We start from the raw sequence: 113,148 nt of genomic DNA, 5'->3' as shown, positions 1-113,148 counted from the left end.
GCGATCCAGGCGGTGAAGTCCTTCATCAGTTGATCTCCTGACCTCGAGAATGGTGACGGTTCACTCACGGTACAGAAGCGACAGCGATCGGTCGGCGTCCAACAGCGCCTCGCGGTCGAACGTCGATGTGGACGCGAGAAGCTCATCCGCGCCGGTGCGGGCGAACAGGGAGTCGAGCTGCTCCCGCACCTCGTCCGCCGTTCCGTGGATCGACGACTCGATCGACGCGTCGATCTGCTCACGCATCCGCTGTGTCCACGGCCGATCGCGCAGGACCGAGACCGATTCGAGCGCCGGAAACTCGCCCGTCCGGCCCGACGACGCCAGCGCCCACGCCTCCGGCAGCAGGAGTTCGCGCGCCGCATCGGTGCTGTCCGCGATCATCACTTCGAGCGAGATCACCACGTAGGGCTCTCGGTTCCCCGGTGAGGGTACGAATTCGTCGCGGTAGCGATCGAGCTCTTGAATCCTGCCCTCGGTAGCGCCCAGTATCGGTCCGCCTACCACTACGGGCAGTCCGGCGCGCGCGGCGAAGTCGAGCCCCCGCCGGGTGGCGAGCACGAACATCGGGGGTGCCGCCTCCACCCGGGGTCGTGCGGTGACCGGCGCCGCCCCCTCCAGATACCGCCGCAGCTCGTCGAGGTCGTCCGCGAACGTATCGGGTGCAGTGCGGTCGCGGCGCAGAGCGTCACGGACAGGTCTGGTGAATCCCAGTGACCGCCCCACTCCCAGATCGATCCGCCGCGGGTACAGGGCTTCGAGCATCAGGAATTGTTCCGCCACCACGAGCGGCTGATGATTGGGCAGCATCACGCCACCCGATCCCAGCCGAATGCGGTCGGTGCGGGCTCCGATTGCGGCGAGGAGTACCGGCGGGGACCCACTCGCGATCCCCGGGACCCCGTGATGCTCCGCCACCCAGAACCGGTGGAATCCGAGCTGCTCGGCGTGGACCGCCCTGTCGATCGTCCCCGTCAGCGCAGCGGCATCGGGCACGCCGGCACGCGTGCGGGATCGGTCCAGGATCGACAGCTTCACCCTCGACGCAACCGTCGCTCCGACCCAACTATTTCCCGTAGCTACACCGCGGACACTTGCGAAGACCGGCTGTCGCGCATGTTTCGGGACGTGAGGACGCCGACGAGCAGCACGACTCCCGCAGCCGCGATGAACCAGCCGGTGCGGTGCAGTCCGTCGTCACCGATGATGTGTCCGGCGGTGGCCTGGAGCACCACGGCCGACAGATTCGCACCGATGTATTGGACGGTGCGGTACATCCCGATCGCCGTGCCCACCTCTTCGACCGACGTCACCGAGCTGATCAGATTCTGGTTGCCGATGTTGTTGAAGCCATTCGGTATTCCGAGTACGGCGGCGACGAGCAGCAGCACCACGATCGGTGCGGTACTTCTCTCGACCGAGGCGAGGAGCAGGCCACCCACTAGCAGCGCACAGGTGCCGACGGCGAGTGTCCGCCGGGCGCCGTGCCGCCGGTAGATTCTCGACGCGAGCATCGTCGAGCCGATGCCGACCACTGCGACGGGCAGCATTGTCAGGCCCGCCTCGGTGGCACTCATGCCGCGTGAATATTGCAGCCACTGTGGCACTCCGAAGAACACACAGTAGAACGCTGTATAGGTCAGCAGAGTGCGCGCAAGGGTCGCGCCGAGTGCGCGGTTACGGGTGAGCGCCCGGACGTCGATGAACGGTTCCGTCGCCCGCCTTTCCCACTGGACGAATGCGGCGAGCGCGAGCGCCCACACCGGCAGCAGCCACCAGAGCGGTTCCGACGTCGACGACAGCAGGAACAGCATCGTCGAAGACACCAGTACCAGGAACAACAGCACCCCGGCGAGGTCGAGTGAGTGCAGCAACTGCCGGTGACCGACCGACGAACCGCCGACGAATCCGACGTCGGCGAACCGCACAACGGCCAGGGCACTGAAGGCGATGATCGGGAGATTGATCCACATGATCGCCTGCCACCCGAAGGCCCCGACGAGCAGACCACCCAGCGTCGGTCCCAGGGCGACGACCGCCTGACTACAGATGGCGAGTGTCGTGATCGCGGTACGCGGCTGCGCGTTGTACTTCTCCGCGTAACCCCGGATCATCGTCATGGCATTGGGATACTGTGTAGCAGTTCCAATTCCGACCAGGATTCGTGAGAAGATCAGCCAGCCGACCGACGGCGCCAGCAACCCCGCGATCGACCCCAACGCCACCAGCGCCAGACCGCCCAGATACACCCGCCGAGCGCCGAGCAGCGAACCGAGCTTGCCCGCCATCGGGGCAGTCACAGCGGTCGCGATGTAGAGGGCGGAGATCACCCAGGCAATTCCGGATGAGGGGCCGAACTGTGCGGCGATACCGACGATCGCGATGGCGATCATCGACGAGTTCAGGGGCTGAAGAATACTGCCGGTTGCGACCGAACCGCTGACCCGGAACGGTACCCGGCGGGCGTCCTGTGTCGGAGTGGTGTCGGTGACCGTCACGGAGTCATCAGTGACTCCTCACGCGAACCCGACCCGGCAGAGTCGGCAAGACGCCCCCGATCCGGAACGTCGGCAAGACGCCTCAACAAGCGGCCGGCGATGAAGAGTAAGTCACGTTCGGCGTCCGTGCAGGTGTCAGCCAACGCCGCCGACAACCATTCACTGCGTTGTGCCCGGTCGGCGGCCAGCATCCGATGCCCGGACTCGGTGATGGCGATGAGACTGGCGCGCGCGTCCTGCGGGTCCACCGTCCGCGAAACCATGCCCGAATCTTCGAGCATGGTGACCGTGCGGGCGATGGACTGGGGCGTCACCTGCTCGAGGTGGGCGAGCGCCTTGGCGCTCATCGGTCCTTCTCGATCGAGGTGGGCGAGCGCCTGGAGTTGCGTGGGCGTAAGCAGGTGGCCTGCCCTTTTGGTGCGGATGCGCCTCGTGAACAGCACTATGTCTTCGCGGAGCTGATCTACTCGCTCGTCCATTGCGGCCTCCCTGTCTTCGTTGCCATTAGCCAGTCTAGCTGTCTAATGAACTCCCAACCAGGTGAGCTTTGTCTCGATCAATCGAAGCGATATGGGACAGTTAGACAGCAAACCTGGATAATTCAGGCCGTTACCGGCATGCGCCCGGTCCACCGCTTCAAGGCCACTCGCCACCCGTCGGACGCACTGTCGCCCGCCCACGCGATGTACCCGTCGGGCCGCACGAGCAACGCGGGTCCGTCGCCGAGCCGGGTCACGGCGTGAACCCCGGAAGGCACAGCCACGTCCCGCTCGGTTATCAGGACGAAACCGCCGGAGCGCAGTACCTCGTGCAACCTGCCGGCGACAGTCGGAATGTCCTCGGCCCGCCTGCCCACCAGTACGCTGTCGCCGGTTCGGTGCCCGTACCGGATCCCGATACCCGAAAACGTCTTGGCGACAGCACCACCGGTCGGCGGAAATCGCAGAAGAGTCGCGACCACCACGTTCCGGAGCTTCCGCAGCACCCACGGCCGTAGCGTCATCATTCGCATCGTGGTGCCGCTGGTCCGGAGAACCATCCTTCCTACCGGATGCCGTTCGGCGTGGTAGGTGTCGAGCACGGAGTCGTCCGCCCCGCCGAGCACCGCCGCGAGCTTCCATCCGAGGTTGGCGGCGTCCTGGATGCCGGTGTTCATCCCCTGCCCACCGGCAGGCGAGTGCACGTGCGCGGCGTCGCCGGCAAGGAACACCCGCCCCGTCCGGTACTGCGGGACCTGCCGTTCGTCGCCGTGGAACCGTGACTGCCATCGCACCGCGCCGAGGCCGTAGTCCGTACCCATGGCGCTCTCGATGACGTCGCGCAATTCGGCCCGTTCCACCGGAGCACTGTCGTCTACCTGATGCCGCCGGTTCCAGGCGATCACGCGGAAGAGGTTGTCGCCGTATGGTGCGAGGAAGGCGAATCCGTCGCGCACCGCGTTGACGGTCACGATGCTGTCGGGCGGATTCCGGAGTTCGACGTCGGCGAGCATGATCGAACGGAGCACCGCTTTTCCGGGAAACGACTGACCGATCATCTGGCGCACCGCACTGTGTGCGCCGTCGGCCCCCACCGCGTACGCCGCGCGAAACGCGTGTTCCTCTCCCGACGTGTCCCGCCCGCGCACTGTGACACCGTCGCCGTCCTGCTGCACCCCGGTCACGGTGATGCCGCGGATGATCTCGGCGCCCTGTTCACGAGCGTGCCGCTCGAGGAGGGAATCGACATTTCGCTGCGGGGTGATCAGCACGAACGGGAATCGTGACGAAAGGCCGGCGAGATTCAATTCCGCACCTCGCCACAGCTTCAACCCCGGAGACGGCGCGCCCGAGGCGACCAGCTCATCGGCGAGTCCACGTGCGTCCAGCAACTCCAGGGTGCGGGCATGAACACCGAACGCCCGACTGAGCGGTGAGGGTGCGTCCCGCTTGTCCAGAACGATGACCGATCTACCTGCGGCAGCCAATTCCCCGGCAAGCATGCAGCCGGTGGGTCCTGCGCCGATCACCACGACGTCGGTGTTTTTCATGACGGTCCTCCGATCAAGGCTCCGAGTCAACGCCTGTTGACTTCTACGGTAGGCGCCTTCGATCGCCAAGTCAACAACTGTTGACTACACTTGCGGAATGCCCGAACGACGTACCCGCTCCGCTGTCGCCACCCGCGCCGCGATCCTCGATGCCGCCCGCGCCCGGTTCGGCGCCGAAGGCTACGACCGCACGACGATGCGGGCTGTCGCATCGGATGTCGGCGTCGATCCCGCCCTCGTGATTCGCTATTTCACCAACAAGGAATCGCTGTTCGCGGAGGCGGCCGAGTTCGAACTCCACCTTCCCGACCTCCACGACGTTCCGGTCGACTCGCTCGCCACCGTGCTGATGCCGCGATTCTTCGCCGTGTGGGAGAACGACGGCGCCTTTCTCCCACTGCTACGGGCGGCGTCCACCAGCGCTCGGGCCGCCGAGGCGATGCTCCAAGTGTTCGCCCGGCAGGTGGCCCCGGCACTTGCGGCGGTCGCGGTGGATCGGGCGGCGGAACGCGCGGCCCTGGTGGGATCGCAGATCCTCGGACTTGCGTTCGCGCGCTACATTCTTCGCGTACCGCCGCTGGCCGAGATGACGCACGAGCAGTTGGCGCGGTGGGTCGGGCCAGTCCTCGAGCACTACTTGACCGCCCCGCATCTGCGAGACTGAGGACGAATGAGGGTCCCGCGGACGCAGCGACAGGCGGGCAACGCAACCGACGAGGAGGCGCTCGTGAGGTCACCGTCCGCGGAATGTGTCCAGCAGCTGAAAGCGATTGTGCCCGATCGGGTACATCTCCCGGATTCGACCTCCTACCGAAATGCGCTCGGAAAAGTCTTCTTTCCCGACGCCGCGAGACGGCATCCAGCCTGTGTGGTGCAGCCGGTTTCCGCTGCGGAGGTCGCGACGGTCATGGCCATCGCGCACCGAACGGGTGGTGCGATCACCGTGCGGGGCGGCGGCCTCAGTTCCAACTGCGTTGCAGACGGTGCCGTCATGCTCGACCTCTCCGCACACCTTCATACCGCCCGCCTCGAGGGTGATCGCGTCGTGGTCGCGGGCGGCGCCACCATGGGAACGATGCTGGACGCCCTCGCGCCCGCCCACCGCGTGGTGCCGGTCGGCATCGTCCGGCACGCCGGCTTCGGGCTCGCCACTCGTGGTGGCTTCGGCTACCTCACCCGCAGCTTGGGCCTGACGCTCGATCATCTCGTCGAGGTCGAACTCGTCCTCCCCTCCGGTGAGATTCTTCACCTGTCCGAGGCCAGTACCGGCGACGAGGCCGATCTGTGGTGGGCGGTGCGAGGATGTGCGCCCTGCTTCGGCGTCGTCACCTCAGCGGTGTTGCGCACCCACCGGGCGGGCCCGGTATGGGTCGACCGGATGATGCTCGGACTCGACGCCCTCGCCAAGTACTTCCGTGTGGCACCGGAGCTTCCGCGCGACACGACGATGGGCGCCGTCCTCGGTTACAGCGACGAATCACCCGACGAGCCGGTCTTGTTCGTCTACACCGCCTGCGCGAGCCGGGACGAGACCACCATCGCCCGCGCCCGCACCTCGGCGTCCGGCGTGGCCGCGGCGTCGAAGAACGTGCTCTACCGCTCGGAGATGTCCGGTCGATACCTCGACGGTTTACCCGAGTTCACCCCGCCCGGTCGCAGCGGACGAGACCCCGAACCGATCCGTCTGCCGGTACCGGGCGAGCCGCGCGGATCCTTCTTCGGCAAAGCGGTTTTCACCGGTCCGACCCTCGATTCCGACATCGCCGAGGCGCTGGCCGCTCAGATCCGCGGTGCTCCGACCCGTCAGTGCCGAATCGACTTCCAACACAGCGGCGGTGCCCTCGCCGACGTGGACGACACCGACACCGCGTTCTGGGGCCGCACCGGTGAATGGAACGTCCCCCTCAACGCGGTCTGGTCCGACCCGTACGACGGCGCCGCCTGCCTGGCGTGGGCGGGCGGTGCACTCGACGCCCTCGCACCGCACACGATCGGCGTCTACAGCGTGGAAGTGCGGCCGGGTTTCCCCGAGACCGGCGTCGAGATCAGCGCGGCCTACGGAGGCAACCTCCGGCGGCTCCGGACGTTGCGACAAACCCACGACCCGCGTGGAGTGCTGGCGCACTATCCGCTCTGAGCTTTGAAACTGCTGCGAGGCTCTGGAAGTGCTACGAGCGGGTGCACCTGCCGGATGCATCAACCGCAGTCATCGACGGCGGCCATCCCGCGGCACAGGATTGACAGACGGACTCGGCATCAGCCGCCCTATTCCCGATCCCTGGCGTCGGTGAGCGCACGGGTGATGCTCAGGGCGGTGGTATGCACAGCGGGACCGACGCGCCGGATATCGACCTTGCCGATCCATCCGGACGCGGAAACGGCGGCCACCGGCGGTCCGTCGTCAATGCGGATGATGCTCGCGACACAGGCCACGCCCGGTGCCGACTCCTCGTGCTCGTAGGCGATGCCGCTCGAGGCTATGCGGCGCAACTGCCGCACAAGCGGGCCGGGCGCGGTGATGGTGCGTGGACCCACCCGGACCAGACCGGCCGCGAGCACCTCGGCGAGCACCTGCGGCGGTGATCCCGAAAGCAGCGCCTTGCCCACCCCCGTGGCGTGCGCGGGTAGACGGCTACCCACGCCGGACGGCAGCCACGGTGCGTCCCGTCCCGGCAGTATCTCGACGTAGACCACCTCGGTGCCGTCGAGGATCGCCAGATGCACGGTCTGCCGCGTCGCCTCCCGCAGATCGGCGAGGAACGGGAGCGCCACCTCGCGGACCGACCGGCGACGTGAGGCCCGTTCGCCCAGCTCGAACAGCCGCAGACCGAGCCCCACCTTGGCACCCCGACGTTCGAGAAACCCGACGCCCTCCATCTCCTTCACCAGCCGCGACACCGTCGCCTTCGGTATCCCGGTCCGCCGGGTCAGTTCGTTCACACCCAGCGCGGTGTCAGTGGGGCCGAATGCGGCGAACAGATCCGACATCCGCCGGACCACCGACGTCGGCTCGCCACCGGGCGACGAAGTGTTCCGTTCTTCGGGACTCATTCGTTGAGTATCACCATCCGGCCCGGCACAGTACAAGCCACACGCGCCGTCCGAATCCCACGAGCGAAAGCAATCGGAGGACACTGATGTCAGCTATCACGCCCACCACTCAACGAAGTTCGTCGATCCTGGACGCGGCCGCCCGCCTTGCGGGCGCAACCGCCCGCCCGTGCGCACCCGTGCGGGACCTACTCGGAGTCACCGATATCGACGCCGCCTACGCGGTCCAGCAGCGGCTGACCGACGACCGGGTAGCCGCCGGCGGCACCATCACCGGCCGGAAGATCGGCCTCACCTCCCCCGCTGTGCAACAACAACTAGGTGTGAATCAACCCGATTTCGGTGTGCTGTTCGCCGACATGGACGTCACCGGCCTACCCGAGGTACCGAGTAGCCGGTTGCTGCAACCGAAAGCCGAGGCCGAGATCGCGTTCGAACTCGGCGCCGACCTCGTCGACGGCGACCTCGACATCACCCAGGTCCGGGCCGCCGTTGCCCGCGCCGCAGCAGCGTTGGAGATCGTCGACTCCCGCATCGCCGACTGGGACATCACCATCACCGACACCGTCGCCGACAACGGCTCCTCCGGACTCTACGTCCTCGGCGAGAAATGGCTCACACTGGACGAATTCGAGCCCCGCGAGGTATCCATGCGCCTGTTCTCCGGAGAGGAATTGGTGTCCGAGGGCACCGGCGCCGCCTGCCTCGGTGACCCCCTCGAAGCCCTCGCCTGGCTCGCCCGCACGGCCCGCGACTACGGCCAGCCCCTGCGCGCCGGACAGGTCATCCTCTCCGGGGCCCTCGGCCCCATGGTCCCCACCCCGCCGGGTACCACCATCCGCGCCGAACTGACCAGCCTCGGCACCGTGACCGCCACATTCTCGAAGGACCACTCATGACTGACACCCCCAAAATCAAGGTCGCGATCATCGGATCCGGCAATATCGGCACCGACCTGATGATCAAGGTGATCCGCAACTCCGACACCCTCGAAATGGGCGCCATGGTCGGCATCGACCCGGCTTCCGACGGACTCGCCCGCGCCGCCCGACTGAAGGTGCCCACCACCGCCGACGGCGTCGACGGCCTGATCGCCCTCGACAACTTCGCCGACATCGCCATCGTTTTCGACGCCACCTCTGCCAAGGCCCATCAGGCCAACGCCGCCGCCCTCGCCCCTTACGGGAAGAAGCTCGTCGACCTCACCCCCGCCGCGATCGGCCCGTTCGTCGTTCCCCCGGTCAACCTGGAAGAGCACCTCGACTCCGGCGTCGACAACGTCAACATGGTCACCTGCGGCGGACAGGCCACCATCCCGATGGTCGCCGCCATCTCCGCGGTCACCCGCGTCGCCTACGCCGAGATCGTCGCGTCAATCGCCTCCAAATCCGCCGGCCCCGGCACCCGCGCGAACATCGACGAATTCACCGAAACCACCTCCCACGCCATCGAACAGGTCGGCGGTGCCGCCCGCGGCAAGGCCGTGATAATCCTCAACCCCGCCGAACCGCCCCTGCTGATGCGCGACACCGTCTTCGCCCTGATCGGCGATGCCGATCACGATGCGATACGCGCGTCTGTCGCGGAGATGGCCGCCCGGGTCGCCGAGTACGTCCCCGGCTACCGGCTCAAGCAGGACGTCCAGTTCACCCCGATCCCCGAGGGCGAACCCGTGCATACCCTGCTGCGCGAAGGCGGCGGTCCGGTCACCACCAAGGTGTCGATCTTCCTCGAGGTCGAGGGCGCCGCCCACTACCTGCCCGCCTACGCCGGCAACCTCGACATCATGACCTCCGCGGCCCTGCGCACCGCCGAGTCCATCGCCCGACGCATTCAGAACACCATCCCCGCGGAGGCCCACTCGTGACCACCCCCCAGCTCTACATCCAGGACGTCACACTCCGCGACGGCATGCACGCCGTCCGGCACCGCATCACCCCCGACGACGTCGGCCGCATCGTCGCCGCCCTCGACGCCGCCGGTGTCGACGCGATCGAGGTAGCCCACGGCGACGGTCTCGCCGGTGGCTCCCTCAACTACGGGCCCGGCTCGAACACCGACTGGGAATGGATCGAGGCCGCCGCCGACAACCTGACCCACGCCACCCTGACCACGCTGCTGCTACCCGGCATCGGCACCATCGCCGAACTCGAACACGCCTACCAGCTCGGGGTGCGCTCCATCCGCATCGCCACGCACTGCACCGAGGCAGATGTGTCCGCCCAGCACATCGCCAAAGCCCGCGAGCTCGGCATGGACGTCTCCGGATTCTTGATGATGAGTCACATGAGCTCCGCCGACGACCTCGCCAAACAGGCGAAGCTGATGGAATCGTATGGGGCGCAGTGCGTCTACGTCACCGACTCCGGAGGTCGGCTCACCATGGACGGTGTCCGTGAACGGGTCCGCGCCTACCGGAACATCCTCGACCCCGGCACCCAGATCGGTATCCACGCCCACGAGAACCTCTCGCTGTCCGTGGCCAACAGCGTCGTCGCCGTCGAAGAAGGTGTCACCCGCGTCGACGCATCCCTCGCCGGGCACGGCGCGGGCGCCGGCAACTGCCCACTCGAGGCATTCATCGCCGTCGCCAACCTCCAGAGGTGGAGTCACAACTGCGACCTGTTCGCCCTCCAAGACGCCGCCGACGACCTGGTTCGCCCCCTCCAGGACCGGCCCGTGCGCGTGGACCGAGAAACCCTCACCCTGGGCTACGCCGGCGTCTACTCCAGCTTCCTCCGCCACGCCGAAACCGCCGCGAAGCAATACGGCGTCGACGTGCGCACCATCCTCCTCGAAGTCGGCAAACGCGGACTCGTCGGCGGACAGGAAGACATGATCACCGACATCGCCCTCGATATGACGCCCCTATAGGGCGGGTTCGTCACTCCGAGGTCCGGCGTCGAGCCAGCCCAGGCTTTAGTCGCCGATCCGCGCCCCCGTTTCCGGGTGGAAGAGATGCACCGCTCCGTCGCGTTTGCGCAGGGACACCGTGTCGGCGAGCCGCGCGGGGGTGCGGGTCAGTGACCGCGCGGTCAGTTGCGTGCCGTCGCCGGCGATGTGGGTGTGGACGTAGGATTCACTCCCCAGTTCCTCGACCAGGTCCACGATCACCTCGATGCCGCCGTCTCCGGTCGAGAGTTCCAACTGCTCGGGACGGACACCGACCGTGACGGTGTCCAGCCCGGCGGAGTGCAGCGCCGAGAGCTGGTCGCGTTCGAGAGCGAGCGTCGAATTTCCCAGGCGCACTCCGTCGCTGACGATGGGCATGGTCATGAGGTTCATGGCCGGTGACCCGATGAAGCCGGCGACGAAGGCGTTGTTCGGCCGGTCGTAGAGCTCGGTCGGCGCCGAGAACTGCTGCAGCTTACCGTTCTTCAGGACTGCAACCCGGTCACCCATCGTCATGGCCTCGACCTGGTCGTGGGTGACATAGACGGTGGTGGTGCCGAGCCTGCGCTGCAATGCCGCGATCTGGGTACGCGTCTGGACGCGCAGTTTGGCGTCGAGGTTGGACAGTGGTTCGTCCATGCAGAACACCTGTGGTTCACGTACGATCGCGCGTCCCATCGCGACGCGCTGCCGCTGGCCGCCGGACAGCTTGCCCGGTTTACGATCGAGGTATTCGGTGAGATCGAGAACCTTGGCCGCCTCGGCCACCTTCCGCTTGCGTTCCTCGAGTCCGATCCCGCGCATCTTCAGCGCGAATCCCATGTTCTCGCCCACCGTCTTGTTCGGGTAGAGGGCGTAGTTCTGGAATACCATCGCGATGTCGCGGTCCTTCGACGGCACACCCACCATGTCCTTGCCGTTGATGGTGATGGTGCCCTCGTCGATGTCCTCGAGGCCGGCGAGCATGCGTAGTGCCGTGCTCTTGCCGGAACCGGACGGTCCGACGAGGACGATGAACTCGCCGTCTTCGATCTCGAGGTCGAGCGAATCGACCGCCAGCGTGTCAGCGTTCTCGTAGATGCAGGATGCGCCCTTGTACGCGATGTCAGCCATGATTGCTCCTCTTGTGAGTACCGAAGTCGGGGGAAGTGATTGTCGGGGTGATCATTTGATGGCACCGAAGGACAGGCCGCGCACCAGCTTGTTCTGCGCCACCCAGCCGGCCAGGATGACCGGGAGCGCCGCCAGCGTCGCCGCTGCAGACAGCCGGGCCCAGTACAGTCCCTCACCGGTGATGAATCCGACGAGGAACACCGGAATGGTCTGCGCCTGAACGGCGGTGAGGTTGACCGCGAAGAAGAACTCATTCCACGAGAAGATCACACAGATCAACGCGGTGGCCGCAATGCCGGGAGACACGAGCGGAAGAATTACCTCACGCACCGACGTCCACAGGCTCGCACCGTCCATACTCGCCGCCTCGAGCAGTTCGCCCGGGACCTCGAGGAAGAACGAGCGCATCATCCACACCGCGATGGGCAGGTTCATCGCCGTGTACAGGATGACCAGCGCCCAGATGTTGTCGAGCAGACCGATGTCGTTGACGATCACATACAGCGGGATGATCGCGGCCACGATCGGCAACATTTTCGTGCTGATGAAGAAGAACAGGGCGTCCTTCGTCTTACGTACCGGCCGCAGCGACAGCGCGAACGCCGCCGGCACACCGAGCACCAGCACGAGGATCGTCGACATGGCGGTCGCGAACGCCGAATTGAGCAGTGCGATACCGATTCCGCTCTCGAGCACTGCCGTGAACTGGTCCAGGGTAGGCGTAAAGAACAGCTTCGGCGGTGTCGTGTAGGCGTCACCCTCCTGCTTGAACGCGGTGAGCACCATCCAGGCCACCGGGAAGAAGAAGCCGAGGGCCACGACCCACGCCACCACGCTCCACGGGCTGAACTTGCGGTGCTTACGCGCCCGCTTCGTCTCCGGGACGGCGGGAGTCGATTCCACCGGCGCCGCCGCAGTGTCGGTACTCATTACGCTGCCTCCTCGTTACCGGTAAAGCTCTTGAAGATCAGGCGCAACGCCAGAGTCGCGACGACGATGGTCGCGATCACGACGATGACGCCCATCGCGGCGGCCTGCCCGATGTCGAATCCGAGGAACGCGCGCTGATAGATGTAGAAGGGGAGGTTGGCACTGGCCGTGCCGGGCCCGCCCTGGGTCATCATGTAGATGGCGTCGAACGTGTTGATCAGGTAGATCGCACCCAGCACCGCACCCAGTTCGATGAACCGGCGCAGATGCGGCAGGGTCAGTTCGCGGAACATCGCGAACGGCTTGGCGCCGTCCACCCGCGCCGCCTCCAGAATGTCGCGCGGCATGGACTGCAGACCGGCCAGGATCAGCAGCATCATGAAGGGCGTCCACTGCCAGATCAGGTTCACCATGACCGCGGGGAGCGGGAACCTGCTGACCCAGTCGACCTGTCCCACCCCGAACGGGGAGAGGACGAAGTTGACGATGCCGAACACGGGGTCGAACATCGTGGTTTTCCACAGCAGCGCACCGGCAACAGGCGTCACCAGGAACGGGGTGATCAGGAGGGTACGCACGATGCCCCGGCCGAGGAAGGCGCGGTCGAGTAGCAGCGCGAGCAGCAGTCCGAGCACCACCGAGATCAGCACGGTTCCGACGATCAGGATGACGGTGTTGACCGCAACTTCACGGAACTGGCTGTCCTTGAACACGTCCACGTAATTCTGCAGTCCGACGAAGGCCTGGGACCCCGGACGCACGAGGTTCCAGGACTGCGTCGAGTAGTACAGCGTGAACAGGAACGGAATCTGGGTCACCACGATCATGAAGATCAGGGCGGGCAGCAACGGTCCTCGGCGACGCCATCCCTCGGCGCGGGAGACGCTGTTGTCCTTGGCCTCCCGCAGTTCTCGCACCCGGTCAGCGGTGGTATCCGCGGCCGGCTTCTCCGCGATGGTGGTCACTGTTCCTCCCGATATGTCGCGCCGACGACCTCGGCGTACTGCTGTGCCTGGGCGAGCGCCTCGGGCACGGTCTGCTGGCCCGCGATGGCCGCGCTGATCTGCTGGCTGACGCGGGTTCCGAGATCCTGAAACTCCGGGATCGCCAGGAACTGCACCCCGGTGTAGGGAACCGGTTGCACAGTGGGCGCCTCCGGTGTCGCGTTCTCGATCGCCTCGAGCGTCAGCGAACCGTAGGCCGCCGAGGCCTCCTTGTACTCGGGAATCTCATAGGTCGACAGCCGGCTGCCCGGGGGCACCCGCTCCCAGCCCAGATCCTCACCGACCGTACGTATGTATTCTTTGTCGGTCATCCACGAGATGAATTTCCACGCCGCATCGGGATTGTCGCTGCTCTCGGGTATTCCGAGTGACCAGCTGTACAGCCAGCCGGAGTTGTCCTTCACCTCGATCGGCGCGGGTGCGTACCCGATCTTGCCGACGACGGCGCTCGACGACGGATCCTCCAGGGTGGACACGGCGGACGTCGAGTCGTACCACATCGCCACCTGCCCCTGAGCCAGCTGTGTGGCGCACTCACCGAAACCGCTCGTCGCGGCACCTGGCTCGCCGTACTCGCGCACCAGGTCGACGTAGAACTGCACAGCGCGTTCCACCTCCGGACTGGTGAGCTGCGCATTCCAGTCCTCGTCGAACCAGCGGCCACCGAACGTGTTGATGACGGTATCGAGCGGTGCGAGCAATTCACCCCAGCCCGGCTTGCCACGGAGGCAGATGCCGGCCATGTCCTCGGAGTCGAGTTGCTGGGCGGCTGCGGCGACCTCGGTCCACGTCGGCTTCTCCGACAGGGTGATCCCGGCCTGCTCGAACAGGTCCTTGCGGTACATCAGGAACGAGGACTCGCCGTAGAACGGCACCGAGTACATGTTCCCCTCGTAGGACAGCGACTCGCGCAGGGTGGGGATGAAGTCGGCCTCGTCGTACCCCTCGGTCGCCTGGGCGTACTCCGACAGATTCTTCAACCAGCCGTACTTGGCCCATTGCGGAGTCTCGTAATTGCTGATCATCACGACGTCGAACTCGCCGCCACCGGTTGCGGTGGATGCGGTGATCTTTGCGCGCGCCTGATTCTCCGACAGCGTGACGAACTTCAGGTCGATGTCGGGGTTCTCTTCCTCGAACTGCGACGCGAGCTTCTGGGCATCTTGCATTTGCGAATTGGAGACCATCGCAATGGTGATGGTCTGTTCCGACGCGCCCAGCGATCCGGCGCCCGCGCAACCACTGAGCGTGAGGCAGAGCGCTCCCGCGCCCGCCACTAGCATCGTGGCCGGTTTCCTGTGTTTCTTCACCGATCTTCACCTCTCTTGCGTGGTGCTACTGATCGAGCAGCCAACGCGCGCATTCGATGTCGCAGACCAGCATCTTGGCCAGTCCGCCGTTGAGGGCACCCAGTGCCGCATGGTGTTTCGCGGCCCCACCCGTGACGAGGATCGATCCCTCGCACGCCCGGATGTCGTCGAGTGGAACAGACATGGCCCGCTCGTTCAGCGGCCCATCCACGTCGGTGCCGTCGAGCCGGAAGAAACGGCCACCCACCTCGCCGACCGCGCCGAGGTCGGTAAGCACGGAGAGCATGTCGGTGTCGAGGAAGCTTCCCTCGAACAACGTCGTCGACGTGGAGACCGCGCCGGTGCCGAACATCATCATCTGAGCTGTGCGACCGACCTCGAGCGCCTTGGAGATCACCGAGTCTCCCCGCATGGATACCACCGTGGACGCATCCGCGTACAGCGGGACGGGAAGCCGAATGGTGTTCGCCTGCAATTGTTCCGCACACCTACCGAGGACGTACTCGGTGCCGGTCTGGTAGTTGATGGCACTCACCGAGCCGTCGAGCTGCACAACGGTGGCGCACACCGCCGCACCGGAGGGCAGACCCTGCGCCACGGCCACCGTTTCCGGGCCCCAGGTGAAACCGAGCGTGTCGGTGTCGCGGATCCGCCGTACGAGCAACGACGCAGCAGCGCGTCCCACCCCGGCGAAGCTGCCGTGTTGGTCGATCGGGCCGGCGGCGTCCACCGAGTCGGCGACCACCACCGCTTCGACCAGGTTGAACCGTTCTTCGAGAGCGCGTTCCTCGTCGGAGCGCAGTGCGTCACTGAGATGCGCCGGAACCTGCACCTCGATGCGGACCAAGCCCTGCGCCTTGGCGCGGGCAACCAAGCGGCCCGCGGTCGGCCGGGAGACGCCGAGCCGTGTCGCGACCTCGGCCTGTGTCAGCCCGTCGAGGTAGTAGAGCGTTGCCGCTCGTAACGCGAGTCGCAGATCTTCCGTGGTTGACGGTGACGGGACTGCGGTGAGAGACGGCGTCGGTGCCGTCGCGTCGGGGGATGTCACTGGTTCTCCTCGCCATGATCTCGGGGCCGCGGAGCGGTACTTCGGATGCCCGAGAAGCCGTGAGCAAATGATCACTATGCGTTCTTCTGCTCAGTACGTTAGCATCGAGGTGTGACCCACACAACACTTCCCTCGAGTATCCCCAGCACGATGCGTGCCAGCGTGCTCGTCGAACCCGGTCGCATCGAGATCAGGGAGCGCGCGGTACCCACCCCCGGTCCCGGCGACGTGCTGGTGCAGGTCTCCTCGGTCGGCGTCTGCGGATCCGATGCGCACTACTACCGCGAGGGACGCATCGGGGAATTCGTCGTCGAGCAGCCCATCGTTCTCGGCCACGAGGCTGCGGGCACCATCGTCGGTGTCGGCGAGGGCGTCGCGACAGACCGGATCGGGCAGCGGGTGTCGATCGAACCCCAGCGCCCCGATCCCGGTAGCGACGAGACCCGGCGTGGCCTCTACAACCTCTGCCCGCACATGCAGTTCTATGCGACCCCGCCGATCGACGGGGCGCTGGCCGAGTACGTGACGATCGGTGCCGCCTTTGCGCACGCCGTCCCCGACGAGATGTCCGATGACGCGGCAGCACTGTGCGAGCCGCTGTCGGTGGCCATCGCCACGGCGCGGAAAGCCGGGCTGACCGCGGGGTCGCGGGTGCTCATCGCGGGCGCCGGGCCGATCGGAATCGCCACGGCGCAAACGGCACGGGCCTTCGGCGCCACGGAGGTGATCGTCTCGGATCTCGACGCGCAAAGGCGGGCCGTGGCCGCCAAATTCGGTGCCACCACCGTGCTCGACCCGCGCGAGCAGGACGTGTCGGCCCTCCGAGTGGATGCCTTCGTCGACGCGTCCGGAGCGCCGAGCGCCGTGCTGGCCGGAATCGGCGCGGTCCGGCCGGCGGGCACCGTCGTCCTGGTGGGCATGGGTTCGAGCGAGATGACACTTCCGGTGCAGACGATTCAGAACCGGGAACTGGTACTCACCGGCGTCTTCCGGTACGCGAACACCTGGCCCGCCGCGATCGCACTCGCCCGGTCCGGCCGGGTCGATCTCGATTCGATGGTCACCGGAAAGTACCCGTTGGCCGAGGCCGAACAAGCGTTGAATGCAGACCGGATGCCGGGCAGCCTCAAGGCCGTCGTACGCGTCCAGGAATGAGGAGAGAGCGATGCAACTGAACACGCAGACGCTGGATCGGCTCAGCGATGCAGTCGAAGTACCCACCTACGACCGAAGCGACATCTCCGTCGGGATAGTGCATTTCGGGGTCGGCGGCTTTCACCGTGCACACCAGGCGATGTACGTCGACAAGCTGCTACGCATCGGGCAGGCCCGCGAGTGGGGCATCTGCGGAGTCGGTGTTCTGCCCGGCGATCGGCGCATGAAGGACGTCCTCGAGGCACAGGACGGGCTCTATACCCTGGCCCTGAAACATGCCGACGGGACCTGGGACGTGAGCGTCATCGGCTCCATCGTCGACTACCTCTTCGCGCCGGACGACCCGGAAGCGGTGATCGAAAAGATCGCCGCCGAATCCACCCGGATCGTCTCGCTCACGATCACGGAGGGCGGCTACAACTTCACCCACGACACCGGCGAGTTCGACCGCGAGAACCCCGACATCGTCCACGATCTCCGCGACGGTGCCGCGCCGACAAGCACATTCGGGCTCATCGTGGAAGCACTGGCCCGTCGACGGGCCCGCGGACTGGCGTCGCCGACCATCATGTCGTGCGACAACATCGAGGGAAACGGCACCGTGGCGCGCAAGATGTTCCTCGCCTACGCCGAGATGAAAGCTCCGGAACTCGCGGCGTGGATGCGCACCGAGACCTCCTTCCCCAACTCCATGGTCGACCGGATCACCCCGGTGACCACCGCGGAAGTAACGCAGGCACTCTCGACTCGATTCGGCGTCGACGACCAGTGGCCCGTCGCCGCCGAACCGTTCACCTCCTGGGTTCTCGAAGACGCGTTCGTTCTGGGCCGGCCGCCGTTCGAGCAGGTCGGCGTGCAGTTGGTGGACGATGTGGCACCCTACGAACTGATGAAACTCCGCCTGCTCAATGCGAGTCATCAGGCCCTCTGCTATTTCGGGTACCTCTCCGGGTATCGCCTCGTGCACGAGGTCGCGCAGGATCCGCTGTTCGCCGAATATCTGTTGTCCTACATGGACGACGAGGCCACGCCTACCCTGGCGCCGGTTCCCGGGGTCGACCTCGACGAGTACAAGCGCACGCTCATCGAGCGCTTCTCGAACCCGGAGATCCGCGACACCGTCGCCCGCCTGTGCGCCGAGTCCTCGGACCGCATCCCGAAGTGGCTGCTGCCGGTGATCCGCGAGAATTTGATAGCCGACCGGCACATTCGACTGTCTGCCGCGGTCGTCGCGAGTTGGGCCCGGTACGCCGAGGGAGTGGACGAGGACGGCGAATCCATCGACGTCGTCGATCAGTTGAAGGACTCCCTCGTGCCGATCGCACGCAGCCAGCACGAGAACCCCACGGCCTTCATCGAGAACCAATCGGTCTTCGGCGATCTGGCCGACTATCCACGGTTCGTCACCGCCTATCTGTGGGCACTCGATTCGCTACACCGGGTCGGCGCGCGCAAAACACTCGAATCCCTGCTCGAGAAGGTGCAGTCATGAGCCTGGTCGTCGGCGAAGCCCTCATCGACATCGTCACCGCTGCCGACGGCACCACCACCGAGTACGCCGGGGGCAGCCCCCTCAACGTGGCGGTCGGACTCGCCCGTCTCGGCAGACCGGTGGAATTCGTCACCCGCATCGGGGAGGACGCACGGGGAGGAATGATCCTCGACCACCTCGCGGCGTCGGGCGTCCGCGTGGCGTCGGGAAGCATGTCCGCAGAGTCCACGGCCACCGCCCGGGCGACACTCGACCCGACAGGTGCGGCCACCTACGAGTTCGACCTCGAATGGGCGCTGCCCGCTCCCGCCTGGGCCTCGACCCCGGAGCTGGTTCACTCCGGGTCCATTGCCGCCGTGATGGAACCCGGATGTGCCGTGGTGGCCGATATCCTCTACCGCCTCCGCTCCGCGGCGACCATCAGTTTCGACCCGAACGTCCGGACCGCATTGATTACCGACGAGGTACGGGCCCGGGAACGAATCGAGCACCTCGTGTCGATGTCCGACATCGTCAAGGCCAGCGACGAGGACCTCGCCTGGTTCGACCCGACCAGGGACCCCGTCGACATCGCCCGCGACTGGCTGGCGCTCGGACCCGCAGTGGTCGCCGTGACGAAAGGCTCCGAGGGTGCTTTCGCGGTGTGCGCGGCGGGTGTCGTCGAGATGGCCGCGCGCGAGGTCCAGGTGATCGACACCGTCGGCGCCGGTGACGCCTTCATGGCCGGACTGCTCGACGGAGTCTGGTCCCAGGGCTTGCTCGGCGCGAAACACCGCGGCGCCCTGCGCGCACTCGATCCTGCACGGCTGCGCACCGTACTGGCTAACGCCGTTCTCATGTCCGCCCTCACCGTCGCCAAGGCCGGCGCGGACCTTCCCGACCGCGAGACGCTCGACCGAGAGGCCGGGATTCTGCAATGACACTCGTCGCAGGAATCGACTCGTCGACCCAGTCGTGCAAAGTGATCGTCTGCGACGCCGACACCGGAGAACTCGTCCGCAAGGGCACAGCGCCACATCCCGACGGGACCGAGGTGCACCCGCAGGAATGGGCGCGGGCCCTGGACACCGCGATCACCGCGGCCGGTGGACTCGACGACGTCGCGGCGGTGTCGGTGGGAGCCCAGCAACACGGCATGGTGTGCCTCGACGACAGCGGGTCGGTGGTTCGCCCGGCGCTGCTGTGGAACGACACCCGGTCGGCGGGGGCTGCCGCACAGTTGGTGGAGGACCTCGGCGGTCCCGACGCCTGGGCGGACGCCGTGGGTGTCGTCCCGCTCGCGGCCATCACCGTCAGCAAGCTGCGATGGCTCGCGGATTCCGAACCGGCACAGGCTGACCGGACGGCCGCGGTGTGCCTGCCGCACGACTGGATCGGCTGGCAGCTCACCGGTGCCCGCGATCTCGATGCCCTGGCCACCGACCGCGGTGACGCGAGCGGCACCGGATACTTCTCGGCCGCAGCCAACGCGTATCGACCCGACCTGTTGTCGCTGGCCCTCCGTGGCCGCTCCGTGCAGGTGCCCCGAGTGGCAGCGCCATCCGAGCGGATCGGCGAGACGCAGTCGGGCGCGGTACTCGGCCCCGGAACAGGTGACAATGCCGCTGCCGCACTCGCTCTGGACGCACAGGAGGGTGACGTCATCGTCTCGGTGGGCACATCGGGGGTGGTGTCCGCGGTGTCGGACATACCGGCCAACGACCCCGGCGGTTTCGTCGCAGGGTTCGCCGACGCGACCGGACGCCATCTGCCGCTCGTCTGCACACTCAACGCGGCGCGGGTACTCGACGCCACCGCAGCACTACTCGGCGTCGATCACGAAGAGCTGTCGCGGCTTGCGCTGTCGGCACCGTCCGGCAGCGGCGGCCTGGTGATGGTGCCGTACTTCGAAGGCGAACGCACACCGAACCGACCGGACGCCACCGGGTCGATAGAGGGCCTGCGGCTCAACAATTCGACGCCCGCCCACCTCGCGCGGGCGGCCGTCGAAGGGTTGCTGTGCGGGTTGGCCGACGGAATCGACCACCTGGTCGCGCAGGGTGTCGCCGTGCGCCGGATCCTGCTCGTCGGTGGCGGCGCACGCTCGCGGGCACTCCGTGAGATCGCCCCGGCCATCTTCGGTGCGCCCGTCCTGGTGCCACAACCCGGCGAGTACGTCGCCGTCGGCGCGTGCCGTCAGGCTGCGTGGACACTCGCCGGCACCACGCAACCACCCAAGTGGAATCAGACCGCCACCCAGCGTTACGAGGCCGACCCTGCCCCCGCCGTCCGCGAACGCTATAGGCGCTCCGCGCCTGTGCGCCTTTCTGGTTGTCCCAGCTACCAAAAAGGCGCACGGGCGGCGGAGCCGCCTACACCTTGACCAGCATCTTCCCGACGTTTCCACCACGCATGAGCTGGAGGAATGCGTCCACCGAATTCTCGATGCCCTCGACCACCGTCTCGTCGTGCACCACGTCACCGGACGCGAGCCACGGTCCCATCTTGGCGGCGAACTCGGGGAACACGTGGGTGTAGTTGCCCAGCGTGAATCCCTGCAACGTGAGACCGCGGCTGATGATGTTCATCATGTTGTCCGGTCCCGGCACGCGCTCGGTGGCGTTGTAGCCGGCGATCGCGCCGCACAGCGCGGCTCGTCCCCCGTTGCGCATGGCGGCGAGTGCCGCCTCGAGGTGATCGCCGCCGACGTTGTCGAAGTAGACGTCGATTCCGTCACCCGCGACTTCGAGTAGCTGCTTGCGGATGGGCGCGGCCTTGTAGTCGAGCGCGATGTCGTAGCCGTAGCGGTCGGTGAGTAGCGCGACCTTCTCGGCGGAGCCCGCGGATCCGAGGACCCGGGAGGCGCCTTCGAGGCGGGCGATCTGCCCGGCGGCAGTTCCGACGGCACCGGCGGCACCGGAAATGAACACGGAGTCACCGGGTTTCAGGTGCGCGATGTGCAGGAGGCCCACATAGGCGGTGAGGCCCGTCAACCCCAGAATGCCGAGGTATGCGGACACCGGAACCCCCGGAATCTCCTCCACCACACGGAATGCGGAGGCATCGCCCTGCGCCACGTCGCGCCATCCCAGGTCGTGCACCACGACGGAGCCGGCGGGGTGGCTGTCGGCGGTCGACTCGACGACGCGCCCGACTGCGCCACCGGTCATGGTCTCCCCCAGCACGAACGGCGGGATGTAGGACTTGACGTCGTTCATGCGGCCGCGCATATATGGGTCGACGGAGGTGAACTCGTTGACCACACGAACCTGATCACCGGCGAGGTCGGGCAACTCCACGGTGACAGTCCGGAAGTCGTCCTGGGTGGGCCAGCCCGCCGGCCGGTTGATCAGTTGAATCTGCGTGCTCGATACCACGAGTAGTTCCTTTCAGTGCTTTGACGAAAGATGTCTAGAGCGCCAGTCCGAGCGCGAGGAGAAGGACCGCGAGCAACGGAAGCGTGCCCTGGGTGAGAGCGGCGCGCGCCTTGTCCGGTGAAGAAATCAGCAGGACAGCGGCGGCGAGGACCATCGATCCGGCACCTGCGAAGACGAGGGCAGCACCCACCGCAGTCGCGTCGACAGCGACCGCAACGATGCCGACCGCGGTCACGATGGCGAGGAAGAGATTGTAGAAGCCCTGGTTGAAGGCCAGCTCCTTGGTGGCGGCGGCCTCGTCGGCGGTGGTGCCGAAGGTCGCGCGGGTACGCGGCGCGGTCCACAGCACCGACTCGAGCACGAAGATGTACACGTGTAATGCACTGGCGAGAGCGGCGAGAACCAGACCGGCGGTAACCATGCAAGCTCCTCCTGATTGTGAACTGACCATTTCAATATATACTGAAATGAGCGTTTCACAATAGTGAGTGAGGATCGTCATGCCACGGACACAGGACTTCGACACCGCCGAGGTGATCGGCCTCGCACGTGACGTGTTCTGGGACAAGGGTTATGAAGCCACATCGGTGCCCGACCTCGAACGCGCCACCGGACTCAACCGCTCGAGCCTGTACAACGCCTTCAGCAGCAAGCGGGGCCTGTTCGACGCCGCCGTGCAGGACTACCTCGACCGTGTCGTCCGCCCCCGTCTGAAAATCCTCACCGCTGAGCCCGCCCGGCCCGACGCGGGCGTGCGCTACTACCGCGCTCTCGCCGAGACCTTGGCCACGCTCCCCGAGGACTGCCCGGGTCGTGGGTGTCTGCTCCTCAACAGCGCTGCCGGGTTCGCCGCCCACGACGAGACTCAGCGGATGGTCGTGGATGCCTACCGCAGCGAACTGTCCGCAGCGCTGACCCACGCGCTGCGTGCCCTCGATCCGAACGCGCCTGCCGCCGTCGTCGAGCACCGCACGCGGCTGCTGACGTCGTTGTCGGTCAGTGCGTTCCTGCTCTCGCGCATCAACCGGGACGAGGCGATCGCCGTGGCGCACACGGCGATCGAACAGCTCGAGGAGTGGCGCGGGACTGCCTGACCGCGCCGCCCGTCAGTCGGCCAGAGCCGGCGCCGCGTGCTTGCCGCGCTCGGGAGGAGCGCCGTCTCCGGACGCCCGCTCGGCGGCCGCCATCTCGATTGCGGTGGCGTGGTCGACGGCGTGGGGGGCGATACCCAGGTTGTCCAGGGTGTCCCAGAGGCCGGCCATCGCCGCCTTCGGGTCGAGGTAGTACTCGGATTCGCGCACACGCCAGAAGGTCCAGCCGCACCGCTTGAGTTCCTGCTCGCGTTCGAGGTCGGCGATGCGCTGTGCCGGCGTGGTGGAGAAGGCGTCCGCATCACATTCGACGGCCAGCCTCATCGTCCCGCCGGTCACCACGAGGTCGATGCGCCGATTGTTCACCTCGACTTGAGGATTGACGTGATAGCCGCGCTCGGCGATGTCGTGGAACACTCGCTGCTCGAGGAGGTTGTCGAACGGTGGCGTCCGGACGTCTCGGCTCACCCCTCGGGGCATCGGCTCGGCCGGCGCCGGCGACGTCGACATGACGTAGCTCAGCAGGGAGTTACGGAGGTCGGCCCGCTTCAGTTCGTCGACGGTCACCGAGTGGAACAGCCACAACTGGTCCTGCGCCCGCGACGCCGCGACGTTGAATCGACGCTTGTACTGATTGGCCGTCAGCGGCACGAAGTGCTGCTCCGGCGTCACCACCATGGACAGGAATACGACGCTGCGTTCATCGCCCTGGAAGTCGGGCGGTGTTCCCACCCGCAGTCGCCGTTGCTCCCACTGCTCGATTCCGATGCGCCGCACCAATTCGCCGCGGATCGCGTCGACCTGCGACTGTCCTTGCAATACCACGATTCCGAACGTCTTTCCGTCGTACCGGGGATCGACGAGGCATTCGATGAGCTGATCGACGAGCGCCTTCGCCTCGACGTGGTTGGCGAGCGTGGCATCCTTCCCGGACACCGTGGCATCGGGAACATAGGTGTGCCGCAGCGGCGGTAGCCGGTCTGCACCGAACTGCCGCACCGGCACCAGCGGCAACTCACCGTAGAACTGGGTACTCGACCAGTTGATGATTTCGGGCATCGACCGGAAATGCTCGCGCAGCCTGACCACCTGGCCGAAACTGGTACGCAGGATGGAGAACAGGCTCGACCGGGGTGTCAGCGTCGCTTGCACGTATTCCGGGAGATCCGGAAGGTAGGCGTCCAATCTGGTGAAGACGTCGTCGAGCGTCCCGTTGGTGGGGATATCGGCGGGCGCGCACTGCTTGTCGTCGCCTACCACGATCACCCGCGGTGCCAGCCACAGCAGGAAGAGGTTGGTGATGTCGGCCTGACTCGCTTCGTCGACGATGACGACGTCGAAGCTGCCCGGGACCGGCGGTATGGACGCGAGGACCTGCTGCAGCGGCATCACCCAGGCGGGCACGGCTCCCTGCGCCTCTCCCATCGCGGATCTGGCTGCACTGCGGTACTTTTCGGCATACTTTCCGCCTCCGGCACCGATGTTGGAGATGTGTTCGCGGTACGTTTGCAGCGCCCGGACCTGATCGGCGGTGAGATTCTCGAGGCAGTCCCGCCACGCGGCGGCGGCCGCCAGCCGAGCGGTCAGATGTGCCAGATCGGCGTCGAGGCCGTTCAGTTCGGCTTCGAGTTCCTGCTCGCGCCCGGCGCGGTGCTGTTCGGTGACCCACTGACGCGCACGACGCCACGCCCAGGCCTCCGACAGCTGCCAGCTCATCTCGTCCCATTCGGGAAGCGTCGCTGTCCGGCGCACCAGCTCGTAGAAAGCCGGGGCCACGGGGGCGAGGCGGTCGGACAACTCGTCGAAAAGCAACTGATCGTGCTGCTCGGCGCGCGCCCTGGCGTATTCTGCGAGGGCAGCGGACAGTGCCGCGTTGTCGGCGCGGTCGAGTGCGGAAACCAGAGCGGTGCCCTCGGGGGAGGGACCCGCGTCGATCTCGTCCGACACCGCCGAGACGATGGCGTCGAGTTCTGCACGCGCACTGTCGACGTCGGTACGGGTGGTGATGGCCTCGGCCGCACCGGCGACCGCGGTGGCGTCGCGAAGTGTGCGCATGCGGGGGGCAGTGGGCGACAGCGCGAACAGCTCACGGGCAAGCGCATCCCGCGCCACGAGCAAGGCACGCACACGCGCGATCCTGCCAACCATCAGGTTGAGGCTGTCGACCTGAACGGCGCGGGAACCGTTCATCTCCACCGGAATGCCGAGATCGCCCAACAGTGTCGCCGCGGTCTGGGCGGCGTCGTGCGCGCGTAGGTGTTCCGTCACGAGCCGGACGGCAGCGGCCGTGGTGGCGGGTAGTCCGTCGACGGTCGCTTCGATGCCGAGCTCCTCGACGGCCTTCTGCTCGTCGCTGCGCCGAAAGCGTGACTTCCATTCCACGGCACCGGATTCCATGGCGACAGCCAGCGCCCCGACCGCGTGGAGTGCAGGCCTGCTCATGACGGAACACTGGACGTCGTGCGCGCCGATGTAGCGGTCGGCGGCGGCGGCCGCTTCCACGATGGCAGGCAGCGCATCCAATCGGCCCCACAAATGCGTGGCCCGACCAGCGAGAACTGTGTCGGCCAGTTCGTGGAATCTGCCGTCGAGTTCGAGGACGTCGTGCGCCCGGGCCTGCAGTTCCTTGCAGTGCCGGCGGACCGTGTGCGCAGTATCGGTGTCGACACCGCCGAGGACGTCCAGTAGATGCGCCGACTGCGGGGTGTCGATGGGAACGGTGGTCGACGCCCGTGCACAGAGCCGTTCGAGTTCTGCGCGGTTGGGCAGAAGTGCGTCGAGTGGCGGCAGACTTTGCCGCGAGCGCAGGGCACGTTCCGGTGTTGCCGTCACACACAGTGCGCGCAAGGTGTCGAGCTCGGCGCCCGTCAGCGGCGGTTCCTCGCTCAGCAGGGGTCCGGGGAGCCATTGGAAGTCGGCCTGAAGTGCCATGACCTTGCGGACGATCGTGGCGGCCGTACCTTCGTAACCCTCGGCCACGGGATCGTGGAGGTACGTCTCGGACTCGCGCAATGCCGTCACGCGGTCGAGTACGACCGCACGTTTCTGCATTGCCTCCGCCCGCTGGGCCCGCAGATCGGCGATCCGCTTGCCCTCACTGTCCGGGTTGAACGACGACTTCCGCTCGGCGATCGTCGCGACACTGCGGTTGAGCTCGTCGGATCCACCGCGCGAGAGGTCGGTGATCGAGACGCACAGTTCCTGCATCTCGGGCGGCAGCTTGTCGCGGAGCACACGCAGAGCCTGAGCCTTCTCGCTGGTGACCAGCACCCGCTGTCCCCGGGCGAGGAGGGCCGAGACAAGATTCGCGATGGTGTGGGTTTTTCCGGTCCCGGGCGGCCCCTCGACCACTACCCCACTGTCTCCACCGAGGCGCTCGATGATCTGCGACTGCTCGGCGTTGGCGGGGAGGGGGAACAGAGGGTCGTCGGCGAGCGTGGCGGGCGCGGCAGCACCCGTGCGCTGCAGCCACGTCACTCGGTCCGCCGGCTCGATCGCGTCGACCAGCTGGGCAAGCCCCAGCGGGACCGTGGCACCGTCGCGTTCGAGATGGGCGATCATCTTCTCGTAGTACTCGACGAGCGCGAATGCGCTGCGCTTACGGAGCACCAGCGCGGGTGCGGGGGCGAGGGTGGCCGTCCCCGTCTCGTCCGGGGGCTCGACAGCGTCACGGACATCGATAGCGGTGGTGACCGTCAGCGGCGCCCACTCCCGGAGGAACTGCCCGATCTCGGGGCTGAGCGGGGAGGTCGCGCCCTCCTGTAACTGCTGTTGCAGTCGCATCGATTGCGAGCTGTCGTAGAGGCCGAGCCCGGTCAGCAGCTGGGAATCTTCGAGCCGAGGCGCTGTGCTCGGCGTCAACCGCACGAGGAGATCACCTGTCCGAACGTCGCGGGAAATCCCCGCGGGCTGCGTGACGAGATGGGTGCGGATACCGGCATCCGGACCCACACCGGGAACGGTGAGCAGACCGGAGGCGAGGACAAGTTCGATCGACTCGGGCCGGGCATTGAGCTCCTGCAGCATCGACTGCAATGACTGGTACAGCTCGGCGTGCGGGCGCTGTTCGCGATCCGTCGCCGCCCAGGCCTTCCACCGCGGCAGGTACGCGTCGAAGGCTTGCCGGACCTCGTACGCCCGGCGGACGTCGTATTCCTCGTCGGAGTCTTCCGCGTAGGCGTCCGATGCATTCAAGGTCAGTTGTGGCCGCGAGCTGTCGGATCGGGCAGCCGCATCCACCCAGCCGTGCAGAACGGGCGGCAGTGCCGGTGGATCCTCCACGGCAGCGACGGGCACTCGGAGGACGATGTCAGCCTGCGCTGCATCTGCCGAGGGTCGGAGCACCCTGCCTTCGCGGTACAGCCATTCCACCTGTTCGTGCTGGTCGACACGCAGTACAGGCTTGGTGCGAGCCCTGACGATTTCGCGCAGGAACTGCAGCAGCCGCTGGACGCGGCCTGCAAGCTCGGCGTCGGTTTCGGGACTCGACAATGTAAACCTCTGAGAGTTCTCGGTGATGGTCGGCGCTGGCCCCCGCCCTGCACACTATCGGGTCGATAGGGAGGAGATCGACGCGTAGTCCCCGTTCGGAGGCAGGAAGAGCGCCCGGCAGTTGCGCAGGTCACAGGGACTGGACGGTCGCCTGGCACCACCGCGCATCGATGCCCGTCCCCGCCACACTCCATTCGGACCATTCGGTCTCTAGTATCTGTCCATGGCCGATTCGCGCATCACCAAAGCCGGTGCCGTGCTGGCCGCCGCCGCTCTCCTGGCCTCCGGAACCAGTGCCGTCGGGGCTGCCGACCCCGCGCCGGGGTCGCGGGTCACGGCGTCTTCCGAGGGATTCGCCCTCGACGGTCAACCCTGGTGGCCGACGGGTTTCAACGCCTATCAGTTGGCCACCAACTGGTCGGTGAACTGGGGTTGTGGGGCCATGGTCGATCTCGGGTCCTACTTCTCGTCACTTCCGGCGCACTCGCTGACCCGGTTCAACCTCTTCCAGGCACTGGCGATCAACCGGTTCACCGGGCAGCTCGACTTCGGACCGATCGACGCCGTCTTCGCTGCCGCCGAGGCACACGACCAGATGGTGATTCCCGTCCTCGCACCGCAGGACGGCGCGTGTGAAGACGACGTGTTCAAAGGCCGGCAGTGGTATGTCGACGGGTGGCAGACCATGACACCGGGGGCTCCCCGCACGTTGATGAGCTTCCAAGACTGGATGCACACCGCCGTCGACCGGTACAAGGACTCGTCCTCACTCGCCGCCTGGGAATTGGTGGGCGAACCGGAGACGAGCACATGCACGGACGCGGCCTGTTCGTGGTGGACTCGGTCGTGTGGCCCAGACGCCGCACAGGTATTGCGGGACTTCTTCGACGACGCCGGCGCCGAGCTCCGCGCGCGCGACCCGCGGACCCTGATCACGGGCGGATTCACCGGCGGCGGGCAATGCGGCACCCAAGGCGATGAATACCAGTTCGTCGGGGCGTCGCCGTATGTCGACGTCGTCCAGTATCACGACTACGGCGCCGACGCCGTCCCGCTGCCGGGCGATCAGTGGAACGGTCTGGGTCGACGACTCGAACAGGCGGAGGCGCTGGGGAAGCCGCTCCTCATGGGCGAGATCGGCGAACTCGCCGGCTCGTGCGGTGACCTCGGCGACCGTGCCGCACACATCACCACGAAACTTACCGGCCAACGCGATGCGGGCGCAGCCGGGGCACTGCTCTGGGCGTTCGTCCCCGATCCGAGGCCCACCGAGTGCACTTACGACGTGGGGCCCGACGACCCGCTGTGGGATGTGGTCGAGCAGTTCGGGTCCCTCGGCACGGGTACCGCCCCGGGCGCCTACTGAGAATTCAGGACACGAGCACGCGCACCGTCTCCGCTACGCACGCCGGCTTGTCGGATCCTTTGATCTCGATGGTGTTCTTCACGACCACCTGGGCACCCTTGGCCGTGCGTTCGCAGGAGACGATTTCGCCGCCGGCGCGGATCGACGCCCCCACCCGGACCGGTTCCGGGAAGCGAACCTTGTTGAGCCCGTAGTTGATCACCATCTTCACGCCGTCGACACGCATGATTTCTGCGCCGAGCTTCGGCAGCAGTGAGAGCGTGAGATAGCCGTGCGCGATCGCCGCGCCGAACGGGCCGTCCGCGGCACGCTCCGGGTCGACGTGGATCCACTGGTGATCTTCGGTGGCGTCGGCGAAAAGGTTCACGCGGTCCTGCGTGACCTCCAGCCATTCGCTGAAGCCGAGGGACTCCCCTACGGCAGCTTCGACCTCGTCGATTCCGTTGAACACGCGCATGTCGGTACTTCTCCTCGTCGGTTCACAGTTCAGAGTGGTTGTGGTTCAGCGTCCGCCGCGGCGGAGCGTGACTCGGTAGGTGTAGTGCTCGGGTAGGAAGTAGCTGACCGCGAGTTCGACGATCCGGCCTTCGGCGTCGGTGTACAGGCGGTCTACTCGCAACATCGGGTGCTCGACGTCGCAGCCCAGCTCCCGGGCAACGAACTCGGTGGCCGGCGCCACGGTGATCGACTGCGCTGCCTCGACGATGGGACTTCGCAGGTGCGGTTCCAGCAACCCGATGATCGTGTACGCGCTGACGGCGCCCTCGGCCATCTCGGGGGCATCGACGACGAGCCGTGCGATCTCGTCGGGAAGGTAGACGGTGGTCAGCACGAAGGGTGTGTCGTCGTGACGTCGCCGGAACACGACCGTGTGGACGAGGTCGGTATCGAGCCGGAGCCTGCTCGCCGCCTCGATGTCGACCCGGCGGCGCAGCGGCGAGACCACCTCCATGGTGGTGTCCGTGGACAGATTCATCAGGTCTTCGATGGATCCGAGCTGACGCAGGTAGCGGCCATCGGACTCGGCCGCGAAGGTGCCACGCCCGGGCACCCGGTAGACAATGCCCTCGGCCACCAGATCCTGGAACGCCCGCCGGACCGTTTGACGACTCACCCCGTGTTGCTCCGCGAGCTCGAATTCGGTGGGAAGTTTCACGCCGTCGCGGTATTTGCCCGCAGCAATGTGCTCGCGCAGCTGTCTGGACACCAGCTGGTACGCCGGCTCGCTCTCTCGTTCCCTACCGTTCATCGCGCACCGATCCTACGTGCAGGTTGTGGGACTACAGACCGCCTCGGGCCACGAGTTGCGAGACGATGACGTTGCGCTGAATCTCATTGGTGCCCTCGCCGACGATCATCAGAGGTGCATCCCGGAAGTACCGCTCGACGTCGTACTCGGTGGAGTAGCCGTACCCACCGTGAATACGGACCGCCGACAGCGCGATTTCCATCGCCACCTCCGACGCGTACAGCTTCGCCATACCCGCCTCCATGTCGCACCGCTCGCCGCTGTCGTACTGCTCGGCCGCATGCCAGGTCAGCTGCCGCGCCGCCGTCAACTTGGTCGCCATGTCGGCCAGATAGTTGCCGATCGACTGGTGCTTCCAGATCGGCTGGCCGAAGCTCTCCCGCTGCTGGGCGTAGGCGAGGGAATCCTCGAGCGCCGCCGTCGCCACTCCCAGCGCCCGGCAGGCCACCTGGATGCGACCGGTCTCGAGACCCTTCATCATCTGCCCGAACCCCTTGCCCGGGGTGCCGCCGAGGATCGCCGTGGCCGGGATGCGATAACCGTCGAACGACAGCTCACACGTCTCGACCCCCTTGTAGCCCAGCTTCGGCAGATCCCGCGACACCGTAAGTCCCGGACCGTGCTCGACCAACACGATCGAAATACCCCGGTGCTTCGGATTCGCACTCGGATCGGTCTTGCACAGCAAAGCGATCAATCCCGAGCGGCGGGCGTTGGAAATCCACGTCTTCGAACCGCTGATCACCAGATCGTCGCCGTCGGTCTTGGCATTGGTAGACATGGCCTGCAGATCCGATCCCCCACCGGGCTCGGTCAACGCCATCGTGGCCCGGATCTCACCCGTCGCCAGCTTCGGCAGATACTGCTGCTTCTGCTCCTCGGTGCCGTACAACGACAGCAACTTCGCGACGACGGTATGCCCACCCATCGCCCCGGCCAGGCTCATCCACCCGCGGGCCAACTCCTGCGTCACCTGCGCATAACACGGCATCGACACCGGCGATCCGCCGTACTCCTCCGGCACCGCCAACCCGTAGATCCCGATCTGCTTCATCTGCTCGATCCACTTCTCGGGGTACTCGTTGGCGTGCTCCACCTCCTGCACCGTCGGCTTGACGTCGCGGTCGATGAAAGCGCGCACCGTCTCGACCAGGTACGTCTCTTCCTCGTTCAGCTTGCCCATGAACCCTCACCTCGCGCTCGACATTTGTACGGCCATAGTTGCGCTTTGTTCGTCGCAAGTCAAGAATCCGTCTTGACATAGCCGGTTAGGCCCTGCCAGCATCGTGTGCGGTCCTGAAGTTCTGGCCGTACATATCGGCCGTGCCCGGCTATCTCGAAACCCGGCAATCCCGAAACGAGGAATGAAGCATCGTGCAGAACCTCACCCGCAGGCGCGCCGTCCTGGTGGCCCCCGGATCCGACGAACGCAAAGCACTGAAGGCTTTGAAGTCGAACGCCGACGAGGTGGTCCTCGATCTCGAGGACGCCGTCGCACCGGCGAAGAAGGCTGCGGCCCGCGATCTCGTCTCTCGCCTCGTGCGCGAATCGGACGGCTCCCGTGCAGTCTCCGTCCGCATCAACGCGCTCACCACACCGTGGGCAGCGGACGACCTCGCCGCATGTGCCGAGCTCGGCCCCTCGTTGGCGAGCATCGTCGTTCCCAAGACCGAGACACACAAGGATCTGCAGGACGCCGCGGACGCCGTCGGGACCGTCCGACTCCAGGCGCTGGTGGAAACACCGCGCGGGGTACAGAACATCGATGCGATCTCACGGGCCGATCACCTCGATGCGGTCATCATCGGCTACGCCGATCTGGGTGCCGCACTGGGACGTTCCCGCGGAGCCCTCCCCGAGCACTGGCTCGCCATTCAGGAGGCGGTCCTCGTCGCCGCTCGCGCCGCAGGTATCCAGGCGATCGACGGCCCCTTCCTCGGTATCGCCGACGACGACGCATTCCGTCACTCGGCGTCGTGGACGAGCGCCCTCGGATTCGACGGCAAGTGGGTGATCCACCCGAACCAGATCTCCTCTGCCGCCGCGGCGTTCACTCCCTCGAACGCCGACGTCGACAATGCGCGACGAGTGATCGACGCACTCGCCGACGCGGAGGCGGCCGGGAACGGCGCCGCGCAACTCGACGGTCAGATGCTCGACGAGGCCGTCGCAGTTGCGGCACGACGGGTTCTCGCACAGGTGGGTGGACAATGACGATCACGCAGACGTACGTCGGTGGACCGTATTTCGACGAACTCGAGATCGGTCAGGTTTTCGATTCGGCTCCTGCCGTCACTCTGACCAGCGGCCTCTCGGCCACCCACCAGGCGATCCTCGGCGACCGGATGCGGCTGCCACTCGATACTCACCTGTCGCGGGCGGTCACCGGAGCGTCCGAGGGGGTGGCCAACCCGGGACTCGTGTGTGACCTTGCGATCGGACAGTCGACGGTGGCCACCCATCACGTGAAGGCCAACCTCTTCTACCGCGGCTTGCGGTTCCACCACTTCCCGCACCTCGGTGACACCCTCCATACCCGCACGGAAGTAGTGGGATTGCGCGAGAACTCCGCGAAACCCGGGCGGAAGCCCACGGGCCTCGCCGCCCTTCGGATGACGTCGACCGATCAGGACGGCCGGACGGTCCTCGACTTCTACCGCTGCGCGATGCTTCCCCTCTCCGAAAGCCCCGATGAGAATCGCGTCCGGAAGGCGGACGACCTTTCGGTCGTCGGACCGCAATCGGAGCAGCCCTTCAACGCACCGGAGGGATGGGATCTCGGCGTGTACCGCGAGAAGGTGCCCGGCGAACATTTCACTCCCGCCCTCGCCGGTGCGGTGTTCCGCAGCAGCGGTGATGTGGTGTCCAGCGCACCAGAACTCGCACGCCTGACTCTCAACATCGCGGCCACCCACCACGACGAGCGCGTCGGCGCCGACGGCCGGCTCGTCTACGGCGGCCACACGATCGGGATCGCCCTCGGGCAGGCCACGCGCGCGCTGCCCAACCTCGTCACGGTCCTGGGCTGGAAATCCTGCGACCACACCGGTCCCGTCCACGAGGGCGACACCCTCACCAGCGAACTCGAGGTCGAGAGCGCCGAGGCGTTGCCCGGCGGTGGCGGCGTAGTGCATCTGCGTTCACTCGTGTTCGCGCACAACGTCGCAGCCTCCGACGTTCCCGTTCTGGACTGGCGCTTCACCGCCCTCATGGCCTGATCTCCACCATCAAGGAGCTTCTCTCGTGACTGCCCACACTCCCCTTGCCGGACTTCGGATCGTCGAGGTCTCCAGCTTCATCGCGTCCCCCCTGTGCGGGCTGACGTTGTCTCAGCTGGGGGCCGAGGTGATCCGGGTCGACCCCGTCGGCGGCTCAGCCTGCTACAAGCGCTGGCCGGTCACGAGTGACGGCGAGAGCATCTACTGGACCGGTCTCAACCGCGGTAAGCGGTCCGTGGCCGTCGACATGCGCAGCCCCGAGGGGCAGGAACTGGTGCAGCAACTGGTCACGGCCCCCGGCGCGGGTGGCGGAATCCTCGTCACCAACGCCGGTGGCCGTGACTGGCTCGCCCACGACGCGCTCAGCGCCCTGCGCTCCGACGTCATCACCCTCGAAGTTCTCGGTGGCACCGACGGTTCCCCCGCCGTCGACTACACCGTCAATGCGGGACTCGGTTTCCCGTCCATCACCGGTCCCACCGATCATGCCGGTGTCGTCAACCACGTCCTGCCCGCGTGGGACGTGGTGTGTGGGCTGTACGCCGCGCTGGCCGTTGCCGCCGCCGTCCGGCACCGCGACGCCACCGGTGAGGGCACCCACATCCGCCTGCCGCTCGAGGACGTCGCGCTCGCCACCGCAGGCACGCTCGGCTACCTCACCGAAGTCCAGATCAACGGCACCGGCAGGCCGGCGACCGGAAACTCCGTCTACGGCACCTACGGAACGGATTTCACCACCAGCGACGGCGAACGGTTCATGATCGTCGCCCTCACCCCACGTCACTTCCGTGACCTTGTCGCCGTCACCGGAACCACGGCCGCGGTGGAGGCACTCGCCACCGCACTCGACGTGGACTTCGCACGCGAAACCGATCGCTTCACCCACCGCGACGTCCTCACAGCCCTGTTCGCCCGCTGGTTCCGCGAACACACCGCAACCGAAGTGGCCGAGGCACTCTCGAAGACGTCCGTGCTCGCCGAGCGCTACCGTACCTTCGAGGAAGTGGTGAAGTCCGGGGAACTCGAGAAGAACCCGATGTTCACTCCCCTCGATCAGCCGCGCATCGGCACCTACCTCGCCTCCGGGCATCCCGCGTCGTTCGACGGCCACCACGCCACCGTCGCACCGGCATCCGCGGTGGGAGAAGACACCGCACAGGTCCTGAGGGACTGGCTCGGCACGCCGGAATCCGACATCGCCGCGCTGCACGAACGCGGAGTCGTCGCCGGCTGAGCGGAAGAACTACTGCGCCTCCACCAACTCCCAGCCGGTGCTGAGATCACGCACGAGGTCGGGGATACGCCGGACGATGCGTTGGGTGTCGACGAAGTCCCGGAACGGCATCGCGAGAATCGCGTGCATCTCTCCGGGACGTGTCTCCACCAGCCGCTGGTAGGACGGAGCGATGTCGCTGACGATGTACTCCCAGCGTGGTTTTCGGTCGGCCCAGTTGAAGCCGGGCAGGGGTGCCCGCAGTCGCAGTTGCCGTCCGTCGATGTACCCGGTCACCGACAGCGGTGCCGCCTTTCCCGGCGACCTCGAACCGGGGACCGACGGTTGGGCGGCCACCGTGGTGGCGTAGGTCAGCGCCCTTCCCACTCCGTCGCGGGCCGCGGAGGTGGTGTCCCACTGGTCGGCGATGATCTGGTTCTGCTCGCGCGACGCCATCCGGAACAAGGCATCGGAGTATCCGGACTTCGTGCCCGAGAAGACACCTTCCCACGCGATCCTGGCGTTGTCGTCGAGCAAGCGTGCCGCCGCGAATTCCTCGACTGCTGCGCGTCCACCGTTCAGGTACGCCTCGTGCATCGGCACCATGTCGAAGTAGATGTGCTTCTGCATCATCAGCAGTCGCTTCTGATACCAGTCGACGTCCTCGGCAGTGATCGACGGCCCGATGGTTGCCAATGTCCTCACATCGGACGGTAGCAACGACAGCGCCTCGGCGGGCAAACCGCGGATCGACGATGCGACTGAGTTACCGAGGGCGTGGATGGCATCGACGTCGAGCACGGTCCTGCCCATGTCGAGGTCCCAGAAACCGGCGGCGAAAGAACCGCCGGCCATGCCCGCCATGCCCGACCAGTAGAGTTCGGCGCGCTCGCGTTGATAGCGGCCGTAGTTCTCGTAGACGCGATCGACGACGGTCGCATTGGCGATCAGTCCGGCATTCGGATCCCACGTCGCCAGATCGATGCCGGACGCTTCCGCTCCTCGGGCCAGCCAGTACTGGTGCAGCAGTGCCGAATACCGCACCGGGGCAATACCGTCGGACCTGGCCGAGGACAGTGCGGTGCCGAGGGCGGCCGGGTCGGTGGGCAGTCGTGGGTCGAGACCGCCGATCGCCTCTGCGTCGGCGTTGGACGGCACGAGATCGATCAGACCGTCGTATCCAGCGGCGTGCGCGACGCCCTGGCCCGGGACCGCCAGGGCTGCCACCCCGAGAAGTGCAGTGAGCAAGGCGCGAATCGCTGGTCTCCGACGCGAAGGCCGGTGGTCGGGCAGGCGCATAGAGATATCGAACAACATATATGTGATGCGGCGCGGTCGAATGGCGGAACTGTCCCGCTTCGATCAGTCGGTCAGGCGGCCCAGCACGGACGAGAGGATCGTGTGCGCGTCGGCGATGACCGCCTCGATGGGCTGAGGTTTCTCCGACAACACCCACTGCTGCGCGATCATCAGGACGGCACCGACGAGCCCGGTGGCGAGGGTGTGCAGATGGGGATCCGGCGCCCGATCGATCGCCGGATTGATGACGAAGAGAACGGCGTCGACGAACTCGAGGGTGACCCGGCGATAGGCGCGGTCCACTTCCGGCCCGACACCCAGAACCTCCTGGAACGCGATCCGCGAAATTCGGGGATCCTCGGCGACGGACTCGAAGAATGCGGTGAGGGCGCCTCGCACTCGGGTGTCGAGGTCGGCGGGGTCACGGCCGGCCCCGGCGAGCACATCCTCCCGCAACCGATCGGTCACCGTGCCATATGCCGCGAGCAACAGCGCCTCGCTGTCGGTGAAGGATTCGTAGAAGTAGCGCTTGGTGAGCCCGGCGACCGCGCAGATCTTCCCGACCGTCGCCGAGCGGTATCCGGTAGTGCCGAACACCTCGACCGCAGCGTCGATCAAGCGCAGTCGGCGCTCTTCCTGGCGTTGCTGGGGTCCCGCACCGCGGTAGGTGCGACCGGGTTCCTCGAGCCTGGGCGAACTCACGACCCAATATTGACACTGACCGGTTCCAGATACAAACTGACACCAAACGGTGCCAGATAACTACGCCAGGAGATCACCATGCCCACGCTCAGGAACAAGGTCGCGCTCATCACGGGCGCCGCGCGGGGCATCGGGGCAGACACCGCCCGTGCGCTCGCCGCGAAGGGCACCAAGCTCGTCTTGATCGACCTGGATGCTGCGCCCCTGCAGGCTCTGGTCACCGAACTCGGCGACGACGTTGCCCTCGCCGCCGTCGCCGACGTGTGTGACCTGCCCGCGATGCAGAGAGCCGTCGACGCCGGGGTCGCGAAGTTCGGTGGCATCGACCTGGTGCTCGCGAACGCCGGAATCGCCAGCTACGGCTCGGTGTCGCAGGTAGACCCGGCCACCTTCAAGCGCGTTCTCGACATCAACATTCTCGGCGCCTTCCACACGGTCCGGGCCGCGCTCCCGTCCGTCATCGAACGCAAGGGCTACATACTCGTCGTCTCCTCGCTCGCCGCATTCACCGCCGCACCCGGCCTCGCCGCGTACTGCGCCAGCAAGGCCGGGGTCGAGCATTTCGCCAGCGCCCTCCACCTCGAGCTCGCTCACCTCGGTGTCGCGGTCGGATCGGCGCACATGTCGTGGATCGACACGCCACTCGTGCAGGACGCGAAGGCGGATCTGTCGGCTTTCAATCAGCTCCTCGCCGTTCTGCCCGGCCCCCTCGGGAAGACGACGTCGGTGCAGGCGTGCGTCGACGCCTTCGTTCATGCCCTGTCTCGCCGCAAGCGCCGCGTGTACGTACCCCGCTGGGTCGGGCCGGTGGGCTGGTTCAAAGCGGTGGTCACCTCCAGGATCGGCGATCGCGCGGTCCTGCCCCACATCCCGCGGATTCTTCCGTTGATGGACGAAGAGGTGGCCGCACTCGGCCGGTCCACCTCCGCGCGCAACGTTGCGCTCGACGACGTGGCGGTCGACCCGTCATGACTTCCACCGACACCGCCGCCGGCCTATCCGACACCGAGCGCGCAGTCGAGCATCTCGATGTGATCGTGATCGGCGCCGGCCTCTCCGGGATCGGTGCCGCGTACCACCTGCAGGACAAGTTCCCTCGCCGCACGTACGCGATCCTCGAGGGCCGCGACGCGATCGGTGGCACCTGGGACCTGTTCCGGTACCCCGGAATCCGTTCCGACTCCGACATGTACACCCTCGGCTACCGGTTCCGGCCCTGGGAGAACGACAAGTCCATCGCCGACGGCTCCTCCATCCTCGAGTACGTGCGCACAACGGCCGCCGAGGCCGGCATCGATCGTCACATCCGGTTCGGACATCGGGTTGTCCGGGCCGAATGGTCGAGCGCATCTTCGATGTGGACGGTCGAGGCCGAACGCACCGACTCCGGCGAGAAGATGACGCTGACAGCGGATTTCCTCTTCTCCTGCAGCGGCTACTACCGGTACGACGAGGGCTACACCCCGGATTTCCCGGGGCTGGAACGATTCGACGGCCAGGTAGTGCATCCCCAGCAGTGGCCCGACGATCTCGACTACGCCGGCAAGCGTGTCGTCGTCATCGGTAGCGGCGCGACCGCGGTGACTCTCGCGCCGTCGATGGCGGCCGAGGCCGAGCACGTCACCATGCTGCAGCGCTCGCCCACGTACATCCTCTCCATGCCGGCCGAGGATGCGCTGGCCAACCGCTTCCGCAAGCACCTTCCCGCGCGCGTCGCCTACGCCCTGACACGGCTGAAGAACGCGTCGGTCGCGGTCGCGATCTACCAACTGTGCCAGCGTTATCCGGAGTTCATGAAGGGCCGCATCCGGCAACTGCAGACGAAGTGGCTTCCTCACGGTTACGACATCGACACCCACTTCACGCCGCGATACAACCCATGGGATCAACGTTTATGCCTCGTCCCTAACGGAGACCTGTTCCGCGCCATCCGTCACGGTCAGGTGTCGATCGTCACCGATCACATCGACAGCTTCACGACGAACGGCATCGCCCTGAAGTCGGGCGAGGAACTGAAGGCCGACATCGTGGTGACCGCCACAGGGTTGAATCTGCTTGCCTTCGGCGGAATGACACTCGCCGTCGACGGCCGCGACGTCGATCTCGCGGACACGATGGCCTACAAGGGCATGATGCTCAGCGGCGTACCCAACTTCGCGTTCGTCATCGGGTACACCAACGCATCATGGACCCTGAAGGCCGACCTCGTGTGCGAGTACGTGTGCCGTCTCCTCGAGCACATGGACGAGAAGGGGTACACGAACTGCGTGCCCGAACGTGACGCATCGGTCGACGAAGAACCATTCCTCGACTTCGCTGCGGGGTACGTACTCCGCTCGGTGGAGTCGTTCCCGAAGCAGGGCTCGAAGGCCCCGTGGCGGCTGCGCATGAACTACTTCCGCGACCTCGTCACCTTTCGCCACGGCAAGATCGTCGACGACGCGATGACCTTCCGGGGATCACGACCGCCCCGTTCGCTCACGACAGGACACTGACGCAGGAGCAGTTAGGGGGCGGGAAGGATGTCCGCCGGTAGCGTCCATTCGGGTGGGATGGCCGTGGCCAGCTGACTGACGACGGGATTGTCGGTGGTGTCGAGACGCTCGATCAGCTCGCGCACCGACACCTGGTCCGGCGCAGGCGTCCGCTCGGGACCGAACGCGCCCTCGACGTCCGATGTGTGCTGCTCCTTGCTCCCATAGGTGTTGGCGGCCACCGAGAAGTCGGGACCGAACGAGGCCGATGCGACGATGTCCGGTCCGTAGTCGGACCAGCCCCATTTGGTGCCGACGACGGAGGGAAGCGTGCTCGTTCCCCAGTCCTGGGTCGTTCCGTCCGCCGCGACGGGGGCGGCGGTGGCCATCCAGCCGAGAATGGGACTCGACGGGTCGGTGGCCTTCTTCGCCTCCAGGAAGGTGACGGTGTCGGCCGTGCTGGTGCTCGAGTTGCCCCAGAAGGCGGCGCCTCGCGTTGCAGTGAGACCGTACTCGCTGGCAACGGCGTCGATGGAGTGCGGATATTTGGCGTACGCCTGGGAGGCGGCGCCGTCGTCGCTGTCCCGAATCATGCGCTGACCGAGCTCACGGTCCTCGGCAGAACCGTCTCCGTGCCGGAGCATGTAGTCGGCCACATACAGTTTGACGGTCGACAGGCCGGGTCGGGCCTCCGCGGAGTTGGCGGTACCCACCCGCGTTCCGCTGGGTGAGTGCGCGAAGGACAACGAGGTACGGTCGGGGACGGTGTCGAACCCATCCGGTGAGGGAGCGGCGTTCACCGAACCGGCTTGGGCGGCCACTCCACCGCCGAGGAGGAATGCCACGGCTGCACAACGCGCGCAGAGCTTCTTCGCGCCTGCGGGGGTGAAATGGGGAAGATTCATAGTTGCGGGTACCCGCAGTGGGGACGGTGACACATCCCGACCAGCGCGAGCAGTGCCCGCCGCGAACAACTTGACGTGCTTCTGAGTGTGATAGCTACCGTGGACTGAACGTGTCAGGTCACCGGCCGGATCCTGGTTTGGCGAGTAGACGATGCGCTGCCGCCTTGACCGCGTCCGGGGTCACCGTGTTCACCGCCGCCATCGCCTTGGACATGATCGACCCGGCCACTACTTTGCGCTCACCCTTCATCATGGCCTCGTAGCCCTGCTTGGCAACGTCGGCGGGATCATCCTTGGGACCTTGACCGAGCTTGGTGTCGTCGAGCTCGGCGCGGCTGAAGAAGTGGGTGTCCGTGGGCCCGGGCATCAGCGACGTGACGGTGACCGGGCTGTCTTTCAGTTCCCCTTGAAGCCCTTCCGCGAACGACTGCACAAACGACTTGGAAGCGTTGTAGACGGCTTGATACGGACCGGGCATCGTGGAGGCCACGGACGAGGTGATCAATATCCGCCCCGCCCCACGGGAGACCATGTCGTCGAGCACGAGTTTGGTCAGGTGCACGGTCGACCTCACATTGAGATCGATGATCGCGAACGTGTCGGCGAGGTCGGTGTCGACGAACGCACCGCCGTGTCCCACACCGGCATTGAGCGCAGCGGCAGCGAGCGGGCGGCCGTCTGTGGTGATCGCCTCCCACACAGACGCCACACCCTGTTCGGTGCGCAGATCGGTGCGCACGGGAATCACACCGGAACCCGTCGACCTCAGTTCGGCGACGGCGGAGTCCAGGGCGTCGGAGTCCGCCACGACGACGAGGTCGTAACCGTCCTTGATAAACAATCTGGTCAGTTCGAGCCCGATCCCCCGCGACGCTCCGGTGACGAGAGCCAGTGGGCGTGCCATGGTCATAGTTCTCACCCCTCACTGGGAGAAACAGTCGGCGATCACGGTGCCGATTACCCGGGTGCCGGCATCTCACACCGGCATATTTCCTCACACCGGCAGATCAGGGGTGCAGTCGGAGTTGTGCGGGGAACACAGGTCACCGACGATGGAACAAGACTCATCTGACGCAGGTTTCCGCACACCTCACCGAGGAGAAGGCACCATGGTCGATTCCGGACGAGCACTCGACACCGTTCGCAGCGCATTCGTGGGCCCGTTCCGCATTGCCGCGTCCGTCCGCCATGCACGGGTGTTCCACCCCAAGGGGCTGGTTATCGGCGGCACAGTCGAGTTCAACTCGTCGTGGTGGCCGGGGCGTACCCGCATCTCGTTGCCGGTGACCGCGCGGATGTCCGGTGGAATCGGTACTCCGTCCATGATCCCCGACGTGCTGGGTCTCGCTCTGCGGATCGATCTGGACGAGGGCCCCACGCCGTGGGATCTACTGTTGGCGAGCTCGGGCACCTCGTCGCTGACCCGCATGCTGCCGCTTCCTGCCACGGGATGGAACACCGCCCGATACAGCAGTCTCATGCCGCTCTCCTCGACGGGCGGACCGCCCACCTGGGTGGTGGCCGAACCGGTCGGTGAGCACCCACCGACGACGTCTATCAACGCACTCGCCGATGCTCTCGCGATCGCGCCGCTCGTGTTCTCCTTACAGCTGGCTACTTTCACCAATTCACCGACGCCGTCAGGACGTGTCGTACTGAGCGACGTGCGTGACCTCGCGGATGACGAACAGCCGTCTTTCGATCCGGTAGTGAACTGCCCACCCTCGATCGCGCTGCGGCCCGAGTGGCTTGCCGCAGCGCGGATCGGGGCATATCGGGGCAGTCGCCGAGGTCGGGGCGCTACCGACGAATAGCGGTCACGGTTTGTCCGGGTCGAGCGCTTCCTTGACCTTGCCGACGAGACCCTTTTCCGTGCCCAGTGCGCTCGAGGCCGGTTCACCCAGGCTCCCGTCGTATGTCGCATAGAGCTTCGGATCCGGAGCGGGCGCACCGCCCTTGCCGCCCAGCGGCTGCGGGTCCGCGAGGAACCGATTCTCGTGAACTCCGTCGGGTGCCGGACCCGACGCCCATCGCCCCTGATCGGACATCGTGCCATCGGACAAGTGCCACAACGTTTCTGCGTGCTCGCTGCATTCTTCGTCGAACAACGCGTTCGGTGCGATACTGCCCTCGAGTCCGTCCGCCTTCAACTCCTCGATGGCCGACAACCACATGTTCTGATGGTAGGTATCCCGGGCAAGGTTGAACTTCAACATGTTCTTCACGCCCGGATCGTCGGTCATGTTGTACAACCGGGCCGTCTGCAGGCGTCCTTGCGCCTCTGCGGTGACGTTGGCGTAGAAGTCCGCGAGCAGGTTGCCGCTCGCGACGATGTACCGGCCGTTCCACGGCACCCCATTGCTGTCGGCCAGAACCGCGCCGCCCCCGGAGATGATCGCCTGCTGGGGGTCCATCCCGCCGAGGACCGCCGCCACGACGGGATCCGCTCCCGCCGCCTTGGACGATTCAGTGGCCGGTGCGCCCTCGAGCAGTCTCGCGACCATCGTGGCGATCATTTCGACGTGACCGATCTCCTCAGTCGCGATATCCATGATCAGATCCTTGTACTTGCCGGGCATTCGACAGTTCCAGCCCTGCATCAAATACTGCATGGTGACGGTCATTTCACCGTAGGCACCACCGAGAAGCTCCTGCAGTTTACGGGCATACACCGGGTCCGGCTTCTCCGGAGCGACGTCGAACTGCAGATAGTCGGTATGACGAAACATATGGCAACTCCCGATCGTCGATGTGTTTGCCTTCGCCGCATACCTCGGTTCACCATTTCCAAACCGGGCGGACTGATAAATTGCGGAACTTTCGGAGCGCTCTTCGCCCACGGTCAGGGACGTGGGTTCGTTCGGGTCCAACGCTGTCTTTCGTTCCGTGTTGCCGCGGTACACCGTCTGCACGCGGCGACGCCGAGCTCACCGGTTTCTGCCAGCCACAGCGCTTCACTCCATGGCACATGCGGGAAACGGGCGAGACGGGCGCGCGACAGTTGCACACCGCACAGGGTCTGGTTGGCGCCGGGCGTCCACGCATGTGTGTCGCCACTCGGGTAGCGGATGCCGTCGTCGTCGGTCCATCGACTCGACGCGGCCACCGCAGGTTCCGTACGTCTGGCCATTTCTCTCGCGTTCCCCGACGTCTGCGGGCGAAAACAGGAGGAGGAAGCGGGAGCAGGTTTGTGTTCCCGGCGTGGGGGTAGGCGTTCGGCACACTGCCGAACACTCGAAAAGGAGAACAACGATGCCCCGGTCACTTGCCGACCAGAGTGAAGCCGAACTCGGTGGTCCCCACAGCGTCCTGACCCTCCAACGACGAGACCATCAGGAACTCGATGTGCTGCTCCAGCGCATCGACAAGTGCGGTGGCAGCCGTCGTCAGGACGAGCTGACGTCTTTGTGCCGTCTCGTCTTTCCGCACGCGTTCGCGGAGGAAGCCGTGTTGTGGCCGCTGGTGCGCCGCACAATTCCGGACGGTGAGGAGCTGACCCTGCAGATCGAGCAGGAGCATCAGGAGATCAACGAGTTGTTCACCAAGCTCGAGACCTTGGACCCGGACACTCCGGAACATCAGCAACTGTTCACCGAAATCACCGCACTCCTTCATCAGGACGTGCGGGATGAGGAGGACGTACTCCTGCCGAAGCTCCAGGAGGCACTCGACCCTAGGGCGCTGCGCCGGGCCGGATGGATGTGGCAGGTGATTCGCTACACCGCTCCCACGCGGCCGCACCCGACGGTCGCCCGACGCTTGCCCGGAAATGCTCTCGCCGCTCTGCCTCTCACCGGGCTCGATCGTTCACGGGATCGTCTGGATCACGTGTCCCGCCGGGCACCGTCCCCGCTGGCAGCGGGGTGTCGTCGAACGAGCCATGCGCTCGCGACGGTCGCCGGTGCCATCGAGCACCTGCCGCCGTTGCGTAGCGGCGAAGATCCCTCCACCCGCACCTGACCCTGGTTTGCCACCGGTCACCCTGTTTGCAACCGATTACACGGGGTAGGCGTTCGACATGAGTACAAGCGACGATGCACTTCCGCTGCCCGACTACGACCAACTCACGCTGGGGTCGATAGAACACCGGATTCGTTCCCTCGACCTCGACCAGGTGAAACAGATTCTCGAGCACGAACGGTCCACCGCCCACCGACCGCGAGCCGTCGAAATTCTGACCGCTCGCATCAGTCAGTTGGAATCGGGGGCCGAGCCCTCCGGCGGTGACCCGACCAACGCGCCGCCGGTTGCCGGGGCGGCAGGCGGTTCTCCCGTGGATCCGTCCCACTCACCGTCCGACAACACTCCGCTGCGCCACGGTGTCGCGGAACAGACCCCCGCGCGCGGAAAGCCCTGAAGCGCACCATATCCTGACACCGCCGCCGCCCCGGGTGCGCACAACACCCGGGGCGACGGTCCATTGTGGCATCCCGTCAATCTCGCGGTGGCGGCGTCACTTCCACTCCGCCGGAGTCGTGTTCGGGCCCGGCGGCAGGGTTGTCGGCGGGTACGCGGCTACGGAACGCCGCCGCCTCGCTTCGTTTGCCGGCGTCGGTGCCCTTCTCCCCGCGGTACGGTCCTGGCTTCGGACGCGGCTTCCCGCCCGGGAATGCCAACCGCAGGATCGTCCGGTGCACCATTCCCCACTGCTGCATCAACGGTCCCGAGTTGTACGGCAATTGGTACCGTTCGCAGATGTCCTTCACCTTCGGTGCCACCTCGGAATAGCGGGTGCTCGGCATATCCGGGTAGAGGTGGTGTTCGACCTGATACCCGAGGTTGCCGCTGATGATGTGGAACAGCGGGCTGCCGTCGATGTTGGCGGCGCCCACCAGTTGACGCACATACCAGCCGCCCCGGCTTTCGTCCTCCACATCCTTCTCACTGAAGGTGTACGTCTGATCCGGGAAATGACCGCAGAAAATGATTCCGTGCGCCCACACGTTACGGATGATGTTGGCGGTGAAGTCGGCCAGCGCGGTGGCGAGAAACGTCCGCTCCATCCCGGGCAACATGCGGTCGAATACGTCCGCGACCGACGACCACCGGCCGCGAGCCCGCTTGCCGCGCAGCAGTCGGCCCGCTTTCGACGTTGCCGGCTGACCGAGTCGCCCGCGGGCGGCGAGTTGTGCGAGCCCGAAGGCGCCTGCGCTGATCAAGGGCCAGCCGACATAGTCCTTCACGACCTGGGCGCGAGCCTTTCCGCCGATCCCTTTGAGGTCCTGCCACACGTCCTTCAACGGCTTCTCACCGGAGCGGACCGCCTCGAGGTCCATGTCGTGGAGCGCGACACCCCACTCGAAGAACGCCATCAGCACGACGTTGTAAAAGGGCTGGGCGAGATAGACGGGGTGCCACCGCTGGTTCGGGTCGATCCGCATGATCTCGTATCCGAGGTCTTTGTCCTTCCCCCGGATATTGGTGTACGTGTGGTGAATGTAGTTGTGCGAATGCTTCCACGCCTTCGCGGTCGACGCCGTGTCCCAGTCCCACGTGGACGAATGGATGTAGGGGTCGTTCATCCAGTCCCACTGGCCGTGCATCACGTTGTGGCCGATTTCCATGTTCTCGAGGATCTTCGCCATCCCCAGACAGGCGGTTCCGGCCAGCCAGGCAGGTTTGCTGACCGAACCGAGCAACAGAACGCGACCGGCGACCGCCAGCTGACGTTGCGCGGCGATGACGGACTTGATGTATCTGCGGTCGCGTTCACCGAGATCGCCGTAGATCTCGTCGTGGATGGCGTCGAACTCGCGTCCGAGCGCCTCGATGGTGTCGTCACTCAGATGTGCGAGCGGGCTCTCGATGTCGATACTCACCAGCAGGTCCTTCCCCTATTTCACAGCTCGATTTCGATGTCACCTTCTGCGGTGTGAACGCAGGTGCGGACCGCCTGTCCGACGGCGTCGTCGACGACGTCCCCGGTTCGCAGGTCACGGAGCCTGCCCGATTTCAGTGTCCCGACGCACGTGTGACAGATCCCGATGCGGCATCCGAACGGGAGCGTCAAGCCGGCGTTCTCCCCGGCAACGAGGATCGGTGTACCCCCGTCGACCTCGGTTTTCACGTCGCTGTCCGAGAAGTGGACTTCACCTCCCTCACCGCCGGCGTCATCGCCACCGATCACGGGCTGAAAGCGTTCCATGTGCAGGCGCTGCGGATCGCCGTGGTCGTTCCAATGCTCCACCAGCTGATCGAGCATCTCGCCCGGACCGGACGCGAACACCTCGCGTTCACGCCAGTCGGGACAGAGTTCGGCGAGCGCGTCCGGTGTCAGCCGGCCGTCCTTGCCGGTGAGGCGGAGCACCAGCCGGAACCCGTCGTGGCGGCGGTCGAGATCGCGGAGCGTCGAATCGAACATGACCTGCTCCTCGCTGCGGGCCGAGTGCGCGACGACCACGTCGTCGACCGCATTCTTGTGGTCGAGGCTGCGGAGCATGCTGATGATCGGTGTAATACCGCTGCCGGCGCTGATGAACAGGCACTTGTCGGGCAAGGGGTCCGGAAGGGTAAAAGTGCCTTCCACCTCACCGAGACGCACGATGTCTCCGGGGCGGATGTCGCGGACGAGATACGGCGACACCGTGCCGCTTTCCACCAGCTTCGGCGTGACGCTGATCAGCCCGTCATCCGGGTCGGGGTCCGAGGTCAGCGAGTAGGCGCGCCAGTAGTAGACCCCATCGAGGACGACGCCGAGGCGCACATACTGGCCGGCCTCGTGCCCGAACCACTCGTATTGGGGACGGATCACGACGGTGGCGGAGTCGGCGCTGGCAGGCTCGACCCGCTCCACCCGCCCCCGCAATTCACGGGTGGTCCACAGCGGATTGATGAGCTCCAGATAGTCGTCCGGGCGGAGAGGGCTGAACAGGTGCCGCACCGCGCGCAGCATGAATCTGCGCACTACGGGAACTTTGGGACGAGCACCGCGTTCCGCCATGACGACCACCGTAACTATTCGGCACTGCTCGGGTCAGCGTTCCGGGCGCGATCGGGTGAGAAAATCCGTCGGCGCGAATACTCCTGATGTGATTAACGCTGTTGTTCTTCGGGTACCGCGTCGGGTTCGGCAGTGTTCCCATCGCTCTCGCGAAGTGCTCGTCCCTGCTCGATGTACTTCTGGTACTTCTCGGCATTCTTGTCGGACACGCGGGTGTCGCGCGGCGGAAGCTGCAGTTCGTCTTCCGCCGGCAGTCCGGCCTGCAGTTCCCGGCCTCGCTCGAGTTCGGAATCGAGCTCGGCTCCGAACAGCAACGCCAAGTTGGTGATCCACAACCACAGCAGAAACACGATGACCCCGGCGAGAGAACCGTACGTTTTGTTGTAACTGCCGAAATTCGAGACGTAGAGACCGAAGAGGACCGACGCCACGATCCACGTCACGATCGCAAGAAATGCGCCCGCACTGATCCAGCGGAATTTCGGCTGCTTCACGTTGGGTGTCACGTAGTACAGGATCGCGACTGCGACGACGACCACTCCCAGCACAAACGGCCACCGGGCAATGTTCCACACGGTCAGGGCAGTGTCGCCGAATCCGATGGCGTCACCGACTGAACGGGCAACCGGCCCACTCAGCGCCAGCATAACGGCCGCCACCGCCACGAGCAGGAGTCCGATCAGAGTGACCAACAGCATCAACGGTCGCAACTTCCACACCGGACGCCCTTCGTCGACCTCGTACATGCGGTTCATGGCGCGGCCGAACGCGCCGATGTAACCCGACGCCGACCATACGGCGCCGAGGAGACCGAAGATCAATGCCACACCGGCAGTGGGTGTTTGGACGAGCTGGGCGATCGGGTCCCGCAGGGTGTCCACGGCGGAGGAGGGTCCGAGGTCGTCGACGATCTGCAACACCGAATCTGTGGTGCGCTGTCCCTGTCCGAAAACGCCGAGAAGCGACACCAGCGCGAGCAGGGCAGGGAACAGCGACAGGACGGCGTAGTACGTCAACGCGGCCGCAAGATCGGTGCATTGATCGCGACCGAACTCGTGCGCTGTCTTCCGCAGAACGTACCCCCACGACGGTTTCGTCAGATCCGCGGGCGAGTCCGGTTTGCGGGGATCGTCGGGATCAGGTTCGGCTTGCTTTTCATCGACCATCGTCTTCTCCTACCCGGGAATCCCCTCCCGGAAACGGCGGCGGAACTGGGTTTCGCGGCTACGGCCGCGCCTCGTGCCTGGGTTGCCCATGCGTTCGACGGGATTCCTTCATTTCGGACTCGAACACGTGCCGACGGCCGCCGCACAGCTGGCCGCGCACGGTGGCCTCACAGTCCCGGAAGGTAGACCAGTAGTGGTCGTCGAAGTCTTCGACGATCTGGAACGTCCATCGCCCGTGCAGGACGTTGCGGCCCACCAGCTCCTTTTCCACCTGCTCGGCGATGTCGTCACGACCTGCCTCACGCAGCTTCTGGACCGCCTCGTCCAGCATCAGGTCGGCATGACCGATCAGCTGATGGAAGTCGTACAAACGTCCGCGGGCACGTTCCACCGTCTCGAGGGCCTCGGACAATTTGCCGGCCGCGGCGACCTCTTCGTCCGTCGCCTGCTCTGGCCTCGCATGGTCGGGGGGATTCGGGGTCTGCTGGTCTGTCATGGAGTGCGTGTACCCGATCCGCCAGGCTCGTACCACCGACAGGGCGTGAATCGGCCCTTTCCGGCTGTTTCCGCCCGCAGGAACCGGGTAACGCGGAACAGACGAAGGGAGGATCCGTGCACTACATCGACAAAGCGAGAGAGCAGCTGGTCGACCTGGTCGGCAAGGTGGTCGACTCCACCGCCGGCAGCGGGAACAGTCAGACGTTGACGATCAGCAGGTCCCGCTCGGAAGTCGAACAGTTCTGGCGTGACCCCGGGAGATTGTCCGATGTGCTCGGCGATGTGGCCGAGGTTCGGTCGACCGAACCCAATAACTACGAGTGGACGCTGAATCCCGGCGCCGACGAGCCCACGAAGTGGAATACCACGCTGGTGGAAGACGACGGCAGGCTGCGGTTCGTCGGCGAGACGGGTGAGGACTCCACTGCCCAGGACTCCACCGACGATCCACCAGAGGTCGAGCTCACGTTTCGCGACGCACCGCACGATCTCGGTACAGAGGTGACGATCCGGGCGAAGACGCCGGTGCCCGACATTCTCACCGGCGCAGCGACATTCAAGGTTCTTTACCGAGCCCGCGCGCTCTTGCAGACCGGCGAACTGCCCACTCTCATGCATAACCCGAGCGCGCGTCAGGCCGCTCGTTGAACGAGGAGAACCCATGCGTGCACTGTGCTGGAACGGCGTCAACGATCTGAAAGTCGAGACCGTCGACGACCCCGAACTCGTCAATCCACACGACGTCATCGTGCAGGTACGGCTGACCACGACCTGCGGTTCCGACCTTCATTTCATCGACGGATACCTGCCGGGTATGCGGGAAGGTGACGTGTTCGGTCACGAGTTCATGGGCGAAGTGGTGGACGTGGGCCGCGAAGTGACCGACACCAGGGTGGGCGACCGCGTGGTCGTTCCGTCGTTCATCGGATGCAACTCGTGCTGGTACTGCGAGCACGACTTGTATTCGGTCTGCGACACGACGAATCCGAATGCCGAACTGCAGCAAGCGGTCTTCGGCTATCCCACGGGCGGCATTTACGGGTACACCCACCCGTTCGGCGGATATCAGGGCTCTCACGCCCAGTACATCCGCGTGCCGTTCGGCGACGTCAACTGTTTCACCATCCCCGACGGCATCACCGACGAGCAAGCCCTGTTCCTCTCCGACGCCGTCCCCACCGGCCTCATGGGCGCGGATTTCTGCGACATCTCGCCCGGCGACACGATCGCGGTGTGGGGCAGCGGGGGCGTCGGACTGATGGCCGCACACACTGCCCGTCTCCTCGGCGCGGAACGGGTCATCGTCATCGATCGTTATCCTGAGCGACTTGCGTTGGCACGTCGGGAGTTCGGTGCGGAAACCATCGACTACACGTCCGTCGACAGCGTGCAGGAGTCGCTACGCGAAACCACCGGCGGGCGGGGCCCGGACGCGTGCATCGACGCTGTCGGCATGGAAGGGCACGGCACCGGACTGCAGCAACTTTACGACCGCGCCAAACAACTGTTGAGGCTCGAATCCGACCGGTCCACCCCGTTGCGCGAAGCGATCCTCGCCTGCCGTAAGGGCGGGATCGTGTCTGTCCTCGGCATCTACGGACTGACGGACAAGTTCCCGATGGGTGTGGTGACCAACAAGAGTCTGACGATCCGGACGGCGCAGCAACACGGTCAGCGGTACATGCCGCGGATGTTCGACTACGTCCAGCAGGGCGACCTCGATCCCTCATATCTGATCACCCACGACATGTCCCTAGAGGAGGCAGTGCGCGGATACCAGGTGTTCAAGAGCAAGCAGGAAGGGTGTGTTCGGGCCGTTTTCCGGCCGTGACAGCCAATGTTTCGGTGACTACTCGATCGGGCACGCAACAACTATGAGTATCGAAGATGGTCCTGGTGACACCCTCAACCCAGCCGAAAGCCTCGACCCCGACGACGTGCGGAACAACGACGGCGACGACGTCGTGGACCCGCCGGAGCACTGGAGCGAGGCCGACAAGTTCGGCATGACACCGCGCGAAGAGCGTGAAGGCGAGACTCTCGACGAGAAATTGTCCGAGGAAGAGCCCGACGTCGAGGTCGAGGTTCCGCCGGACATTCCCGTGGCCGCCGCACCGGACGACTCCCTGACCGAGGAGGACGTCGACCGAGTCCTCGACGACGACGTCGAGATTTCGGGCGAGGGCAGAAAGTCCGCGGAGGTCGTCGACGGCGTGATCGTCGAAGATTCACGGGTCGACAAAGGTCAGGTCGACGGCACTCCCGAGGACGGCGACTCGCTCTTTCCGATCGTGGATTGACAACGCACTCGGCACAGCGAACAAGGGGAAAGTGGATGAACGTGGCACAGGCGCCGGAGCGCGAACGGAGTTCGACCACAAGCGAGCGCTCACTGAACGGCTACGCGGCGACGATGGCCGCATACACCTTCGTCGTCGCCGTGGTCACGGTGCTCGGCGCTCTCACCAACCGGCAACTCCCGCGTGCCATGACCGTGCGAGAACTCGTCATCACCGCGTTTGCGGCGCACAAACTTTCCCGCACGGTGACCAAGGACGCCGTCACGACGCCGCTCCGCGCACCGTTCACCCAGCACGCCGGGGATGGGGGGCCCGGCGAGGTGATGGAGAAGCCGCAGGCCTCCGACGGTGTCAAGCACAGCATCGGCGAACTGCTGACCTGCCCGTTCTGCTTCGATGTCTGGGTGATCACCGGTTTCACCATCGGGCACGTCTTCGCCCCCCGGGCGACACGCATGGTGGCCGATGCGATGGCGGCTCTGGCCGGCGCGGACTTCCTGCAACTCGCGTACGCCACCGCCCAACAGGTGGCGGAAGGCTAGTTCGCGGCGCGGCCGGCGGACTCGGCCGTGAAGTTGTCGACGATGTCCGACGCGATTTCCCGCAGTTTCACGTTGCGGTGCTGCGAATACGTGACCAACTTGTCGAACGCCGTGTCCGCGTCGCACTGGAACGCCGCCATCGTCAGCCCTACCGCTTGACTCAGTGTGGTGCGAGTGTCCAGTGCGGTGCGCAGCTGATCGGTCTCGCGTTCACCGTCCGCGATGAGAGTCTCCCGGAACCACGACAATTCCAGGTGGACCCGGATTCGCGCCACCAGTTCGGCGGGTTGAAAGGGTTTGACGATGTAGTCGTCGGCGCCCTGACTCAAACCGTCGACTGCCGACTCGGTGCCCGCACGAGCAGTGAGGAGAACGACAGGGAGCCGCGCCGTCGACTCGTCCGCACGGAGTTCCTTCAAGAAGGTGATTCCGTCGCGTCCGGGCATCATCACATCGCTGAGAACCAGATGCGGTCGCCGATCCGCCAGGCGACGCCAAGCGGTATCCGCGTCCGGCACGGCGTCGACGTCCCAGCCTTGCCCCTCGAGCAGTCGGGCCAGGTAGGCCCGGAGATCGCTGTGGTCTTCGAGCAGCAGAATGCGGTACCGCGGCGCATCGTCGTCCGCTGCCGCAGGCACCGGGGAGGGCGAGACCGGCTCCCGCTGCAGTATCTCGCTGAGGTACGCAGTGGCGTCCACTCGTGCCGGGTTGGTGGAAACAGTCGCCTCTGCCCGCGCCGCGACGCGTGGCACACGGACCGTGAAGGTGCTTCCCCGTCCCGGCGTGCTGTCGAGGGCGACGGATCCGCCGAGCGCCTCGACGAGGTCCGCGACGAGGGAGAGTCCGATGCCCACACCGCCGCCGCTGTTGGGCGCTGCCCCCTCGACCCGATGGAACCGCTCGAACACCCGGTCCTGCTCGTCGGCCGGAATTCCGACGCCGGTATCGGCCACGCGCAAGAACAGATGGTGGTTTTCCTGCCGAAGTGACACGTCGACAGAGCCGCCGTCGGTGTTGTACTTGAGGGCGTTCGACACCAGGTTGAGGACGACCTTCACCCACATTTCCTGGTCGACGTCGACCAGTCCCACACCTTCGTCGATGTCGGTTCGGAGGAGAAGCCCCGCGTCCTCGGCTGCGGAGGCGAACATGCTCACACAGTCGGCGGTCAACCTGCCGATGTCGGTCGGTTCCGGTTTCTGCTCGAGTGTGCCGCCGGCGGCGGTGGAGATGTCCAGCAAGCCGTCGACAAGTCGCTGAAGCCGCTGCGCCGCCCGATAGGCGACGGCGATCGCATCGCGCCGTTCTTCGATCGACACCACACCGTTCTCTTCGCCCAATGTTTGCAGCGGCCCGAGGAGCAGCGTCAGCGGTGTGCGGAACTCGTGGCTGATGTTCTGGAAGAATCGCGTCTTCGCGGTGTCGAGTTCAGCGAGGGCTGCGGCGCGGTCTCGTTCGAACTCGAAGGCCAGAGCGTCCGACGTCAACGTCGACACTTTCGCGGCCACCAATTCGAAGAAGCTGCGATAGGCGTCGTCGAATGCGCGGCACGCGCTGATGCCGAGAAGCAACAGCCCCACCGGCTCGGAGTCGCCCGTCACCACCAGCGGATACACCCGCGCGTCGGCCGGGTGAATGCCCTCGCCCGCAGCGATGCGCAGCGGTGCGAGCTCCGTGCCCCGGTCCGTTCCCACGGCACCGACCAGGACTAGATCGTGCGACTCCCCATTTCCTGCTGCTCCAGCGATGTCCTCCCGCAGATACATCACTGCCACCGGCACATCGTCGCTGCTGTCGGCCAGTACCTCCATAACCGCCTGGCACGAATCCGCGATCGGGTCGTCTCCCTCGGCGGTCGAGACCATACCCAGCCGACGGAGCGTCTCCAATCGGCGTTCTCCGAGCACACGCGTAGTCACATCCGTCGTCGCGACGAAGACACCCGCCACGTTCCCGCCTTCGTCGTGCACCGGGCTGTAGGAGAACGTCCAATACGTCTCCTCCAGGTAACCGTGACGTCGCAGGAACAACTGCTGGTTCTCCATGTACGTCGCTTCACCGCCCGCGAGTGCCTGCTCGGCGAGCGGTCCCAACTCGTCCCACACCTCCGCCCAGCACTGCGCACCCGGCTCGCCGACCGCGGCCGGATACTTCTCACCCAGTACCGGCGTGTAGGCGTCGTTGAAGATCTGCACCAGGTCGGGGCCCCACCACAGCAGCATCGGCACGGCCGACGGCAATACCGTGCGCACCGCAGCCCTCAGCTCGACAGACCAGGCCTCGACCGGTCCCAGCGACGTGGCTGCCCAGTTGTGGCGGCGAAGCCGTTCCCGCGTTTCACCGGGCCCTGCGAACAACCGTTCCGCAGACCAGGAAGCTTCACCCGAGGCAGTCACAATCCATGGACCTTTCGTCCACCGCCGGTTTCCCGGACCCATCCATTCCGTCCCAGAATCATGGCCCAGGTTCGACCCATCCCGCCACGCAGGTGGTCGCTACGGATTAACGGGAACGTGCTATCTGGGTGATTGCGGTGATCAGCGGCGGGTCGGGGCGCACCCCGTCACCGGTTGTCGATCACCATCATCAATGCCGTCGCACGAGCCCGATTCTCGATTGCGTCGACAGCGAAACCCAGGTGCCGGGACAGCTTGGTCAGCCGGTGCGCAACGCTGCTGTGGTGTAGGTGCATGCTCTCCGCCGCGGCGCGCAGCGTTCCCGACCGTAGATACACCCGCAGTGTCGCCAGCAACTCCGACCCCTGTTCGGAGTCGCGCAGTTCGGCAGCGCGAACAAGATCGGGAATCGCGGCGTGTGCGAGGCTCTGCCCCGCCACCAGTAGGTTGAGGGCGCCGAGGTCGTCCGCGTTTCCGATCGGTTCGGGTTCCGAGGCCTGACTACGGGCGAATTTCGCTGTACCGACGAGTGCGTTCGCGTCCGACGCCGGGGCCGCCAGTGAGAGACCCACCTGCACGGATCGGGAACGGGCCAGGTCGGCGAATCCCGTTGTCGGCACGAACGACTCCGCAACCAGCATCAGCGAGTCGCCGTCCACCTCGATCTCGGTGGAGCGGCCGGGTGCGAGCTCACCGGGCAGCGGTAGGCGCGCGCCCCCACCGGCCGTGTACACGAGCACACGGACGGGAGTCGACGGTTCGATCCGCAGCGCGGCGCACGAGGTGAGCACCGCTAGCTCGTCCATCGGAAAGAGAAGATTGCGTGTGTGCTCGGCGTCGGTGAGCACACGGCGCGGTTGCAGGATGATCGCCGCGGTCAGAGCCATCCGGTCGACGAGCATGTCGTCGAGCGGCAGACTCGCACCCGACCTCTCTATCCAGACAGACCCGACCACCACATCGTCGACCACGACGTCCTTCGATGCACTGGGCGCCAGCCGGGGCTGCGGAGACCACCGCCCGCGAGGATCACAGCGGCGCGGCTCGGAACTGCCGGACCACCCCGAGATGTCGATGCCGACGACGCAATCGGCCAGCGCGGCACTCGCCCGGAGCATCGAGGCGGTGTCCGCGCCGTGGCGGACCAGCGCGTCGAAATAGTCGATCACTCGTACCAGGCCCGCCGAGTCCGCATCGAGCTCGGCGAGCCGGTACATCAGTCCCTGCATCCAGCAACGCTACGAGGCTGGTGACACCACACGCAAGCGTCTCCGCAGCGCGTCGAGCGCCTCCGACATCGCGCGTTTGCTTACCTCCGCCGTCGCCAGCAACCCGGACCCGTGGAAGGTGCCGGGGAACGAATGAAGCTCCACGCTGATACCGGCGCGGAGCAGGCCGAGGGCGTAGTCGATCCCCTCGTCACGCAGCGGGTCCAATTCCATGGTGCAGAGATAGGTCGGGGGCAAGCCACGAAGATCGGTTGCGCGGGCCGGTGCCGCGTAGATCGACACATCCGGATCTTCCGGTCCGGCGTAGGACGCCCCGAGGTAGTACTGCCACGACAGGATCGCATTGGGGCGGTGCCACAACGGAGTGTCGACGAACGTCGTCATCGAGGCGGTGGTCAGCCGGTCGTCGAGCTCGGGAATGTCGAGGAGTTGGAATGCGACCGGGACGACGCCCTCGTCGCGCGCCCTCAGGACGGTTCCGGCGGCGAGCCCACCACCCGCGCTCTGACCACCGACCGCGATGCGGGAGGGATCGATTCCCCAGTCGTCCGCGTGGGCGTGGAGGTGAGTCAAGGCCGCGTAGCAGTCGTCGAGCGGACCCGGAAAAGGCGTTTCCGGAGCTAACCGGTATTCGACGCTTGCGACGGCGCACCCGAGTTCCCGCACCACCTCGACGCAGAAGGGGTCGCTGGAGGCCGCCGTGCCGATCGCGAACCCGCCCCCGTGGATCCACAGAAGAACCGGCAGCGGTCCCTCCGCGTTCTCCGGCGTGAAGAACCGGACACCGACGTCCGGGTCGTCGCCGAGACCTGGCACCGACAACTCCTGAACACGGACTCCGTCGAACGACAGATCAGCCAACAGGGAGCCGACCAGAGAGTCGAAGGTTGCCCGTGCTGAGGGCAGGTCGGAGAAATCGAGATTCGGGAGCATGGTGACCGCGGCCGCGAGTTCGGGGTCGAGCGTGGGAAATGATGTCATGCACCCAGCATGAGTCCGAATGTGGCGCAGGTCACCCAACAGCTGGAGGAAGTTGGCGAGGGAACGCCCGACGGGTGTCGGACGCCCCGGAACCCCGACCGACCTACCCGGCGATCTCGGCGTGCATCTCCCACACGATGACCTCGGCACCGGTTTCGGTAGTCAGTTGCTGACCTCCGCCGCCGCTGACCCGAACGGCGTCGCCCTCGCCGAGCACCCCGACGCCCTCCATCGATGCTTCACCGCGCGCCACGAACACGTGGAGGAACGGCGCGTCGGGCAGGGCGATCGGCGCCTGACCGGGTTGCATGCGCGCAACGTGCATTGCGGCGTACTTGTTCTTGATCCGAATCGCCGAGTGGTCGGCGTACGCGGGCATGCCCGACGCGACCGGCACCAGTCCCCCGGCCAGCAATTCGTGGTCGATCTCGAGTTGTTCGTAACCGGGCGTGATACCGGCTTCGTCGGGAACGACCCACATCTGGATGAAGTGCACCGGGTCACTGTGCTGGTCGGCATGGGCACCGGTGACACCGTCCAGACGCCAGGAGTCGTTCTTCTCGGAGTGCAAGATGCCGGTACCCGCGCTCATCCGCTGAGCCAGGCCCGGGTAGATGACCCCGGAATGCCCCATCGAATCCTGATGTACCAGCGAGCCCTGCAGCACCCAGGTGACGATTTCCATGTCCTGGTGTGGGTGGGTGTCGAAGCCCATCCCGGGAACGACGATGTCGTCGTTGTTGACCATCAGCACCCCGTGGTGGGTATTGGCGGGGTCGTAGTGGCGGCTGAACGAGAAGGAATGCTTGGAATCGAGCCAGCCGGCATGGGTCTTGAAGCGGTCGTCGGCCCGGCGGACATCCAATGGGGGACGAGTTACGGCAGTGGTCATGATCGGAGCACCTTTCGAGATGTCGGAGTGGTGGTTGTGGCGCTCTCGATCAGAGAACGTGTGACCCGTACATTTCCCCGAGCGGGTCGGCGATGAGTTCGAGGCGGGCACCGTCGGGGTCGCGGAAGTACAGCGAGACCTCGCTGTGCTCGATCAGCTCGACTCCGGCGTCGGTCAGCTTGCGGCGCAGGTGTTCCCACCGTTCGGGTTCGACGCTGATCGCGACATGATGCAGGCCGCCGAGAACCTCCTGATAGGGGCCGATGTCGAGTCCGGGGAAGTCGAAGAACGCCAGCAGGTTGCCGTTTCCGATGTCGAAGAAGAAGTGCGACGACCCGGGGTAGTCCCGATTCTCGATCAGCTCGGTGAGCGGAAACTCCAGCACATCCTGATAGAACCGCACCGTGCGCTCGACGTCCCCGCTGATCAACGCGGTGTGATGGAGACCGCGGGCCGACGACGCGGGCCGCGACGATGCCGGCTTCAGGTGCTCGGCACGGATTCGGTCGCGCTGCGCCGCGAACCCCTCGGAGCTCTTCTGCTCGGGTGTGGTGTTCATAGCCGTGTTTCCTTTCGCGAGGTGGCGACGAGGACGCCGGTCAGCTTTCGGCCGAGGGGGTGATTGCGTCTTCAACTACTTTGAGAATACCTCAAGTAGTTGCGCTGTCAACTACTCGGGGTATTGTTGATATGTGAAGACAACTCGGTGGCTCAGCGCGCAGGAACAACAGACGTGGCGTGCCTATCTCGACGCCACTCGCCTGCTCCTGCAAGCGCTCGATCGGCAACTCACCCGTGATGCGGGCATCTCGTTCACAGATTTCGAACTGCTCGTCGTCCTCTCGGAAGCCCCCGAGCGGCGACTGCGGATGAGCGAACTGGCAGAGGCCGTCACCACGACTCGCAGCGGGGTGACGCGGGCAATCAGCAGGCTCGTCGACGCCGGCTGGGTACGCCGCGTGGAGTGCAAGCACGACAAACGCGGAATGATGGCGGAGTTGACGGATGCCGGCGCCGACAAGCTCGCCGCCGCAAGCCCCGGACACGTGGCCGAGGTTCGCCGGAACATGTTCGACCTGCTCAGCCCGCGGGACGTCGCGATCCTCGGCCACGACTACAGCGAGATGCGCACCCACATGCTCGAGAACACCTGAACGGCAGATTCCATCCACCCGAACTCCCGAATTCCCACCCACCCGCAGTGTCACCGAGCAAGAAGGACGATCAATGACGCACTCCGACAACACCTCTCCCGCACTCGACACCACGGTTACGCACGTGCCCGATCGGCACCGCTACGAGCTCGGCGTCTCGGGACAACGGGTGGGGTTCACCGCATACCGCGACCAGGACGGTCGCCGCATCTTCTTCCATACAGAAATCGACGACGCATTCTCCGGCCACGGCCTCAGCTCCATCCTGGTCCGCCATGCACTCGACGATGTGCGCCGCTCGGGATTGCGTATCGTCGCGGTCTGCCCATTGGTGGCCGCCTATCTGAAGAAGCACGACGACTTCGAGGACATCACCGACCCGGTGACGTCCGAAATCCTCGCGTTCATTCGCTCGTCGACCCGGTAGTTTTACGTTTTAGTTGACATCGCAACGACATCCCCCTATTGTTGTAGTTGCAAGTTCAACTACTTCAGATTTTTCACCGCCCCGGTAGACCACTCTCGAGGAGTTCACCATGACCACCGCCATCACCACGCTGCCCGGCCTCACCGCAGGAACCTGGGCCATCGACCCCGTCCACTCCACCGTCGGCTTCTCCGTTCGCCACCTGATGGTCAGCAAGGTCCGCGGCACGTTCAACGACTTCACCGGCGCCATCACCGTCGCCGAGGACGGCACCGCCTCCGTCACCGCCGAGATCCAGGTTGCCTCGATCGACACCAAGAACGCCGACCGCGACGCCCACATCAAGTCGGCCGACTTCTTCGACGCAGAGCAGTTCCCCACCGCCACCTTCACCTCCACCGGCATCCGCACCAAGGGCGACGACTACGTGGTCGACGGCAACTTCACCCTCCGCGGCGTCACCCGCCCCGTCGAGCTCGCGCTCGAATTCAACGGCGTCAACCCCGGCATGGGCAACGGCCCGGTCGCCGGCTTCGAAGCCACCACCGTCCTCAACCGCAAAGACTTCGGCATCAGCATCGACATGCCCCTCGAAGGCGGCGGAGCCGTCGTCGGCGACAAGATCACCATCAGCCTCGAGATCGAAGCCGGCCTCCAGGCCTGACACCACCCGTCTCGCTCATAGCGGGAGCGCGCTGAATGTCGCAGTAGCCCAGTGTTTCTAGGCTGCTGCGACATTCGTGCGTCGAGCTGAAGAGGCGGGAACCCGGAACGCCGGTTCCCCGAATCGTCAGGTCGGCGGATAGAGGACCCGAACCGACCGCGGAAGCGGCTGTACCGCAATACCGCAACGTGTCGCCGCCGCCACGAAAGAGTCCGGCCGGGGGTCCACGGGCCAGGGCGCTTTCCGGGCACCCGCAGAGCAACGTCCTCCCTCACACCGCCCACCGCTGCACATCCGCGCGAGCCGCCGCCAGCACCGGGTCGACCCGGCCACCCTCGGTCAACCAATCCACCGCGGTCTTACCACCGAACGCGTCCTGTGGTGCCCGCAGCCATAGCGCACATGTCCACGGGTCCGCCCCAGCACGCAGAGCACGCCACACCTGCACTGGCGCCGGGTCGACAGTGCCGCTGCTGGTGAACTGCCACACCGGGTACACCCATTGGCCCTCCTCTAGTTGGCAGGCGATCACCGCCCCGGTCGCGACCTTCTTGCTCACCGCCTGACGACTGACACTCCACCACCGAGTCAGGCCGGCGGTATCGTAGAACGGGCCCAAGACCTGGTCATAGACATGGTGAATAGGGAGCGCAGCCGACATCGCATCTGCGATCGCCTGCACATCCGCGAACACATCAGTAGACACCCCAGCCGCAGCGGCCGCAGCGAACGTACGGTGCACCCGCTGCGACAGCTCCTCCATCAGCCGCTTCTCCTGCTCCACCAGCGACGTCACCGCCCACCCTCCCGTCAACCTTGTCAACCACGCTGGTTCCCCAAGGGTTCAACCACGTCAACCAAAAGAGTCGATGGCAGCGATGAGTTGGTCGGTGAAGCTGCCACCACCGTGGCCGGCATCGTCGACGACGACGAGTCGACTGCTCTTCCAGAGGCGAGAGAGCTCCCACGCCGTGTCCAGCGGACCGGATACGTCGTGTCGGCCGTGGACGAGTACCGCGGGGATGCCCGTCAACCGGTCCATTCCCTCGCGTAGCTGGTTGTCTGCGAGGAAATGATCTCGACCCCAGTAGTGAGTGACCAAGCGTGCGAACACCATACGGAACGCAGGGTCGTGGTATCGGGGGTTCGGTGTCCACCCCGGTGCCAGGGAAACGTGGGTGTCCTCCCACTCGCACCACCGCAGTGCGGCGTTCTCACGAACGGCTGGGTCGGGATGAGCGAGCAGGCGTGCGTATGCGGCAGCAAGGTTGCCCCCGCGTTTGCCGTCCGGCACAGGTTCGACGAACCGTTCCCACTCGCGCGGGAACACCCTTCGCATGTCGCGGGTGATCCACTCGACCTCTTCGCGGGTGCCCGTGGTGATTGCACCCAACGCCATGCCGATCACACGATCGGGATGACGCTGCGCGTAGGCCAACGCGAGCGTGACGCCCCACGAGGCACCCGACACGACCCATCTGTCGATTCGGAGGTATTCCCGCAGTCGTTCGATGTCTTCGATCAGGTGCGCCGTCGTGTTCGTCGAGAGGTCGACGCCCGGATCATCCGCCAGTGGCCGGCTACGGCCGCATCCCCGTTGGTCGAACAGCACCGCCCGAAACGCATTGTGGTCGAAGAACCGGCGTATTCCGAGTGTGCAACCAGAGCCGGGGCCGCCGTGCAGATAGACCACCGGAGTTCCCGCAGGATTACCGACCGTCTCCCAATACAGGACCTGACCGTCGGAGACCTCCAGGAACCCGGAGTCGTAGGGTTCGACAGCTGGATACAGCGCAACCATGGATTCCGAAAATACGCGCTTCCCGAATGGGCCGGGCGTTCATTGCCGCGGGCAGTTCGATCGCTCATTCGGCGGCAGGTGGTACCTGATCCGGATCGTAGTCATCGATTCCAGCGGCAATCCTTTCTTGCTCGGTGCGGTGCTCCAGATAGTCATCATTGAGGCGGTCTGGGGACTTGCCGTGTTCACGTCGATCCCGTGGAGCTTGCTCGGTGGGATCGATCACGTCGTCGAGGTTGGGTTCGTCGGGTCGATCTGTCACAGTTCCTCCTCACATTCTTCCGTGCCATTCGCGTACCCCCGCCCGCGCTGTGAAACGACCGACCGAACTCGCTCGGCTCCGCGGGAGGGATTAGATACGGAACAGTGCCAGCCACGCCGTTCGTCAAGATGAAGCGGTCGTCGATCGGCGACGCGGGCGGCGGAGGCGAAGCCTGCTGTAGGCGACGACTGCGAGGACGACACCGATGAGCACCAGCATGCCGATGCTGAACAGCCACCACGACGGATTGTGTTGCCAGAGCGGGTCGTCCTCCGTGCCAGGGGAGTTCGTGCGCAGATCCGCCGTCGAGGCGGCGGCGGCGAAGCCCCAGCGGGACGGGAACAGCCACGACAACTGGTCGAGCACGGCGCGGCCGGTGATGGTGATCATGCCGCCGCACATCACCAGCTGCACCATGATCGCGATGACGAGCATGGGCATCACCTGCTCGTTCGAGCGCGCCACCGACGACAACGCCATACCGAGCACCACGCAGGCGCAGGTAGTGACGGCGATGTCCACGATCAGTTCGAGGGCGCCCGAGGGGATGACCGTCCCCGAACCGGGCAGCCCTTTGCCGACGAACACCACCGTCACCATCACCACCGACTGCACGACCCCCGCGGCGCAGAACACCACGATCTTCGCCGTCAGGTATGCGGATGGGAGCAGTCCGGCGGCGCGTTCGCGGTGGTAGATCAAGCGCTCACCGACGAGGTCGCGGATGGTCAGCGAGCAACCCATGAAAGTCGCGCCGAGAATCAGAACGACCAGGATTTGGTTCAACTCGCTCGACTCGGGTGGCGCCGGACCGAATCCGGTGTCGCCGGGCACGAGCACGGACAACCCGCCGAGGACGAAAGGCAGGAAGGACAGGAAGATCAGGTATCCCCTGTCGGCGCGAATCAGCCGAATCTGCCTTCGCGACACGGTGCTCCACTGCCTCCACCTCGAGGTGTGCGCGGGGCTCCCCAACGGTCCGGGCGGCGGCGGTGGACCCACGTCGACCGAGGTGCGGCGGGCGCGGTACTCGGCGAACACCTTGTCGGGCTCGGCCGCGACCCGGGCGAAGACATCGGCCCAGTCGGAGCTGCCCAGCATCGACCCGACCTCGTCCGGCGGACCCACGTAGGCGGTCTTCCCGCCCGGTGCGAGGAGGAGAACCTGATCGCACATCTCGAGGTACGAGAGCGAATGCGTGACGATGACGACGACGCGGCCCGAGTCGGCGAGGCGGCGCAACGTGCCCATGATCTGCCGGTCCAGCGCCGGGTCGAGGCCCGAGGTCGGTTCGTCGAGGATGAGGAGGGACGGCCCGGTGAGCAACTCCAGCGCCACAGATGCGCGTTTACGTTGACCGCCCGACAGGCGATCGACCCGCGTGTCCGCGTGCTCGGTGAGTTGCAGCTCGGCCAGAACCGACGCGATCACGTCCTCGCGGTCCGCCCGCGTCGTGTCCGGTGGCAGCCGCAGCTCGGCGGCGTAACCCAGCGCCTGCCGAATCGTCAATTGCCGGTGCACGACGTCGTCCTGCGGGACCAACCCGATGCGGGACCGCAGGACTTGATAGTTGGCGTGGACGCTTCGGCCCTCGAAGTCGACCACACCTTCGGTCGGGGTCAGTGAGCCGGAGAGAATGGTGGCCATCGTGGTCTTGCCCGCACCCGACGGGCCGATCACCGCGGTGAGCGTGCCCCTCCCTGCAATGAGATCCACTTCTTCGAGCAGTCGACGCCCGCCCTCGATGGTGAGTCCCACGCCGTGCACGTGCAGTCCGCTCACGGCCGGTGCCGTCGTTCGCCGCGGAACGAGCCGATCGCCCTCCACGCTGAAATCGGTGTTGCCGATCGTGACGACATCGCCGTCGTTCAGCCGGGCGCGGGTTACCCGGGCACCGCCGACGAACGTTCCGTTGACGCTCCCGAGGTCCTCGATCTCCAGTCCGGATTTCCGGGTATGGAGGACAGCGTGCCTACGTGAGGCGAGTACGTCGCGGACGACCAGGTCACTGTCCGGCGCTCGACCCACCGTGACGGATCCGGCGGGTACCAATTGATCCTGAGGACGGGTCGGGACCGCGTCGTCACGCGGGGCCCCGACTTCGACCGTCGACTCGTTCCATCGCGGGCCGACCGCCTGCTGCGTCGCCTCCGGATCCTCGACGAAGATGCGCACCACGGGTCCGTCGGACGCATTGCCGAGGCGGACGGTGACGGGATCGGAGACGCGGAGCCTATCCCTGCGCTTACCGTCGACGAAGAACCCGTTCTTGCTGCCCGCGTCGACGAGTTGCCAGCCGTCGTCCCAGCTCAGGCGCGCATGCTCCCGCGACACCGCCGGATCGATCACCGTAACTTCCATCTGTGGGTCACGGCCGATGCGAACGGTTTTCCCCGCGTCGTAGCTCACGCGGGCGTGCTCGGTCTCGACCACCACCCGCGGGCTCCCGGTGTCCGCCGCGTCGTCCATAGCCAAGGCCTCCGTCAGCGTCGTCCGGCGTCCGGATGTCGACTCGTCCATCGTCTCACGCAGCCGCGGTCGCTCGCGGACGAAGCGATCACCAGAACCGGCCGGTCCGGCCGTTCAGATCCGCGTGATTGTCGCCAGCCACGCCGGTGCGCCGTCGTCGTCGTGGAATCTAGTCAGTATCCGGTCCGGCTCGATGGTGTCGATATTCCATCCGGTCCCGGAGTCGAAGGCCGCTCTCAGCTCGTCGCGACTGACGGGGTGCGGGCCGGTTTCCGGACCATCATCGCTGAAGCACAACACATACAGTGTTCCCTGATGCTCGGTCACCGACGCCAGACTCGCCACGTATCCGCGCCGCTCGTCGTCGTCGAAGGTGTGAAACAGTCCGCAGTCGAGCACCGTCTCGAACATGCGCCCCACACGTTCCAGCTCGAACGCGTCCGCCACAGCGAAGTCGACCGCGAGTCCGCGATCGTCGGCTTTTTCTCGGGCGAGCACCAGGGCCGTCTCGGCCACGTCCACCCCCAGAACCGACAACCCGAGCGATGCGAGGTGCAGTGCGTTCTCGCCGCTCCCACAGCCCACATCGAGCACCGCTCCGGTGAATCCGCCAATGGATGCGAGGCGCACTATTGCCGGCTGCGCCCGGCCGATATCCCACGGCGCAGGGCCGTCGTGGTACGACGCATCCCAGGGCATCCCCGTCAGCCGTTCGTGGCTGGTGGGGCGGCGGTCTATGAAGGGATTTCCGTCACCTGTCATTGTTCTACTTCTCACCTCGTCAGCTGCGGTCGGCGCGCCTGTCGTCGAACGTGACCTGGATGTCTTCGTGGGCGACGGCACGTTGCGCCTGCGCCTGGTCGCTGAAGGTGCGCTTGTCCCCTTCGATGAGATCGACCTTGTCGGTGAACGGCGCGAGCAGGGCGCGCGGATGCAGATTGTCCACCCTCACCACATTGATCTCGACGCACAGCACGACCGTGACCCCGGCGAGGAACAGAAACGCCAACAGTCCCAGAACGATGGCGAATACACCGTTCGTGACCGAGGCGGTGCGTACCACGCTGCTGACATAGAAGGCACCGAACGTTTGCAGCATCTGCCACAGCACGGCCGCGGCCACCGCCCCGGGAACGACTTCTGCGTTGGACAACGGCCGTGCGGTGGTGAGCCGGAAGGCGAGAATGAAGATCCCGGAATTCAGGATCAGCGTGGCGACGACCAGAAGCACGCTGAGGGGTCCGTCGAGATGTGCGGCGGCACCGATGCCGGAGATCGCGGCGGTGCCGAGGACAGCCAGACCGATCGTGCCGAGGAGCAGCAAACCCTGACCGCGGGCGCGGATCGGGTCGGGCCGTTGATGGCGCGGCACCGACCACGCGGTGTTCATCGCGTTCTGGCACGCCAACGCGACGCCGAGACCTCCGTACAGGGCACCGACCACACCGATCACCAGACCGGCCCACCCACCACCGATCCGGTCCTGGGTCGCGAGATCGGTCCCGATGGCCGGGAACTGGCGCAGCGCCGAGTCGATGATGTCCTGCTGCAGGCCCGGATTGCCGGCGAGAACGAAACCGAGAACCGTGGACAGCAGGAGCAACAACGGGAAAAGCGAGATGAAGCCGTAGTACGCGATCAATGCGGCGAGATAGACGCCCTGATCGTCGAGAAACTTGTACAGCACGGCGATCGGGAATCCCAGCGCCGGGTGACGACGCTGAAGGGCGTCCAACCGCCTCGCAATGCTCATGTCCTCATCTTGCCCTGGCAGGCGGCGGAAGGCGCAGGTAAGAAGCATGCTGCGCTCGGACACCAGTCAGCTCCAGGGATTCCGCCGATCCTCGCCGAGCGGCACGATCACCGTGTTCCCGGATGGTTGGCGCGGACATTCACCTCGGCGAGCGCGACCGTTCGCTCTATCCGACGCTGCCGGGTGTCCGGTCTCTTCGCCTTCGCGATCCACTCCAGGATCAGCCGCCGCGACGACGGCGGAAAGGCTTCGAAGTTGTTGCATGCGTCATTATTTCGATCGAGCAATGTGCGCAGGTCGTCCGGGACACTCTCGTCGTCCGGCAGCACCTGCCACGTTCCCTTGGCCATGGCCAGGTCGATCATCGCCTGACCTTGCTCGGTCATCAGACCGAGCTCGATCATCCTGGCCGCGCGCTCACGATTCACCCGGCTCCAGGAACTCCGCTCGGTGCGCGGAGTGAATCGCAGCCGCGAACTGTGCGCATCGTGCTTGCGGTGCACACCGTCGATCCAGCCGAAGCACAGCGCCTGCTCGATCGCCTCCGCGTAGCGCACGCTCGCGGTGCCACTGTCCTTGTGGTGAAGGACGAGCCACACTTCCTTCTCGGACCGACAGTTCTGTGCGAGCCAGTCCCGCCACTCGGCGGACGTACTCGCGGACACGGTGCTCACCTCAGGCTCCTGTCCGGGATCCGAGGACGTCGAGGTAGTGCTGGTTGTACATCACGCCGAGGACGTTGCCGAACGGGTCGACGACGGAAGCGGTGACGAATCCGGGTCCGCGCTCGACCGGCTTGGCATGCACGGCGGCGCCCAGGGACAGCAACCGTTCGAAGGCGGCCTCGACGTCGTCCACCGCCCAGTAGGTGATTCCCGCCCCTGCCTCACCTGTCCGGCTCTCCGCCGCGAATCGACGGTCGATGATGCCCAACTCGTGCTGGTAGTCGCCGATCCGGAATTCGATATACGCGGGCGCTCCCTGCATCTCGCGCACGAAGTACGGCTCGATGCCGAGCAGTTCGGTGTACCAGTCCCGTGCAGCCGAGAGGTCGTCCGCGAAGAAGTTGACAGTGGTGAGTCCTCGCAACATGTGTGGTTCCTTCCATCGGTGAGTGACAAGAACCATCTTCCGCCCCAAAGTGCTCACCAAGTGAGCACTTTCTGGAGGAGACTTCACCTATGCGCGCAGACCGCCTCGTCGCCACCCTTCTACTCATGCAGTCGCGTGGCCGCGTGACCGCCGCCGAGCTCGCCGAGGAACTCGAAGTGTCCGTCGCCACTGCACGCCGCGACCTCGAGGCCCTGTCGGTGGCGGGCATCCCGGTCTATCCGCAACCCGGCCGCGGAGGTGGTTGGTCACTCGTCGGCGGCGCGCGCACCGATCTCAGCGGCCTGTCGGCAACTGAGGCGCAGGCCCTGTTTCTGCTGGTGGGTCCGGCCGCGGCTGTCTCGGACGAGGCGAAAGCGGCGATGCGCAAACTCGTGCGAGCCCTTCCGCAGACCTTCCGGGCCGATGCTGAGGCCGCTGCCAGCGCCACGATGATCGACTCGACCCGGTGGGGTGAGCGGGACCGCCGCCGACCCGAGATGGTCAACCTTCTGCAAGATGCCGTGATCCGCCGACGCAAGGTACGACTGACGTACAACAACAGCGCCCGACAGCAATCCGAGCGGCTCGTCGACCCGTGGGGGCTGGTCGACAAAGATGACACCTGGTACCTGCTCGCCGGAACCGACAAGGGGCAGCGCACCTTCCGCGTCGACCGCATCGTTGCCAGCGAGCCCACCGACCACCCGGCCGAGCGGCCCGACGACTTTGCCCTCGCCACCGCGTGGGAGCGGATCGTCGGGCAGATGGAGGAGAAGCGGTCACGCACGTGGGCCACCGTTCTCATCGAAGCGCGGTTCGTGCCCATACTCCGCGACCACTTCGGCCGCCACTGCCACACCGACGCCGAGCTCGACGACGGCCGCGTCCGCGTTCGCCTCGCCGCACCCACCCCGCTGGATATCGCCCGCAACCTCGCCGGGTGGGGTGTCATGGTCGAGGTTCTGGACCCATCATCGGTGCAATCCGAACTCGCACGGATCGGCGGTGAACTCGTCGGCCGCTATGGTCCGGGTTGATCATTCCCCGGACGACTGGGTCGGGGCCGACGTCAGTGCCTTCGCGGCGCACGGCGGCGAGTGACATCGGCGACGACGCCGGCGAGTGCCTCGTCGATCACACCGCCGCTACGGGCGGTCATCGTCGTCCAGGATGTCTGCACGGCGCCGCCGTCACCACCGGTGATCTCGTTTCGAAACACCAGGACATCTTGTCCGTGCGACTCCCGGAACGACTCGAGAGTCGACTCGCAGTAAAGCTGGTCTCCCACCCGAACAGGTCTGTGTACCACGATGCGCTGGTCGGTGTGCAGAACCTGACTCAAATCGTATACCGTCACGAATTCGGTGAAAAGATGCTGCTGGACAATGGAACCCAGAATCGACGTGAACGTGATCGGCGCGATCAACGTTCGATAGCCGAGTTCCGCGGCACCCTCCTCGAGGTGGTGCGCCGGGTGATCGTCGTGCACTGCACCGGCGAACTCGCGGATCTTCTCGCGCCCGACCTCGTAGTAACCCGGCATTCGATAGGTGTGCCCGACCAGTGCCGCAACCTGGTCGCTCACAGTCAATTCGGCTGTCATAAGGCGAGGCTGAACTGCATGACGTCGATGTAGCCGTCGCGGAAGTAATTCGCGCAACCGCTCAGGTACTTCATGTAGGTGTCATAGGTCTGCTGCGAGGCGGCCCTGATCGCCTCCTCGCGGTGCTCGGCCAGGGCGGTGGCCCACGAATCGAGCGTCCGCGCGTAATGCTGCTGCAGCGGCTGTATCCGCTCCACCCGAAATCCGGCCTTCTCCGCACCTGCCACCACCCATTCCGGTTCCGGCAGTTGACCCCCCGGGAAGATTTCGTGCTGAATGAACTGTCCGAAGAGTAGAACCTCCCGATTGATAGGCAAGCCCAGCTCTCGGATGCGGTGGCGGTTGATCTGAGTGATGGTGTGCAGCAACATTCGACCATCTTCGGGCAGTATCTTCCGGCATCGCTGGAAGAAGGTGTCGTAGCGTTCACGCCGAAAGTGTTCGAAAGCACCGATACTGACGATCCGGTCTACCGGCTCGTCGAAATCTTCCCAGCCCTCGAGGCGCACCTCCGCCGCGAGATCACCGAGGGGCAGCCGCGAGAATTCCTCGTTCACGTGCTCGAACTGGTTACGGCTCAACGTCAACCCGATGACGTTCACCTGGTACCGGTCGATCGCCCGCAGCATGGTGGACCCCCAGCCACACCCCACGTCCAGCAGCGTCATACCCGGTCGCAGATCACATTTACCCAACGCGAGGTCGACTTTGGCGATCTGCGCCTCTTCGAGACTCATCTCATCACGTTCGAAATACGCACAGCTGTAGGTACGAGTGGGATCGAGGAACAGAGCGAAGAACTCGTCGGAGAGGTCGTAATGGGATTGCACATCGGCGTAGAACGGGGTCAGCTTGTCCACTGCGCGACCCACCTCTCGTGATCAGTGCAGAATGCACCAACGTCGAGCTGGCTGCTTAGCTCACGAACCTTCACTGGAGCGATGACGTCGACCCCTCGGAGACGACGCCACCGTCCGGCTGATCTCAAGATACCCACTGCGTGCTCGGCCCGCGACCGGAACTCCATGAAAATGTGCGTTGGGCACTCCGCTCCCGCGCCGCTGACTCAGTGTGTGGTCAGCGATACCTCCGTGGTGGCGGTGGTGTGTACCTCGGCGCGCTCCACGCGCAGGCGCGAGACCGCCAACGCGGCGAGACCGAAGGACACGGCGACGAGTACGTAGAGCTGAGCCGGGGACCAGTGCAGATCGAGCAGGGCCCCCGCAACGATGGGTGACGCGATCGCTCCGATCCGGCCGATACCGATACCCCACCCGACGCCCGTGGCTCGGACCGCGGGGGCGTACACCGAGGGTGTGATGGCGTACAGGCCGGCGATACACCCGTTGACGAACACGCCGATGAGGGCACCGAGGGCGAAGGCGAGCACGATGGTCGCAGTGGTCGGCACGAACACGGTGAGCAGCACACCCGCGACGAGCATGTAGCCGGTCAGTACCCGCTTCAGTGCGAACCGGGCCGACAACGCCCCGAGCAGAGTGGCGCCGAAGATGCCCCCGAGGTTGAGGAGCACGCCGCCGGTCACGCCCTGATTCGCCGACATACCGGCCTCGACCAGGAGCTTGGGGGTCCAACTGGTGACGAAGTAGAACCCGAACATCGCCATGAAGAACGCCGACCACACCAGCAGGGTGTTGCGACGCTGCTGCGGTGCGAGCAACGCCCGCATCTTCGATCCGCCCTCGGCGGCGTCTTTGACCCTGGGAGCCGGCAACACGGTCAGACTGTCCTGACCGACCTTCGCGGCGAAGGCGTTGATGCGCTCGAGGGCCCTGGCCGGGCGGCGTTCGAGGAGGAAGTCGATCGATTCGGGCAACCGCAGGTAGACGACGGGAATGATGGCAGCAGTACACAATCCACCGAACAGGAACACCGACCGCCATCCGTAGGACGTCTGCAGGACCACCGCGATGATGCCGCCGAGGGTGGCACCGATGGCGTAACCGGTCGAGTTGAGGCTCACCGCCAGACCGCGCCACCGCGTCGAGGCGTACTCACTCGCGATCACGTTGCTGCTGGCCAAGATTCCGCCGATGCCGATGCCGGTCAGTGCGCGCAGCAGCCCGAGTTGCATCGCGCTCTGACTGATCGCGGACAGCAACATGCCAGTGGACGCCAGCACCAGGCACAGCAGGATCATCGCCCGCCTGCCGATGGTGTCCGCCCAGGGCGCGAGGAACAGCGACCCCGCCGCCATACCGAACAACCCGGCACTGAGCAGGAGGCCGAGGACAGAACCTGACAGTGCCCATTCCTTCGACACCGACTGCGCTGTGAATGCCATTACCAGCACATCGAAGCCGTCGAGGACGTTGAGTAACACGCAGATCGCGACCGCTCCCCACTGGTACCGCGTCATCGGACTCCCGTCGATACGCTCACGCAAGTCGAACGTCATCTGATCTCTCCCTTTTCTCGGCAGCTCAGCGCTGCACGGTCGTGACGCGTACCGGCAAGGACTTCCAGGAACGCAACGTGTTGTTGAGGTGGCGCCGAACCGGGCCCACGATGTCGATCGACTCCACCCGGGACGCCAGCGCTGTCAACAGCGCCTCGGATTCGAGCCTTGCCACGTGCTGACCGACACATTGATGAATGCCCATTCCGAATCCGACGTGACCGGAGGGGTTTCGGGTGAGATCGAAGGCGTCCGGGTTGTCCCATCGGCGAGGGTCCCGGTTGGCGGCGCCGAGGAACATCAGGATCTTCTTGCCGTCCGGGACGACGGTGCCCGCAATGTCGATGTCGCCAGTGGCCGTGCGGAAGAACGTCTGGACCGGTGACTCCCACCGCACCGCCTCGTCGAAAGCGGTGCGCGCCAGAGCGGCGTTCTGCCGCAGCAGCGCCCACTGGTCGGGGTGACGCGCGAACGCGTAGAGGACGGCGGCGAGCCCGTTGACCGTGGTGTCGACGCCCGCCGTCAAGAGGGAGCGAACCACGAGCGGTGCCTGCTCGTACGTGATGTCACCGCGATCGGCAGCCGCCCAGATCTGCGCTCCGAACCCGTCGTCGGCGAGTACCTCGCGGCGGCATCGGTCAGCGACCCAGGCCGACAGTTCGGCCACTCGGGGTGCACCCCGCTCCACCAAACTGTTGACGGGACCGAACGCATTGAACGCGTGGTCCCCGTAGGGCAGCAAGTTGTCGCGGCCCTCCTCTGGAAGTCCCACCGCGTCGGGAAAGACTCGGAGCGGGAACGCAGCGGCCAGATCGGTGACCGCATCGAACTCTGTGGACTCGAGTAGCCGGTCGACGAGCACTTCCGCGTCGGCGAACCACGCTGCGCGCAGTTTCTGCAGTGCGCGGGGTCCGAGAATCTTGCTCAGCACGGCCCGTGGTGCGTCGTGATGCGGGGGATCCGCTTCGAGCAGAAGGCTCGGTGGCCGCCACGGCTGCTCGTACCGGAAGTTGGTCAACCCGACACCGGCGGCAGACTGGAACGACTGCCAGTCGGTCAGTGCGGTGTGGACCTGTTCGTAGCGCCCCATCGCGAACACGTCGTACCGACTCAGGTAGACGACGGGGCCGGCATCACGCAGCTGCGCTTGAAACGGCAACGGATCTTCCAGGACACCCAGGGCGAACGGGTCGGCGTCGCTGACGGGGAGGGTGGGGGCAGGGGCGAACATCGTCACGGTAAAAGTCCTTCGCTGGTAGTCAGAGGTCGAGCACGAGGCGGTCGGAGCAGGACCGGGACACGCAGATGAACATGCAGTCGGCGGCGGACCGCTCTTCGTCATCGAGGATGGAATCGCGATGATCGGGTTCGCCCGCGAGGACGGTGGTCTCACAGGTTCCGCAGGTGCCCTCGCGGCAGGAGGACAGAACGTTGACGCCGGTTGCCTGCACGGCATCGAGCACACTGGCACCCGGTGTCACCGTGACCACCGAGCCGGAACGGGCCAGTTCCACCTCGAAGGCTTCGTCCCGAACCGGTGCGCCACGTTGCTCGGGCACGAACCGTTCCGTGCGCAACTTCCCGGCAGGCCAACCGGCGCAGAGTGATTCGGTGGCTGCGAGGAGAGACGACGGCCCGCAGACGTAGACTTTCGCATCGGTGCCGGACAGCGCGCCGATCCAGGACGGAAGGTCGAGACGACCTACCTCGTCGTGGGGTGCGACGACGACCCGCTCACCGTAGGACTCGAGTTCCGCGAGGAACGCCATCGACCCACGGGTACGTCCACCGTAGAGCAGCTGCCAGTCGATCCCCAGAAGGTCCGCCTGGTGGATCATCGGGATGAGCGGCGTGATACCGATTCCGCCGGCGATGAACAGGTACCTCGGCGCGGGAACCAGCCGGAAGTTGTTGCGGGGACCGCCGGTACCGACGAGATCACCCACTGCGAGCCGATCGTGGATGAAGGCCGACCCTCCTCGTCCGTCCTGCTCGCGCAGTACCCCCACCCGATAGGTGTAGGCGTCCCATCGGTCGCCGCACAACGAGTACTGGCGGGTCGCACCCGAGGGCAGCATGACATCGATGTGGGCGCCCGGTGCCCAGTCCGGCAACCGTCGGCCCGCCGGGTGCCGCAGCGTCAGCGCGACAACGTCTTGCGCTACGTCCTCCTTCGCGACGACTTGCAGGGTCGCGTCCACCGCGGCACTGGGGGCGATCACATTTTCCGGCATCTGGCACTCCTCGATCTGGCTGTCCGTCGAGGATCATCGACAGCCGGATATCGGCACCACACCACTTTCAATAGTTGAAAGTAAATCTGTAAGCCGGGTCACTACGGTGCGTGAACGGTGTCTGCCATCACCCGCGAGATTCCCCGTGCCGCCGCCTTGAGGGCCGGGATCTGCGCGTAGGCCATCTCGTTGGGCACGACGACCGACAGCGCGGCAAGAACCCGACCGGACGGGTCTCGGATAGGAACCGCGACCCCAGTTGTGTTGGGGTAGATGTGACCCGCACACAGGATGTAGCCATGCTTGCGCACATCGGCCAGTGCGGTTCGCAACTGGCGCTCGGTGCGGATCGTCCTGTCGGTGAAGACCTTCAACGGCTCGCGCAGAATCCGCTCCTGTAGTTCGGCCGGCCCGTGCGCGAGCAGAACCAGGCCCGACGACGACGCATGCAGGGGCATGCGACCGGCGATGCGGGTGTAGTTGACCGCGGCACCGGGCGCACTGAGTCGCTCAATGAAGAGCACTTCGTCGCCCTCGAGCACTCCCAGCTGTGTGTGTTGTCCGACCACCGAGTGAAGGTCTTCCATGAAAGGCATCGCCGCCTCCCTCAGTCCGAGAGTCGGCGATGCCCGGGATGCCACCTCCCACAGCCGCACCCCGATCCGCACACGGCGATTCTCCCGCTCGAGCCAGCCGCACCCGACCAGCTCGTCGATCAACCGCGAGGTGGTGGACAGGTGCAAGCCCGATCTGCGAGCTATCTCCGACACCGTCAGCAGGGAATCATCCGAGTGGAACGACTCCACGATCCGCACCGCCCGGGCCAGAACCGACTCACCGGTGTGCACACGCGCCATGTCACCAGTGTGCACCGAGAAGAATCCCGCGGAGGAAACTGCACCACGCACGGCAGAGCGGCGAGATAGGTTTAGTCCGCACAACCCACACGGATCGAGGGGGCCGCCGTCATGCGCAATCACCGTTCCCACTGTCTGGCCGCACTTCTGACTCTGGTGCTGTGCACCGCGTTCCTCACCGCCTGCGGCTCCACCTCCGCACCGTCCGCGCCCACCAGCGCGCAACCGTCGGTAGGGCCGCAGATCACCGTGGTCCCGGCCGACGGGGTGGCCGCGGTCAAACCGCTCGATCCGGTGTCGGTCGACACCACCGGCGGCACTCTCGAGTCGGTCACGATGACCAACGACGAGGGCCGGGTCATCGACGGCATCTTCACCCCCGACCGCGTGTCGTGGAAGCCGGGCGTACCCCTCGGCTACGGAAAGACCTACACCCTGATGATCACCGCAGTCGGCGATGACGGCGCCCGTAGCGATCGAACGAGCACTTTCACTACCGTGCGGCCCGGCAATCAGACCAAACCCTCGTTCCTGACGACCGGGGGCAACCTCCTCACCGACGGCGGCACCTTCGGCGTCGGCATCGTGATCGTCACCCATTTCGACGAGCCGATCACCGACCGCGCAGCCGCCGAACGGGCACTGAGCGTCGAAACGACGCCGCCGGTGTCGGGCTCCTGGTATTGGGCCGACGATCAGAATGTGCACTGGCGCCCGCAGAACTATTACGAACCCGGCACGAAGGTCACCGTCCGCGCGAATGTCTACGGGAAACCTCTCGGTGAGGGTCTGTTCGGTCAGGAGGACGCGACCACCTCCTTCACCATCGGGGACGCCCACATTTCCGTGGCCGACGACACCACCAAGCAGATCACCGTCACCGACAACGGCGAGGTGGTCCGCACCATGCCGACGTCGATGGGCATGGGCGGAAGTGAAGTCGTCGGCGGCCAGACCCTGACGTTCTGGACCCAGCCGGGCATCTACACCGTGATCGACAAGGCCAACCCGGTGGTGATGGATTCCTCCACCTATGGGCTCCCGGTGAACTCCCGCCTCGGGTACAAGGAGTCGATCAACTTCGCAACCCGCATCAGCACCGACGGCATCTACCTCCACGAACTCGCGGACACCATCTGGGCTCAGGGCAACACCAACGTCTCGCACGGATGCCTGAACCTCAGCCCCGAGAACGCCCGCTGGTTCTACGACTTCTCCCGCCCCGGCGACATCGTCGAGGTTCGCAACACCGGCGGCGCTCCCCTCGAGCAATGGCAGAACGGTGACTGGAGCGTGCCCTGGGATCAGTGGCTGGCGGGCAGTGCGCTGCGCTGACGCTTCGACGTGGCAGTTCGTGCAGCGCCGCCGGCTGCCGGCGCCTCCGTCGCCGTTTTCGGGCTCTCCGAAGTCGTGGTACCTGCAGTGTCGGGCTCCGCCGGCGCCTCAGTTTTTCCTTGGCCGGGCTTCAGTTGGTGCAGTAACAGGGCGGTGCCGCCGGCCGCCGCAACGAGAGGCCACTCCACCACGCCGGTCAGCGCGACCGCCCCCATCGTCATGACGGCTGCTGGAGTGGAATGGCTGCCGCGACGAGCGCCCTCGACTGCCCCCTCCCCGGCCCCCTTGACAGTGCCGACGACGCTACCGATCGCGGCGCCACCGATCGCACCGAGAGTGGCCGTCGCGGCGTCACCGGCTCCGGCAACCACCCGAACGGTGTTGTGAACGATGTTCATGACATTCACCAAGTTTCGCGACAATCCTCATGTCGCTGATCGATCCGAATAGGACTTTCCCTGAGTACCCCACTCCTGTTTCGGTGAACACGCTGACCGGCAGAAAGATCGCTCACTTCCGGGTGTCGGGCGGTGATGACTTCCCGGGAAGAGCGCCGCGGCGGATGTCGCCAGGCGCGGGGAGCGGTGCCGGGTCGCGGATGCGTTGGGCGGAGTCCAGCAACCAGGGGATGCTGGTCACCATCACACCGGGCGTGTACAGCAGTCTGCCCTTGAGGCGTAGTGCGCTCTGATTGTGCAGAAGGTTTTCCCACCAGTGCCCGACGACGTATTCGGGAATGTAAATGGTGATCACCTTCCGCGGGCTGTCGCGACGTATCGTCTTGATGTAGTTGATGATCGGGCGGGTGACTTCGCGGTAAGGGGAAGCCAGCACCTTGAGCGGCACCGGAAGGTCGTGCTTGGACCATTCCTTCTGTAGGCGGGGCGTGTCCTCGCTCTGCACGGTCACAGCCTCGATGATCGAGGGCTGAGTTGCGCGGGCGTAGGCGAGGGCGCGAGCAGCAGGTTTGTGTAGTTGCGAGATCAAGACAATGGCATGCACCTCGGACGGCAGATCGAAACTGTCCTCCTCGAGGACGAGCGCGGCCGACACACGATCGTAATGCCGGCGGATGCCCTTCATCAGAGCGAAAAGGATCGGCATCGCGATGACTACCAGGTAAGCGCCCTGGGTGAACTTCGTGACGGTGACGATGATCAGCACCAGCCCTGTGAGCACACAGCCGATTCCGTTGACGGCACGTCGCAGGTGGATCCTGTGCCGCTCGGCGCGATCCGGTGTGGTGCGCAGGAGGCGGTTCCAGTGCCGGACCATCCCGGCCTGACTGAGGGTGAAGGAAGTGAACACCCCGAGGATGTACAGCTGGATCAGGTGGGTAACCGAGGCGTCGAAGATGACGATCAGGGTGCCGGCCGCGAGCGCCAGCAGGATGATGCCGTTGCTGAACGCGAGCCGGTCGCCACGAGTATTGAGCTGGCGGGGCAGGTAGCGGTCGCGGGCCAGTATCGAGGCAAGCAGCGGAAACCCGTTGTAGGCAGTGTTCGCAGCCAGGATGAGGATGAGCACGGTGGCTGCCTGAATATAGAAGAACCCCACATTGGTGCTTCCGCCGAACACCGCGGCGGCGATCTGAGCAATCACTGTCCGCTGCGGATCGGTCGCACAATCTCCGGCGAACCCGATGAGGTCGCAGGTGTTCTCCGCGATTCGGACCCTGCTGATGATGGCCAGTGCGGTGACACCGGAGAACATCACGATCGCGGTGGCTCCCATTGCGACGAGAGTTTTCGCGGCGTTGGCGCTCTTGGGCTTGCGGAACGCAGGCACCCCGTTGGAGATCGCCTCGACCCCCGTCAACGCCGTACAGCCGGAGGAGAAGGCGCGCAGGGCGAAGAAGATCAGTGCGAGGCCGGTGAGTCCCGAGTGTTCGGCAGTGATCGTGTAGGCGGCGCTCTCCGCGACGGGCGGATTTCCGAACGCCGCCCGGATCAGCCCGGTGACGATGAGCACGACGACGCCGGCGATGAAACCGTAGGTTGGTACAGCGAACGCCTTGCCCGACTCGCGGACCCCGCGCAGATTGATCGCGGTCAGCAGGACCACGAAGCCCGCCGCCAACGCCACTCGATGCTCGTTCAGGGACGGGGCAGCGGAGATGAGGTTGTCGACCCCCGCTGCCACCGACACCGCCACCGTCATCACATAGTCGACGAGCAGGGCGCTGGCCACGGTAAGGCCGGCCGACGGTCCCAGGTTGCGGTTGGCGACCTCGTAGGATCCACCGCCGCTGGGGTAGGCGAAGACAACCTGCCGGTAGGAGAGCACAACCACCGCGAGGAGCACCACCACCGCTGCACCCAGGTACGGCGTGAGGTAAAGGTACGCAAGCCCACCGAGCGACAGGATCAGCAGAATTTCCTGGGTCGCATACGCCACGGACGACAGTGGATCGGACGCGAAGATCGGCAGCGCCAGCCGCTTGGACAGCGACTGCTCGCCGAGGCGTTCGCTGCGCAACGCACGGCCGAGGACCAGCCGCCGAGCCGCGTGTACAGCTTTGGACACTGCCGAAGCGTACGTCCTCGGCACACGGTTCCGGTGGCTCTTCTAGCCGAGTGGCTCGATCCGGAAGACGGCACACCGGGGCGCGGCGGCTTCGAACGCTTCCGGCGACGCATTCTCGACCGTTCCGGCCTTCAAGAACATCGAGACGCCGTGAGGCATTTTTGCCGGGAACTCCCGCAGGATCGGCCCCCGCTCGGACACCGGCAGGGCCACGAGCCGCACCTGCTCGCTGTGACGGCCACGAGTCAACGTTCCACGGCCTGCCACCTCCGCATTTCTTGCCCAATCCGATCGGGCATATCCGGCGACCACGTACCTCGAGCCGTCTACCTCGTAGGGTGACACCGGCGTCGACCGCGGCTTACCGCTCTTTCGCCCGGAAACGGTGAGCGTCGGCATCGGCATAGCGATCCCCAGGTGATGCAGACCGATGATCACCTTGTTGACCCAGGGCAGGTACCACGGGGGCTTCACGGTGTCGGGCGAGTGTTCCATGTCGTTCGGCCTCCACTGATGATGTACCGCGTGGGTGGAAAGAAAACTGCACGGTTTGGTACTCGCAAGTAGTGCAAGATCAATCGTAACCTGCACGGCGCAATGCAATTCCCGGCGAGGTCGTGTGCTTCACCACGATCGATAGCGAAGGAAGCTTTCATGGGCATGCGCGACACAATCAACGGTGCACTCGAAGTAACGCGCCTCGCCTTCGACGCAGCCGCTGCCGTCGCATCCGTTGTCGTTGCCATTCCCATCGCGTTCGCCATCGGCGAGGCCACCACCATGGCGCGGGCCGTCCGAGGTGACATCACCCCCGCTGCAGCCGATCGGTCGGCCGACGGCAGTACACGTCTGCACAGCGCATCGGACATCGCCCCCGCTCCACTCGTCCTCCGAGGCGACGCCTACCGCGAGAACCGACCGGCACGCGTCCTCTCCGTTCGGCGAGACAGCTGACTCGTCGCCCATTCTTCGCCCGCTACGGCGTGCAACCCTTGAGTGCCCGCAATCGACAGTGCTTGCCTTCTCTGTGAGGACGATCACTATCGAGAGGAGCTCAGGGATGAGCATCGAAGGCAAAGTCGCTCTGATCACGGGAGCAGGGCAAGGCATCGGGCGGGCAATCGCGTTGCGTTTAGCAGCGGACGGCGCCGACATCGCACTCGTCGATGTCAACGGCGACCGTCTGCACGCGGTGGCCGATGAGATTCGCGCCGTGGGGTCGAAGGCAATCTCCGTAGTTGCCGATGTGACCGACCGAAGCCAAGTCCAGTCCGCTGTCGATCAGGCCGAGCACGAGTTGGACGGCTTCGACATCATCGTCAACAATGCGGGAATCGCGCAGGTGAATCCCCTCGCAGACGTGCAGCCCGAGGAAGTGTCGCGAATTCTGGCGGTCAACGTCGAGGGCGTGGTGTGGGGTATTCAAGTCGCGGCAGCCAAGTTTCGGGCGCGGGGGCACGGCGGCAAGATCATCAACGCATCGTCGATCGCCGGTCATGAGGGCTTCGCGATGCTCGGCGTCTACTCGGCGACGAAGTTCGCGGTCCGCGGGCTGACACAGGCGGCGGCCAAGGAGTATGCGGCCGACGGCATCACCGTCAACGCGTACTGTCCCGGTGTCGTCGGTACCGACATGTGGGTCACCATCGACGAGCGGTTCGCGGCCCTCACCGGCACACCGAAGGGTGCGACGTTCGAGAAGTTCGTCGGCGGTATCGCTCTCGGCCGTGCCCAGACTCCTGAGGACGTCGCGGCCTACGTCTCCTATCTGGCGGGGCCTGATTCCGACTACATGACCGGGCAGGCGGGCCTGATCGACGGCGGGCTGGTGTACCGCTAGACCACCACCCCTGTGAGTACTTATTAACCTGCGGCGGTTAATAAGTACTCACAGGGGGGTGCGGGCTGCCACTACTGCCGGCGACACCGAATGCGGAAGCAGCCGAGTACGGTCCTCGGGTAGGCGCACGTCCAGCGTTGCGGCCTCGTCGAACCGATAGGGCTGTCCCAGAACAATTCCGGGAAAGTGACGACGCAGACGCGACATCTCGGCTCGCACCGTCATCGCACGACCGCTGTCGCCGAACAGGTCGTCGGCCAACTGCGCGGCCGTGCGGCCGTCGCGACTCCGGGTGAGGAGAAAGAGGATCTCCGCATGCCTGGGTGTCGGCTCGTGCACCCAGGAGCCGAAGGCGCTGTGCACGTGCGCGATCGGGTGTTGCGGTCGAGTGAGGTCGAGCCGCACGAGCGTCCGCGGCGTTGCCTCGCGGTCCGAGTTTCCGACCGGGCGCACCAACCACCCACCGGGAAGCGGTTCGACGTCACACGAGCCGAGGTCGGGCATCCACGCACGCCCCGGGGTCATGTCATCGGGCAACAGCAGTCGCGGACGGAACGGCGACGACTCGATCGCGGCCGTCCATCCGTCACTGTCGACTGCCAAGGCGGGACCGGTCATTCGTGACAGCATCGGCGCCGCGACAGCCCGCAGGCGGTCGAGGTGCTCCCGGTGTATCTCCCGCAGATGTGATTCGGCGAGGCGCGCGACCGCGTCGACGAGTGCGAGTGTGGCCGGGTGCACGGTGCCCACGGGACCGCTGACGTCGACGACACCGAGGACACGGCCCGTCCGGGGATCGCGAATCGGGGCTCCGGCGCAGGTCCACGCGTGATGACTGCGCACGTAATGCTCGGCCGAGAAGATCTGTACGGGTCTGCGTGAGGCGAGCGCGGTGCCGATCCCGTTGGTGCCGACGCTCTCCTCCGCCCAGGTTGCGCCCTCGACGAAGCCGAGCCGATCGGCCCGACCGAGTGCCGACGACGATCCCCTGCGCCACAACACAACCCCGTGGTGATCGGTGACGACGAGAATATTGTCGCCGCCGTCGACCACCGCGTCCAACCCGTGAACGAGGTGGTCGAGCACGTCGACGAGCCCGGACTCGCGGCGGCGCGTGTCCAGTCTCGACGGCGTGATCCGCGGGGTAGGCGGCGCCGACTCGGGGTCGATACCCAGCCCCCTCAGCCGACGCCACGAATCGTCCACCACCTCCCGGGGCCGTGCAGGGGATTTGTCTCCGGACATCGTGGCCTCGTATACGGCCGCGAGAATCCGCGCATACCCCGCCGGATCTTCTCCCGCACCGACCGCCGGTTCGGCGGTCCGGCGTCGAGAAGCGCCGCGTCGTGTGGAGGTCACCGCGACGGGTCCACGAGCACCTTCATCTTGGTGCCGGCGTGTAGGGCTTCGAAGCCATCTTCGACCACGCTGTCGAGGGCGATGGCGCTGACCCATCCCGTGGTGTCGTACTTGCCTTCCGCCATCAGGGCGATGACCGCCTCGTAGTCGGCCGACGTGTAGCACAGCGAGCCCTGGATGCGCGACTCGTTCATCACCAGATTCAACAGTGGTGTCTCGAGGGGCTTTTCGTAGATTGCGACACTGACCATGGGCTTACGGGCGCCCACGCAGGCAAGTGCGGTTTCGACGGAAGGCTGCACACCCGCGGCGTCGTAGGCGGCGTCGGCTCCGCGGCCCTCGGTGGCGTCGCGGACATAATCGGGAACGTCCACTGCCGTGGGATCGAGGGTCTTCGCGCCCAGCGCCTCGATCGCGGCGCGGCGGGTCGGTGACGGTTCGACGACGAGGACGTCGTCGAGCCCCTTGCCGCGCAACGCGAACCACAGACCGATTCCGATGGGTCCGGCGCCGAAAACCATCGCGGTGTCACCCGGACGGACGTCGCCCAGGGTCGCTGCGTGATAGGCAACGGACATCGGTTCGACGAGGGCGCCGAGCTCCAGCGACACATTGTCCGGCAGCGGGTGGACCATGTCGGCCGGCACCACCGTGTACTCGGCCATGCCGCCGTCCGACATCAGACCGTGGAATCCGATCTGCTGGCAGATGTTGTAGTTCCCGGCCGCACACGGGGCGCAGTGCCCGCAGCGGTAGATCGGTTCGATCGCGACCCGGTCGCCCACCGATGTGCCGGTGACGCCCTTGCCGACCTCCGTGACCGTGCCCGAGAACTCGTGACCGAGGACCAGCGGCATCTGCTGTCCGGTCAAGGCGTGCGGCTCGGTGGGGATGAAGATCGGCCCGGCGTAGTACTCGTGCAGGTCGGTTCCGCAGATGCCGTTGAAGCCGACCTTCACCTTTACCTGCCCCGGCCCGGCCTGGGGTTCGGGCACGTCGGCGATCTCCACCTTGTTTGGGCCGTAGTACACAGCTGCGCGCATCGTTCACTCCCGTCGTTCCGGCACCCTGCCGGTATGCACTGAGTTGTATGTGACCTGGCCCACAAGCCGGAAGGGTTGCAGCGCGTTGCAGCGGCTACTGCCCGCAACCCTGCCGCGGCCTGTGTGATCCAGCTCATAGTTGCCGCGACATTGAACGCATTTTCCGACGAAGGAGCACGACATGACGGCAACCCTGAGCCCGTCCTCGACAAGCGCGCCACCGAAGAGATCGCCGTCCTGGGCGGTGTTCGGCTTGGCCAACCTCGCCGTTGTCACGGCTGTAGCACTCGCCACCTGGTATCTGCTCGCAGATCCGCAGATCAGCCCGTGGAGTTTTTACCCGCTTCCGTTCAATGCGGCACTGTTCTGGGCGATCCTGTTCGTCGTCTTCATCGGCTTCAACTGCGAGTTCGCAGGCTTCGACCGACTGGGCCAACCGGCGCGAGGGATCGCGATCCTCGGCACGACGGCAGTGTTCGCCGTGGCGGTCACGTGGCTCCTCGCGAACGGACTCGGCCGGCTGTTCCCCGACTTCGCCGCGGACCGCGCCGACGGACTGGGGTACTTCGCCGGGGCCCTGTTCGTGCTCTTCGGCTTCGGGACGTGGGTGATGGCCGTCCTGAATTGGAAACACTGGCCGTGGACCACACTGGGACTGCGTCAACCACTGGTCGGCCGGTGCGAGATCGCCTTCATCGCCGTCCCGACGCTGGCGCTGTATCTGGTTCTCGGATTGCCCTCCGTCTCGCTGTCGGCGACGGACCCGCTGATGTCCATCGACAAAGTCCTCGGATGGTTCTATTCGATCGTCGTCTCCGTGATCCTGACGGGGCAGACGCTGGACAACTGGCCGTGGCGCATCTTCGGCGGTGAGCGCAATCCGCGAGCGGTGGCCCTTGCCTCGACGGTCGGGAACGTCGTCCTCGGAACTGCGATCTACTTCGTGATGGTTCCGCTGGTCGAGATTCTTGTCGGCAGCGTGGCCACCGCCGAACTGGGCGATGCCATCCATCAGTTCCCGGCTCAGCTCGGAGTGTGCTGGGCATTCTGGATGATTCTCTGGGCCAACGCGTTCGGCAACCGGCCCACCCGTTTCGGAGACGGCACAAATCTGCTGCTGCGGGCGGCGCTCACCTTCGGACTCGCCGTTGTCACCTTCCTCGTCTACTACCGGTTCGCCGCCGAGCACGTTCTCCACGAGCCCGTGGTCGCCGGTGACCTGCATGGCAACGCACTCGGGTTCCTCGACTGGCTGGTGCTGTGGACCCTGCTGTACGTCGTCGGGTTCCAGTCCTTCGGTCTGCGGCGGTGGGCGCCCTCCGTGGGCGGGGCGTGATTGCAACACGCTGCAACGCTGTTGCCCCCGCCCCGAACGGAGTGTGCTGTGAGTCACAACAGAGAAAAGGAGAGGTCCATGACACAGACTGTCCAGCCGCCCGCGGTCCAGACATTCTCGACGCCTCAGGAACGGGTCGACCTGTGGTTGGCTGATTTCGAAGCAGCTCTCGCTGCGCGCGACATCGAACGCGCTGCCGGCATGTTCGCGGTCGACAGCTTCTGGCGGGATCTGGTGGCATTCACCTGGAACCTCAAGACGGTCGAGGGACGCGACGGCGTCGCCGCAATGCTGCAGGCGCGACTCGACGACACCGAGCCGACGAACTTCCGCACCAGCGAGACCCCGGAAGAGGCCGACGGTGTCACCTCCGCATGGATCACGTTCGAGACCGCCACGAGCCGCGGAAAGGGCCACCTGCGGCTCAAGGGCGACGAGGCGTGGACGTTGCTCACCACCATGCAGGAACTGAAGGGACACGAGGAGCCACGCGGAACGAAGCGTGTGAAGGGCGCGGTCCACGGCGCCGGCGGAGACACTCTGAGCTGGGCCGAAAGGCGCGAGCTCGAGGAGAAGGAACTCGGCTACGCGCAGCAGCCCTACGTACTGATCATCGGCGGCGGCCAGGGCGGCATCGCGCTCGGTGCCCGCATGCGTCAGCTCGGTGTGCCTGCCATCGTGGTGGACAAGAACGAGCGCCCCGGCGACCAGTGGCGTAACCGGTACAAGTCGCTGTGCCTGCACGACCCCGTCTGGTACGACCACCTGCCCTACATGCCGTTCCCCGACAACTGGCCGGTGTTCGCCCCGAAGGACAAGATCGGCGACTGGCTCGAGATGTACACGAAGGTGATGGAGATCCCGTACTGGGCGTCCACCACCTGCACCTCCGCCACGTTCGACGAGGAGACCAAGGAATGGACCGTCGTCCTCGACCGTGCCGGTGAGGAGGTCGTGCTGCACCCGAAACAGCTGGTGCTGGCCACCGGCATGTCGGGCAAACCCAGCGTCCCGACGTTCCCGGGCCAGGACATCTTCAAGGGCGAGCAGCACCACTCGAGTCAGCACCCGGGTCCGGACGCCTACGCGGGTAAGCGCGTCGTCGTCGTGGGCTCCAACAACTCGGCCCACGACATCTGCAAGGCGCTCTACGAGAACGGCGCCGACGTCACGATGCTGCAGCGTTCGTCCACGCACATCGTGAAGTCGGAATCTCTCATGGATCTCGGCCTCGGCGACCTCTACTCGGAGCGTGCCCTCGCTGCGGGCATGACCACGGAGAAGGCCGACCTGACGTTCGCGTCGTTGCCGTACAAGATCATGCACGAGTTCCAGATCCCGATCTATCAGAAGATCGCCGAACGAGACAAGGAGTTCTACGACCGGCTCGAAAAGGCCGGATTCAAGCTCGACTTCGGTGACGACGGCTCCGGCCTGTTCATGAAGTACCTGCGCCGCGGGTCCGGATACTACATCGACGTCGGCGCCTCCGAACTCGTCGCCGACGGCAGCATCCACCTCGTCTCCGGACAGGTCGATCGACTCACCGAAACCGCCGTGGTTCTGCGCGACGGAACGGAACTGCCGGCCGACCTGGTCGTCTACGCCACCGGCTACGGTTCCATGAACGGGTGGGCCGCGGACCTCATGGGCCAGGAAGTGGCTGACAAGGTCGGCAAGTGCTGGGGCCTCGGCTCCGACACCACCAAGGACCCCGGCCCATGGGAGGGCGAGCAGCGCAACATGTGGAAGCCGACGCAGCAGGAAGCTCTGTGGTTCCACGGCGGCAATCTGCATCAGTCGCGGCATTACTCCCTGTATCTCGCCCTCCAGATCAAGGCGCGGTACGAGAAGATCCCGACACCGGTCTACGGATTGCAGGAAGTGCACCACCTCAGTTGATCCGACCCCGTGTCTGATCCGCCCCGTGTCGGGCGCCCCGCATCGGTGCGGGGCGCCCGATTTCCCGTTCTCGACCATCTACGGAGAGTTGCCCACCCGATGCTCCACGCTCTCGTCGCTTGTTTCCTCTTCCTCACCGGACGATGGCTGTCCGCGCCGATCAGAAACCCGATCACTGCACTGGCACAGGCGCGGACGGTGATGCGGTGGGTTGCTCTCACCTCGTCCAGTCCCGATCACCTGGATGGCCCCAACCTGCGGGGCTATTGGGATAACGGTTGAACTGGATCTGGCCGACCACCGCTGAGGTCCCGGACAAGGCGACGGTCCTCACCGCGCGGCAGGTATCCGAGAATGACCAGCGGCGACACCGAGTTCGCGAACACCTACGCAACCTACGAGGAACTATCGGCGGAAAGGCGGAGCTCGGCGGTGTCCGCGCCGTGCACAGCTTCGCCGCGGCGCAACTGCTGGTGTATCTGGATCCCGACCCGAAGGAGCGTGCAGCATGGGATCGCACTCCCTCGCGCGTGCACCCGCTGGTCTGGACTCGCGGCGGCTCCGGGAAGAAATCGATGGTGCTGGGGTCCACGGCGGAGCGGATTGTCGGTAAGTCCGAGGACGAGAGCAAGGAACTGCTGGGCCGGTTGCTGGAGTGGCCGACGCAGGACCGCTTCACCCTCCGGCATCGGTGGCGGGTGGGCGACCTCGTGATCTGGGACAACACCGGGATGCTGCACCGGGCCTGCCCCTATGGCGAGCAATCTGCACGCCTGATGCTCCGCACGTCGCTCGTCGGCGAGGAGGTCGTGCAATGACCGCAAAGGTGGCACTCGTGACGGGAGGTGGCTCGGGCATCGGCCGGGCCATCTCCCACCGGCTCGCCGCTGACGGCTATGCGGTGGCCGTGCTCGACCTGAACGCTGCAGCAGCCAAGACCGTCGTCGAGGAAATCCTCGACAAGGGCCATACTGCAGCCGTGTTCGGTGACGTGGACGTGTCGGACCGATCGCAGGTGGATACCGCGGTCGAGAAAGTGCGGGAAAGCCTCGGCGCACCAGCGGTTCTCGTCAACAATGCCGGCATCACCGGATTCAAGAAGTTCGGTCACATCACCGACGAGGTATGGGCGCGCACCCTCGCGATCAACCTGCCGGGACCGTTCTACGCGTGCCAGGTGGTGTACCGGGCATGACGGAGGCGGGGTGGGGAGGATCGTGAACATCTCGTCCTCCAGCGCTCAGCGTGGCCAGCAGTTCATGGCCCACTACGTGGCGTCGAAGGCCGGGCTGGTGGGCTTCACGAAATCGCTGGCACGCGAGCTGGGCCCGGAGGTAATCCGGCCGGAGGACATCGCGGCGGCGTGCTCGTTCTTGTGCACGGACGAAACCGGGTACATCACCGTGGTCGGCCCGGATCGGGGCGGCCACACCTCAATACCTGGACGGTCGTTGTCGAGGCCGAAGATCATTCCCCGGACAGGTCGGCGGAGAGGTCACGGACTTGGACGCCCTCGGGAACCTTGACTTCGGCGATCAACTCAGGGCGGTCGTCGAATTCGAGGCGGAGGGCGCGGCACATGGTCGCGTGCATGTCGTAGAGGCTGGTGATGTAGGTCAGCTCGAGAATCTCCGGATCCGTCAGGTTGCCCTGCAGCACCGCGAACACCTCGTCCGGTACCCGGCCACCGTCGTAGACGAGGCCGTCGGTGTAGGCCAGCACGCCCCGCTCGAGTGCGGAGAAGCAGTCGCTGATCTGCCAGTGCGGGACCGCCGCGATCTTCTCCTCGGGCATCCCGAGGGAGCGCATCTGCTTGCAGTGCTGAGAGAAGACAAACTGGCTTCCGCGTGCGTACCCGGCCCGGCCCTGCCCCAGTTCGCGCAGCAAGGGGTCCAAGGTGGCGTTGCGGTAGAGCGAGAACCCGCGCACTGCATGCCGGAATACATCCGGTGACTGAGCGAAGACGGTCCACCAGTCGCCGGGAGTGGCGTGGATGGTGCCGTGATCGACGGCGGGGTCTTTGTCGGGTCCGAACAGTCGGTCGTAGAAGAAGAGGATATTCTCGTCGGTGACTTCGGCGCGAGGCACTTCACGTAGGCGGGGCACTGGAGTTCCTTTCGGACGGTGAGCAGGGTCAGGATGCGGTGGGTACACGCCGGTCGGCGGCGGTCTTCGGCTCGTGGGAGACGTCGGCTTCGGTGAAGGTGCGTGTCCAACAGGCAAATTCGAGGAGCACCCCATCGGGGTCCTGGAAGTAGAAAGAGCGCACGAAGGTGCCGGGGTGCACGTGCCGGGAGACGCCGGCGCTGCTGTCGTCGTGGTTGAGCACCCGGCTGACCTTGATTCCCTCGGCCTGCATCCGGGTGTAGTACTCGTCGAACTGTTCCTGGGGCACCGCGAACGCGACGTGATTCATCGATCCCACCGCGCTGGCGAGTTCGCCCTCGTCGGGCAGTCCCTTGGGGGCGGCGAGACCGGGCGCGGCGTCGGGGGAATCGGCCAGCCAGAAGAAGGCGATGGTGTTCCCGTTTCCGCAGTCGAAGAAGAAGTGCTGCCCCAGATCGCCCGGCAGCTCGATGGTTTTGATCAGGGGCATGCCCAACACACCTGAGTAGAAATCGATGGTGCGTTGCATGTCCGAGCACACCAGCGCAAGGTGGTTGATACCACGGAGTTCGTATTTGGAGTTCGACGTGCTCATAGCGGTCCTTCCGATGTGGTGAAGTCTACGCGAGAAGCGAACAAAAATGACTTGACAGTCATGTCATCTATTGGGAGAGTTTGTCCGTGGCCAAGTCATCTGTCAATACCCCGTCCACGCCGGCAACAGCCGACACGTTGACCGCGCGTGGTCGTAAGACGCGTGACGCATTGCTCGATGCCGCGCAGAAGGTGTTCGAGACAGTCGGATTCCTCGACACCCGCGTCGAACACATCGCGCAGGAGGCGAAGGTCTCCTACGGCACCTTCTATCGATACTTCGAGTCCAAGGACGATGCATTTCGGGAGTTGAGCACCCGATTGTTCGAGGACATGCACCGCCGGGAACCGGCCGCCGCCGACCTGTCCCCGGCGGAGAAGTTGATCGCTTCCAACCGCTCGTACTACCAGGCGTATCGCCGGAACGCCCCGTTGATGGCGATCGTCGAACAGGTAGCGACGTTCAACGACGAGTTCCGCGATCTGCGTCACGAGCACCGCCGGCAGTTGATCGATCGAACCTCCCGCGCCATCGCCCGCTGGCAGCAGGACGGTCTGGTCACCGCCACCCTCGACCCGGTACTGGCCGCCCGCGCGATGGCCGCCATGGTCGACCACACCTTGTACCTGTGGTTGATTCAGGGCGACGAGGCCGACGAAGCGGCCCTGCTAGACACTCTCGATCAGATGTGTCTCGGCGCGCTCGGGCTGGCCCGCGGTTGAGTTCCGAATCGTCAGCGCTGACGCCCGTCGTCGAGCCAGTTGTCGGGGCGTGATCGAGGCTCATACGCATACCTGGCGACGGTCCGGCGGCATGGCCCGGTCACAGCGAACTGCCACTCCCCTGTTGCGACTTCCTCAAAGGCAAGCACCATGACAACGCAATCAGCTCAATCGACCGACACCGCCGAGGTTCCACAGGGTGCGCTCGACGGCCTCCGGGTCCTGGAATTGGGCACCTTGATCGCCGGCCCCTATTGTGGTCGCCTCCTCGGCGACATGGGGGCCGACGTCATCAAGATCGAGGCCCCGGATCGTCCTGACCCACTGCGGGACTGGGGGCAAGCCGAGGGTGGGCACCAGTACTTCTGGACCGTGCACGCCCGCAACAAGCGGTGTGTAAATCTCGACCTGCGAACCGACGCCGGCCGGCAAGTCTTCCTCGACCTCGTCGCCACCGCCGACGTCGTCGTCGAGAGCTTCCGGCCCGGAACCCTCGAGCGGTGGGGCGTCGGCTACGACGTCCTCCGGACGATTTCCCCAAAGCTGGTGTTGGCTCGGGTCTCCGGATACGGCCAGACCGGGCCGTACGCCAACCGTCCCGGGTACGCCTCGGTCGCCGAAGGCATCAGCGGATTGCGTCACCTCAACGGGTTCCCCGGACAGGCGCCGCCCCGGATCGCTCTCTCCCTCGGCGACAGCCTCGCCGGGATGTTCGCCTTCCAGGGTGTCCTCGCGGCACTGATCGCGCGCGAGCGGACCGGGCGGGGACAGATCGTCGACGCCGCGCTCACCGAGGCAGCCCTAGCCATCCAGGAATCCACCGTTCCGGACTACCACAAGACCGGGCATGTCCGGCAACCCTCCGGCACCCGCCTCGATCGCGTGGCACCGTCCAATCTGTATCGAACGCAGGACGGACTGTGGGTGATCATCGCGGCCAATCAGGACACCCTGTTCGCCCGCCTGGCTGCCGCGATGGGTCGGCCGGAGCTGGCCACCGACGCCCGCTACGCCACCCACACCGCACGCGGTGACCACCAGGACGAACTCGACGCGCTCATCGCCGAATGGGCGGCCGGCTTCCCCGCCGCCGACCTGATCGAACTGTTGACCAAGTTCGAGGTGGTCACCGGACCGGTCAACACCGTCGCCGAGGTACTGGCCGACCCGCAGTTCAACGCCCGCGAAATCTTCGTCGACCACGTCGACCCGTCCGTCGGGCCCGGAGACGAAGAATTCGACCCCGAACCGGTGAAGGGAGTCGGGGTGATCCCGAAACTCAGCGAGACCGCGGGCGGGGTCCGCTGGGGCGGGCCCAGCCGGCCCGGAACCCACACCGACGAGGTGCTGACCGAACTCCTCGGCTACAACGCCGAACAGCTCGCCGCACTGCACGAACAGGGCACGATCTCATGACCGAGACCCCACCGAGGGTCGACATCCGCGAAGTCGGACCCCGCGACGGACTGCAGATCGAGAGACCGATACCCACCGAAGCCAAGCTCGAGCTGATCGACGCACTCGCCGCGACCGGCGTCGGGCGCATCGAGGTCACGTCCTTCGTCTCCCCGCAGGCGATCCCGGCGCTGGCCGACGCCGAGGCCGTCGCCGCCCACCTCGACCGCTGGCCGCACGTGAGGTTCTCGGCGCTGGTCGCCGGACTCGGCGGGGTCCGTCGGGCACTCGCGGCCGGACTCACCGGCCTCGAGTACGTCGTGTCCGCCTCCGACGGGCACAGCCGGGCCAACGTCGGCCGCAGCAGCGAGGAGTCGATCGCACTGATCGAACCCGTCGCCGAACTGGTCCACCAGGCCGGCGGCCACCTCGAGGTGATCATCGCCATCGCCTTCGATTGCCCCTTCGACGGCCCGACCCCACCGGGTCGGGTGGCCGAGATTGCTCGGCGCGCAGCATTTTCCGGGGCCGATTCGCTGTCGGTTGCCGACACCATCGGCACCGCGACACCGGTGCGCACGACCGACGTGCTCACCCGGGTCCGCAACGCCGCCCCCGAGATGGACCTCGGCCTGCACCTGCACAACACCCGCGGTCAGGGCCTCGCTAACGCCTGGGCGGCATACACCCTGGGCATCCGCCACTTCGACGCCTCCGTCGGTGGCCTCGGGGGCTGCCCCTTCGCGCCGGGTGCCAGCGGCAACATCGCCACCGAGGAACTGGCCTACATGTTCGACGACGGCGGCATCACCACCGGCATCGACCTCGACAAGACCCTCGCGGCCGCCCGACTGGCCGAGCGTCTGCTCCACAAATCCCTCGGCAGCGGACTCCTCCGGGCCGGAGGCCGGCCGGTACCGGCCGGCGCTGTTGCAAGTGACAACCTCGCTGCCGCCACCGGAACGGATGAACCGCTTCGCCGACGCTCGGCGGCAGCACCGCACGGAAGAGACGGAACTTCATGAATGCCTTGGCCGATCGCTTCTTCGCCGCCGTCAGTGACGGCGACGAGACGACACTGACCGAACTGTATGCACCTGACGCGCGGATCTGGCACAACGACGACGGACGCGAGCAGACGGTCACCGAGAACCTGCGCGTGCTGCGCTGGCTCTCACGCACCGTCGAAAACCTTCGCTACGAGGACATCCGCCGCCACGAGTTGCCGGACGGCTTCGCCCAGCAGCACGTCTTGTGCGCCACCCTGCCCGGCCACGGACCGCTGGAGGTGCCGGCGAGCCTGTTCGTCCACGTCGCCGACGGCCGGATCACCCGAATCGACGAATACGTCGACTCCGCCGCCACGCGGCCCCTCCGTGCACTGGCCGCCCACTCACGAGAGCACTGACATGACCGACACCCGTTCCGCCGTCCCGATCGCCGAACTGTGCGCGCGCATGCGCTCGTTCATCGACGACGTCGTCATCCCCGCCGAACCCGTCCTGGCGAACGAGGACGACGCCGCGCACGAGACGCTCGCGCAATTGCGTGACCGCGCCAAGGAACTCGGCCTGTGGGCGCTCGGGCACCCCGCCGAACTCGGCGGTGGTGGCGTCCCGTTCCTGGACTTCGTGTACCTCAACGAGATCATCGGGCGCTCCGAATTCGGTCAGCTGGCCGCCGGTTCGGTGTCCATGCAGGACACGCTGATGCTGCATAAATACGGCACCCCCGAGCAGAAGCAGCGGTGGATCCCCCCGATGGTGGCCGGCGAACTTCTGCCGTCTGTCGCGCTGACCGAGCCGGAAGTAGCCGGCTCGGATCCCACGCTCATCGAAACCAGCGCCGAGCTGGACGGCGACAGCTGGGTAATCAACGGACACAAATGGTTCACCACCGGGGTGCGGGACGCAGGCTACTGTTCGGTCTTCGCGCGCACCGAACCCGACACCACCTTGCGGCACGAGCGCATCAGCGCGATCATCGTGCCGACCGACACCCCCGGATTCGAGATCGTCCGCTCGATCCCCACGATGGGGCACAACCCGAGCGACCACTACGAGGTCCGGCTCACCGACGTCCGCGTTCCGGCCGCCAACCTCCTCGGCGAGCGCGGCAAGGGCTTCGCCGTGGCCCAGGACCGACTCGGCCCCGGTCGGATCTTCCACTGCATGCGGTGGCTCGGGCAGGCCCAGCGCGCCTACGAGCTGATGTGCGCTCGCGCGAACACGCGGTACGCCCACGGCTCGGTACTCGCCGAGAAGGGCGAAGTGCACCGCTACATCGCAGAATCCGCCGCCCAGATCCACGCCGCCCGGCTGATGACGCTTGACGCCGCCCGCGCGATGGACGCCGGGGAGGATGCCCGGGTGCGCATCGGGTTGGTGAAATTCTGGGGTGCCCGCATGCTGCACGACGTCGTCGACCGCGCCATCCAGATCCACGGCGCCCTCGGCCTGACCGCCGACACCCCGCTCGAGCGGATGTACCGGCAGGCGCGGTACGCACGGATCTACGACGGTCCCGACGAAGTGCACCGCATGTCCACCGCCCGCCGGTTGCTGCGCGATCCGGAGGTCGCGCCATGGCGATGACCGACGCTCCCGCAACGACGCTCGCGGACGGTATCGGCTCCGTTCTGACTGCCGCCTATGGAACGGGGACCACCGTCGGGGAACCCCGGCAGCTGACCGGCGGTGCCAGCCGGCAGGTGTGGTTGGTCGACGCCGAGAGCCCGGACGGGCATCCTCTACCGGTGGTGCTGCGCCGCGACCCTCCCGGACACGGTGACGCCGCCCGGATGCGCGCGGAAGTGGCGTGTCTGCGGGCCACCGCCTCCGCGGGCGTGCCGGTGCCCACCGTCCTCGCCTCGGGTGACACCGCGCCCGGCATCGACGCGCCCTACCTTCTGATGAACAAGGTCGAGGGCGAGTCGTTTCCCCGGACACTGCAGCGGGACCCGGCGTTCGCGGAGGTGCGTGGCCACCTCGCCGAGAACCTGGGCTACGTGCTCGGGCTGATCCACCGCACTCCCCTCGATTCACTCGGCATGCTCGACGCCACCGACCCCGTGGACGCGATCGAGGTGATCTACCGCCGCCTGAACGATCCCCGGCCGGCGGTCGAGGCGGGCCTGCGGTGGTTACGCGACCACCGCCCGACCGATCGCCCGCATGCTCTGGTACACGGCGATTTCCGGATAGGAAATCTCCTCGTCGACGGTACCGGCATCCGCGGGGTGCTCGACTGGGAACTCGCCCACCTCGGCAACCCCGTCGAGGACCTCGGCTGGTTGTGTGTACGGGCCTGGCGGTTCGGTGCGCCCGCACCGGTCGCCGGCATCGGCACCCGCGAACAACTCCTCGACGGCTACGGGAAGGCCACCGGAACCCGCCCCTCGGTGGCCGAACTGCACTGGTGGGAAGCCTTCGGAACGCTGAGATGGTTGGTACTGAGCAGGTTTCAGGCCGAACGTCACCTCGGCGGGGCGGAGCCGTCCCTGGAGTTGGCGGCAATCGGACGCCGAGTCTGCGAATCCGAGTACGACCTGCTCGACGTCCTAGGCCTGCTCGGCGACTCCGTGCCTACTCCGCCGCGCACCCCGCCCGGGACCACCGTGCACGGGCGACCGAGTGTCACCGAGATCCTCGATCTGGTCACCGACACGCTGGCCACCGACATCGGTCCGGTGTTGGAGGGCACGCACGAGCGGCAGCGGTATCTTCTGCGGATCTGTGTCAACCTGCTGCGCACCGCGGGACGGGAACTCGACGCCGGGAACGGCATCGACTCCGTTCTCGGTGACGCCCTCGGTGCACTCGGATGCGCCTCCGAGGCCGAGCTCGCCACCCGGATCCGCACGGGGGCAGTGGACTATTCGGACGACGGGGTGTGCCGGGCGATGTCGATCGCGGTGCTGGCCCGTCTGCGTGTAGCCAACCCCCGGCACCTGAACCGCTAGAACGCGAACACCAAGCGGTGCCCGGCGGATCCGTCCGCCGGGCACCGCCTGTTTTCCGGAGCCGATGTCGGTGGTCAGTGGGAGACGACCAGTTCCCGTGGATCCTCGTCGGCCGCCGTCGTCGTCGACCGGGCGTGGGGGCGGGTTCCGGGGATCCTGCTCACCAATGGTCCCAGCGCCCATCGGACCAGGCTGATCACCCCGTACGGGAGGACGAAGATGAAAACGATCAGCGCAGCCCCATAGGTCATCCCGGCCGCCGACTGATTGATTTCCGCCGTCCACTGCGGCACGTACTGCACGAAGAACGCGCCGAACACCACGCCCGGGACGGTGCCGAGGCCACCGATGACGATCATGGTGATGAAGGCGATCGCCAACGGCAGCCCGAATGCCTCGGGGCCGACGTACTGGACCACGAAGCTGTAGAGCACGCCGCCGACCCCGGCGAGGGCCGCGCTGAGCGCGAACACCGTCGTCTTCGTGCGGGTGGCAGGGACGCCGAGGGTGGTTGCGACAGCCTCGTAGTCGCGGATTCCGATCAGTGATCGGCCGATCCGGCCGGTGGAGAGCCGGCGCACGACGAGGTAGGCGAGCGCCGCCACCACCAGGCACAGGTAGTACACCCACTGGTCGCGTTCGAGCCCGCTGAATGCGGGTGGTTCGGCGCCGGCGATGTTGATGCCCGCGTGCCCGTCGGTGACGTGTTCGAACCGTTTGATCACCGCGGGCGTCACCAGCGCCAAACCCAGGGTGGCGAGCGCCAATTGGAGTCCGTGCAGGCGCAGGGCGGGCAGCCCGAACAGGTACCCGATGACGTAACAGACCGCGAAGGCGATCGGAAGGAGCAACAGATACGGCACGTCGTGGTTCTCGACCAACACGGCACTGAGGTAGGCGCCGACGGCGAAGAAGAACCCGTGGCCGAGCGAGATCTGGCCGGTGTTGCCGGTCAGCAGGTTCAGACCCAACCCGACCACCACGTACACCAGCACCATCGAGCGGTCGAAGTTGACATACGGCGCCGACACCAGCGGCGCCACCGACGCCACGAGGACCACCAGTGCGACTGTGGCCCTGGCCAGCCACCGTGGTGGGTCGAGTTCGGCGCGGGGCTGGCGAAGCAGTTCGGCGATTCTCATACCCGGGCCACCTTCCGTGCGCCGAACAGGCCCTCGGGTTTGAGGAGCAGCACCCCGAGGATGAGCGCCAGCGCCACAGCCTGTTTGAAATCGTGTCCGATCCAGGAAATGTAGGTACCGGCAAGGTTTTCCGCGACACCGACACACAACCCGCCGACGAGAGCGCCGACCGGGCTGTCGAGGCCGCCGAGAACGGCAGCGGCGAAAGCGTAGATCAGTGAGGCGACGAGCATGTTCGGTTGCAGGAACAGTTGCGGCGCCGCGAGGGAGGCGGCGAGGGCCCCGATCGCCGCGGCGAGACCCCAGCCGATCATCAGCATGCGGCCGACGGGGACCCCGAGAAACTGCGCGGAGTCTGGGTTGGCGGCCGCCGCCCGCATCGCCAATCCGACCTTGGTGCGCTGAAACAGCACGAACAGCAGCGCCGCGACCACACTGACGGCCCCGACGATCACCAGTGACTGCCGGGAGACCGCGACCGGGCCGAGGGCGAGCACCGGTCCAGCGGCGATCGCCGGGAACTCCTTGCTCTGCACACCCCACATCCACCCTGCGGCACTGTTGAGGACCAGCATCAGACCGAGTGTGATGATGACCAACGGCATGTGGTTCGGGGAGGACGCCAGCGGGCGGATCAGTACTCGTTCGGCGGCGGCACCGCCGATGAAGGCCACCACCATCGCGCCGAAGACGGCGGCATACAGCGGCGCACCCCACTGGTGGAACTGCCACGCGAAAAACGCCGAGAACATCGCCATCTCACCCTGCGCGAAGTTGACGATCCCGGAGGCTCGGTAGACCAGGACGATACTCAACGCGAACGCGCCGTACAGGGCGCCCCACGTGAGCCCGTCCACCAATTGTTGAAGAAATACATTCATGACCACTCTCCTGTGCTCAGTAGCCGAGATAGGCGCGGCGCACCGACTCGTCGTGGGCCAATCCGGCGGCGGCGCGTTGGGCGACGACCCGACCGGCGTCGACGAGCACCGCGGACGTCCCGATGTGGAGAGCCAGATGCGCGTTCTGTTCGACGACGAGGATCGTCGTCTCGGACTCCTCACTGATCCGGCCGAGCGCGCGGAACACCTCCTGGGTGATGCGCGGGGCCAGACCGAGGGACGGCTCGTCGAGCAGCAGCAACCGCGGACCCGCCACGAGTGCCCGGGCGATCGCGAGCATCTGTTGTTCACCCCCGCTGAGCCCACCCGCCTGTTGCCGTCGCCGTTCCCGTAGCCGCGGGAAGAACTCGTACCAGCGCTCGATCGCCCGGTCGGTGGCGGCGGCCGAGGTGGTGTAACCACCGACCCGGAGGTTCTCTTCGACCGTCAGATCTCCGAACGTGCCGCGTCCCTGGGGAACGTGGGCCACACCGAGTCGGGCGATCCGGTCGGTGCGCATGCCGGTGATGTCGCGGCCGTCGAGGATGATGCGCCCTGTGGTACGCACCGTCTGGCAGATCGATCGCAGAATGGTGGTCTTCCCGGCGCCGTTCGCGCCGAGTACCACCGTCACCTCTCCTGCCGGTACGTGGAAATCGATGCCGTGCAGCACCTCTGCGCGCCCGTACCGAGCGTGCAAGTTTTCGACGGTGAGCATGTTCATGCCGCACCGCCCAGATATGCCTCGATGACCTCGGGATGGGCTGCAACCTCGGCCGGTTCGCCCTCGGTGACCTTCTGCCCGAAGTTCAACACCACCACACGGTCGGAGATCGACATCACCATGGCCATGTGGTGCTCGACGAGCAGCACCGAGAATCCCCGTTCGTCGCGCAGGCGTCGGACCGTGTCGGCGAGTTCGAGGACCTCCTCGTGGATCAGGCCGTTCGCCGGTTCGTCGAGCATCAGCAGCCGGGGGCGTTGCATCAGTGCCCGTGCGAGCTCGACCCGTTTGAGCGTGCCGTAGGGCAGGTTGCCGGCCGGTTCGCGGCCGACGTGCGCGAGATTCATCGATTCGAGCAGCGCCCAGGCTTCCTCCCGTTCACCGGTCTCCTCCCGGCGTGTGCGCGGCAGTCCCAATGCGGTGGTGAGGAAACCCGCGCGAGTACGCGAGTACGCCCCGGTAAGGATGTTGTCGAGTACCGAGATCGTCGGGAACAAGCCGATGTTCTGGAAGGTGCGCGCGATTCCGGCGTCGGCGACCGCGTCCGCCGACAGCGCGAGCAGGTCGGTGGCCCCGAAGGTGATGTGTCCCGAATCTGGTTGATACAGCCTGCTGATGCAGTTGAACAGGGTGGTTTTCCCGGCCCCGTTCGGGCCGATCAGCCCGACGATCTGTCCGGGCTCGATCGTGAACGACGGTCCATCGAGGGCGAGCACTCCGCCGAACCGCAGGTGAACATCGCTCACCTGCAGCGCGGGAACACCCGGCTGCCCGGCGGTCATCGGTCGGTGCTGCGCGTGACCACAGCGTCGTAGTGCCAACTGCCGTCGCGGAAGGTCATCGGAGCCATCGACGTGATCGCGTACGGGTAGTCCGCGCTGGTGTCGAAGGTGACCCCGTCGATGGACAGGTCCGTGGTGACTGCGCGCAGGTTCTGGACGGAGTCGAGCAGATCGGCGCGGGTGCACCCCTTCATCTGCTCGAGGGCGGCGACGAGCAGCTGAGCCGTGTTGTACCCGGTCGCCGCGATGGTGTCAGTGGACTTGAGCGCGTCGGCGTGCCGCTCGGCGAAGGCCCGCCAGTTGCGCATGCCCGGTAGCTGGTCGTGGTCGGGGCTGCTGACGTCGTAGATCCAGTAGAAGGAGTGCACCCCTTCGGCGGCGTCGAGGCCGGCCGGGGCCAAGACGAAGTTGGTGTCGGTGGCGCCGGAGTAGATGTACGTCTCCGGTTTCCAGCTCAGCTCGTGGGCCTTCTTCAGCGACTGCGTCACGAAGCTGGCGGTGGCGAAGTTGACGAACACGTCGGCCCCGGAGTTCGCGAGGTTGACCACCTGCGAATCCACCGACGGGGTGGTCTGTTCATACGACTGCTGTGCGATGATCTGCGCGCCGCTGCCGTCGAGGGCGGACGTCAACGCGGCGAGGCTGCCGTTGCCCAGGCTGTCGTTCGGATACAGGACCGCGACCTTCGCCTGCGGGTGATCGCGCAGGATCTGCTTGGCGCGCTCGGCAACCTCCCAGGCGGTCTGCGGGTTGACCGCGCCGGCCACCACGGGCCGTTCGTCGAGAGTGGCGAGCAACTCGTCCGTGCCGGTCATGGGGAACACCAGTGGGACGTTCTTCTGCGCGAGGTAGTCGACAACCGCAAGGGTCGACGCGGTGCCGATCAGGTTCTGGATCGCGAACACCTGTTGCTGTTCGACCAGCGACCGGACGTTGCCGACCGTGCGCGCGGGGTCGTACCCATCATCGAGCGCCGTGTAAATAATTTTGCGGGACTTGCCGTCACCCATGGCGACGCCGCCCGCGGCGTTGATCTCGTCGAACAGGGCCGATGCCGCGGTCGCCTGGGGTCCGGCGATCGACTGGACCAGACTGGTGCCGAAACGGATTTCGGTGTCGGTGATGCCGGGGTCGCAGTCACCTGCGGCGGTGGCGGTGTCGCGGCCCGAGCATGCGGTCAGGGTTGCGGTGGCGCACAGGGCGGTCAGGCCCACGGCGAGGATGCGTTTCATGGTCGCTCCAGTGAAAGGAAGGCACACGCCCCGAAAGGGGCCGGCTCAGGTATTTTCGGCAGCACGCACCGGCGGCGACGAGGAATCGTTCGCCGCCGTGCGATGGTGAAGGAACTAGACCGTTGCGTGGGAGAAACGTTCGCGCAGGTCGCGTTTGAGGATCTTTCCTGTGACGTTCTTGGGCAGGGTGTCGATGAAGACGACCCGCCGGGGCACTTGGAATCCGCCGAGCTGTTCACGACAGGTGGCGATGATGTCATCCACGGTCGCGGTGGCACCGTCACGGAGAACCACTACCGCACAGACCAATTCGCCCCACGTGTCGTCCTCGACGCCGATCGCCGCGGCCTCGGCGACCGCGGGGTGGCGGTAGAGCGCCTGCTCGACGGTCAGAGACGCGACATTTTCGCCGCCACTGATGATCAGATCCTTCTTCCGGTCGACGATGTAGACGAACCCCTCGTCGTCGCGGCGCACCAGGTCGCCGGTGTGGAACCAGCCGTCGGTAAATGCCGCCGCGGTCGCGTCCTCGTCATGCCAGTAGCCGGTCATCACCTGGTCGCCGCGCACCACCATCTCCCCCACCTGACCGATGGGCACATCGCGCATGGCGTCGTCGACGATACGGATATCGATCAGGCGCATGGGTTTCCCTGCGGCGGCGAGCAAATCGCTCTCACCGCTGGCGGCACGCCGGTGCGCGTCGTAGTCCAGGTGCAGCACATTGCCGGCGAGCTCCGTCATTCCCATGCCCTGATAGAAGTCGCAGTTGAGGCGTTCGAGGCCCTGACGCAGCACCTGGGCCGGGATTGCCGACGAGCCGTAGCCGACTGCCTGTAGTGAACTGAGGTTGTGATCGTCGAGCGCAGGATCCTGGAGCAGGAAGTTGATCATGGTCGGTGCCAGGCCCGTCTGGGTGACCTGCCACTGCTCGACCAGACGCAGGAATGTCGCGTTGTCGTATGTGCGGAGAATGCCGACGGTGCTGCCCATCAGGTGGTTGAGCAGTGTGACGTACCCGCCGACGTGGCACAGCGGGAAACAGAACAGGAAGACCGTGTCCTCCGGCAGCGCCCACTGCAGTGCCGACGACGTGATCCCGCTGACCAGGTTGTGATGACTGAGCATCACCCCCTTCGGCAGGCCGGTGGTGCCGGACGTGTAGACCAGCCACGCAATGTCGTCCGGCGCCGGTCGCACCGACGGCGCCTGCGCCGGCCCGTCGCCCACGAACTCGTCCCAGCCGAGGGTTTGCGGGGCGGTTCCGATGGAGACCACGGTGCGCACGGACGGGATCCGGTCGCGAAGTTGTTCGATAGTGCCGGCGAACTCCGCGGCCACGATCAGCACGGTCGCACCGCAGTGTTCGATCAGCGCGGCGATCTGGTCGGGATGCAGGCGGAAGTTGAGGATGGTCAGAGCCATTCCGGCCATCGGTACACCGTAGTAGCAGTCGAAGTATTCGGTGCAATTGGTGGACAAGATCGCGACCCGGTCTCCCGGAGCCGCGACGCCGAGCAGAGCGCCCGCGAGCCTTCTGCTGCGGTCACGCAGCTCGGCATAGGTCACTGCCTCGTCCTCGAATCGCAGCGCGATCCGGTCGGGATGTTTGCGCGCGCCGTATTCGACGATGTCGCTGACCAGCATTCAGTTTCTCCTAGGTACTGGTGAGGTGGCGGTGGAGTCGGTGCTCACCGGATCGCGAGGGGGTTGATCGGCGATCCCACCCCGCGGGTGAACTGCAGGGGCGGTCCGGCGTAAAAGAAGTCGTAAACGCCGTCGGCAGCGCAGGCGGCGGCCAGCTCCTCGAAGTCGAGCAATTCGGCAAGGGTCATGCCCATGTCCCGGATGAGCACCATGTGAAGCTCGAACAACGCCCCGGGGTTCTCGCCGGGCATCACCTCGACCGCCCAATTGTCCGAGCCCACCACCGCGACGTCGCGCTCGCGCAGCCAAGACGCGCACGACAGACTCAGTCCAGGCTCGCCGGCCATGAAACTTGCCGGGTCGAGGTCGGCGAGAAACTTTGCCCGCCAACCGGTGCGGATCATCACGATGTCGCCCGAACCGATCTCGACGTTCTGAGCGGCAGCGACGGAATCGAGTTCGTCCGGAGTGATCGCGGTCCCCGCTTCGAGCCAATCCACACCGCGCGCCCGGGCCACGTCCAGCAGCACGCCGCGCCCGGCGATTCCCTTGGCCTGGGTGTGAATTCCGCACTTGTCGGCGCCCTTGACGGTGACACCGGATCCCGGATACCCGTTGTAGAGCTGATCGTCGTAGTGCACATGGGAAAGGGAGTCGTACTGCGAGCCGGCCTGCAGCGGCATGAAGACATAGTCGTCGGCCCATTTGAAGCCGCCGGGAAGCACCTGCTCCTGCCCATTCTCGGCCATCAGCCGGATCGGATTGATCCGATTGCCTCCCGGCTGCGGACCGTCACCGTCGAGCGGGATGCCCAATTCGAAGATCTGGCCAGTCCGAATCAACTTAGCGGCAGCCGCCACGCACTCGGGCGTGATGAGGTTCGTGGTCCCCCGCTCGTCATCGGCGCCCCAACGACCCCAGTTACTCACCCGTCGGCCCAGCCCTCGCATATCGGATATCGACGTCGTCATTCTGCCTCCTCGGCCAATCCACACAAAGTATGACGTGACAGTCATGTCAACTACGCGAATTGTGACCCGCAACACCTCGGGTGTCAACACCGAGCCGTGGAGCACCAGCTTTCGGCCAGCCGCTACTGCCATCAACGGCGAAGGACCGCCGACACGTGCCGACGGCGCGCGATCCACACGCCATCGAACGACGACGGCGCCGGGAGCCCGCGCAGCTTCGCGCACGGGCGGTGGCGCCCGACCCTGAGGAAATACTGCCGAGCACCATCAGCACTGACTATGCCCACCGAGGGCGCGCGCGCTCCCGCCCGAGCGGCAACTCGTGGAGAAACTCGAGATCAGTCGAGGCACACTCCGAGAGCAACTCGCCATGCCCGATTACCTCGGGGTCCTCTGGCGGCGGCGCGGGCACGGCACTTATCTCGATGCCCACGGCGCGTCGTTGTTCCGGACCTTGTTCACTCTCATACACCGGCTCGCTATCTCGGCACGGCCCAGTTCGTCCAGGCCCGCGAGATGATCGAGGAGTCGATCGCCGCGGCGGCGGCCCTTCCGCGATGTCGGTGTCGGTCACCTGCAGACTGAGCACGGTCCTGCGGGAGAACATCCGCTCCCGGCGCACGCTGGCCCTCGAACTCGAATGCGTCGGCGACGTCGACGCGATCAACACCGACACCGTGCACTTCGGCATCGACGATGCCCTGGCCACCCGCCAACCCCGACGCCGCCCGGGCGGCCATGCATCAGCACTTCGTCGACTTCTCGGTGCTGGCACTTCGATCCAAGAAAGTCCAGTCAGGAGAAAGCCGTTGACTTCCATCGCGTTCGTCGGGCTCGGTGCCATCGGTCTGCCGATGGCCACCCAGCTCGCCCAATCCGTCACACCGTCGTGGGCGTCGATCTATTCGAGGCCGCCCGCAAGCGCGCCGCAGACACCGGCATTGCTGCGGTCGAGAACATCACCGACGCGCAGGTCGTCGTGGTGATGGTCACTTCCCCCGAGCACCTCGACACCCTGTAGCAGATGCCGAAGCCGGTGCGGCCGGCCAAATCTGGATCATCATGTCCACGGTCGGACCGGAATCGGTCACGGCCGCGGCGAACACCCTCCAAGCCGCGGGCGCGAGGGTGATCGACGCCCCTGTCACCGGCGGTGTCGCCCGGGACCGCACCGGCGAGCTGGTGATCTTCGATGTCGGCGCCGGCGCCGACATCGATCACGTCACCCCAGCGCGAACGGGCGCCAATGCTCGAGTGGCGCCACCGTGCGGTGATGTCAGACTCCCACACCATCGCGGATTGCTGTCACCAGCCCGCGGCGCACGCCCGTGACCGGGTCGATCCGCGGCCTGGGATCGGTGAACTTGCGTTCCGACGCGGTCTCGGGCGCGTCGTCGGCCGTCGCCGTCAGGAACTTGTTCGGCAGCGCGAGCTTGGCGATGGTGCGCCAGGACTTCAGGAACTGCACGGGCAGCGATCCGCTCGTGTAGGGCAGGTCGTACTTTTCGCACAGGGCACGAACCCGCACGGAAATTTCGTGCAGCCGGTTGCTCGGCAGGTCCGGGAACAGGTGGTGCTCTATCTGGTAGCAGAGGTTGCCGCTCATGAATGCCATGACCTGCCCCGCCTCGAAATTCGCGCTGCCGAGCATCTGCCGCAGGTACCATTGCCCCCGCGTTTCATCCTCCAGATCGGCAGCGGTGAACTTCTCCGCGCCGTCGGGGAAATGCCCGCAGAAGATGACCATGTTGGTCCAGACGTTGCGGATCATGTTCGCCGTCAGGTTCGCGGTGAACGTGAGAGGGAACGCCGGACCGGTCAGGGCCGGGTAGACGAGGTAGTCCTTGGCGATCTGCTTGCCGACCTTGGCGAGCACCTCGCGGCCTCTGCGCACGAACTCGACACGATCGACACCGCCCTTGGTCACCTTGCCCAGCTCCAAATGCTGGAACGCCACGCCGTACTCGAAGAACAGCTGCAACAGTAGGTTGTAGACCGGATTGCCGATGCTCCACGGCTGCCAGCGCTGATCGCGGGTGACGCGCAGCAGGCCGTAGCCCACGTCGTCGTCCATCCCGAGCACATTGGTGTACTTGTGATGGATGTAGTTGTGGGTCTGCTTCCAGTGCGCCGACACGCCGGCGATGTCCCACTCCCACGACGACGAGTGGATCTCCGGATCGTTCATCCAATCCCACTGGCCGTGCATCACGTTGTGGCCGAGCTCCATGTTCTCGATGATTTTGGCGGTGCCGAGCAGCGCCGTGCCGGCAAGCCAGGCCGGAGGAAACCAACTCGCGAACAACACTGCTCGACCGCCGGTTTCGAGGGAACGCTGTAGTCGGATCGTGGTGTGAATGTACCGGGCGTCCCGCTCGCCACGCGAGGCTTCGATATCACGCCGGATTGCGTCGAACTCGCCGCATAGCGCTTCGACATCCGCGTCGGTCAGGTGGGCATAGTCCGCAACATCGGAAATCGCCATGCGTCGACGCTACCGTAGGTTACGCAACCGTAGGTTACGTGCAGATGAGATGTGCGTTAGCCGAGGCGGTACTCGAGAACAAATCTGGGGGGATACTCACCAGAACGAACCCGAGCCTACGGATCACCACCGACAGGCGATCGCGCAGCCGCGAGTCAGACGGACATGGGAGGAGTGAATCACCGGTCGGCCTGTGGTTGCGCACCGGAGCAGGGCGGGATCCGCACCGCCTCCCCGCACGAGCGACAGAAGAACGTGCGATGACTATGCGGGCATATTGCTACTGTTACCGGTCGGATCCTGAAGCCGGAGCGAGGAACTGGTCGAGCACCGAGCCGAGCAGCCCGTGCACCAGCACCACCGGCGGTCCTCGCCGACGTCGACGAACGTGAGGACGTCATTGTGCAGGACCACGGTCTCGAGCTTGCGTGGCGACACTGTGCTCTTCCGTCTCGTTGCTTCAACCAGCAGAGCACCCCGACCGCCGACCGCTCGGGGCCGGTCTCGGGCATCTGGAATATGGGCCGGCTCCGCTGCAGGTTGGCAGGTTGGCGAGTGCCAGCACGAAGGTTGGATTCAGCTCACCGCAGGGCTGGGCTGTCGGGATGGGGCAGTGTGGCGGTCAGTCCCGTGATCAGGATGTCGAGGCCGCGTTCGAGTTCGGCGGCGCCGTCATACGACGCCAGCACGGGTGCGAGACCACGCAGCAGCGGGAACTCGCCGATCGGTAACCGGTGCAGTCCCAGGCGCAGCAGATCGTCGTGCTCATCGGGGCGTTCGACGATTTCCTGGAGTTCGTTGAGGACGTGACCGTGGAGGAAGCCGAACAATGCCCGGTAGACGTGCAGGGCATCAGTCCCGGTGAAACCGGCCCGGGTGAGCAAGCTCAGGATGTTCTCGAGCGGGCGCAGAGTTCCCAGGGGCCGCAGCCCCAGGGGCGTCGACAGGGGCCGGGTGACCAGCAGCGGGACCACGTGGGGATGATCGAGCGCCAACCGGCGGAAGCCCCGGGCGACCTCCCGGAGTTGGGTTGCCCAGTCGCCGTCGTCGGTGTCGACCTCGAGTTGGTCGAGGACGCTCTCGGCGACGGCGTCGAGGAGCGCGGCCTTGTTCGGAGCGTGACGGTAGAGGGTCATCGGGTCGCGGCCCAGGGCTTTGCCGAGGCGTCGCATGGACAGTGCGTCGATTCCGTCGCGGTCGATGATCGCTAGTGCTGCCGTCAGGATTCGCTGTCGGGTCATCGGGCCGCCGTCCGGGACAGAACCGTCGCCGGAGTGGACCGGGCGATCAGCGGGGGCCTTGGCCATCACAAACACTTCCTTCGCTGCTTCAACTGTAGGCCTTAACCGTAGGCCGCGACAGTAGACCTACAGTGTTGACACACCGTGAAATGCGGCGTTGACTGGGTACTACAACGCAGGCCCGGGAGGCCGCCATGATCATCATCTTCGGACTCGTCATTCTGCTCGCCGCCGTGATCATCGGGCTCGCGGGCGTGTTGACCAACAGCGGCGACGGGCACGCCCTGACCGATGATTTCGCCGTATTCGGTTATCACGTCACCGGCTCCACCGGCACGCTGTTTCTGTACGGCATCGTCGTCGGCGCGGTCGGCCTCCTCGGGCTGAGCCTGCTACTGGCCGGTGCCCGGCGGACTTCCCGCCGCGGCCGCCTCGCCCGCCACGACCTGAAGGATTCTCGCCGGGAGACAGCGGACGCGTACCAGGACCGGGATCGCCTCGCCGGGCAGCGCGACATGGTCGCCGCGGACCCGGACACAGTCGACAGGACCGCACACAGTCCAACTCCCGGTGACCAGCGAGACGGGCGACGTGACTGGCGGCACCCGTTCGGCCACCGAACAACCAGGGCCGCCACCACCCACGACGTCGCGCGCTGAGGAAACCCGCGCTGAGGAAATCCACCGACATCGGGCCCGCAGCCACGCCGTCCGATCACCACAGAGAGAAGAAGTACCGCCATGAGCATCGTGAAGAAGCTTCGGCACAAGACCGAAACCGCCGAGGGCGCCACCAAGAAGACCGCCGGCAAGGCCCTTGGAAACGAACGCATGGAAGCCGAGGGCAGTGCAGAGCAGGCCAAGGGCAACACCAAGCAAACCGGTGACAAGCTCAAGCAAGCGGGACAGAAGTTCAAGCACGTCTTCAAACACTGACCCGCTCACACCGTTCGATACCCAATCCCACTCTCTGTCCCGAAATCAGGTCGCCCTCATGATCATTCTCGGAATCATCCTCGCCATCCTCGGCGTGGTCATCAGCCTGCCCATCCTGTTGTACGTGGGGGTCGCGCTCATCGTCATTGGAGTGGTCCTGGTGATCATGGGGTCGATGGGCCACGCGGTAGCGGGCCGACGCCACTACTACTGACCCCGGCCATGAGCCGCGCCCCGGACACGACGATCGCACCACGACGTTCGGGGGGTGGGGCACGCCCGGAATCTGGAGAACCACTCATGGCGATATCCGACATCAAGGAATACGCACACCTCACCGACGCGGACGTCGAGGCACTCAGCGACGAACTGACCACCATTCGCCGGGAGGTCACAGAATCCCTCGGGGAGGCCGACGCCACCTACATCCGCCGCACCATCGGCTTCCAGCGGCTACTCGATGCCGCGGCCCGGTTGGTGATCCACGGCAGCAGGAAACCGGCGGGCTGGGTTCTCGGAACGACAGCGCTCGCGGTGGCCAAAAGCGTGGAAAACATGGAGATCGGCCACAACGTCTCCCACGGCCAATGGGACTGGATGAACGACCCCGAAATCCACTCCACCAACTGGGAATGGGACATGGCCGGCCTGTCATCGCAGTGGCGGTATTCCCACAACTACCGCCACCACGTGTTCAGCAATGTCGTCGGAATGGACGAGGACCTCGGCTACGGTGTCCTCCGGATTACCCGCGACCAACCGTGGAAGCCCGAAAACCTATTGCAACCGCTGCGGAACCTGGTGATGGCGGCGATGTTCGAATGGGGCATCGCCCTCCACGACCTGTACTCCGAACAGACCCGGGCCCGCACTGCCGCCGAGAAGTCCGCCCACACCCGAGCACTGATCGGAAAGATCGCCCGCCAGACGGGCAAAGACTACCTGCTCTTTCCCGCCCTCAGCGGACGCCGCTGGCGGCGAACGCTGACGGCGAACCTGACCGCGAATCTGCTGCGGAACGTGTGGGCGTACGTAGTGATCTTCTGCGGACACTTTCCGGACGGTGCCGAGAAGTTCACCATCGCCGAACTCGAGAACGAGACACAGCCGGAGTGGTATCTGCGGCAGATGCTCGGCGCCGCCAACTTCCGGGCCGGCCCGGTGATGGCGTTCCTCAGCGGCAACCTGTGCTATCAGATCGAGCATCACCTGTTCCCTGACCTGCCCAGTAACCGCTACGCGGAAATCTCCACCAAGGTGCACGCATTGTGCGAGAAATACGACCTGCCGTACACCACCGGCTCCCTCGCACGGCAGTACCTGCTGACGCTGCGCACCATCCACAAACTCGCACTCCCCGACCGGTTCCTGCGCGCGACCGCCGACGATGCCCCCGAGACGGCCTCCGAACTGAGATTCCGCGGCGTGCGTGAGCCGGTCGCGGCAACTCCGGCTACCCGCATCGGGCTACGCACAGCCCTACGAACCCTGCACACGAACCGGCGCACCCGCCGGCGAAGGACTTCACTACCGATAAGGGGCGATCACCATGCCTGACACCACCCGTTCCCCGGCGTCCTCCGCCAATTCTTCGTCGGCGTCGCAGGACAACTCGTCCTCCACCGCAGGACGGGTGGCGCAGAACAGCTTCTTCGAACACTTTGCCCGCGCAGGCTTCGTGGTGAGCGGGATCGTGCACCTGATCATCGGCTACATCGCCATCCGGCTCGCCCTCGGCGGCGCAGCCGGCACCGCTGACCAATCCGGTGCCATGACGGAACTGGCCGCCAAACCGGGTGGCATCGCCGCACTGTGGGTGGGCGTGGTCGCGTTCGCCATCATGGGACTGTGGCGACTCGCCGAAGCGGCACTCGGCAGTTCATCCAGACCGGACGCCGACAGCAAGAAATCGGAAATCGTCGACCGGCTCAAGGCCTTCGCCCTGGCGGTCGTCTACTTCGCTTTCGCCTTCTCCGCCTTCGGATTCGCCCGCGGCAGCGGAAAGTCCAGCAGCGGCCAGAGTGCGGACATCACCGCCCGCCTGATGCAGACCACCGCCGGCACGATCGCCCTCATCGCCGCGGCGCTGGTCATCATCGCGGTCGGCGGATACCACGTCTACAAGGGAGTCAGTCGCAAATTCCTCGACGACCTCGAAGGAACCACCAGCCCACTCGTGCGGCGACTGGGCATGGTCGGCTACATCGCGAAAGGTCTGGCCATCGCCGCCATCGGGTTGCTGGTGATCCTCGCCGTCAATCAATCCGAACCCGATAAGGCCTCAGGACTTGACGGCGCCTTCAAAACCGTCGGCGCCCAACCCTACGGAGTAGCCCTCCTCATCACGGCCGGTGCCGGCATCATCGCCTACGGCCTCTACAGCTTCGCCATGGCCCGCTACGCCAAGATGTAGTCGGGCGCAGGTCGTACCCGTACGCCGGCGGCCCCGTCCGAGCAACGAAGTTCGTGGCGTGAGCGGCGGGATGTTTGTCGTCCCGCCGCGGGGGAAAGTGGGGGAAATGAGCGCCGAACAAAACCCAGCTCGCCCCGACGACGATCAGACGGTGTCCCTACTCGCTCGCACTCGTACCCTGTGCGGGCAATGCTCGAACGACGTCGATGTCGACGGCATAGCCATCGCGGTGTTCGCCAGCGACACCAGTGGGACCTGGTGTACGCAACCGACATCACCGCCGAACGGATCGATGAACTCGAATTCACCCTGGGCGAGGGCCCCGGCCTTACCGCGTCGCACATCGGTGCCCGAAACACAACCCGATGTGGCGGATCCCGCCGCAGCGACGCGGTGGCCGATGCTCGTCCCCGAGGTACTCGACCTCGGTGTTCGCGCCGTCTTCGCCTTCCCCCTCCGTCTGTTCATCGGCGCCCACGTCGGGGTCCTCGAGCTCTACCGCACCCAGCCCGGCCGGCTCGATACCCAGCACGATCGGGCCGCGGCCGGCTGCGCCGCCGCCCTCGGCCCGATCGTGGTCGAGGAACTCAATCCCTCGCGCAACCCGACGATGGTCGACCCCGCCCTATGCAAGCACTCTTCGCTGTCCGACGGGGCCGTGGCTGCCTTCGCCTCCTTCCGTGAAATTTGCTCGGGCCCGGGGCTGTCCGGTCATCTCTGGTTGGTGGCCGCCGGAGTGATGTCGACCAAGGAGGTGTAGGCCACCACGTTGGATAGGTAGCTACGGGCATGCGGGTCGAATTCCCCTCCACAGGTGACGAGTTGGAGAGTGTGCTCGCCATGTGAGCCGTAGACCTGCTCGGCGGGGAACTCTTTCTTCGGATATGTCTCCACCTTGGTAACGGAGAAATGGGCGACGCTGCCGTCGGTCAAGCTCACCTCGACCGAGTCTCCCGCCTTCAGGTTTTTGACTCGGTGGAACACCGCCGGCCCCTCGTGTGAGTCAACATGCCCCAGGATCACGGCCGAACCCAGTTGCCCCGGAGCGGGCCCGAACTTGTACCAACCCGGCTTGTCGAAATCGGTTGGCACCTCCACTGTTTCGTCGGAATTGAGGCCGAGCGTGATGAGCGATTCATCCACCCCCAGCGCAGGAATCCGCAGTGCCACCGGCGCCGGGCCGGACACCCCGTCAGAGGGTGCCGGCACGGTATCGGTCGCCGTGGGCGGTGTCAGCTGCGGATCAGTCGAACTCTGGTAGCTGCGCAGGGCGAGGAAGGCCGTCGCGACCAGCAACAGGACTGCCGCCAACACCCACCAGCGTTTCGCCCTGCCCGTCGTCCCCTCGGTACCTGGCCACTCGGGGCCCGGGACGGACTCCGACCAGTCGGCGTTCGGGTCGCTCATCGTTGCCTCCCGCGCACTCGGGCGGCCTGGCCGGCCGCTATGCCCGACCCGGCGAGGGCCAGCCCTCCGAGCGAGTAGAGCAGCGTGTCGTCACCGGAGGGCGGAATGATACCACCGGCCCCAGTTTCCGGGGCGCCCTTGGGAATGATGTACCCGTTTCCACCGGGGCCGCCCTTGCCGCCCCCGCCGGGTCCACCCTGACCGGGTCCGCCTTGCTCGCCGGGTCCACCTTGCTCGCCGGGTCCACCTTGCTCGCCGGGTCCACCTTGCTCGCCGGGTCCACCCTGGTCGCCGGGCCCACCCTGGTCGCCGGGCCCACCCTGGTCGCCGGGCCCACCCTGGTCACCAGGCCCACCCTGGTCACCAGGCCCACCGGGCGGAGCAGGGGGTGCCGGAGGAGCAGGGGGTGCCGGAGGTCCTGGAGGAGCAGGGGGTGCCGGGGGTCCTGGAGGAGCAGGGGGTGCGGGAGGAGCAGGCGGTGCAGGCGGTCCGGGAGGAGCGGGCGGTCCGGGAACGCCAGGGATACCGGGAACGCCAGGAACGCCAGGAACGCCGGGAACGCCGGGAATTCCTCCGCCGGGCGGAATGGGAATCGGGATGGGAATCGGAATGGGGATCGGCACGACGGGACCGTTGGTGACGGTGGTGGTAGTAATCGGCGGCGGCGTGGTGGTCGTCGTGGTCGGCGGTGCCGTCGTGGTGGTCGTCGTTGTGGTCGGTGGCGGCGTCGTCGTGGACGTCGGCGGCGGCGTGACGCAGTTGGGCCGGGTGATGACGTTCGTGTCGAGGCTGACTTGGCCGTTGCGGGCCAGTACGCGCCCGTTCACGGTGGTGCCGGTCTGCACCGAGATCGAGGTCAACGCCATGATGGTTCCGACGAAGGTGGTGTTGGTGCCCAGCGTCGCCGAGCTACCCACCTGCCAGAACACGTTGCACGGCGAAGCCCCGTTGATCAGGGCAACCGTGCTGTTCGACGCGGTGATCAACGTGGATCCCGCCTGGAAGATGAACACCGCGTTGGGATCTCCCTGCGCGTCCAGGGTGACGGTGCCGGTCAATCCCATCGGCCCAGCCGTGTTGTAGGTACCGTCGACCAGAGTCAGACCACCGAGGTCAGGGGGCACCGCCGCGGTGGCAGGCCGGCCGGCCGCATCGTTGTATGCCGTCGTCAGATCGGATTGAGCCTGGAGCGCAACAGCATCGGCAACGTGCTGCGTACCGTTGATCACTACTCCCGGCGGAAATCCTGTCACCGCGCTTCCTGGGCTGACCCCCAGGTCCCCGGAAACGGTCGTAGGGCCGGTGTTGGTGACTGTAGTGCCGGCCAATACCGCGAAGGAGGCGGCTGTTCCCAGACCGACCGGAGGATGAGACGCGGACGCGACACCACCGGAGATCATGAGAGCCGTGGTGGTCGCGATGGCCGCTACCCCGACGAACCAGCGGCGCGGTGTACGCGCCCAAAGCGAATTGTGGATAGATGTCACGAATTTTCCCCTCACCGTGGAGCGGTTGACGAGTGGAATCATTCGCAAACCACCCGGTATGTGTCAACGATCGAGACGGCGTGTCGGCTATTTGATTAATTTGACTCCCAGATATCGGGTAGCAATTGGGAGAATTCGCTGATGCATAAACCTTGCGCGGGACAAATATCGTTCACCAGCGAGGCCGCACCCGGAGGTGCAATGCCTCGCCGTCCGATCCTATGAGTTGGTCGGACGTACAGTAAGTTTCGCGTTCGACTGGATGCGCAGCAAGTCCAATCTGGGCGCATGTCCAATAAATAAAATCGCGGCCGAGTTACCAATCTACATTGCATGGTTTCGTACCAGCGGTACGAAAACCAGACACAAACCCTGATAGGGACTGTGAATACCTCTTCATGGACAAAAATTCATATCCCGCATCCAGTTGTATTTGTTGGTAACAACTTATATTGCCTTCATGCCTGCTATCTTTCTATCCGTAGGCTTCGGTTCCGGTCCGTTCTGGTCGTGCATGGGCAAGAGGATTTCTGACACAACTCAGCATGTGCCTCCGAACCGGTTACCTCATCGGTTCATCAAGGAGATGAAGATGTCCAACGAGCACTCCATGGGAGCATCCGAGAACGCGTTACAGATCGCGGCGCTCGATGGTGATAAAGATTCGCTTGTACCGCGGACTGTAGCCGAACCCACCGCAACTTCCGTGGGCGCGACAAAATTCCCGCAGTTCTCCGCCCGCGTGGACCCGGAGTTGCTGCGGCAGGTAAAGATCGAAGTGGCCACCCGGGGGACGACTTTGCAGGCGGCGACGGCTGAAGCATTCAGGCTGTGGCTGTCTTCGCAGTAGCCCCGACAGGGACAGCGTGCAGCCGACTACCAGCTGCCTGCGCGCAAGCTCCACCTGACACGGCGGGCGCACGCCCGCCGAAAAAGGCTGTCCGGCCTCCCCGCGTCACCGGAGCGGAATGAGTGGGTGCATCCACTGCATCCCTCTTGCGTCGGCAACTCAGAATGATCGCAGTAACACTCCCGTCGATTCTCCCGATCTTGCCACTGACCCGTGAGTACTTATTAACAACCCGTGGTTGAGAAGTACTCACGGGGGCGAAGCCGCAGGAGGGAGGGGACCACCGATGTACTCCTTTGCCGATCACGGTGCCGTTCCGGGAACGGTTGTCCTCCTTCCAAGCGCCGAATCATGGCTCGTCGGATACCTACGCTCGGCGGGGATGCACGTGCAGCCCGGTTCCGCCACGCTCGACGGAGCAGATGTCGTGCGGCGTGCCGACGTGGTGATCGTCGACGCCCGTTCACGAAACCTCGAGGCGCTGGACACCATCCGAGTCTTGCGTGTTTTCGGAGCGAGAACGGGCATCCTCGTCGTCGACGAGTTCGCGAACGAGGAAACCCGGTGTTCCTACTTCGAGGCGGGCGCAGACGACGTGATGTGTGTTCCCGCCAACGTCGACGAGGTTATCGCGAGGCTTCGTGCTCTCCTCCGACGACTGGGGCCGTCTCGCTCGTCGTCGAATTCCTCTACCTCGTCCGGCATCTCCGTGGACACCGACAATGCAGTGCTCAACGTCGGCCCTGCCCGCATCGCGCTGAGTAGAACAGAACTCGACGTGCTCGTCGCTCTCGCGGACAATGCCGGCCGCGTAGTCCGCCGGGGCCAACTGTTACAGGAAGTGTGGGGGCTGCCGGAGGGTGCCAAGTCGAACGTCCTCAACACGTGTGTCTATCTACTACGCCGCAAATTCGAATCTCACGGGGCACCGGACGTCATCGAAACGGTGCGCGGCGTCGGTTTCAGACTGAAATCCGAGACCGACGAGCACCCGGCTCCGACACAACTTGCCCACAGCAGCCGAAACACCTGCGCTGACACGGGATACACGTTGTCGGATGCGGTGTGAGTTACGGCCCCGTAGTGCGTTGAGCATTCGGTGCGGGCAACCTGACTCACGGCATCCAGCGTTCGACCTTATTGCGGCGTCCGTCCGCGAGTTCTCGCCGGAGAAGGTTCATCGCGGCGTGCTGGGTGAGCAGCACAGTCTCGGTCGAGGTGCCGAGAATCCGAGCCACCTTCTCGACCGGCAACTGATGAGCGAGC

The 113,148-nt window shown here is 65.7% G+C and carries 115 protein-coding genes and 2 pseudogenes (2 of these 117 only partly in view); 52 read left to right on the top strand and 65 right to left on the bottom strand.

The features are described 5' to 3' along the window. The 5 genes from L1080_RS28805 to L1080_RS28785 all read right to left on the bottom strand — a co-directional run. Positions 1-26: the 5' end (the start) of an MDR family oxidoreductase gene (locus tag L1080_RS28805; RefSeq protein WP_250767516.1), read on the bottom strand. It extends 976 nt beyond the left edge of the window; 26 of the gene's 1,002 nt are visible here — the first part of the coding sequence; it begins with the start codon at positions 24-26; the stop codon falls past the left edge of the window. A gap of 34 nt (positions 27-60) precedes the next feature. Further along, positions 61-1,038, bottom strand: a complete 978-nt coding sequence (locus L1080_RS28800) for an LLM class flavin-dependent oxidoreductase (RefSeq protein WP_250767513.1) — start codon at positions 1,036-1,038, stop codon at positions 61-63. A 41-nt stretch (positions 1,039-1,079) separates the two neighbouring features. Next, positions 1,080-2,498 carry an MFS transporter gene (locus tag L1080_RS28795; protein ID WP_250767509.1) on the bottom strand — a complete coding sequence of 473 codons (1,419 nt, stop codon included), beginning with the start codon at positions 2,496-2,498 and terminating at the stop codon, positions 1,080-1,082. After that, positions 2,495-2,977 (bottom strand): MarR family winged helix-turn-helix transcriptional regulator, encoded by a 483-nt coding sequence (locus L1080_RS28790; protein WP_250767506.1) that lies wholly within the window; start codon positions 2,975-2,977, stop codon positions 2,495-2,497. Before L1080_RS28790 ends, L1080_RS28795 begins: the two co-directional genes overlap by 4 nt. A 122-nt stretch (positions 2,978-3,099) precedes the next feature. Then, complete coding sequence (locus tag L1080_RS28785) at positions 3,100-4,527, bottom strand: FAD-dependent oxidoreductase (RefSeq protein WP_250767503.1); 1,428 nt, start codon at positions 4,525-4,527, stop codon at positions 3,100-3,102. A 97-nt stretch (positions 4,528-4,624) separates the two neighbouring features. Between L1080_RS28785 and L1080_RS28780 the strand changes: the two genes are divergently transcribed. Further along, positions 4,625-5,191, top strand: coding sequence for a TetR/AcrR family transcriptional regulator (locus tag L1080_RS28780; RefSeq protein WP_159923218.1), 567 nt, complete (start codon positions 4,625-4,627; stop codon positions 5,189-5,191). Positions 5,192-5,254: 63 nt separating this feature from the next. Continuing rightward, a complete protein-coding gene (locus tag L1080_RS28775) occupies positions 5,255-6,664 on the top strand; it encodes an FAD-binding oxidoreductase (RefSeq protein WP_308202109.1) in 1,410 nt (469 codons plus the stop codon). Positions 6,665-6,792: 128 nt separating this feature from the next. Here L1080_RS28775 and L1080_RS28770 read toward each other — a convergent pair whose 3' ends face one another. Beyond that, the gene (locus L1080_RS28770) at positions 6,793-7,578 is read right to left on the bottom strand and encodes an IclR family transcriptional regulator (protein ID WP_159923215.1); all 786 of its coding nucleotides are present in this window, start codon (positions 7,576-7,578) and stop codon (positions 6,793-6,795) included. An 86-nt stretch (positions 7,579-7,664) separates the two neighbouring features. Here L1080_RS28770 and L1080_RS28765 point away from each other — a divergent pair, with 86 nt between their 5' ends. From L1080_RS28765 to dmpG, 3 genes are read left to right on the top strand one after another with little or no spacing between them, the layout of a single operon-like run. Further along, positions 7,665-8,477, top strand: a complete 813-nt coding sequence (locus tag L1080_RS28765; RefSeq protein WP_250767485.1) for a 2-keto-4-pentenoate hydratase — start codon at positions 7,665-7,667, stop codon at positions 8,475-8,477. Continuing rightward, a complete protein-coding gene (locus L1080_RS28760; RefSeq protein WP_250767472.1) occupies positions 8,474-9,445 on the top strand; it encodes an acetaldehyde dehydrogenase (acetylating) in 972 nt (323 codons plus the stop codon). Before L1080_RS28765 ends, L1080_RS28760 begins: the two co-directional genes overlap by 4 nt. Beyond that, the gene (gene dmpG / locus L1080_RS28755; protein ID WP_308202108.1) at positions 9,442-10,452 is read left to right on the top strand and encodes a 4-hydroxy-2-oxovalerate aldolase; all 1,011 of its coding nucleotides are present in this window, start codon (positions 9,442-9,444) and stop codon (positions 10,450-10,452) included. The genes L1080_RS28760 and dmpG overlap by 4 nt, the downstream gene beginning before the upstream one ends. 45 nt (positions 10,453-10,497) lie before the next feature. Here the strand turns inward: dmpG and L1080_RS28750 are convergent, their stop codons facing one another. Genes L1080_RS28750 through L1080_RS28730 form a run of 5 tightly spaced genes read right to left on the bottom strand, consistent with a single transcriptional unit; the run spans position 10,498 to position 15,875 of the window. Beyond that, positions 10,498-11,583 carry an ABC transporter ATP-binding protein gene (locus L1080_RS28750; protein ID WP_250767469.1) on the bottom strand — a complete coding sequence of 362 codons (1,086 nt, stop codon included), beginning with the start codon at positions 11,581-11,583 and terminating at the stop codon, positions 10,498-10,500. Between the two features lie 51 nt (positions 11,584-11,634). After that, positions 11,635-12,513 (bottom strand): carbohydrate ABC transporter permease, encoded by an 879-nt coding sequence (locus L1080_RS28745; protein ID WP_250767466.1) that lies wholly within the window; start codon positions 12,511-12,513, stop codon positions 11,635-11,637. Continuing rightward, positions 12,513-13,478, bottom strand: a complete 966-nt coding sequence (locus L1080_RS28740) for a carbohydrate ABC transporter permease (protein ID WP_250767463.1) — start codon at positions 13,476-13,478, stop codon at positions 12,513-12,515. The genes L1080_RS28745 and L1080_RS28740 overlap by 1 nt, the downstream gene beginning before the upstream one ends. Then, positions 13,475-14,800: an ABC transporter substrate-binding protein gene (locus L1080_RS28735; protein ID WP_250767872.1), complete on the bottom strand. Its 1,326-nt coding sequence runs from the start codon at positions 14,798-14,800 to the stop codon at positions 13,475-13,477. Before L1080_RS28735 ends, L1080_RS28740 begins: the two co-directional genes overlap by 4 nt. Positions 14,801-14,852: 52 nt before the next feature. Continuing rightward, the gene (locus tag L1080_RS28730) at positions 14,853-15,875 is read right to left on the bottom strand and encodes a sugar-binding transcriptional regulator (RefSeq protein WP_250767460.1); all 1,023 of its coding nucleotides are present in this window, start codon (positions 15,873-15,875) and stop codon (positions 14,853-14,855) included. A gap of 150 nt (positions 15,876-16,025) precedes the next feature. On the opposite strand from L1080_RS28730, the gene L1080_RS28725 reads away from it, so the two are divergent. From L1080_RS28725 to xylB, 4 genes are read left to right on the top strand one after another with little or no spacing between them, the layout of a single operon-like run. After that, positions 16,026-17,030 (top strand): NAD(P)-dependent alcohol dehydrogenase, encoded by a 1,005-nt coding sequence (locus L1080_RS28725; RefSeq protein ID WP_250767869.1) that lies wholly within the window; start codon positions 16,026-16,028, stop codon positions 17,028-17,030. 10 nt (positions 17,031-17,040) lie between these two features. Next, the gene (locus L1080_RS28720) at positions 17,041-18,522 is read left to right on the top strand and encodes a mannitol dehydrogenase family protein (RefSeq protein WP_250767457.1); all 1,482 of its coding nucleotides are present in this window, start codon (positions 17,041-17,043) and stop codon (positions 18,520-18,522) included. Next, complete coding sequence (locus L1080_RS28715; RefSeq protein WP_250767452.1) at positions 18,519-19,442, top strand: carbohydrate kinase family protein; 924 nt, start codon at positions 18,519-18,521, stop codon at positions 19,440-19,442. The genes L1080_RS28720 and L1080_RS28715 overlap by 4 nt, the downstream gene beginning before the upstream one ends. Further along, positions 19,439-20,884, top strand: coding sequence for a xylulokinase (xylB, locus tag L1080_RS28710; RefSeq protein WP_250767449.1), 1,446 nt, complete (start codon positions 19,439-19,441; stop codon positions 20,882-20,884). Before L1080_RS28715 ends, xylB begins: the two co-directional genes overlap by 4 nt. Here xylB and L1080_RS28705 read toward each other — a convergent pair. Together L1080_RS28705 and L1080_RS28700 are read right to left on the bottom strand one after the other, a co-directional pair. Further along, positions 20,874-21,878 carry an NADP-dependent oxidoreductase gene (locus L1080_RS28705; protein WP_250767393.1) on the bottom strand — a complete coding sequence of 335 codons (1,005 nt, stop codon included), beginning with the start codon at positions 21,876-21,878 and terminating at the stop codon, positions 20,874-20,876. The genes xylB and L1080_RS28705 overlap by 11 nt on opposite strands. A gap of 34 nt (positions 21,879-21,912) precedes the next feature. Further along, on the bottom strand, positions 21,913-22,299 hold the full coding sequence (locus tag L1080_RS28700) for a DUF1304 domain-containing protein (protein ID WP_159923191.1): 387 nt from the start codon (positions 22,297-22,299) through the stop codon (positions 21,913-21,915). Positions 22,300-22,378: 79 nt separating this feature from the next. Between L1080_RS28700 and L1080_RS28695 the strand changes: the two genes are divergently transcribed. Next, a complete protein-coding gene (locus L1080_RS28695; RefSeq protein WP_250767390.1) occupies positions 22,379-22,972 on the top strand; it encodes a TetR/AcrR family transcriptional regulator in 594 nt (197 codons plus the stop codon). A 12-nt stretch (positions 22,973-22,984) separates the two neighbouring features. Here the strand turns inward: L1080_RS28695 and L1080_RS28690 are convergent, their stop codons facing one another. After that, on the bottom strand, positions 22,985-27,460 hold the full coding sequence (locus tag L1080_RS28690) for an AAA domain-containing protein (RefSeq protein WP_250767387.1): 4,476 nt from the start codon (positions 27,458-27,460) through the stop codon (positions 22,985-22,987). Between the two features lie 223 nt (positions 27,461-27,683). Between L1080_RS28690 and L1080_RS28685 the strand changes: the two genes are divergently transcribed. Next, positions 27,684-28,826 (top strand): beta-mannosidase, encoded by a 1,143-nt coding sequence (locus L1080_RS28685; RefSeq protein ID WP_250767385.1) that lies wholly within the window; start codon positions 27,684-27,686, stop codon positions 28,824-28,826. Positions 28,827-28,830: 4 nt separating this feature from the next. Here L1080_RS28685 and L1080_RS28680 read toward each other — a convergent pair whose 3' ends face one another. The 3 genes from L1080_RS28680 to L1080_RS28670 are packed head-to-tail and all read right to left on the bottom strand — an operon-like array spanning position 28,831 to position 31,258. Beyond that, entirely contained in the window at positions 28,831-29,283 is a 453-nt protein-coding gene (locus tag L1080_RS28680) for a MaoC family dehydratase (RefSeq protein ID WP_109334239.1), read from the bottom strand. A gap of 45 nt (positions 29,284-29,328) precedes the next feature. Beyond that, complete coding sequence (locus tag L1080_RS28675; protein ID WP_159923185.1) at positions 29,329-30,075, bottom strand: GntR family transcriptional regulator; 747 nt, start codon at positions 30,073-30,075, stop codon at positions 29,329-29,331. A gap of 31 nt (positions 30,076-30,106) precedes the next feature. Beyond that, entirely contained in the window at positions 30,107-31,258 is a 1,152-nt protein-coding gene (locus L1080_RS28670) for an acyl-CoA dehydrogenase family protein (protein WP_159923183.1), read from the bottom strand. 191 nt (positions 31,259-31,449) lie between these two features. Here L1080_RS28670 and L1080_RS28665 point away from each other — a divergent pair, with 191 nt between their 5' ends. From L1080_RS28665 to L1080_RS28655, 3 genes are read left to right on the top strand one after another with little or no spacing between them, the layout of a single operon-like run. After that, positions 31,450-32,289, top strand: coding sequence for an HpcH/HpaI aldolase/citrate lyase family protein (locus L1080_RS28665; RefSeq protein ID WP_250767383.1), 840 nt, complete (start codon positions 31,450-31,452; stop codon positions 32,287-32,289). Then, positions 32,286-33,293: a MaoC family dehydratase gene (locus tag L1080_RS28660; protein WP_250767377.1), complete on the top strand. Its 1,008-nt coding sequence runs from the start codon at positions 32,286-32,288 to the stop codon at positions 33,291-33,293. Before L1080_RS28665 ends, L1080_RS28660 begins: the two co-directional genes overlap by 4 nt. A gap of 25 nt (positions 33,294-33,318) precedes the next feature. Then, a complete protein-coding gene (locus L1080_RS28655) occupies positions 33,319-34,527 on the top strand; it encodes a CoA transferase (protein ID WP_109334248.1) in 1,209 nt (402 codons plus the stop codon). Between the two features lie 9 nt (positions 34,528-34,536). On the opposite strand, the gene L1080_RS28650 is transcribed toward L1080_RS28655, so the two are convergent. Next, a complete protein-coding gene (locus L1080_RS28650) occupies positions 34,537-35,754 on the bottom strand; it encodes a hypothetical protein (protein ID WP_250767375.1) in 1,218 nt (405 codons plus the stop codon). Positions 35,755-35,868: 114 nt separating this feature from the next. Continuing rightward, entirely contained in the window at positions 35,869-36,507 is a 639-nt protein-coding gene (locus L1080_RS28645; protein WP_250767372.1) for a TetR/AcrR family transcriptional regulator, read from the bottom strand. A 78-nt stretch (positions 36,508-36,585) separates the two neighbouring features. On the opposite strand from L1080_RS28645, the gene L1080_RS28640 reads away from it, so the two are divergent. Both L1080_RS28640 and L1080_RS28635 read left to right on the top strand, forming a co-directional pair. Next, positions 36,586-37,479 carry an SDR family oxidoreductase gene (locus tag L1080_RS28640; RefSeq protein WP_250767369.1) on the top strand — a complete coding sequence of 298 codons (894 nt, stop codon included), beginning with the start codon at positions 36,586-36,588 and terminating at the stop codon, positions 37,477-37,479. Continuing rightward, a complete protein-coding gene (locus L1080_RS28635; RefSeq protein WP_250767366.1) occupies positions 37,476-39,002 on the top strand; it encodes a flavin-containing monooxygenase in 1,527 nt (508 codons plus the stop codon). Before L1080_RS28640 ends, L1080_RS28635 begins: the two co-directional genes overlap by 4 nt. A gap of 11 nt (positions 39,003-39,013) precedes the next feature. Here the strand turns inward: L1080_RS28635 and L1080_RS28630 are convergent, their stop codons facing one another. Beyond that, positions 39,014-39,886, bottom strand: a complete 873-nt coding sequence (locus tag L1080_RS28630) for a hypothetical protein (protein WP_250767364.1) — start codon at positions 39,884-39,886, stop codon at positions 39,014-39,016. 118 nt (positions 39,887-40,004) lie between these two features. Next, positions 40,005-40,796, bottom strand: a complete 792-nt coding sequence (locus L1080_RS28625; protein WP_250767360.1) for an SDR family NAD(P)-dependent oxidoreductase — start codon at positions 40,794-40,796, stop codon at positions 40,005-40,007. A gap of 199 nt (positions 40,797-40,995) precedes the next feature. On the opposite strand from L1080_RS28625, the gene L1080_RS28620 reads away from it, so the two are divergent. Beyond that, on the top strand, positions 40,996-41,700 hold the full coding sequence (locus L1080_RS28620; RefSeq protein ID WP_250767357.1) for a hypothetical protein: 705 nt from the start codon (positions 40,996-40,998) through the stop codon (positions 41,698-41,700). A gap of 3 nt (positions 41,701-41,703) precedes the next feature. On the opposite strand, the gene L1080_RS28615 is transcribed toward L1080_RS28620, so the two are convergent. Then, positions 41,704-42,615: a manganese catalase gene (locus L1080_RS28615; protein ID WP_250767354.1), complete on the bottom strand. Its 912-nt coding sequence runs from the start codon at positions 42,613-42,615 to the stop codon at positions 41,704-41,706. A 523-nt stretch (positions 42,616-43,138) separates the two neighbouring features. Here L1080_RS28615 and L1080_RS28610 point away from each other — a divergent pair. Together L1080_RS28610 and L1080_RS28605 are read left to right on the top strand one after the other, a co-directional pair. Beyond that, positions 43,139-43,846 (top strand): hemerythrin domain-containing protein, encoded by a 708-nt coding sequence (locus L1080_RS28610; RefSeq protein ID WP_250767351.1) that lies wholly within the window; start codon positions 43,139-43,141, stop codon positions 43,844-43,846. Between the two features lie 58 nt (positions 43,847-43,904). Then, complete coding sequence (locus tag L1080_RS28605) at positions 43,905-44,243, top strand: hypothetical protein (protein ID WP_159923157.1); 339 nt, start codon at positions 43,905-43,907, stop codon at positions 44,241-44,243. Positions 44,244-44,319: 76 nt separating this feature from the next. Here the strand turns inward: L1080_RS28605 and L1080_RS28600 are convergent, their stop codons facing one another. From L1080_RS28600 to L1080_RS28585, 4 genes are all read right to left on the bottom strand, one after another. Then, positions 44,320-45,705, bottom strand: coding sequence for a fatty acid desaturase family protein (locus L1080_RS28600; RefSeq protein WP_250767348.1), 1,386 nt, complete (start codon positions 45,703-45,705; stop codon positions 44,320-44,322). 20 nt (positions 45,706-45,725) lie between these two features. Then, on the bottom strand, positions 45,726-46,826 hold the full coding sequence (locus L1080_RS28595; RefSeq protein ID WP_250767344.1) for a ferredoxin reductase: 1,101 nt from the start codon (positions 46,824-46,826) through the stop codon (positions 45,726-45,728). A 92-nt stretch (positions 46,827-46,918) separates the two neighbouring features. Continuing rightward, a complete protein-coding gene (locus L1080_RS28590; protein ID WP_159923151.1) occupies positions 46,919-47,992 on the bottom strand; it encodes a YihY/virulence factor BrkB family protein in 1,074 nt (357 codons plus the stop codon). Positions 47,993-48,050: 58 nt separating this feature from the next. Then, positions 48,051-48,488: a hypothetical protein gene (locus tag L1080_RS28585; protein WP_250767342.1), complete on the bottom strand. Its 438-nt coding sequence runs from the start codon at positions 48,486-48,488 to the stop codon at positions 48,051-48,053. A gap of 116 nt (positions 48,489-48,604) precedes the next feature. Here L1080_RS28585 and L1080_RS28580 point away from each other — a divergent pair, with 116 nt between their 5' ends. Genes L1080_RS28580 through L1080_RS28565 form a run of 4 tightly spaced genes read left to right on the top strand, consistent with a single transcriptional unit; the run spans position 48,605 to position 51,332 of the window. After that, positions 48,605-49,138, top strand: coding sequence for an SRPBCC family protein (locus L1080_RS28580; protein WP_159923147.1), 534 nt, complete (start codon positions 48,605-48,607; stop codon positions 49,136-49,138). A 13-nt stretch (positions 49,139-49,151) separates the two neighbouring features. Then, entirely contained in the window at positions 49,152-50,321 is a 1,170-nt protein-coding gene (locus tag L1080_RS28575) for a zinc-dependent alcohol dehydrogenase (protein ID WP_250767340.1), read from the top strand. Positions 50,322-50,364: 43 nt separating this feature from the next. After that, positions 50,365-50,790 (top strand): hypothetical protein, encoded by a 426-nt coding sequence (locus tag L1080_RS28570; RefSeq protein ID WP_159923143.1) that lies wholly within the window; start codon positions 50,365-50,367, stop codon positions 50,788-50,790. A gap of 35 nt (positions 50,791-50,825) precedes the next feature. Next, complete coding sequence (locus tag L1080_RS28565) at positions 50,826-51,332, top strand: DUF1360 domain-containing protein (RefSeq protein WP_159923141.1); 507 nt, start codon at positions 50,826-50,828, stop codon at positions 51,330-51,332. Here the strand turns inward: L1080_RS28565 and L1080_RS28560 are convergent. The 5 genes from L1080_RS28560 to L1080_RS28540 form a co-directional block, all read right to left on the bottom strand. Further along, the gene (locus tag L1080_RS28560) at positions 51,329-53,770 is read right to left on the bottom strand and encodes an ATP-binding protein (RefSeq protein ID WP_459031923.1); all 2,442 of its coding nucleotides are present in this window, start codon (positions 53,768-53,770) and stop codon (positions 51,329-51,331) included. The two genes, L1080_RS28565 and L1080_RS28560, sit on opposite strands and share 4 nt — an antisense overlap. 125 nt (positions 53,771-53,895) lie before the next feature. Continuing rightward, positions 53,896-54,957: a helix-turn-helix domain-containing protein gene (locus tag L1080_RS28555; RefSeq protein ID WP_250767336.1), complete on the bottom strand. Its 1,062-nt coding sequence runs from the start codon at positions 54,955-54,957 to the stop codon at positions 53,896-53,898. Between the two features lie 9 nt (positions 54,958-54,966). Further along, entirely contained in the window at positions 54,967-55,938 is a 972-nt protein-coding gene (locus L1080_RS28550; RefSeq protein ID WP_250767334.1) for an alpha/beta hydrolase, read from the bottom strand. Between the two features lie 103 nt (positions 55,939-56,041). Beyond that, complete coding sequence (locus tag L1080_RS28545; RefSeq protein ID WP_250767331.1) at positions 56,042-56,830, bottom strand: pirin family protein; 789 nt, start codon at positions 56,828-56,830, stop codon at positions 56,042-56,044. A gap of 49 nt (positions 56,831-56,879) precedes the next feature. Continuing rightward, positions 56,880-57,389 carry a VOC family protein gene (locus L1080_RS28540; protein WP_159923133.1) on the bottom strand — a complete coding sequence of 170 codons (510 nt, stop codon included), beginning with the start codon at positions 57,387-57,389 and terminating at the stop codon, positions 56,880-56,882. Positions 57,390-57,522: 133 nt separating this feature from the next. On the opposite strand from L1080_RS28540, the gene L1080_RS28535 reads away from it, so the two are divergent. The 3 genes from L1080_RS28535 (at position 57,523) to L1080_RS28525 (ending at position 59,075) form a co-directional block, all read left to right on the top strand. After that, on the top strand, positions 57,523-57,984 hold the full coding sequence (locus L1080_RS28535; RefSeq protein WP_159923131.1) for a MarR family winged helix-turn-helix transcriptional regulator: 462 nt from the start codon (positions 57,523-57,525) through the stop codon (positions 57,982-57,984). A 73-nt stretch (positions 57,985-58,057) separates the two neighbouring features. Continuing rightward, positions 58,058-58,411 (top strand): GNAT family N-acetyltransferase, encoded by a 354-nt coding sequence (locus tag L1080_RS28530; RefSeq protein ID WP_159923129.1) that lies wholly within the window; start codon positions 58,058-58,060, stop codon positions 58,409-58,411. Positions 58,412-58,520: 109 nt separating this feature from the next. Further along, positions 58,521-59,075: a YceI family protein gene (locus tag L1080_RS28525; protein WP_109334366.1), complete on the top strand. Its 555-nt coding sequence runs from the start codon at positions 58,521-58,523 to the stop codon at positions 59,073-59,075. A 271-nt stretch (positions 59,076-59,346) separates the two neighbouring features. Here the strand turns inward: L1080_RS28525 and L1080_RS28520 are convergent, their stop codons facing one another. From L1080_RS28520 to L1080_RS28485, 8 genes are all read right to left on the bottom strand, one after another. Then, positions 59,347-59,838: a hypothetical protein gene (locus tag L1080_RS28520; protein WP_284707533.1), complete on the bottom strand. Its 492-nt coding sequence runs from the start codon at positions 59,836-59,838 to the stop codon at positions 59,347-59,349. A gap of 90 nt (positions 59,839-59,928) precedes the next feature. Then, on the bottom strand, positions 59,929-60,876 hold the full coding sequence (pip, locus tag L1080_RS28515; RefSeq protein WP_250767323.1) for a prolyl aminopeptidase: 948 nt from the start codon (positions 60,874-60,876) through the stop codon (positions 59,929-59,931). Between the two features lie 64 nt (positions 60,877-60,940). Next, complete coding sequence (locus L1080_RS28510) at positions 60,941-61,138, bottom strand: hypothetical protein (RefSeq protein WP_159923121.1); 198 nt, start codon at positions 61,136-61,138, stop codon at positions 60,941-60,943. A 123-nt stretch (positions 61,139-61,261) separates the two neighbouring features. Beyond that, positions 61,262-63,607 (bottom strand): FHA domain-containing protein, encoded by a 2,346-nt coding sequence (locus tag L1080_RS28505; protein ID WP_250767866.1) that lies wholly within the window; start codon positions 63,605-63,607, stop codon positions 61,262-61,264. A 114-nt stretch (positions 63,608-63,721) separates the two neighbouring features. Beyond that, positions 63,722-64,369 (bottom strand): class I SAM-dependent methyltransferase, encoded by a 648-nt coding sequence (locus L1080_RS28500; protein WP_250767320.1) that lies wholly within the window; start codon positions 64,367-64,369, stop codon positions 63,722-63,724. A gap of 19 nt (positions 64,370-64,388) precedes the next feature. Further along, positions 64,389-65,360, bottom strand: a complete 972-nt coding sequence (locus L1080_RS28495) for a YihY/virulence factor BrkB family protein (protein ID WP_250767316.1) — start codon at positions 65,358-65,360, stop codon at positions 64,389-64,391. A gap of 107 nt (positions 65,361-65,467) precedes the next feature. Then, positions 65,468-66,034 (bottom strand): YdeI/OmpD-associated family protein, encoded by a 567-nt coding sequence (locus L1080_RS28490; RefSeq protein WP_250767313.1) that lies wholly within the window; start codon positions 66,032-66,034, stop codon positions 65,468-65,470. 1 nt (position 66,035) lies between these two features. Beyond that, positions 66,036-66,452, bottom strand: a complete 417-nt coding sequence (locus L1080_RS28485) for a VOC family protein (protein WP_250767310.1) — start codon at positions 66,450-66,452, stop codon at positions 66,036-66,038. A gap of 89 nt (positions 66,453-66,541) precedes the next feature. Between L1080_RS28485 and L1080_RS28480 the strand changes: the two genes are divergently transcribed. Further along, positions 66,542-67,489 carry a helix-turn-helix transcriptional regulator gene (locus L1080_RS28480; protein ID WP_250767306.1) on the top strand — a complete coding sequence of 316 codons (948 nt, stop codon included), beginning with the start codon at positions 66,542-66,544 and terminating at the stop codon, positions 67,487-67,489. A 32-nt stretch (positions 67,490-67,521) separates the two neighbouring features. Here L1080_RS28480 and hadA read toward each other — a convergent pair whose 3' ends face one another. The 6 genes from hadA to L1080_RS28450 all read right to left on the bottom strand — a co-directional run bounded on the left by hadA (position 67,522) and on the right by L1080_RS28450 (position 73,565). Beyond that, positions 67,522-68,055 (bottom strand): (3R)-hydroxyacyl-ACP dehydratase subunit HadA, encoded by a 534-nt coding sequence (gene hadA, locus L1080_RS28475; protein WP_250767303.1) that lies wholly within the window; start codon positions 68,053-68,055, stop codon positions 67,522-67,524. Further along, on the bottom strand, positions 68,052-68,915 hold the full coding sequence (locus L1080_RS28470; RefSeq protein WP_159923109.1) for a cyclopropane mycolic acid synthase family methyltransferase: 864 nt from the start codon (positions 68,913-68,915) through the stop codon (positions 68,052-68,054). The genes hadA and L1080_RS28470 overlap by 4 nt, the downstream gene beginning before the upstream one ends. 206 nt (positions 68,916-69,121) lie before the next feature. Further along, positions 69,122-70,474, bottom strand: a complete 1,353-nt coding sequence (locus L1080_RS28465) for an MFS transporter (RefSeq protein WP_250767299.1) — start codon at positions 70,472-70,474, stop codon at positions 69,122-69,124. Between the two features lie 25 nt (positions 70,475-70,499). Then, positions 70,500-71,705: a cytochrome P450 gene (locus L1080_RS28460; RefSeq protein ID WP_250767863.1), complete on the bottom strand. Its 1,206-nt coding sequence runs from the start codon at positions 71,703-71,705 to the stop codon at positions 70,500-70,502. Positions 71,706-71,733: 28 nt separating this feature from the next. Beyond that, complete coding sequence (locus L1080_RS28455) at positions 71,734-72,708, bottom strand: PDR/VanB family oxidoreductase (protein WP_250767295.1); 975 nt, start codon at positions 72,706-72,708, stop codon at positions 71,734-71,736. 101 nt (positions 72,709-72,809) lie between these two features. Then, positions 72,810-73,565 carry an IclR family transcriptional regulator gene (locus tag L1080_RS28450; protein ID WP_250767292.1) on the bottom strand — a complete coding sequence of 252 codons (756 nt, stop codon included), beginning with the start codon at positions 73,563-73,565 and terminating at the stop codon, positions 72,810-72,812. A gap of 111 nt (positions 73,566-73,676) precedes the next feature. Here L1080_RS28450 and L1080_RS28445 point away from each other — a divergent pair, with 111 nt between their 5' ends. Beyond that, positions 73,677-74,900 carry a L,D-transpeptidase gene (locus tag L1080_RS28445; protein WP_250767289.1) on the top strand — a complete coding sequence of 408 codons (1,224 nt, stop codon included), beginning with the start codon at positions 73,677-73,679 and terminating at the stop codon, positions 74,898-74,900. On the opposite strand, the gene L1080_RS28440 is transcribed toward L1080_RS28445, so the two are convergent. From L1080_RS28440 to L1080_RS28430, 3 genes are all read right to left on the bottom strand, one after another. After that, the gene (locus L1080_RS28440; protein WP_250767285.1) at positions 74,870-75,298 is read right to left on the bottom strand and encodes a hypothetical protein; all 429 of its coding nucleotides are present in this window, start codon (positions 75,296-75,298) and stop codon (positions 74,870-74,872) included. The genes L1080_RS28445 and L1080_RS28440 overlap by 31 nt on opposite strands. A gap of 112 nt (positions 75,299-75,410) precedes the next feature. Then, complete coding sequence (locus tag L1080_RS28435; RefSeq protein ID WP_250767282.1) at positions 75,411-77,426, bottom strand: APC family permease; 2,016 nt, start codon at positions 77,424-77,426, stop codon at positions 75,411-75,413. A gap of 42 nt (positions 77,427-77,468) precedes the next feature. Beyond that, on the bottom strand, positions 77,469-77,921 hold the full coding sequence (locus tag L1080_RS28430) for a nitroreductase family deazaflavin-dependent oxidoreductase (protein WP_250767278.1): 453 nt from the start codon (positions 77,919-77,921) through the stop codon (positions 77,469-77,471). A gap of 159 nt (positions 77,922-78,080) precedes the next feature. On the opposite strand from L1080_RS28430, the gene L1080_RS28425 reads away from it, so the two are divergent. Continuing rightward, a complete protein-coding gene (locus tag L1080_RS28425) occupies positions 78,081-78,380 on the top strand; it encodes a hypothetical protein (RefSeq protein WP_159923092.1) in 300 nt (99 codons plus the stop codon). A gap of 106 nt (positions 78,381-78,486) precedes the next feature. Next, positions 78,487-79,266 carry an acetoin reductase gene (locus tag L1080_RS28420; protein WP_159923090.1) on the top strand — a complete coding sequence of 260 codons (780 nt, stop codon included), beginning with the start codon at positions 78,487-78,489 and terminating at the stop codon, positions 79,264-79,266. Positions 79,267-79,314: 48 nt separating this feature from the next. Here the strand turns inward: L1080_RS28420 and L1080_RS28415 are convergent, their stop codons facing one another. Beyond that, positions 79,315-80,625 carry a GAF domain-containing protein gene (locus L1080_RS28415; RefSeq protein ID WP_250767274.1) on the bottom strand — a complete coding sequence of 437 codons (1,311 nt, stop codon included), beginning with the start codon at positions 80,623-80,625 and terminating at the stop codon, positions 79,315-79,317. After that, complete coding sequence (locus L1080_RS28410; RefSeq protein WP_250767271.1) at positions 80,622-81,668, bottom strand: 2,3-butanediol dehydrogenase; 1,047 nt, start codon at positions 81,666-81,668, stop codon at positions 80,622-80,624. The genes L1080_RS28415 and L1080_RS28410 overlap by 4 nt, the downstream gene beginning before the upstream one ends. A gap of 181 nt (positions 81,669-81,849) precedes the next feature. Between L1080_RS28410 and L1080_RS28405 the strand changes: the two genes are divergently transcribed. From L1080_RS28405 to L1080_RS28385, 5 genes are all read left to right on the top strand, one after another. Beyond that, positions 81,850-83,004, top strand: a complete 1,155-nt coding sequence (locus tag L1080_RS28405; RefSeq protein WP_250767269.1) for a hypothetical protein — start codon at positions 81,850-81,852, stop codon at positions 83,002-83,004. A 78-nt stretch (positions 83,005-83,082) separates the two neighbouring features. Then, positions 83,083-84,906 (top strand): NAD(P)/FAD-dependent oxidoreductase, encoded by a 1,824-nt coding sequence (locus L1080_RS28400; RefSeq protein WP_250767266.1) that lies wholly within the window; start codon positions 83,083-83,085, stop codon positions 84,904-84,906. Between the two features lie 278 nt (positions 84,907-85,184). Next, entirely contained in the window at positions 85,185-85,724 is a 540-nt protein-coding gene (locus L1080_RS28395; protein WP_250767263.1) for a TauD/TfdA dioxygenase family protein, read from the top strand. Continuing rightward, positions 85,721-86,101 carry an SDR family NAD(P)-dependent oxidoreductase gene (locus L1080_RS28390; protein ID WP_308202107.1) on the top strand — a complete coding sequence of 127 codons (381 nt, stop codon included), beginning with the start codon at positions 85,721-85,723 and terminating at the stop codon, positions 86,099-86,101. Before L1080_RS28395 ends, L1080_RS28390 begins: the two co-directional genes overlap by 4 nt. After that, positions 85,983-86,432 (top strand): SDR family NAD(P)-dependent oxidoreductase, encoded by a 450-nt coding sequence (locus tag L1080_RS28385; RefSeq protein ID WP_308202106.1) that lies wholly within the window; start codon positions 85,983-85,985, stop codon positions 86,430-86,432. The genes L1080_RS28390 and L1080_RS28385 overlap by 119 nt, the downstream gene beginning before the upstream one ends. On the opposite strand, the gene L1080_RS28380 is transcribed toward L1080_RS28385, so the two are convergent. Both L1080_RS28380 and L1080_RS28375 read right to left on the bottom strand, forming a co-directional pair. Next, positions 86,374-87,012, bottom strand: a complete 639-nt coding sequence (locus L1080_RS28380) for a carboxymuconolactone decarboxylase family protein (RefSeq protein WP_250767260.1) — start codon at positions 87,010-87,012, stop codon at positions 86,374-86,376. The genes L1080_RS28385 and L1080_RS28380 overlap by 59 nt on opposite strands. Positions 87,013-87,040: 28 nt before the next feature. Beyond that, the gene (locus tag L1080_RS28375) at positions 87,041-87,607 is read right to left on the bottom strand and encodes a VOC family protein (protein WP_250767257.1); all 567 of its coding nucleotides are present in this window, start codon (positions 87,605-87,607) and stop codon (positions 87,041-87,043) included. 86 nt (positions 87,608-87,693) lie between these two features. Here L1080_RS28375 and L1080_RS28370 point away from each other — a divergent pair, with 86 nt between their 5' ends. The 6 genes from L1080_RS28370 to L1080_RS28345 all read left to right on the top strand — a co-directional run bounded on the left by L1080_RS28370 (position 87,694) and on the right by L1080_RS28345 (position 93,685). Continuing rightward, positions 87,694-88,329 (top strand): TetR/AcrR family transcriptional regulator, encoded by a 636-nt coding sequence (locus tag L1080_RS28370; protein ID WP_250767254.1) that lies wholly within the window; start codon positions 87,694-87,696, stop codon positions 88,327-88,329. Positions 88,330-88,479: 150 nt separating this feature from the next. Continuing rightward, on the top strand, positions 88,480-89,745 hold the full coding sequence (locus tag L1080_RS28365; RefSeq protein WP_250767251.1) for a CaiB/BaiF CoA transferase family protein: 1,266 nt from the start codon (positions 88,480-88,482) through the stop codon (positions 89,743-89,745). Then, positions 89,742-90,749 carry a hydroxymethylglutaryl-CoA lyase gene (locus L1080_RS28360; RefSeq protein WP_250767248.1) on the top strand — a complete coding sequence of 336 codons (1,008 nt, stop codon included), beginning with the start codon at positions 89,742-89,744 and terminating at the stop codon, positions 90,747-90,749. Before L1080_RS28365 ends, L1080_RS28360 begins: the two co-directional genes overlap by 4 nt. Beyond that, positions 90,746-91,132, top strand: coding sequence for a nuclear transport factor 2 family protein (locus L1080_RS28355; RefSeq protein WP_250767245.1), 387 nt, complete (start codon positions 90,746-90,748; stop codon positions 91,130-91,132). The genes L1080_RS28360 and L1080_RS28355 overlap by 4 nt, the downstream gene beginning before the upstream one ends. Before the next feature lies 1 nt (position 91,133). Beyond that, complete coding sequence (locus L1080_RS28350) at positions 91,134-92,318, top strand: acyl-CoA dehydrogenase family protein (protein ID WP_250767242.1); 1,185 nt, start codon at positions 91,134-91,136, stop codon at positions 92,316-92,318. Beyond that, positions 92,309-93,685, top strand: coding sequence for a phosphotransferase family protein (locus L1080_RS28345; RefSeq protein ID WP_250767240.1), 1,377 nt, complete (start codon positions 92,309-92,311; stop codon positions 93,683-93,685). Before L1080_RS28350 ends, L1080_RS28345 begins: the two co-directional genes overlap by 10 nt. A 74-nt stretch (positions 93,686-93,759) precedes the next feature. On the opposite strand, the gene L1080_RS28340 is transcribed toward L1080_RS28345, so the two are convergent. The 7 genes from L1080_RS28340 to L1080_RS28310 all read right to left on the bottom strand — a co-directional run bounded on the left by L1080_RS28340 (position 93,760) and on the right by L1080_RS28310 (position 101,064). Continuing rightward, a complete protein-coding gene (locus L1080_RS28340) occupies positions 93,760-94,827 on the bottom strand; it encodes a branched-chain amino acid ABC transporter permease (protein WP_250767237.1) in 1,068 nt (355 codons plus the stop codon). Beyond that, complete coding sequence (locus L1080_RS28335) at positions 94,824-95,708, bottom strand: branched-chain amino acid ABC transporter permease (RefSeq protein ID WP_250767235.1); 885 nt, start codon at positions 95,706-95,708, stop codon at positions 94,824-94,826. Before L1080_RS28335 ends, L1080_RS28340 begins: the two co-directional genes overlap by 4 nt. 16 nt (positions 95,709-95,724) lie before the next feature. Then, positions 95,725-96,432, bottom strand: a complete 708-nt coding sequence (locus L1080_RS28330; RefSeq protein WP_250767232.1) for an ABC transporter ATP-binding protein — start codon at positions 96,430-96,432, stop codon at positions 95,725-95,727. Beyond that, the gene (locus L1080_RS28325; protein ID WP_250767229.1) at positions 96,429-97,214 is read right to left on the bottom strand and encodes an ABC transporter ATP-binding protein; all 786 of its coding nucleotides are present in this window, start codon (positions 97,212-97,214) and stop codon (positions 96,429-96,431) included. Before L1080_RS28325 ends, L1080_RS28330 begins: the two co-directional genes overlap by 4 nt. Continuing rightward, positions 97,211-98,446, bottom strand: coding sequence for an ABC transporter substrate-binding protein (locus tag L1080_RS28320; protein WP_250767226.1), 1,236 nt, complete (start codon positions 98,444-98,446; stop codon positions 97,211-97,213). The genes L1080_RS28325 and L1080_RS28320 overlap by 4 nt, the downstream gene beginning before the upstream one ends. Positions 98,447-98,560: 114 nt before the next feature. Further along, positions 98,561-100,093 carry a long-chain-fatty-acid--CoA ligase gene (locus L1080_RS28315; protein WP_250767223.1) on the bottom strand — a complete coding sequence of 511 codons (1,533 nt, stop codon included), beginning with the start codon at positions 100,091-100,093 and terminating at the stop codon, positions 98,561-98,563. 44 nt (positions 100,094-100,137) lie between these two features. Continuing rightward, positions 100,138-101,064 (bottom strand): cyclase family protein, encoded by a 927-nt coding sequence (locus L1080_RS28310; RefSeq protein WP_250767220.1) that lies wholly within the window; start codon positions 101,062-101,064, stop codon positions 100,138-100,140. Between the two features lie 310 nt (positions 101,065-101,374). Here L1080_RS28310 and L1080_RS28305 point away from each other — a divergent pair. After that, positions 101,375-101,584, top strand: a pseudogene (locus L1080_RS28305) (hypothetical protein); the annotation flags it as partial. On the opposite strand, the gene L1080_RS28300 reads toward L1080_RS28305, so the two are convergent. After that, positions 101,544-101,804, bottom strand: coding sequence for a hypothetical protein (locus tag L1080_RS28300; protein ID WP_250767217.1), 261 nt, complete (start codon positions 101,802-101,804; stop codon positions 101,544-101,546). The pseudogene L1080_RS28305 and the gene L1080_RS28300 overlap by 41 nt on opposite strands. Before the next feature lie 149 nt (positions 101,805-101,953). Between L1080_RS28300 and L1080_RS28295 the strand changes: the two genes are divergently transcribed. Both L1080_RS28295 and L1080_RS28290 read left to right on the top strand, forming a co-directional pair. Then, the gene (locus L1080_RS28295; RefSeq protein WP_284707568.1) at positions 101,954-102,085 is read left to right on the top strand and encodes a hypothetical protein; all 132 of its coding nucleotides are present in this window, start codon (positions 101,954-101,956) and stop codon (positions 102,083-102,085) included. Between the two features lie 26 nt (positions 102,086-102,111). Beyond that, a pseudogene (locus L1080_RS28290) lies at positions 102,112-102,396 on the top strand (NAD(P)-binding domain-containing protein); the annotation flags it as partial. Here the strand turns inward: L1080_RS28290 and L1080_RS28285 are convergent. Together L1080_RS28285 and L1080_RS28280 are read right to left on the bottom strand one after the other, a co-directional pair. Then, positions 102,341-103,549, bottom strand: coding sequence for a fatty acid desaturase family protein (locus tag L1080_RS28285; protein WP_250767212.1), 1,209 nt, complete (start codon positions 103,547-103,549; stop codon positions 102,341-102,343). The pseudogene L1080_RS28290 and the gene L1080_RS28285 sit on opposite strands and share 56 nt — an antisense overlap. Before the next feature lie 581 nt (positions 103,550-104,130). Further along, entirely contained in the window at positions 104,131-104,856 is a 726-nt protein-coding gene (locus L1080_RS28280) for a TetR/AcrR family transcriptional regulator C-terminal domain-containing protein (protein ID WP_250767211.1), read from the bottom strand. 128 nt (positions 104,857-104,984) lie between these two features. On the opposite strand from L1080_RS28280, the gene L1080_RS28275 reads away from it, so the two are divergent. The 6 genes from L1080_RS28275 (at position 104,985) to L1080_RS28250 (ending at position 108,898) form a co-directional block, all read left to right on the top strand. Next, complete coding sequence (locus L1080_RS28275) at positions 104,985-105,449, top strand: hypothetical protein (protein ID WP_250767208.1); 465 nt, start codon at positions 104,985-104,987, stop codon at positions 105,447-105,449. Between the two features lie 81 nt (positions 105,450-105,530). Then, on the top strand, positions 105,531-105,725 hold the full coding sequence (locus tag L1080_RS28270) for a CsbD family protein (protein WP_250767194.1): 195 nt from the start codon (positions 105,531-105,533) through the stop codon (positions 105,723-105,725). A 58-nt stretch (positions 105,726-105,783) separates the two neighbouring features. Next, on the top strand, positions 105,784-105,939 hold the full coding sequence (locus L1080_RS28265; RefSeq protein WP_204164880.1) for a DUF6131 family protein: 156 nt from the start codon (positions 105,784-105,786) through the stop codon (positions 105,937-105,939). Positions 105,940-106,025: 86 nt separating this feature from the next. Then, positions 106,026-107,282, top strand: coding sequence for a fatty acid desaturase family protein (locus tag L1080_RS28260; protein WP_250767191.1), 1,257 nt, complete (start codon positions 106,026-106,028; stop codon positions 107,280-107,282). Continuing rightward, entirely contained in the window at positions 107,275-108,138 is an 864-nt protein-coding gene (locus tag L1080_RS28255; protein WP_250767188.1) for a DUF1206 domain-containing protein, read from the top strand. Before L1080_RS28260 ends, L1080_RS28255 begins: the two co-directional genes overlap by 8 nt. Before the next feature lie 106 nt (positions 108,139-108,244). Beyond that, on the top strand, positions 108,245-108,898 hold the full coding sequence (locus L1080_RS28250; RefSeq protein ID WP_250767104.1) for a hypothetical protein: 654 nt from the start codon (positions 108,245-108,247) through the stop codon (positions 108,896-108,898). Here L1080_RS28250 and L1080_RS28245 read toward each other — a convergent pair. After that, positions 108,850-109,545: a class F sortase gene (locus tag L1080_RS28245; RefSeq protein WP_250767102.1), complete on the bottom strand. Its 696-nt coding sequence runs from the start codon at positions 109,543-109,545 to the stop codon at positions 108,850-108,852. The two genes, L1080_RS28250 and L1080_RS28245, sit on opposite strands and share 49 nt — an antisense overlap. Further along, positions 109,542-111,032, bottom strand: coding sequence for an ice-binding family protein (locus L1080_RS28240; RefSeq protein WP_250767100.1), 1,491 nt, complete (start codon positions 111,030-111,032; stop codon positions 109,542-109,544). The genes L1080_RS28245 and L1080_RS28240 overlap by 4 nt, the downstream gene beginning before the upstream one ends. 460 nt (positions 111,033-111,492) lie before the next feature. Here L1080_RS28240 and L1080_RS28235 point away from each other — a divergent pair, with 460 nt between their 5' ends. Together L1080_RS28235 and L1080_RS28230 are read left to right on the top strand one after the other, a co-directional pair. After that, positions 111,493-111,882, top strand: a complete 390-nt coding sequence (locus L1080_RS28235; protein ID WP_459031905.1) for a hypothetical protein — start codon at positions 111,493-111,495, stop codon at positions 111,880-111,882. 286 nt (positions 111,883-112,168) lie between these two features. Further along, complete coding sequence (locus L1080_RS28230; protein WP_250767097.1) at positions 112,169-112,951, top strand: winged helix-turn-helix transcriptional regulator; 783 nt, start codon at positions 112,169-112,171, stop codon at positions 112,949-112,951. Positions 112,952-112,997: 46 nt separating this feature from the next. Here the strand turns inward: L1080_RS28230 and L1080_RS28225 are convergent, their stop codons facing one another. Next, a protein-coding gene (locus L1080_RS28225; protein ID WP_250767095.1) for a sigma factor-like helix-turn-helix DNA-binding protein crosses the window boundary here: on the bottom strand, positions 112,998-113,148 show its 3' portion. 86 nt of this gene lie beyond the right edge of the window; the window shows 151 of its 237 coding nt (coding positions 87-237); its start codon lies beyond the right edge, outside the window; the stop codon is at positions 112,998-113,000.

The organism is Rhodococcus sp. MSC1_016 (assembly GCF_023667485.2).
Taxonomy (GTDB): Bacteria; Actinomycetota; Actinomycetes; order Mycobacteriales; family Mycobacteriaceae; genus Rhodococcus_F; species Rhodococcus_F oxybenzonivorans.
Note: the sequence above shows the minus strand (reverse complement) of the source record. Positions and strands in the feature narration are given on the sequence as shown.

Excerpts from the sequence above, each read along its gene's own strand:
- L1080_RS28790 (WP_250767506.1), bottom strand. The coding sequence starts at position 2,977 with ATGGACGAGCGAGTAGATCAGCTCCGCGAAGACATAGTGCTGTTCACG.
- L1080_RS28785 (WP_250767503.1), bottom strand. The coding sequence starts at position 4,527 with ATGAAAAACACCGACGTCGTGGTGATCGGCGCAGGACCCACCGGCTGC.
- L1080_RS28780 (WP_159923218.1), top strand. The coding sequence starts at position 4,625 with ATGCCCGAACGACGTACCCGCTCCGCTGTCGCCACCCGCGCCGCGATC.
- L1080_RS28770 (WP_159923215.1), bottom strand. The coding sequence starts at position 7,578 with ATGAGTCCCGAAGAACGGAACACTTCGTCGCCCGGTGGCGAGCCGACG.
- L1080_RS28765 (WP_250767485.1), top strand. The coding sequence starts at position 7,665 with ATGTCAGCTATCACGCCCACCACTCAACGAAGTTCGTCGATCCTGGAC.
- L1080_RS28760 (WP_250767472.1), top strand. The coding sequence starts at position 8,474 with ATGACTGACACCCCCAAAATCAAGGTCGCGATCATCGGATCCGGCAAT.
- L1080_RS28750 (WP_250767469.1), bottom strand. The coding sequence starts at position 11,583 with ATGGCTGACATCGCGTACAAGGGCGCATCCTGCATCTACGAGAACGCT.
- L1080_RS28745 (WP_250767466.1), bottom strand. The coding sequence starts at position 12,513 with ATGAGTACCGACACTGCGGCGGCGCCGGTGGAATCGACTCCCGCCGTC.
- L1080_RS28735 (WP_250767872.1), bottom strand. The coding sequence starts at position 14,800 with ATGCTAGTGGCGGGCGCGGGAGCGCTCTGCCTCACGCTCAGTGGTTGC.
- L1080_RS28725 (WP_250767869.1), top strand. The coding sequence starts at position 16,026 with ATGCGTGCCAGCGTGCTCGTCGAACCCGGTCGCATCGAGATCAGGGAG.
- L1080_RS28720 (WP_250767457.1), top strand. The coding sequence starts at position 17,041 with ATGCAACTGAACACGCAGACGCTGGATCGGCTCAGCGATGCAGTCGAA.
- L1080_RS28715 (WP_250767452.1), top strand. The coding sequence starts at position 18,519 with ATGAGCCTGGTCGTCGGCGAAGCCCTCATCGACATCGTCACCGCTGCC.
- xylB (WP_250767449.1), top strand. The coding sequence starts at position 19,439 with ATGACACTCGTCGCAGGAATCGACTCGTCGACCCAGTCGTGCAAAGTG.
- L1080_RS28700 (WP_159923191.1), bottom strand. The coding sequence starts at position 22,299 with ATGGTTACCGCCGGTCTGGTTCTCGCCGCTCTCGCCAGTGCATTACAC.
- L1080_RS28695 (WP_250767390.1), top strand. The coding sequence starts at position 22,379 with ATGCCACGGACACAGGACTTCGACACCGCCGAGGTGATCGGCCTCGCA.
- L1080_RS28685 (WP_250767385.1), top strand. The coding sequence starts at position 27,684 with ATGGCCGATTCGCGCATCACCAAAGCCGGTGCCGTGCTGGCCGCCGCC.
- L1080_RS28680 (WP_109334239.1), bottom strand. The coding sequence starts at position 29,283 with ATGCGCGTGTTCAACGGAATCGACGAGGTCGAAGCTGCCGTAGGGGAG.
- L1080_RS28675 (WP_159923185.1), bottom strand. The coding sequence starts at position 30,075 with ATGAACGGTAGGGAACGAGAGAGCGAGCCGGCGTACCAGCTGGTGTCC.
- L1080_RS28670 (WP_159923183.1), bottom strand. The coding sequence starts at position 31,258 with ATGGGCAAGCTGAACGAGGAAGAGACGTACCTGGTCGAGACGGTGCGC.
- L1080_RS28660 (WP_250767377.1), top strand. The coding sequence starts at position 32,286 with ATGACGATCACGCAGACGTACGTCGGTGGACCGTATTTCGACGAACTC.
- L1080_RS28640 (WP_250767369.1), top strand. The coding sequence starts at position 36,586 with ATGCCCACGCTCAGGAACAAGGTCGCGCTCATCACGGGCGCCGCGCGG.
- L1080_RS28635 (WP_250767366.1), top strand. The coding sequence starts at position 37,476 with ATGACTTCCACCGACACCGCCGCCGGCCTATCCGACACCGAGCGCGCA.
- L1080_RS28630 (WP_250767364.1), bottom strand. The coding sequence starts at position 39,886 with ATGAATCTTCCCCATTTCACCCCCGCAGGCGCGAAGAAGCTCTGCGCG.
- L1080_RS28625 (WP_250767360.1), bottom strand. The coding sequence starts at position 40,796 with ATGACCATGGCACGCCCACTGGCTCTCGTCACCGGAGCGTCGCGGGGG.
- L1080_RS28620 (WP_250767357.1), top strand. The coding sequence starts at position 40,996 with ATGGTCGATTCCGGACGAGCACTCGACACCGTTCGCAGCGCATTCGTG.
- L1080_RS28615 (WP_250767354.1), bottom strand. The coding sequence starts at position 42,615 with ATGTTTCGTCATACCGACTATCTGCAGTTCGACGTCGCTCCGGAGAAG.
- L1080_RS28610 (WP_250767351.1), top strand. The coding sequence starts at position 43,139 with ATGCCCCGGTCACTTGCCGACCAGAGTGAAGCCGAACTCGGTGGTCCC.
- L1080_RS28605 (WP_159923157.1), top strand. The coding sequence starts at position 43,905 with ATGAGTACAAGCGACGATGCACTTCCGCTGCCCGACTACGACCAACTC.
- L1080_RS28595 (WP_250767344.1), bottom strand. The coding sequence starts at position 46,826 with ATGGCGGAACGCGGTGCTCGTCCCAAAGTTCCCGTAGTGCGCAGATTC.
- L1080_RS28590 (WP_159923151.1), bottom strand. The coding sequence starts at position 47,992 with ATGGTCGATGAAAAGCAAGCCGAACCTGATCCCGACGATCCCCGCAAA.
- L1080_RS28585 (WP_250767342.1), bottom strand. The coding sequence starts at position 48,488 with ATGACAGACCAGCAGACCCCGAATCCCCCCGACCATGCGAGGCCAGAG.
- L1080_RS28575 (WP_250767340.1), top strand. The coding sequence starts at position 49,152 with ATGCGTGCACTGTGCTGGAACGGCGTCAACGATCTGAAAGTCGAGACC.
- L1080_RS28570 (WP_159923143.1), top strand. The coding sequence starts at position 50,365 with ATGAGTATCGAAGATGGTCCTGGTGACACCCTCAACCCAGCCGAAAGC.
- L1080_RS28565 (WP_159923141.1), top strand. The coding sequence starts at position 50,826 with ATGAACGTGGCACAGGCGCCGGAGCGCGAACGGAGTTCGACCACAAGC.
- L1080_RS28560 (WP_459031923.1), bottom strand. The coding sequence starts at position 53,770 with ATGGGTCCGGGAAACCGGCGGTGGACGAAAGGTCCATGGATTGTGACT.
- L1080_RS28555 (WP_250767336.1), bottom strand. The coding sequence starts at position 54,957 with ATGCAGGGACTGATGTACCGGCTCGCCGAGCTCGATGCGGACTCGGCG.
- L1080_RS28550 (WP_250767334.1), bottom strand. The coding sequence starts at position 55,938 with ATGACATCATTTCCCACGCTCGACCCCGAACTCGCGGCCGCGGTCACC.
- L1080_RS28545 (WP_250767331.1), bottom strand. The coding sequence starts at position 56,830 with ATGACCACTGCCGTAACTCGTCCCCCATTGGATGTCCGCCGGGCCGAC.
- L1080_RS28540 (WP_159923133.1), bottom strand. The coding sequence starts at position 57,389 with ATGAACACCACACCCGAGCAGAAGAGCTCCGAGGGGTTCGCGGCGCAG.
- L1080_RS28530 (WP_159923129.1), top strand. The coding sequence starts at position 58,058 with ATGACGCACTCCGACAACACCTCTCCCGCACTCGACACCACGGTTACG.
- L1080_RS28525 (WP_109334366.1), top strand. The coding sequence starts at position 58,521 with ATGACCACCGCCATCACCACGCTGCCCGGCCTCACCGCAGGAACCTGG.
- L1080_RS28520 (WP_284707533.1), bottom strand. The coding sequence starts at position 59,838 with ATGGAGGAGCTGTCGCAGCGGGTGCACCGTACGTTCGCTGCGGCCGCT.
- pip (WP_250767323.1), bottom strand. The coding sequence starts at position 60,876 with ATGGTTGCGCTGTATCCAGCTGTCGAACCCTACGACTCCGGGTTCCTG.
- L1080_RS28505 (WP_250767866.1), bottom strand. The coding sequence starts at position 63,607 with ATGGACGACGCGGCGGACACCGGGAGCCCGCGGGTGGTGGTCGAGACC.
- L1080_RS28500 (WP_250767320.1), bottom strand. The coding sequence starts at position 64,369 with ATGACAGGTGACGGAAATCCCTTCATAGACCGCCGCCCCACCAGCCAC.
- L1080_RS28495 (WP_250767316.1), bottom strand. The coding sequence starts at position 65,360 with ATGAGCATTGCGAGGCGGTTGGACGCCCTTCAGCGTCGTCACCCGGCG.
- L1080_RS28485 (WP_250767310.1), bottom strand. The coding sequence starts at position 66,452 with ATGTTGCGAGGACTCACCACTGTCAACTTCTTCGCGGACGACCTCTCG.
- L1080_RS28480 (WP_250767306.1), top strand. The coding sequence starts at position 66,542 with ATGCGCGCAGACCGCCTCGTCGCCACCCTTCTACTCATGCAGTCGCGT.
- hadA (WP_250767303.1), bottom strand. The coding sequence starts at position 68,055 with ATGACAGCCGAATTGACTGTGAGCGACCAGGTTGCGGCACTGGTCGGG.
- L1080_RS28465 (WP_250767299.1), bottom strand. The coding sequence starts at position 70,474 with ATGACGTTCGACTTGCGTGAGCGTATCGACGGGAGTCCGATGACGCGG.
- L1080_RS28460 (WP_250767863.1), bottom strand. The coding sequence starts at position 71,705 with ATGTTCGCCCCTGCCCCCACCCTCCCCGTCAGCGACGCCGACCCGTTC.
- L1080_RS28455 (WP_250767295.1), bottom strand. The coding sequence starts at position 72,708 with ATGCCGGAAAATGTGATCGCCCCCAGTGCCGCGGTGGACGCGACCCTG.
- L1080_RS28450 (WP_250767292.1), bottom strand. The coding sequence starts at position 73,565 with ATGGCGCGTGTGCACACCGGTGAGTCGGTTCTGGCCCGGGCGGTGCGG.
- L1080_RS28445 (WP_250767289.1), top strand. The coding sequence starts at position 73,677 with ATGCGCAATCACCGTTCCCACTGTCTGGCCGCACTTCTGACTCTGGTG.
- L1080_RS28440 (WP_250767285.1), bottom strand. The coding sequence starts at position 75,298 with ATGAACATCGTTCACAACACCGTTCGGGTGGTTGCCGGAGCCGGTGAC.
- L1080_RS28430 (WP_250767278.1), bottom strand. The coding sequence starts at position 77,921 with ATGGAACACTCGCCCGACACCGTGAAGCCCCCGTGGTACCTGCCCTGG.
- L1080_RS28425 (WP_159923092.1), top strand. The coding sequence starts at position 78,081 with ATGGGCATGCGCGACACAATCAACGGTGCACTCGAAGTAACGCGCCTC.
- L1080_RS28420 (WP_159923090.1), top strand. The coding sequence starts at position 78,487 with ATGAGCATCGAAGGCAAAGTCGCTCTGATCACGGGAGCAGGGCAAGGC.
- L1080_RS28410 (WP_250767271.1), bottom strand. The coding sequence starts at position 81,668 with ATGCGCGCAGCTGTGTACTACGGCCCAAACAAGGTGGAGATCGCCGAC.
- L1080_RS28405 (WP_250767269.1), top strand. The coding sequence starts at position 81,850 with ATGACGGCAACCCTGAGCCCGTCCTCGACAAGCGCGCCACCGAAGAGA.
- L1080_RS28400 (WP_250767266.1), top strand. The coding sequence starts at position 83,083 with ATGACACAGACTGTCCAGCCGCCCGCGGTCCAGACATTCTCGACGCCT.
- L1080_RS28390 (WP_308202107.1), top strand. The coding sequence starts at position 85,721 with ATGACCGCAAAGGTGGCACTCGTGACGGGAGGTGGCTCGGGCATCGGC.
- L1080_RS28385 (WP_308202106.1), top strand. The coding sequence starts at position 85,983 with ATGCCGGCATCACCGGATTCAAGAAGTTCGGTCACATCACCGACGAGG.
- L1080_RS28375 (WP_250767257.1), bottom strand. The coding sequence starts at position 87,607 with ATGAGCACGTCGAACTCCAAATACGAACTCCGTGGTATCAACCACCTT.
- L1080_RS28365 (WP_250767251.1), top strand. The coding sequence starts at position 88,480 with ATGACAACGCAATCAGCTCAATCGACCGACACCGCCGAGGTTCCACAG.
- L1080_RS28360 (WP_250767248.1), top strand. The coding sequence starts at position 89,742 with ATGACCGAGACCCCACCGAGGGTCGACATCCGCGAAGTCGGACCCCGC.
- L1080_RS28355 (WP_250767245.1), top strand. The coding sequence starts at position 90,746 with ATGAATGCCTTGGCCGATCGCTTCTTCGCCGCCGTCAGTGACGGCGAC.
- L1080_RS28350 (WP_250767242.1), top strand. The coding sequence starts at position 91,134 with ATGACCGACACCCGTTCCGCCGTCCCGATCGCCGAACTGTGCGCGCGC.
- L1080_RS28345 (WP_250767240.1), top strand. The coding sequence starts at position 92,309 with ATGGCGATGACCGACGCTCCCGCAACGACGCTCGCGGACGGTATCGGC.
- L1080_RS28340 (WP_250767237.1), bottom strand. The coding sequence starts at position 94,827 with ATGAGAATCGCCGAACTGCTTCGCCAGCCCCGCGCCGAACTCGACCCA.
- L1080_RS28335 (WP_250767235.1), bottom strand. The coding sequence starts at position 95,708 with ATGAATGTATTTCTTCAACAATTGGTGGACGGGCTCACGTGGGGCGCC.
- L1080_RS28330 (WP_250767232.1), bottom strand. The coding sequence starts at position 96,432 with ATGAACATGCTCACCGTCGAAAACTTGCACGCTCGGTACGGGCGCGCA.
- L1080_RS28325 (WP_250767229.1), bottom strand. The coding sequence starts at position 97,214 with ATGACCGCCGGGCAGCCGGGTGTTCCCGCGCTGCAGGTGAGCGATGTT.
- L1080_RS28320 (WP_250767226.1), bottom strand. The coding sequence starts at position 98,446 with ATGAAACGCATCCTCGCCGTGGGCCTGACCGCCCTGTGCGCCACCGCA.
- L1080_RS28315 (WP_250767223.1), bottom strand. The coding sequence starts at position 100,093 with ATGCTGGTCAGCGACATCGTCGAATACGGCGCGCGCAAACATCCCGAC.
- L1080_RS28310 (WP_250767220.1), bottom strand. The coding sequence starts at position 101,064 with ATGACGACGTCGATATCCGATATGCGAGGGCTGGGCCGACGGGTGAGT.
- L1080_RS28300 (WP_250767217.1), bottom strand. The coding sequence starts at position 101,804 with ATGGCCGCCCGGGCGGCGTCGGGGTTGGCGGGTGGCCAGGGCATCGTC.
- L1080_RS28285 (WP_250767212.1), bottom strand. The coding sequence starts at position 103,549 with ATGGCGATTTCCGATGTTGCGGACTATGCCCACCTGACCGACGCGGAT.
- L1080_RS28280 (WP_250767211.1), bottom strand. The coding sequence starts at position 104,856 with ATGGCCAAGGCCCCCGCTGATCGCCCGGTCCACTCCGGCGACGGTTCT.
- L1080_RS28275 (WP_250767208.1), top strand. The coding sequence starts at position 104,985 with ATGATCATCATCTTCGGACTCGTCATTCTGCTCGCCGCCGTGATCATC.
- L1080_RS28270 (WP_250767194.1), top strand. The coding sequence starts at position 105,531 with ATGAGCATCGTGAAGAAGCTTCGGCACAAGACCGAAACCGCCGAGGGC.
- L1080_RS28265 (WP_204164880.1), top strand. The coding sequence starts at position 105,784 with ATGATCATTCTCGGAATCATCCTCGCCATCCTCGGCGTGGTCATCAGC.
- L1080_RS28260 (WP_250767191.1), top strand. The coding sequence starts at position 106,026 with ATGGCGATATCCGACATCAAGGAATACGCACACCTCACCGACGCGGAC.
- L1080_RS28255 (WP_250767188.1), top strand. The coding sequence starts at position 107,275 with ATGCCTGACACCACCCGTTCCCCGGCGTCCTCCGCCAATTCTTCGTCG.
- L1080_RS28250 (WP_250767104.1), top strand. The coding sequence starts at position 108,245 with ATGAGCGCCGAACAAAACCCAGCTCGCCCCGACGACGATCAGACGGTG.
- L1080_RS28245 (WP_250767102.1), bottom strand. The coding sequence starts at position 109,545 with ATGAGCGACCCGAACGCCGACTGGTCGGAGTCCGTCCCGGGCCCCGAG.
- L1080_RS28235 (WP_459031905.1), top strand. The coding sequence starts at position 111,493 with ATGCCTGCTATCTTTCTATCCGTAGGCTTCGGTTCCGGTCCGTTCTGG.
- L1080_RS28230 (WP_250767097.1), top strand. The coding sequence starts at position 112,169 with ATGTACTCCTTTGCCGATCACGGTGCCGTTCCGGGAACGGTTGTCCTC.